This is a genomic window from Ancylobacter amanitiformis, assembly GCF_030814815.1.
Classification (GTDB): domain Bacteria; phylum Pseudomonadota; class Alphaproteobacteria; order Rhizobiales; family Xanthobacteraceae; genus Ancylobacter; species Ancylobacter amanitiformis.
In genome coordinates this window covers 114,043-227,756 of record NZ_JAUSVR010000003.1, presented here as the reverse complement: position 1 = coordinate 227,756, position 113,714 = coordinate 114,043, and the positions used below count along the sequence as shown (strand labels likewise).

Annotated in this window: 101 protein-coding genes (2 of these 101 only partly in view); 55 read left to right on the top strand and 46 right to left on the bottom strand. The window is 67.8% G+C overall.

The genetic code is table 11. The annotated features are described in order from the left end of the window. The 9 genes from QOZ99_RS06480 to QOZ99_RS06440 all read left to right on the top strand — a co-directional run. Positions 1–956, top strand: partial view of an ABC transporter substrate-binding protein gene (locus tag QOZ99_RS06480; RefSeq protein ID WP_306889162.1) — the 3' portion only. It extends 76 nt beyond the left edge of the window; only the last 956 of its 1,032 coding nucleotides appear in the window; its start codon lies off the left edge, out of view; it ends in the stop codon at positions 954–956. A 139-nt stretch (positions 957–1,095) separates the two neighbouring features. Further along, on the top strand, positions 1,096–1,923 hold the full coding sequence (locus tag QOZ99_RS06475; protein ID WP_306889161.1) for an ABC transporter ATP-binding protein: 828 nt from the start codon (positions 1,096–1,098) through the stop codon (positions 1,921–1,923). Between the two features lie 11 nt (positions 1,924–1,934). After that, positions 1,935–2,732 carry an ABC transporter permease gene (locus QOZ99_RS06470; RefSeq protein WP_370876804.1) on the top strand — a complete coding sequence of 266 codons (798 nt, stop codon included), beginning with the start codon at positions 1,935–1,937 and terminating at the stop codon, positions 2,730–2,732. Positions 2,733–2,737: 5 nt separating this feature from the next. Further along, the gene (locus QOZ99_RS06465) at positions 2,738–4,069 is read left to right on the top strand and encodes a cytosine deaminase (protein ID WP_306889160.1); all 1,332 of its coding nucleotides are present in this window, start codon (positions 2,738–2,740) and stop codon (positions 4,067–4,069) included. A gap of 26 nt (positions 4,070–4,095) precedes the next feature. Then, positions 4,096–5,502, top strand: coding sequence for an FAD-binding oxidoreductase (locus tag QOZ99_RS06460; RefSeq protein WP_306889159.1), 1,407 nt, complete (start codon positions 4,096–4,098; stop codon positions 5,500–5,502). Positions 5,503–5,526: 24 nt separating this feature from the next. Further along, positions 5,527–6,120: an NAD(P)H-dependent oxidoreductase gene (locus QOZ99_RS06455; RefSeq protein ID WP_306889158.1), complete on the top strand. Its 594-nt coding sequence runs from the start codon at positions 5,527–5,529 to the stop codon at positions 6,118–6,120. A 117-nt stretch (positions 6,121–6,237) separates the two neighbouring features. Further along, positions 6,238–6,735 carry a MarR family winged helix-turn-helix transcriptional regulator gene (locus QOZ99_RS06450; RefSeq protein ID WP_306889330.1) on the top strand — a complete coding sequence of 166 codons (498 nt, stop codon included), beginning with the start codon at positions 6,238–6,240 and terminating at the stop codon, positions 6,733–6,735. Positions 6,736–6,824: 89 nt separating this feature from the next. Continuing rightward, a complete protein-coding gene (locus QOZ99_RS06445) occupies positions 6,825–7,814 on the top strand; it encodes a 2-hydroxyacid dehydrogenase (RefSeq protein ID WP_306889157.1) in 990 nt (329 codons plus the stop codon). An 11-nt stretch (positions 7,815–7,825) separates the two neighbouring features. Beyond that, positions 7,826–8,635 carry a protease inhibitor Inh/omp19 family protein gene (locus QOZ99_RS06440; protein WP_306889156.1) on the top strand — a complete coding sequence of 270 codons (810 nt, stop codon included), beginning with the start codon at positions 7,826–7,828 and terminating at the stop codon, positions 8,633–8,635. 33 nt (positions 8,636–8,668) lie between these two features. Here the strand turns inward: QOZ99_RS06440 and QOZ99_RS06435 are convergent, their stop codons facing one another. The 4 genes from QOZ99_RS06435 to QOZ99_RS06420 form a co-directional block, all read right to left on the bottom strand. Then, complete coding sequence (locus tag QOZ99_RS06435) at positions 8,669–9,607, bottom strand: DMT family transporter (RefSeq protein WP_306889155.1); 939 nt, start codon at positions 9,605–9,607, stop codon at positions 8,669–8,671. 124 nt (positions 9,608–9,731) lie between these two features. Further along, positions 9,732–10,496, bottom strand: a complete 765-nt coding sequence (gene radC / locus QOZ99_RS06430; protein ID WP_306889154.1) for a RadC family protein — start codon at positions 10,494–10,496, stop codon at positions 9,732–9,734. Positions 10,497–10,512: 16 nt separating this feature from the next. Next, the gene (gene map, locus QOZ99_RS06425; protein WP_183190672.1) at positions 10,513–11,343 is read right to left on the bottom strand and encodes a type I methionyl aminopeptidase; all 831 of its coding nucleotides are present in this window, start codon (positions 11,341–11,343) and stop codon (positions 10,513–10,515) included. A 116-nt stretch (positions 11,344–11,459) separates the two neighbouring features. Beyond that, positions 11,460–12,632, bottom strand: a complete 1,173-nt coding sequence (locus QOZ99_RS06420) for a GNAT family N-acetyltransferase (protein WP_306889153.1) — start codon at positions 12,630–12,632, stop codon at positions 11,460–11,462. A gap of 135 nt (positions 12,633–12,767) precedes the next feature. On the opposite strand from QOZ99_RS06420, the gene QOZ99_RS06415 reads away from it, so the two are divergent. The 5 genes from QOZ99_RS06415 to QOZ99_RS06395 all read left to right on the top strand — a co-directional run bounded on the left by QOZ99_RS06415 (position 12,768) and on the right by QOZ99_RS06395 (position 17,748). Next, the gene (locus QOZ99_RS06415; protein WP_306889152.1) at positions 12,768–13,973 is read left to right on the top strand and encodes a pyridoxal phosphate-dependent aminotransferase; all 1,206 of its coding nucleotides are present in this window, start codon (positions 12,768–12,770) and stop codon (positions 13,971–13,973) included. A 12-nt stretch (positions 13,974–13,985) separates the two neighbouring features. After that, complete coding sequence (locus tag QOZ99_RS06410; protein WP_306889151.1) at positions 13,986–14,732, top strand: lysozyme inhibitor LprI family protein; 747 nt, start codon at positions 13,986–13,988, stop codon at positions 14,730–14,732. Positions 14,733–14,865: 133 nt separating this feature from the next. After that, complete coding sequence (locus tag QOZ99_RS06405; protein ID WP_306889150.1) at positions 14,866–15,627, top strand: SDR family NAD(P)-dependent oxidoreductase; 762 nt, start codon at positions 14,866–14,868, stop codon at positions 15,625–15,627. Positions 15,628–15,802: 175 nt separating this feature from the next. Further along, positions 15,803–16,711 carry a sugar kinase gene (locus QOZ99_RS06400; protein ID WP_306889149.1) on the top strand — a complete coding sequence of 303 codons (909 nt, stop codon included), beginning with the start codon at positions 15,803–15,805 and terminating at the stop codon, positions 16,709–16,711. Positions 16,712–16,860: 149 nt separating this feature from the next. Next, positions 16,861–17,748 carry a cation diffusion facilitator family transporter gene (locus QOZ99_RS06395; protein ID WP_306889148.1) on the top strand — a complete coding sequence of 296 codons (888 nt, stop codon included), beginning with the start codon at positions 16,861–16,863 and terminating at the stop codon, positions 17,746–17,748. 70 nt (positions 17,749–17,818) lie between these two features. Here QOZ99_RS06395 and QOZ99_RS06390 read toward each other — a convergent pair whose 3' ends face one another. Next, positions 17,819–19,051, bottom strand: a complete 1,233-nt coding sequence (locus QOZ99_RS06390; RefSeq protein ID WP_306889147.1) for a lytic murein transglycosylase — start codon at positions 19,049–19,051, stop codon at positions 17,819–17,821. A 119-nt stretch (positions 19,052–19,170) separates the two neighbouring features. Here QOZ99_RS06390 and QOZ99_RS06385 point away from each other — a divergent pair, with 119 nt between their 5' ends. Together QOZ99_RS06385 and QOZ99_RS06380 are read left to right on the top strand one after the other, a co-directional pair. Further along, positions 19,171–19,875 (top strand): DJ-1/PfpI family protein, encoded by a 705-nt coding sequence (locus tag QOZ99_RS06385; RefSeq protein WP_306889146.1) that lies wholly within the window; start codon positions 19,171–19,173, stop codon positions 19,873–19,875. Continuing rightward, positions 19,872–20,306 (top strand): NUDIX hydrolase, encoded by a 435-nt coding sequence (locus QOZ99_RS06380; RefSeq protein ID WP_306889145.1) that lies wholly within the window; start codon positions 19,872–19,874, stop codon positions 20,304–20,306. The genes QOZ99_RS06385 and QOZ99_RS06380 overlap by 4 nt, the downstream gene beginning before the upstream one ends. Before the next feature lie 90 nt (positions 20,307–20,396). Here the strand turns inward: QOZ99_RS06380 and oxlT (QOZ99_RS06375) are convergent, their stop codons facing one another. Together oxlT (QOZ99_RS06375) and oxlT (QOZ99_RS06370) are read right to left on the bottom strand one after the other, a co-directional pair. Next, on the bottom strand, positions 20,397–21,734 hold the full coding sequence (gene oxlT / locus QOZ99_RS06375) for an oxalate/formate MFS antiporter (RefSeq protein ID WP_503128548.1): 1,338 nt from the start codon (positions 21,732–21,734) through the stop codon (positions 20,397–20,399). A gap of 665 nt (positions 21,735–22,399) precedes the next feature. Beyond that, a complete protein-coding gene (gene oxlT, locus QOZ99_RS06370; RefSeq protein WP_306889144.1) occupies positions 22,400–23,701 on the bottom strand; it encodes an oxalate/formate MFS antiporter in 1,302 nt (433 codons plus the stop codon). Positions 23,702–24,238: 537 nt separating this feature from the next. On the opposite strand from oxlT (QOZ99_RS06370), the gene QOZ99_RS06365 reads away from it, so the two are divergent. The 6 genes from QOZ99_RS06365 (at position 24,239) to frc (QOZ99_RS06340) (ending at position 31,380) form a co-directional block, all read left to right on the top strand. Further along, the gene (locus QOZ99_RS06365; RefSeq protein ID WP_306889143.1) at positions 24,239–24,940 is read left to right on the top strand and encodes a GntR family transcriptional regulator; all 702 of its coding nucleotides are present in this window, start codon (positions 24,239–24,241) and stop codon (positions 24,938–24,940) included. A gap of 542 nt (positions 24,941–25,482) precedes the next feature. Further along, the gene (locus tag QOZ99_RS06360; RefSeq protein WP_183190495.1) at positions 25,483–26,208 is read left to right on the top strand and encodes a GntR family transcriptional regulator; all 726 of its coding nucleotides are present in this window, start codon (positions 25,483–25,485) and stop codon (positions 26,206–26,208) included. A gap of 43 nt (positions 26,209–26,251) precedes the next feature. Then, positions 26,252–27,991, top strand: coding sequence for an oxalyl-CoA decarboxylase (gene oxc, locus QOZ99_RS06355; protein ID WP_306889142.1), 1,740 nt, complete (start codon positions 26,252–26,254; stop codon positions 27,989–27,991). A gap of 102 nt (positions 27,992–28,093) precedes the next feature. After that, entirely contained in the window at positions 28,094–29,371 is a 1,278-nt protein-coding gene (frc, locus tag QOZ99_RS06350; RefSeq protein ID WP_306889141.1) for a formyl-CoA transferase, read from the top strand. A 137-nt stretch (positions 29,372–29,508) separates the two neighbouring features. Beyond that, positions 29,509–29,949 carry a PAS domain S-box protein gene (locus QOZ99_RS06345; protein WP_306889140.1) on the top strand — a complete coding sequence of 147 codons (441 nt, stop codon included), beginning with the start codon at positions 29,509–29,511 and terminating at the stop codon, positions 29,947–29,949. 180 nt (positions 29,950–30,129) lie between these two features. Next, the gene (gene frc / locus QOZ99_RS06340; protein ID WP_306889139.1) at positions 30,130–31,380 is read left to right on the top strand and encodes a formyl-CoA transferase; all 1,251 of its coding nucleotides are present in this window, start codon (positions 30,130–30,132) and stop codon (positions 31,378–31,380) included. A gap of 439 nt (positions 31,381–31,819) precedes the next feature. Here the strand turns inward: frc (QOZ99_RS06340) and QOZ99_RS06335 are convergent, their stop codons facing one another. Continuing rightward, positions 31,820–32,641 (bottom strand): IclR family transcriptional regulator, encoded by an 822-nt coding sequence (locus tag QOZ99_RS06335; RefSeq protein WP_306889138.1) that lies wholly within the window; start codon positions 32,639–32,641, stop codon positions 31,820–31,822. Between the two features lie 367 nt (positions 32,642–33,008). Between QOZ99_RS06335 and gcl the strand changes: the two genes are divergently transcribed. The 7 genes from gcl to sucD all read left to right on the top strand — a co-directional run bounded on the left by gcl (position 33,009) and on the right by sucD (position 41,030). Then, positions 33,009–34,775, top strand: coding sequence for a glyoxylate carboligase (gcl, locus tag QOZ99_RS06330; protein WP_306889137.1), 1,767 nt, complete (start codon positions 33,009–33,011; stop codon positions 34,773–34,775). A gap of 158 nt (positions 34,776–34,933) precedes the next feature. After that, on the top strand, positions 34,934–35,719 hold the full coding sequence (otnI, locus tag QOZ99_RS06325) for a 2-oxo-tetronate isomerase (RefSeq protein ID WP_306889136.1): 786 nt from the start codon (positions 34,934–34,936) through the stop codon (positions 35,717–35,719). A gap of 77 nt (positions 35,720–35,796) precedes the next feature. After that, positions 35,797–36,687 (top strand): 2-hydroxy-3-oxopropionate reductase, encoded by an 891-nt coding sequence (locus QOZ99_RS06320; protein WP_306889135.1) that lies wholly within the window; start codon positions 35,797–35,799, stop codon positions 36,685–36,687. Between the two features lie 370 nt (positions 36,688–37,057). Continuing rightward, on the top strand, positions 37,058–38,035 hold the full coding sequence (locus QOZ99_RS06315; RefSeq protein ID WP_306889134.1) for a 2-dehydropantoate 2-reductase: 978 nt from the start codon (positions 37,058–37,060) through the stop codon (positions 38,033–38,035). Positions 38,036–38,047: 12 nt separating this feature from the next. Further along, the gene (locus QOZ99_RS06310; RefSeq protein ID WP_306889133.1) at positions 38,048–38,821 is read left to right on the top strand and encodes a fumarylacetoacetate hydrolase family protein; all 774 of its coding nucleotides are present in this window, start codon (positions 38,048–38,050) and stop codon (positions 38,819–38,821) included. A gap of 113 nt (positions 38,822–38,934) precedes the next feature. Beyond that, positions 38,935–40,134 carry an ADP-forming succinate--CoA ligase subunit beta gene (sucC, locus tag QOZ99_RS06305; RefSeq protein ID WP_306889132.1) on the top strand — a complete coding sequence of 400 codons (1,200 nt, stop codon included), beginning with the start codon at positions 38,935–38,937 and terminating at the stop codon, positions 40,132–40,134. Then, complete coding sequence (sucD, locus tag QOZ99_RS06300; RefSeq protein ID WP_306889131.1) at positions 40,134–41,030, top strand: succinate--CoA ligase subunit alpha; 897 nt, start codon at positions 40,134–40,136, stop codon at positions 41,028–41,030. Before sucC ends, sucD begins: the two co-directional genes overlap by 1 nt. 221 nt (positions 41,031–41,251) lie before the next feature. Here the strand turns inward: sucD and QOZ99_RS06295 are convergent, their stop codons facing one another. From QOZ99_RS06295 to QOZ99_RS06285, 3 genes are all read right to left on the bottom strand, one after another. Beyond that, entirely contained in the window at positions 41,252–41,380 is a 129-nt protein-coding gene (locus QOZ99_RS06295; protein ID WP_281379637.1) for a hypothetical protein, read from the bottom strand. A gap of 337 nt (positions 41,381–41,717) precedes the next feature. Further along, positions 41,718–42,872 (bottom strand): hypothetical protein, encoded by a 1,155-nt coding sequence (locus QOZ99_RS06290; protein ID WP_306889130.1) that lies wholly within the window; start codon positions 42,870–42,872, stop codon positions 41,718–41,720. Positions 42,873–43,393: 521 nt separating this feature from the next. Continuing rightward, complete coding sequence (locus tag QOZ99_RS06285) at positions 43,394–44,689, bottom strand: adenylosuccinate synthase (protein WP_306889129.1); 1,296 nt, start codon at positions 44,687–44,689, stop codon at positions 43,394–43,396. A gap of 280 nt (positions 44,690–44,969) precedes the next feature. Here QOZ99_RS06285 and QOZ99_RS06280 point away from each other — a divergent pair, with 280 nt between their 5' ends. After that, entirely contained in the window at positions 44,970–45,884 is a 915-nt protein-coding gene (locus QOZ99_RS06280) for a VOC family protein (RefSeq protein WP_306889128.1), read from the top strand. A 148-nt stretch (positions 45,885–46,032) separates the two neighbouring features. Further along, positions 46,033–46,953, top strand: coding sequence for a DMT family transporter (locus QOZ99_RS06275; protein ID WP_306889127.1), 921 nt, complete (start codon positions 46,033–46,035; stop codon positions 46,951–46,953). On the opposite strand, the gene QOZ99_RS06270 is transcribed toward QOZ99_RS06275, so the two are convergent. Continuing rightward, positions 46,931–47,773 (bottom strand): GNAT family N-acetyltransferase, encoded by an 843-nt coding sequence (locus tag QOZ99_RS06270; RefSeq protein ID WP_306889126.1) that lies wholly within the window; start codon positions 47,771–47,773, stop codon positions 46,931–46,933. The genes QOZ99_RS06275 and QOZ99_RS06270 overlap by 23 nt on opposite strands. A 33-nt stretch (positions 47,774–47,806) precedes the next feature. On the opposite strand from QOZ99_RS06270, the gene QOZ99_RS06265 reads away from it, so the two are divergent. Next, complete coding sequence (locus QOZ99_RS06265) at positions 47,807–48,265, top strand: potassium channel family protein (RefSeq protein WP_306889125.1); 459 nt, start codon at positions 47,807–47,809, stop codon at positions 48,263–48,265. A gap of 33 nt (positions 48,266–48,298) precedes the next feature. Here the strand turns inward: QOZ99_RS06265 and QOZ99_RS06260 are convergent, their stop codons facing one another. Together QOZ99_RS06260 and puuE are read right to left on the bottom strand one after the other, a co-directional pair. Then, a complete protein-coding gene (locus QOZ99_RS06260; protein WP_306889124.1) occupies positions 48,299–48,742 on the bottom strand; it encodes an MliC family protein in 444 nt (147 codons plus the stop codon). A gap of 4 nt (positions 48,743–48,746) precedes the next feature. Then, a complete protein-coding gene (gene puuE, locus QOZ99_RS06255; RefSeq protein ID WP_306889123.1) occupies positions 48,747–49,664 on the bottom strand; it encodes an allantoinase PuuE in 918 nt (305 codons plus the stop codon). A 158-nt stretch (positions 49,665–49,822) separates the two neighbouring features. Between puuE and eda the strand changes: the two genes are divergently transcribed. Next, positions 49,823–50,470: a bifunctional 4-hydroxy-2-oxoglutarate aldolase/2-dehydro-3-deoxy-phosphogluconate aldolase gene (eda, locus tag QOZ99_RS06250; RefSeq protein ID WP_306889122.1), complete on the top strand. Its 648-nt coding sequence runs from the start codon at positions 49,823–49,825 to the stop codon at positions 50,468–50,470. 113 nt (positions 50,471–50,583) lie between these two features. On the opposite strand, the gene serA is transcribed toward eda, so the two are convergent. The 4 genes from serA to QOZ99_RS06230 form a co-directional block, all read right to left on the bottom strand. Then, positions 50,584–52,170, bottom strand: a complete 1,587-nt coding sequence (serA, locus tag QOZ99_RS06245; RefSeq protein WP_306889121.1) for a phosphoglycerate dehydrogenase — start codon at positions 52,168–52,170, stop codon at positions 50,584–50,586. Positions 52,171–52,392: 222 nt separating this feature from the next. Further along, entirely contained in the window at positions 52,393–53,568 is a 1,176-nt protein-coding gene (locus QOZ99_RS06240) for a phosphoserine transaminase (protein WP_306889120.1), read from the bottom strand. A 129-nt stretch (positions 53,569–53,697) separates the two neighbouring features. Then, positions 53,698–54,441, bottom strand: a complete 744-nt coding sequence (locus tag QOZ99_RS06235) for an outer membrane protein (protein WP_306889119.1) — start codon at positions 54,439–54,441, stop codon at positions 53,698–53,700. Between the two features lie 254 nt (positions 54,442–54,695). Continuing rightward, on the bottom strand, positions 54,696–55,556 hold the full coding sequence (locus QOZ99_RS06230) for a tellurite resistance TerB family protein (protein ID WP_306889118.1): 861 nt from the start codon (positions 55,554–55,556) through the stop codon (positions 54,696–54,698). 317 nt (positions 55,557–55,873) lie between these two features. Here QOZ99_RS06230 and QOZ99_RS06225 point away from each other — a divergent pair, with 317 nt between their 5' ends. The 6 genes from QOZ99_RS06225 to QOZ99_RS06200 all read left to right on the top strand — a co-directional run bounded on the left by QOZ99_RS06225 (position 55,874) and on the right by QOZ99_RS06200 (position 63,885). Next, entirely contained in the window at positions 55,874–57,124 is a 1,251-nt protein-coding gene (locus QOZ99_RS06225; RefSeq protein ID WP_306889117.1) for a sarcosine oxidase subunit beta family protein, read from the top strand. Positions 57,125–57,141: 17 nt separating this feature from the next. Further along, the gene (locus QOZ99_RS06220; RefSeq protein WP_306889116.1) at positions 57,142–57,432 is read left to right on the top strand and encodes a sarcosine oxidase subunit delta; all 291 of its coding nucleotides are present in this window, start codon (positions 57,142–57,144) and stop codon (positions 57,430–57,432) included. Between the two features lie 139 nt (positions 57,433–57,571). Further along, a complete protein-coding gene (locus QOZ99_RS06215; protein ID WP_306889115.1) occupies positions 57,572–60,634 on the top strand; it encodes a sarcosine oxidase subunit alpha family protein in 3,063 nt (1,020 codons plus the stop codon). A gap of 10 nt (positions 60,635–60,644) precedes the next feature. Beyond that, positions 60,645–61,226, top strand: a complete 582-nt coding sequence (locus QOZ99_RS06210; RefSeq protein WP_306889114.1) for a sarcosine oxidase subunit gamma — start codon at positions 60,645–60,647, stop codon at positions 61,224–61,226. 116 nt (positions 61,227–61,342) lie between these two features. Continuing rightward, entirely contained in the window at positions 61,343–62,707 is a 1,365-nt protein-coding gene (locus QOZ99_RS06205; protein ID WP_306889113.1) for an L-serine ammonia-lyase, read from the top strand. 98 nt (positions 62,708–62,805) lie between these two features. Continuing rightward, positions 62,806–63,885, top strand: coding sequence for a GlxA family transcriptional regulator (locus QOZ99_RS06200; RefSeq protein WP_306889112.1), 1,080 nt, complete (start codon positions 62,806–62,808; stop codon positions 63,883–63,885). 9 nt (positions 63,886–63,894) lie between these two features. Here the strand turns inward: QOZ99_RS06200 and QOZ99_RS06195 are convergent, their stop codons facing one another. Beyond that, the gene (locus QOZ99_RS06195; protein ID WP_306889111.1) at positions 63,895–64,590 is read right to left on the bottom strand and encodes a hypothetical protein; all 696 of its coding nucleotides are present in this window, start codon (positions 64,588–64,590) and stop codon (positions 63,895–63,897) included. Positions 64,591–64,780: 190 nt separating this feature from the next. On the opposite strand from QOZ99_RS06195, the gene QOZ99_RS06190 reads away from it, so the two are divergent. The 3 genes from QOZ99_RS06190 to QOZ99_RS06180 all read left to right on the top strand — a co-directional run bounded on the left by QOZ99_RS06190 (position 64,781) and on the right by QOZ99_RS06180 (position 68,897). Further along, positions 64,781–65,908: a helix-turn-helix domain-containing protein gene (locus QOZ99_RS06190; RefSeq protein ID WP_306889110.1), complete on the top strand. Its 1,128-nt coding sequence runs from the start codon at positions 64,781–64,783 to the stop codon at positions 65,906–65,908. Positions 65,909–66,269: 361 nt separating this feature from the next. After that, entirely contained in the window at positions 66,270–67,529 is a 1,260-nt protein-coding gene (locus tag QOZ99_RS06185; RefSeq protein WP_306889109.1) for an aromatic ring-hydroxylating oxygenase subunit alpha, read from the top strand. Positions 67,530–67,718: 189 nt separating this feature from the next. After that, the gene (locus tag QOZ99_RS06180; RefSeq protein ID WP_306889108.1) at positions 67,719–68,897 is read left to right on the top strand and encodes an FAD-binding oxidoreductase; all 1,179 of its coding nucleotides are present in this window, start codon (positions 67,719–67,721) and stop codon (positions 68,895–68,897) included. 23 nt (positions 68,898–68,920) lie between these two features. Here the strand turns inward: QOZ99_RS06180 and QOZ99_RS06175 are convergent, their stop codons facing one another. Further along, the gene (locus QOZ99_RS06175) at positions 68,921–69,658 is read right to left on the bottom strand and encodes a hypothetical protein (RefSeq protein ID WP_306889107.1); all 738 of its coding nucleotides are present in this window, start codon (positions 69,656–69,658) and stop codon (positions 68,921–68,923) included. 256 nt (positions 69,659–69,914) lie between these two features. On the opposite strand from QOZ99_RS06175, the gene QOZ99_RS06170 reads away from it, so the two are divergent. The 9 genes from QOZ99_RS06170 to QOZ99_RS06130 all read left to right on the top strand — a co-directional run bounded on the left by QOZ99_RS06170 (position 69,915) and on the right by QOZ99_RS06130 (position 81,440). Further along, positions 69,915–70,889, top strand: coding sequence for a GlxA family transcriptional regulator (locus QOZ99_RS06170; protein ID WP_306889106.1), 975 nt, complete (start codon positions 69,915–69,917; stop codon positions 70,887–70,889). A gap of 151 nt (positions 70,890–71,040) precedes the next feature. After that, positions 71,041–71,823 carry a YoaK family protein gene (locus QOZ99_RS06165; RefSeq protein WP_306889105.1) on the top strand — a complete coding sequence of 261 codons (783 nt, stop codon included), beginning with the start codon at positions 71,041–71,043 and terminating at the stop codon, positions 71,821–71,823. Positions 71,824–71,992: 169 nt separating this feature from the next. Beyond that, positions 71,993–74,032 carry an NADH:flavin oxidoreductase gene (locus tag QOZ99_RS06160; protein WP_306889104.1) on the top strand — a complete coding sequence of 680 codons (2,040 nt, stop codon included), beginning with the start codon at positions 71,993–71,995 and terminating at the stop codon, positions 74,030–74,032. A 26-nt stretch (positions 74,033–74,058) separates the two neighbouring features. Continuing rightward, positions 74,059–76,059, top strand: a complete 2,001-nt coding sequence (locus QOZ99_RS06155; RefSeq protein ID WP_370876811.1) for a DUF3483 domain-containing protein — start codon at positions 74,059–74,061, stop codon at positions 76,057–76,059. Beyond that, the gene (locus QOZ99_RS06150; protein WP_306889102.1) at positions 76,056–77,285 is read left to right on the top strand and encodes an electron transfer flavoprotein subunit alpha/FixB family protein; all 1,230 of its coding nucleotides are present in this window, start codon (positions 76,056–76,058) and stop codon (positions 77,283–77,285) included. The genes QOZ99_RS06155 and QOZ99_RS06150 overlap by 4 nt, the downstream gene beginning before the upstream one ends. Continuing rightward, the gene (locus tag QOZ99_RS06145; RefSeq protein ID WP_306889101.1) at positions 77,282–78,103 is read left to right on the top strand and encodes an electron transfer flavoprotein subunit beta; all 822 of its coding nucleotides are present in this window, start codon (positions 77,282–77,284) and stop codon (positions 78,101–78,103) included. The genes QOZ99_RS06150 and QOZ99_RS06145 overlap by 4 nt, the downstream gene beginning before the upstream one ends. Before the next feature lie 154 nt (positions 78,104–78,257). Continuing rightward, positions 78,258–80,033 (top strand): ArnT family glycosyltransferase, encoded by a 1,776-nt coding sequence (locus QOZ99_RS06140; protein WP_306889100.1) that lies wholly within the window; start codon positions 78,258–78,260, stop codon positions 80,031–80,033. Positions 80,034–80,050: 17 nt separating this feature from the next. Further along, positions 80,051–80,374, top strand: a complete 324-nt coding sequence (locus QOZ99_RS06135; RefSeq protein ID WP_306889328.1) for a lipid-A-disaccharide synthase N-terminal domain-containing protein — start codon at positions 80,051–80,053, stop codon at positions 80,372–80,374. A gap of 283 nt (positions 80,375–80,657) precedes the next feature. Beyond that, positions 80,658–81,440: a phosphatase PAP2 family protein gene (locus QOZ99_RS06130; protein WP_306889099.1), complete on the top strand. Its 783-nt coding sequence runs from the start codon at positions 80,658–80,660 to the stop codon at positions 81,438–81,440. Here QOZ99_RS06130 and QOZ99_RS06125 read toward each other — a convergent pair. The 3 genes from QOZ99_RS06125 to betB all read right to left on the bottom strand — a co-directional run bounded on the left by QOZ99_RS06125 (position 81,427) and on the right by betB (position 85,997). Then, the gene (locus tag QOZ99_RS06125; RefSeq protein WP_306889098.1) at positions 81,427–82,137 is read right to left on the bottom strand and encodes a glycosyltransferase family 2 protein; all 711 of its coding nucleotides are present in this window, start codon (positions 82,135–82,137) and stop codon (positions 81,427–81,429) included. The two genes, QOZ99_RS06130 and QOZ99_RS06125, sit on opposite strands and share 14 nt — an antisense overlap. A 105-nt stretch (positions 82,138–82,242) precedes the next feature. After that, positions 82,243–83,925: a choline dehydrogenase gene (gene betA / locus QOZ99_RS06120; protein WP_306889097.1), complete on the bottom strand. Its 1,683-nt coding sequence runs from the start codon at positions 83,923–83,925 to the stop codon at positions 82,243–82,245. Then, positions 83,925–85,997: a betaine-aldehyde dehydrogenase gene (gene betB, locus QOZ99_RS06115; protein ID WP_306889327.1), complete on the bottom strand. Its 2,073-nt coding sequence runs from the start codon at positions 85,995–85,997 to the stop codon at positions 83,925–83,927. The genes betA and betB overlap by 1 nt, the downstream gene beginning before the upstream one ends. Before the next feature lie 663 nt (positions 85,998–86,660). Between betB and QOZ99_RS06110 the strand changes: the two genes are divergently transcribed. From QOZ99_RS06110 to choV, 3 genes are all read left to right on the top strand, one after another. Further along, a complete protein-coding gene (locus tag QOZ99_RS06110; protein ID WP_306889096.1) occupies positions 86,661–87,620 on the top strand; it encodes a choline ABC transporter substrate-binding protein in 960 nt (319 codons plus the stop codon). Between the two features lie 308 nt (positions 87,621–87,928). After that, positions 87,929–88,780, top strand: coding sequence for a choline ABC transporter permease subunit (choW, locus tag QOZ99_RS06105; RefSeq protein WP_183190543.1), 852 nt, complete (start codon positions 87,929–87,931; stop codon positions 88,778–88,780). 8 nt (positions 88,781–88,788) lie between these two features. Beyond that, the gene (gene choV, locus QOZ99_RS06100; protein ID WP_306889095.1) at positions 88,789–89,982 is read left to right on the top strand and encodes a choline ABC transporter ATP-binding protein; all 1,194 of its coding nucleotides are present in this window, start codon (positions 88,789–88,791) and stop codon (positions 89,980–89,982) included. 167 nt (positions 89,983–90,149) lie between these two features. On the opposite strand, the gene glmM is transcribed toward choV, so the two are convergent. The 18 genes from glmM to QOZ99_RS06010 form a co-directional block, all read right to left on the bottom strand. Continuing rightward, positions 90,150–91,493 carry a phosphoglucosamine mutase gene (gene glmM / locus QOZ99_RS06095; RefSeq protein ID WP_306889094.1) on the bottom strand — a complete coding sequence of 448 codons (1,344 nt, stop codon included), beginning with the start codon at positions 91,491–91,493 and terminating at the stop codon, positions 90,150–90,152. 147 nt (positions 91,494–91,640) lie between these two features. After that, positions 91,641–93,038 carry a nucleobase:cation symporter-2 family protein gene (locus QOZ99_RS06090; protein WP_306889093.1) on the bottom strand — a complete coding sequence of 466 codons (1,398 nt, stop codon included), beginning with the start codon at positions 93,036–93,038 and terminating at the stop codon, positions 91,641–91,643. 296 nt (positions 93,039–93,334) lie between these two features. Continuing rightward, on the bottom strand, positions 93,335–95,254 hold the full coding sequence (gene ftsH, locus QOZ99_RS06085; RefSeq protein ID WP_306889092.1) for an ATP-dependent zinc metalloprotease FtsH: 1,920 nt from the start codon (positions 95,252–95,254) through the stop codon (positions 93,335–93,337). 160 nt (positions 95,255–95,414) lie between these two features. Next, positions 95,415–96,437: a tRNA lysidine(34) synthetase TilS gene (gene tilS, locus QOZ99_RS06080; RefSeq protein WP_306889091.1), complete on the bottom strand. Its 1,023-nt coding sequence runs from the start codon at positions 96,435–96,437 to the stop codon at positions 95,415–95,417. After that, positions 96,424–97,410 (bottom strand): tol-pal system protein YbgF, encoded by a 987-nt coding sequence (gene ybgF / locus QOZ99_RS06075; RefSeq protein WP_306889090.1) that lies wholly within the window; start codon positions 97,408–97,410, stop codon positions 96,424–96,426. The genes tilS and ybgF overlap by 14 nt, the downstream gene beginning before the upstream one ends. Before the next feature lie 210 nt (positions 97,411–97,620). Next, positions 97,621–98,106, bottom strand: coding sequence for a peptidoglycan-associated lipoprotein Pal (gene pal / locus QOZ99_RS06070; protein ID WP_370876810.1), 486 nt, complete (start codon positions 98,104–98,106; stop codon positions 97,621–97,623). 166 nt (positions 98,107–98,272) lie between these two features. Next, the gene (gene tolB, locus QOZ99_RS06065; protein WP_183190551.1) at positions 98,273–99,631 is read right to left on the bottom strand and encodes a Tol-Pal system beta propeller repeat protein TolB; all 1,359 of its coding nucleotides are present in this window, start codon (positions 99,629–99,631) and stop codon (positions 98,273–98,275) included. Between the two features lie 35 nt (positions 99,632–99,666). Next, positions 99,667–100,632 carry a cell envelope integrity protein TolA gene (gene tolA / locus QOZ99_RS06060; RefSeq protein WP_306889089.1) on the bottom strand — a complete coding sequence of 322 codons (966 nt, stop codon included), beginning with the start codon at positions 100,630–100,632 and terminating at the stop codon, positions 99,667–99,669. 5 nt (positions 100,633–100,637) lie between these two features. Next, positions 100,638–101,093: a protein TolR gene (gene tolR, locus QOZ99_RS06055; protein ID WP_306889088.1), complete on the bottom strand. Its 456-nt coding sequence runs from the start codon at positions 101,091–101,093 to the stop codon at positions 100,638–100,640. A gap of 6 nt (positions 101,094–101,099) precedes the next feature. After that, the gene (gene tolQ / locus QOZ99_RS06050) at positions 101,100–101,813 is read right to left on the bottom strand and encodes a protein TolQ (RefSeq protein ID WP_183190554.1); all 714 of its coding nucleotides are present in this window, start codon (positions 101,811–101,813) and stop codon (positions 101,100–101,102) included. A 285-nt stretch (positions 101,814–102,098) separates the two neighbouring features. Further along, positions 102,099–102,608, bottom strand: a complete 510-nt coding sequence (ybgC, locus tag QOZ99_RS06045; protein ID WP_306889087.1) for a tol-pal system-associated acyl-CoA thioesterase — start codon at positions 102,606–102,608, stop codon at positions 102,099–102,101. Positions 102,609–102,732: 124 nt separating this feature from the next. After that, on the bottom strand, positions 102,733–103,164 hold the full coding sequence (locus QOZ99_RS06040) for a DUF2852 domain-containing protein (RefSeq protein WP_306889086.1): 432 nt from the start codon (positions 103,162–103,164) through the stop codon (positions 102,733–102,735). Between the two features lie 166 nt (positions 103,165–103,330). After that, entirely contained in the window at positions 103,331–103,966 is a 636-nt protein-coding gene (locus QOZ99_RS06035; protein ID WP_306889085.1) for a TetR/AcrR family transcriptional regulator, read from the bottom strand. Positions 103,967–104,046: 80 nt separating this feature from the next. Next, entirely contained in the window at positions 104,047–105,087 is a 1,041-nt protein-coding gene (gene ruvB / locus QOZ99_RS06030) for a Holliday junction branch migration DNA helicase RuvB (protein ID WP_306889084.1), read from the bottom strand. Further along, complete coding sequence (locus QOZ99_RS06025; RefSeq protein ID WP_306889083.1) at positions 105,080–105,700, bottom strand: hypothetical protein; 621 nt, start codon at positions 105,698–105,700, stop codon at positions 105,080–105,082. Before QOZ99_RS06025 ends, ruvB begins: the two co-directional genes overlap by 8 nt. A 14-nt stretch (positions 105,701–105,714) precedes the next feature. Continuing rightward, a complete protein-coding gene (ruvA, locus tag QOZ99_RS06020) occupies positions 105,715–106,332 on the bottom strand; it encodes a Holliday junction branch migration protein RuvA (RefSeq protein ID WP_306889082.1) in 618 nt (205 codons plus the stop codon). Between the two features lie 13 nt (positions 106,333–106,345). Then, on the bottom strand, positions 106,346–106,861 hold the full coding sequence (gene ruvC / locus QOZ99_RS06015; RefSeq protein ID WP_306889081.1) for a crossover junction endodeoxyribonuclease RuvC: 516 nt from the start codon (positions 106,859–106,861) through the stop codon (positions 106,346–106,348). A 160-nt stretch (positions 106,862–107,021) separates the two neighbouring features. Further along, complete coding sequence (locus QOZ99_RS06010; protein ID WP_306889080.1) at positions 107,022–107,954, bottom strand: DMT family transporter; 933 nt, start codon at positions 107,952–107,954, stop codon at positions 107,022–107,024. A 214-nt stretch (positions 107,955–108,168) separates the two neighbouring features. On the opposite strand from QOZ99_RS06010, the gene QOZ99_RS06005 reads away from it, so the two are divergent. Continuing rightward, positions 108,169–108,915, top strand: coding sequence for a sulfite exporter TauE/SafE family protein (locus QOZ99_RS06005; RefSeq protein ID WP_306889079.1), 747 nt, complete (start codon positions 108,169–108,171; stop codon positions 108,913–108,915). Between the two features lie 8 nt (positions 108,916–108,923). On the opposite strand, the gene QOZ99_RS06000 is transcribed toward QOZ99_RS06005, so the two are convergent. From QOZ99_RS06000 to QOZ99_RS05980, 5 genes are all read right to left on the bottom strand, one after another. Next, the gene (locus QOZ99_RS06000) at positions 108,924–110,252 is read right to left on the bottom strand and encodes an LLM class flavin-dependent oxidoreductase (RefSeq protein WP_306889078.1); all 1,329 of its coding nucleotides are present in this window, start codon (positions 110,250–110,252) and stop codon (positions 108,924–108,926) included. Between the two features lie 327 nt (positions 110,253–110,579). Continuing rightward, complete coding sequence (locus QOZ99_RS05995; protein WP_306889077.1) at positions 110,580–111,326, bottom strand: YebC/PmpR family DNA-binding transcriptional regulator; 747 nt, start codon at positions 111,324–111,326, stop codon at positions 110,580–110,582. A gap of 157 nt (positions 111,327–111,483) precedes the next feature. Continuing rightward, a complete protein-coding gene (locus tag QOZ99_RS05990) occupies positions 111,484–112,494 on the bottom strand; it encodes an alpha/beta hydrolase family protein (protein ID WP_306889076.1) in 1,011 nt (336 codons plus the stop codon). Between the two features lie 89 nt (positions 112,495–112,583). After that, the gene (locus QOZ99_RS05985) at positions 112,584–113,399 is read right to left on the bottom strand and encodes a TIGR00282 family metallophosphoesterase (protein WP_306889075.1); all 816 of its coding nucleotides are present in this window, start codon (positions 113,397–113,399) and stop codon (positions 112,584–112,586) included. Between the two features lie 3 nt (positions 113,400–113,402). After that, positions 113,403–113,714, bottom strand: partial view of a 5-formyltetrahydrofolate cyclo-ligase gene (locus QOZ99_RS05980; RefSeq protein ID WP_306889074.1) — the 3' portion only. It continues 294 nt past the right edge of the window; only the last 312 of its 606 coding nucleotides appear in the window; the start codon falls outside the window, past its right edge — the gene reads right to left on this strand; it ends in the stop codon at positions 113,403–113,405.

Below are 113,714 nucleotides of genomic sequence, written 5' to 3'. Positions count from 1 at the left end.
CCGTCCTTGGTTTCGCGACGCACGCGAAGGCGGCGGACAAGGTCACGTTCGGCACCAACTGGGTCGCCCAGGCCGAGCATGGCGGCTTCTACCAGGCGGTGGTGGACGGCACCTACGCGAAATACGGGCTGGACGTGACCATCGTGCCCGGCGGCCCGCAGGCCAATAACCGCCTGCTCCTGCCCGTCGGCAAGATCGACTTCTACATGGGCGCCAACATGCTGCAGGCCTTCTCCTCCGTGGTGGAAGGCATTCCCACGATCATCGTCGCGGCAATGTTCCAGAAGGACCCGCAGGTGCTGATCGCCCACCCGGACGTGGCGACCTTCGAGGATCTGAAGACCCGCACCCTGTTCATCTCCAAGGAAGGTCTGGCGAGCTACTACCAGTGGCTGGTCGCCGATTTCGGCTTCAGCGAAAACCAGGTGAAGCCCTACACCTTCAACGCCGCTCCGTTCCTGGCGGACAAGAACAGCGCCATGCAGGGCTACATCACCTCCGAGCCCTATGCGGTGGAGAAGCAGGGCGGCTTCAAGCCCAAGCTCTTCCTGCTCGCCGATCAGGGCTTCGACACCTATTCCACCACGATCGAGACCCGCACCGAACTGGTGAAGCGCAATCCCGACCTCGTGCAGCGCTTCGTCGATGCCTCGATCATCGGCTGGTACAATTATCTCTACGGCGACAACACCAAGGCCAACGCGCTGATCAAGCGTGACAATCCGGAAATGACGGATGAGATGATCGCCTTCTCGATCGACAAGCTGAAGGAATATGGCATCGTCGATTCCGGCGAGGCCAAGACGCTCGGCATCGGCGCCATGACGGATGCCAAGATCAAGAGCTTCTTCGACAAGATGGCGCGCGCCAAGGTGGTGGACCCGACCATCGACTACGCCAAGTCCTATACGCTGCAATTCGTCGACAAGGGTGTCGGCAAGGAACTGGCGAAATAGCGGGCTGTGACGCCGGCGAAGCCGCAGACGGCGGCCTCGGCATGCCCATGTTGCGTTATCCCGGACGGCCGCACCGCCGATCCGGGTTGGCTCGCAGGTGGAGAGCGATCCGGGCTCTTCGGCCGGAATGACACGTAGAATGACACCGCCTGCCGACGAGATCCATTCCGCCACAGACGCCCCCCTGCTCGCGCTGAGCGGGGTGGGCAAGCGTTTCGCCAATGCCGTCACCGCGCTTGACGGGCTCGACATGCAGGTGCGGCAGGGCGAGTTTCTCTCGCTGCTGGGCCCCTCCGGCTGCGGCAAGTCGACCGCGCTGCGGCTCATTGCCGGCCTGTCCGAGCCCACCGCCGGGCGCATCGCGTGGAACGGCGCGGATGCCCCGCGCCGCGCGGGTGGCGCGGGCGTGAGCGGCGCGGGCGCCATCAGCTTCGTGTTCCAGGAACCGACGCTGATGCCCTGGGCGAACGTGTTCGCCAATGTCCATCTGCCGCTGCGCCTTTCCGGCGTCTCCCGCCGCGCGGCCGAGCCCGCCATCCTCGAGGCGCTGGAAATGGTCGGCCTGTCCGCCTTCCGCGAGGCTTATCCGCGCGAACTTTCCGGCGGCATGAAGATGCGCGTCTCCATCGCCCGCGCGCTCGTCACCAAACCGCGCCTGCTGCTGATGGACGAGCCCTTCGCCGCGCTCGACGAGATTACCCGCTTCAAGCTGAACAACGACCTGCTGCAGCTGTGGCGGCAACTGGGCTGCACCATCGTGTTCGTCACCCATTCGGTGTTCGAATCGGTGTTCCTGTCCTCGCGGATCCTCGTCTTCCGCGCCCGCCCCGGCCGGGTGTTCGCGGAAGTTTCGATCGACCCGGCGCAGCCGCGCGACGATGCCTTCCGCACCTCGCCGGAATATGCCGGCCTCTGCCGCCGGGCCTCCACCGCGCTCGCCAGCGCGATGGATGCGGGCGCGGGCTGAGGGAGATGGGCATGGGTATCGGCATGGGCATGGAACGCTCCCCCTTCCGCTGGCTGCTGCCCGCCGCCGTGCTGGCGCTCCTGGTGCTCGCCTGGGAACTGGTGGTGCGCCTCAACCAGCTGCCGCCCTATATCCTGCCGAGCCCGCTTCTGGTGGCGCAGACGCTGGTGAAGGACCGCGTCGTGCTGTTCCAGTCCATGCTGGTGACGCTGCACACCACGGTTCTGGCGCTGGCCTTCGCGGTGCTTGGCGGCGTCGGGCTGGCGCTGGTCTTCGCTTCCTCACGCATCGTCGAGTTCTCGCTGTTTCCCATCGCGGTGATCCTGCAGGTGACGCCGATCATCGCCATCGCGCCCTTGATGCTGATCTATCTCTCCACCGACACGGCGGTTCTGGTCTGCGCGTGGATCGTCGCCTTCTTCCCCGTGCTGGCCAACACCACGCTGGGGCTGAAATCGATCGATCCGAACCTGCGCGACCTGTTTCGCCTGTCCGGCGCCTCGGGCTGGCAGACGCTGGTGCAGCTGAAGCTGCCCACCGCCCTGCCCTATTTCCTCGGCGGCCTGCGCATTGCCGGCGGGCTGGCGCTGATCGGCGCCGTGGTCGGCGAGATTGCGGCGGGATCGGCCGGGCAAGGCTCGGGCCTCGCCTTCCGCATCGTCGAATCGGCCTACCGGCTCAATATTCCGCGGCTCTTCGCCAGCCTGCTGCTGATCTCCTTCGCCGGCATCCTGATCTATGGCGTATTGAGCCTCGTCTCCTGGCTGGCGCTGCGGCGCTGGCACGAGAGCGAGCTGGGCGCGGGATGAAACCCATGCCCCCTGCCCTCGATCCGTCGCCCGCCGCCCATCTGCCCGCCTCTTACGTGCTCGCCAATGCGCGCGTGCCCGCCTGCCTGCTGGCCGAAAGGTCGGGCCCGGCCGATGCGGAGGGCCTCGTCGCCCTCGACATCGCCATTACGGACGGCCGGATCGCCGCGCTCACGCCCCCCGGCGCGGGCGGGCAGGACCTGCCACGCCTGCCCCTCGCCGGGCGCCTCGCACTGCCGGGCCTCGTCGACATCCACACCCATCTCGACAAGGGCTTCATCTGGCCGCGCGCGCCCAATCCGGACGGCTCCTTCGAGGGCGCCGTCCGCGCCGTGCTGGCCGACCGGGTCAACTGGAGCGAGGAGGATATCGCCCGCCGCTTCGATTTCGCGCTGCGCTGCGCCTATGCGCACGGCACGGTGGCCATCCGCACCCATCTCGATTCCGATGGCGAGCCGGCGGAGGCGGCGTGGCGGGTGTTCGCGGATATGCGCGACCGATGGGCCGGGCGCATCGATCTCCAGGCGGTGGGGCTGATGCCGATCGAGCGCATGCTCGACGCGGCGGCCGTGGACCGGCTCATCGGGCTGGTGCGCGAACATGGCGGGCGGCTCGGCACCTACACCTATGTCACGCCCCATCTCGATGCCGGGCTGGAGCGCCTGTTCGACGCGGCCGAGCGCTTCGGCCTCGCGCTCGATCTGCATATTGACGAGCGCGACAGCGAGGCCCGCGCCCTGCACGACATCGCCGTGCTCACGCTGCGTCGCCGCTTCGAAGGCCCGATCCTCGCCGGCCATTGCTGCGCGCTGGCGCTGAAGGACGAGGCGGAAATCGACCGCACGCTGGACCTCGTGGCGCAGGCGGGCATCGCCGTCGTCGCGCTGCCGCTGTGCAATCTCTATCTGCAGGACCGCAGCGCCGCGCGCACCCCGCGCTGGCGCGGCATCACCCTGCTGCACGAAATGGCGGCGCGCGGCATCGAGGTGATGGTGGCGAGCGACAATACCCGCGATCCCTTCTATGCCTATGGCGACCTGGACCTTGTCGAGGTCTGGCGCGAGGCCAACCGCATCGCCCATCTCGACCACCCGTTCGGCGACTGGCCCGCGATCATCGCCCGCACGCCGGCGCGGCACATGGGCGTGGCGGCCGGCACGCTGGCCCCCGGCGCGCGGGCGGACCTTCTGGTGTTCACGGCGCGCAGCCTCAACGAGGTGCTCACCCGCCCGCAGGCCGACCGCATCGTGTTGCGCGCGGGCAAGGCGATCGACCGCGCGCTGCCCGATTATGGCGAACTCGACGACCGGATGGCGCCGAAAGACGCAAGAGGCTGAGGACGAGGCTGAGGACGAGGTTGTACATGGCTCACGACATCGCCGCTCTGAAGGCCCGGTTGGCGGGCATCGCGCTGGAGGACAACCCGGCGCTCGTGCGCCAGAAGAGCCGCGATTTCTTCTGGTATTCGCCAACGCTCAAGCGCCAGCTCGACACCGTGGCGGGCGAGATCATCGCCACGCCGTCGAGCGAGGGCGAGGTGCTGCGCATTCTTGAAGCCTGTTTCGCGCTCGGCATTCCGGTCACGCCGCGCGGCGCCGGCACGGGCAATTACGGGCAGGCCATGCCGCTGGCCGGCGGGCTGGTGCTGGATATGTCGGGCCTCGACAAGGTGCTGGAAGTGGCGCCCGGCCGCGTGCGGGCGCAGGCCGGCGCCATCATCGCCGATATCGATACGGCCTGCCGCTCCTCGGGCCAGGAAGTGCGTCTGCACCCTTCCACCTACCGCACCGCCTCGATCGGCGGCTTCATCGCCGGCGGCTCCGGCGGGGTCGGCTCCATCACCTGGGGCGGGCTGCGCGATCTCGGCAACATCATCCGCCTGCGCATCGCCACGCTGGAAGCCACTCCGCGGCTTCTGGAACTGTCCGGCGAGGAGGTGGAGAAGGTCGCCCACGCCTACGGCACCAACGGCATCATCCTGGAGGTCGAGATGCCGCTCGCCCCGGCCTATGACTGGATCGAGGCGATCATCGGCTTCGAGGACCTCAATCGTGCCGCCGCCTTCGCCAATGCGCTGGGCGAACAGGACGCCATCCTCAAGAAGCTCCTGTCGGTGATAGCAGCGCCGCTGCCGCAGGACTATTTCCTGCGCCACCGCAAGTATCTGCCGGCCGGTCAGCATGTGGTGCTGGCGATGATCGCGCCGATCGCCAGCGCCGCCTTCGACAGCTTCACCGCGCGCTGGGGCGGGAATGTGCTGTTCCACTCCGACCGCGCCGGCACCGAGGAGGCCCGCGGCCTGCCGCCGCTCTACGAACTCGCCTGGAACCACACGACGCTGCGCGCGCTGCGTGTCGACCCGGCCATCACCTATCTGCAGACGCTCTATCCGTTTCCCGACCAGCTCGCGCTTGTCGCCCGCATCCACGAGGAACTGGGCGACGAGGTGCCGGCTCATCTCGAATTCGTGCGGTTCGACGGCAAGATCACCTGTTTCGGCCTGCCGCTGGTGCGTTTCACGGACGAGGCACGGCTGGAGGCGATCATCGCGCGGCACGAGGCGCTGGGCATTCCCGTGTTCAACCCGCACCGCTACACGCTGGAGGAAGGCGGCATGAAGCAGACCGACGCCGTCCAGCTCGCCTTCAAGCGCGAGACGGACCCGGCCGGCCTGCTCAACCCCGGCAAGATGATCGCCTGGGAGAACCCGGACTTCGACTTCGCCACCGGGCGGACCTATCTCTTCCCCGGCCTGTCGGCGCAGGCGTGACGAGAAAGCCTGAGGAGACGGGCAATGCGCGTGCTTGTGGTCTACTGCCATCCGGTCGAGGAGAGCTTCACCGCCGCGGTGCGCGACGCGGCGATCCGCGGCCTCGCGCGGGCGGGCCACGAGGTGGACCTGATCGACCTCTACGCCTCCGGCTTCGAGGCGGTGATGAGCCGGCAGGAGCGGCTCGCCTATCACACGCCCGGCGAGAACACGCGCGCCATCGCCGACCATCTGGCGCGGGTGAAGGCGGCGGAAGCGCTGGTCTTCGTCGCGCCTACCTGGTGGTATGGGCCGCCGGCTATGCTGAAAGGCTGGCTCGACCGCGTTCTGGTGCCGTTCGAGACCTTCGGCATACCGCAGCCCTTTCGTCCGCTGGAGCGCCGGCTCACCAATATCCGCGTCCTCGCCGCCGTCTCCACGCTCGGCTCGCCCTGGTATTGGTGGCTCTGGGTCGGCCAGCCCGGGCGGCGCATCCTGCTGGAAGGGCTGGGCGGCATCATTCATCCGCGGGCGCGCAAGCTGTGGCTGGCCTTGCACAGCATGGATTCGGCCAGCGCGGCCCGGCGCGCCGGCTTCCTCGCCCGCGTGGAAGCGAAATTCGCCGCGCTGCGGCCCTAGAGGAAGCAATTTCCCAACACTTTGACGGCGAAGTGGATTACAGCCATGTTCCTGTCACGGCATCGCGCTTGAGTTGCAGCACCGAGTCGTCGTTGCGGCCACATGATGGGTACCCCCATGAAGGACGGCTACGAGAAGAGCATCGGCCATCGGCTTCACCATGCCGCTCGCCTGCAGCGCGCGCTGGCGGCGCGGCGGCTTCAGGAACTCGGGTTGTTTCCGGGCCAGGAGACCGCGCTGAAACTGCTCGCCGAATCGGACGGGCGGACCATGACCGAACTGGCCGCCGCGCTGCGCGTGCGCCCGCCCACCGCCTCCAAGACGGTGGGCCGCCTCTCGGCTCAGGGGCTGCTGGAGCGGCGTGCCTCGGATGGCGATGCCCGGCTGGTGCGCGTGCACCTCACCGACGAAGGCCGCACCCGCGCCGGCGCCATTGACGGCATCTGGGATTCGCTGGAGGACGTGACCGTCGCCGGGCTCGACGGCAAGGACCGCAAGCGCCTGCGCAAGCTGCTGCGCAAGATCGAGAAGAACCTGACGAGCCAGCTCGGCATCGCCCCCGAAGCCGAGACCGAGGCCGAGGATGAGCCCGAACCCGTCGACGAAACCGCCTGAGACGAAGGCGGGGGGCAGCGCTGCGGCGGGCTTGAAACCGCGCGCGCTTTGATGACGAATACGCTCCCTGCCGCCCAGGAGCATGTCCCATGGCCGATGCCGCCCGTCCCGAACTGCTGCAGACCGGCCCGATGATGCCGATGATCGAGGCGCAGCTGTCGCAGCATTTCATCGTCCACCGGCTCGATGCGCCGGACGCGGAGGCGCAGCTTGCCGAGGCCGGCGGGCGTATCCGCGCCGTCGCCACCGGCGTCGGCTCGACGGCCGGCGGCGCCCGAAGGGTGACGCAGGCTCTGCTCGCCCGGCTGCCCAGGGTAGAGATCGTCGCCAATTTCGGCGTGGGCTATGATTCGGTGGAAGTCGCCGCCGCCGCCGCCCGCGGCATCGTCGTCACCAACACGCCCGGTGTGCTCGATGACGAAGTGGCCGATCTCACCATCGGCCTGCTGCTGGCGACCGTGCGGCGGATTCCCCAGGCGGAACGCCATCTGCGCGCCGGGCTGTGGCCGAAGGGTGGGTTTCCGCTGAGCCCGACCCTGCGTGATCGTTCCATCGGCCTCATTGGCATGGGCCGCATCGGCCAGGCCATCGCCCGGCGGCTTGCCGGCTTCGGGCGCCCCATCGCCTATCATAGCCGGCGTCCGGTGGAGGATCTGCCCTATCCCCATTACCCTGATCTCGTCGCACTGGCGCGTGACGTCGACGTGCTCATCGCCATCCTTCCCGGCGGACCCGAGACCAACCACCTGATCAATGCCGAGGTGCTCTCGGCGCTGGGTCCCACCGGCATTCTCATCAATGTCGCGCGCGGCTCGGTGGTGGACGAGGAGGCGCTCATCCGCGCGCTGAAGGACGGCACCATCGCTGGCGCGGGGCTCGACGTGTTCGCCCATGAGCCCAACGTGCCGGCGGATCTGATCGCGCTGGACAATGCCGTGCTGCTGCCGCACATCGCCTCCGCCACCCATGTGACGCGCAACGCCATGGGCCAGCTGGTGGTCGACAATCTCCTCGCCTGGTTCGACGGGCGCGGCCCGCTGACGCCGGTGCCCGAAACACCGGTGCCGGGGCCCGGCTGAGGAGGCGCGCCATGCCACAGGCGCACGGCCCGCTCATCTCCTCCCGCCTGCTCGGGAAAATCGCCCCGGCGCTGTTCGCCGCCGCCCTGCTGGTCTCCACGCTCGGTTCCAGCGCGGGGGCGCAGGGCGCGGGAAGCGGCACGCCGGCGGAGGCTGCCGGGCAGCTGGCGGACGCCTATCGGCTGACCAATGCCGATGGTGACCGCGTCTGCCCGCTCACCCTGTCCGTCAAGCGGGCGAAGGAAGCGCCCAGGGGCGCGGCCGCGAGCGGGCCGGGCGCGGCCGCGCCCCTGGGCGCTTCCTTCGCCATCGATTTCGACCGGCCGGCCTGCGCCGCCGCGATCCTGTTCAGCGCCGACATTGCCAGCTGGGCACCCGGAGCCGGCAATTCCATCCATCTCCTCAATGGCGCCGGGCAGCTGGTGGCCGAGTTCACCGAGGGCGTCGGCGGCAATTGGGAAGCACTGCGCGAGGGAGACGGCGTCTATTTCCTGGTCAATCCGCGCCTTGCCGATTCCGCCACCACCCAGCCGGGCGATCTGGTCGGGTTGTGGGAACTGGCGGATGCCACCGGCACCCCGGCCTGCCGCGTGCGGCTGGCGGAGGAGACGTTGAAGCCCGGCGTGTACCGCCTCGCGCCGGATCCCGCCTGCGCGGCCCTGCTGGGGCGCACCCTCCCGGACCGCTGGCGGCTCGATGGCGGCGATCTCGTGCTGGAAACCGCCGGTGGCAACCGCGTGCGCTTCGCCTCCAGCGAGGATGGGGCCTGGGCCAAGGTGCCCGAGGATAGCCGCCCGCTCCTGCTCAGCCGCGCTCCCTGATCGGCCCGGAGAAACGCGCCTCTGGCGGGCTGTTCAGCGCCGTCGGCGCAGCACGATGGCGATGCTGGCGAGCACCACCGCCAGCCCCAGCAGCGAGACGGCCGAGAGTTCCTCACCGAGAATCATCCAGCCGAGCAGCACGCCGACGATCGGGTTCACATAGGCGAAGGTGGAGGCGACCACCGGGCTGAAACTGGTCAGCACCTTGAGGTAGGAACTGAGCCCGATCACCGAGGCAAACACGGTGAGAAAGCCGAAGGCCAGCCATTGCCGGGTGCTCGGGTCGACAGGCAGCGGCGCGCTTTCGTACAGCGCCAGCGAACTGAGCACGATGGCCGAGACGAACATCTGGAAGGATGCCGCCCAGTCCGGCCGGATCCGCCGCATCAGCGGGCGCTGGATGATGGTGCCGAGCGACCAGCTCAGACCCGCCGCGACCACGAGCAGGATGGTGAACCCGGTATAGCCCGGCTCGATAATGGCGCGGTGCGTCTCGAGCAGCGCCGGCGAAACGACCAGGAACAGGCCGGCAAGGCCGAGCAGGATGCCGAGCACCACCCGCAGCGAGGGAATCGTCCGCCCGATGATGAGATCGAGCAGGCAGGCCCAGAGCGGGATGGCCCCCATCATCATGACGATGAAGCTGGATGAGGCGTGGCGCGCGGCGAGCGTCGCCAGCCCGTTTCCGCCCATCCACATGAACAGGCCGCTCACCGCGCACAACGCGAGATCGCGTCGGTTGGGCAAAGGCGGCCAGCCATAGCGCGCCAGCGTGACCGCGCCGAGCAGAAGCGAGGCGCACCACAGGCGCGAGGATTGCAGCTGCAGCACGGTGATCGCCGCCGGCCCCGACAGGCTGACCTTCACCGCGAGATAGGAGCCGCCCCAGACCACATAGATGATGACGAGATGGATATAGGCGGAGAGCGGAATGGCCGGTGCGGGGCCGCGATCGGCCACGGAGGAAGTCATGAGGACGCGCTTACCTTCGGCGCACGGCAGCCCCGCGGCGCGGTCTCCGGCTGGCCCTGCCATCCCACACCGCGTGCGGCGAGGCAATGGGATCCTATCCGCGCCCCGCCCCCATCCATCGGTCTCAAATCAGCCGCAGCCCTTTCAGGCTGGCATGCCCGTCCTTGCCCACGATGATGTGATCATGCACCTCGATGCCGAGCGGCCTGGCCACGTCGATGATCGTCTTGGTCATCTGGATATCGGCATTGGAGGGGGTGGGATCACCGCTCGGGTGGTTGTGGACGAGAATGAGAGCGCTGGCGGCCACTTCCAGCGCCCGCTTCACCACCTCGCGCGGATAGACCGGGGTGTGGTCCACCGTGCCGCGCTGCTGAACCTCGTCGAGAATGAGCTGGTTGCGCTTGTCGAGGAACAGGATGCGGAACTGCTCCTGCTCGGCATAGGCCATCGAGGCCCGGCAATGGGCGATCACCGCGCTCCAGGAGGAGAGCACCGGGCGCGCCCGCAGCCGCTCCCGCGTCACCCGCTCCACCGCGGCGCCGATCACCTTGAACTCGGTGATGATCGCGTCGCCGACGCCCTTCACCTCGCGCAGCCGACCGGGCGAGGCGGTGATGACCTCGGCGAAGGAGCCGAAGCGGTCGACCAGCGCCTTGGCCAGCGGCTTCACATCCGCGCGCGGCACGGCGCGGAACAGCACCAGTTCCAGCAGTTCATAGTCGGGCATCGCATCCGCCCCGCCCAGCCGGAACCGGTCGCGCAGCCGTTCGCGGTGGCCGACAAAATGCGATGTCGTCTCGCTGAAGCCGGTCACGCCGGGAGGCGAATCGGATCGACAGCCCTCCGGATCCGCGCAGCCCTCGGGCGTTGCCTTTTTCCGCGCCATGCGGGCCCCAAACCGTTCAGTCGTGATGTCCGAAGATCGGCTTGTGGTAGCCCTTGGGCGAGAGCGTGAAGATCTCGCAACCCGTCTCCGTCACCCCCACCGCATGCTCGAACTGCGCCGAGAGCGACCGGTCGCGCGTGACCGCCGTCCAGCCGTCGGAGAGCACCTTCACATGCGGCCGGCCGAGATTGATCATCGGTTCGATGGTGAAGATCATGCCCGGCAGCAGTTCCGGGCCTTCGCCGCGCCGCCCGACATGGACGATGTTCGGCTCGTCGTGGAACAGTTGGCCCACGCCATGTCCGCAGAAATCGCGTACCACGCTCATGTGCAGCGGCTCGACGAATTCCTGGATCGCCGCGCCGATATCGCCGACATGATGACCCGGCTTCACCTCGGCAATGCCGCGCATCAGCGATTCGTAGGTCACGTCGAGCAGCCGCTCGGCGCGGCGGGGAATCTCGCCCACCGGGAACATGCGGCTCGAATCGCCGTACCAGCCATCGACGATCAGCGTCACGTCGACATTGACGACGTCGCCCTCACGCAGCGGCTTGTCGTTGGGGATGCCGTGGCAGACGACATGGTTGATCGAGGTGCAGGTGGACTTGCGGTAGCCGCGATACATCAGCGTCGCCGGCAGCGCGCCGTGATCCATGGCGAACTCGAACACGGCATTGTCGATCGCCTCGGTCGACAGGCCCGGCCGCACCATTTCGTGCACCAGGTCCAGCGCCTCGGCGGTCAACCGGCCCGCCTTGCGCATGCCGGCGAAGCCCTCGGGCCCGTGCAGCTTGATATGGCCCGTCTTGCGCAGCGGCGCGGTGGCCGCCTCCACATAATTCATCATCACACGTCCAGTCCGAGAGCTTACCGAGAATGTAAGCAATCTGCCGCCACACGCAAGAAACGCAGGATAGGCGCCCGTGATGGCGCGCCCGCCGCGCGTTCAATCCCGCTCCCTCAGTCCAGCGCCTTCGCCAGGTGCACCAGCCGGCGGTCGGGCAGTTGCTCCACCCGCTCGATCGAGTAGCCCTTGCGCCGGTACCAGTGGATGTTGGCCGAAAGCGGCTCGCCGGTATAGAGCCGCACCATGCGCCGGCCGAGCGCGCGGGCGCGCGCTTCCCCCGCCGCGAGCAGCAGGTTGCCGACGCCGCCGGCCTGCGCCTGCGGCGCCACGGCGAGGCTATCGGTCAAGAGGTCGTCCGCCCGGTTGTGCAGAATCAGCACCCCGTCGAGGCCGGATGCGCCGGAGGCACTTTCCAGCACCCACACCTCGCGCTCGCGGAAGACGCGGGCATAGTCCCACAGCAGCGGCACCGGCTCGACGCCCAGCAGCAGGCGGTTGCGCGCATAGGCCCCGTGCTGCACCGCTTCGACCGCGGCGCGGTCCGCGAGGCTGGCCCGCCGCAGCGTGCGCGTGCCCACTTCCAGCCGCTCGGCATTGAGAAGGCCCAGCGGCACGACCTGCCGCCCCTCGGCATCGAAATTCGTCGGCGCAAGCCAGCTTTCGAAGGCCCCCGCGATCTGCGGCCACTCCTCCTCCAGCATGGCGAACCACGCGGTATCGCGGTTGCGGCCCTTGACGATCATGTGGTGGCGGAAAAGGCCCTCGAAACGGAAGCCGTAGCGCAAGCCCGCCCGGCGCGAGGGGGCGTTGAGCGCGTTGCACTTCCACTCGTAGCGCCGGTAGCCGAGATCCTCGAAGACGTGGCGCGCCATCAGGTACATCGCCTCGGTGCCGCCCGGCGTGCGCATCAGCGCCGGAGTGTAGAGGATGTGCCCGACCTCGATCGTCCGGTTGGCCGGGTCGATCCGCAGATAGGTCGCGTGCCCCACCGCGACGCCGCTCGCCTTGTCGACAATCGCGAACATCAGCGGATCCTCGCGCAGCGCGGCCGCCTGATAATGGGCATCGAAGGCGGCGGGGTCCTCATAGGGACCGTTGGGCAGATAGGCCCAGATCGCCTCTTTCTGCGCCCCGTGCGCGGCCGCGTAGAGCGCGGGGCCGTGCGCGGTCGCGTCGAACGGGACGAGATCGACATGCGAGCCGGAGATCATCACGCGGGTGGGCCGCTGGGCCGGCGTCGTGTCGACCACGTCGCCGAGAGGATTTTGCGTGTCGACCGGCGGCATGGCTCTTCCCCTTTTTCGGCAGCACGAAACGGCCTCCGCGCGGCCCTTGAACACCCGCGCTGTCCGTGTGACAGCTTGGCTCAAACTACAAGCGATTTCTCGCTATCTGGCCGCAGAGCCAATCCGGAGGACCCGATGACGCCAGTTGCCCGCTTCCGGCCGCACCCGATACCCGCCTTCGACCGCATCGGCGAGGAAAACGCCTTCGCCGTGCTGGCGCGGGCCGCCGCGCTGGCGGCGCAGGGGCGCGACATCATCAATCTGGGCATCGGCCAGCCGGATTTCGCGACGCCGGAGCACATTGTCGAGGCCGCGATCCAGGCGCTGCGCGACGGCCATCACGGCTACACACCCTCGGTGGGCATCGAGCCGTTGCGGGTGGCGGTGGCGGCGGACGTCAACCGCCGCTTCGCGGTCGAGATCGACCCGGGCCGCGTGGTCATCGTGCCCGGCGGCAAGGTGACGATGTTCAGCGCCATCCTCATGCTGGGCGAGCCGGGGGCGGAAATCCTCTATCCCGACCCCGGCTTTCCCATCTACCGCTCGATGATCGAGTTCACCGGCGCCACCCCGGTGCCGGTGCCGATCCGCGAGGCGAACGGCTTCGCCTTCTCGGCGGAGGAGACGCTGTCCCTCATCACCCCGGCCACCCGCCTCCTCATCCTCAACTCGCCCGCCAACCCCACCGGCGGCGTCACGCCCAAGGCCGAGATCGACAAGCTGGTGGCGGGGCTGGCGGAGCACCCGCAGGTCGTCATCCTCTCCGACGAGATCTACGACCAGTTCCTGTTCGATGGCGAGGCGCACACCACGCTGCTGGCCTATCCCGAGATCCGCGACCGGCTGATCCTGCTCAACGGCTGGTCGAAGACCTACGCGATGACCGGCTGGCGGCTCGGCTGGTCGCTGTGGCCGGAAGGGCTTTACGATCCGATGCGCAAGCTGGCGGTCAATGCCTGGTCCTGCGTCAACGCGCCGGCCCAATTCGCCGCGCTCGCCGCGCTCACCGGCCCACAGGATTGCGTCGGCGCGATGCTGGCCGAGTTCGAGCGCCGGCGCGCGATCGTGGTCGAGGGGCTCAACGCGCTGCCCGGCCTATCCTGCGCCACGCCGCGCGGCGCGTTCTATGCCTTTCCCAACGTGGCGGGAACGGGTTGGAAATCGGCGAAGAAACTGGCCTCGGCCTTGCTCGACGAGACCGGCGTTGCTACCATCGGTGGTCCTGATTTCGGCGTGCACGGCGAAGGGTATATCCGCCTCTCCTACGCCAACTCGGCCGAGAATATTCTCCGCGCCCTCGAACGCATGGGTCGCTTCCTCAACGAGCGCCCTGCCGCCTGACGGAGTCGTGCCATGCACCGTGCCGCCAAGCGTCGTGTTCCCGGGCGTGTCCCTTCCGCACACCCGCTTTCCGGACATGTTCTTTCCGGGCGCCGGCTGTTCGAGCACGGCATCGCCGCGGCGACGCTGGCCCTGATGCTGGCGGTGTCCGGGCATTCCGCCATCGCCGCGCCCGAGGGCGAATGCGTGAAGGGCAAGGATGCGCGCAGCTATCTCGATTGCCTGAACCAGGTTCAGAAGGCAGGCGAGCAGCGTCTGGACCAGGCGGTGGCCGCCGCGTTGGCCGGGATTGAGGCACGGCAGGAATTGCAGGCGCCGCAGCGCAGGCGCTGGATCGCCCTGTTCAACGAATCGCAGAGCCGGTTCGTGAACTGGCGCAATTTCGAATGCCAGAGCATCGCCCCTTATGAGGGGGGCGCGGGTGAGAAGACGGTGGGCGGCCGGCTCGGCGGCGCCGCGGTGATTGAGCAGCGCATCACCTGCCTCACCAGCCTCAACGACGCGCGCGCCGCCGATATCGAGCGGCGCTACCAAATCCCCGCCCATCTGCCCCCGCCGGAGCCGCCGGCAAACAGCCCCACCGCCATAGCCGCTCCGCCCGCGTCCAATCCGCCCGCGCCCGCGCCGCCCACACCGGCGGCGGCGCGCGCCGCATCACCCGCTCCCCCCTCCGGCGGTGCGCTCCCCGTCACCGCGCCGGCCGAGGCGCCGCGGGCGAGCGACACGCCGCCCGGCTCGGTGCGCATCATCCTGCCCTGAGCGTCCGCTCGCGCGCGCAAACGCGCCGGCCGTGCCGGTTCCCTGCCGATAATCGCAACGGGCGACTTGCCGCGCCCGCTCGCTTGGGGGAATCATTCGCCAGCGAAATAGCCCCCATGAAGGAAGACGAGACATGGACCTCGGACTGAAAGGCCTGCGCGCCATCGTCACCGGCGGCACCAAGGGCATCGGCCTCGCCATCGCCGAGACGCTGGCAGCGGAAGGGGCCGATGTCGCCCTGTGCAGCCGCAATGCGGGCGAGGCGGAAGCCACCGCCGCCCGGCTCGCCGAAAAGGGCGTGAAAACCTTTGGAGCGGGCGTCGACGTCTCCGACGGCCCGGCGCTCGCTGCCTTTGTCGAGCAGGCCGCGGCGGCGTTCGGCGGGCTGGACATCGTGGTCGCCAATGTCAGCGCGCTGGCCATCGGCAATGACGAGGAAAGCTGGAACAAGGGTTTCCAGACCGACCTGATGGGCACGGTGCGGCTGGTGGACGCTGCCCTGCCCTATCTTGAGACCAGCGATGCGGCGGCCATCGTCACCATTTCCTCGGTCTCCGGCCGCGAGATCGACTTCGCCGCCGGCCCGTATGGCGTGTTCAAGGCAGCGCTGGTGCATTACACGCAGGGCCTCGCCTTCACCCTCGCGCCGAAGAAGATCCGCGCCAACACGGTCTCGCCCGGCAATACCTATTTCAAGGGCGGCGTGTGGGACCAGATCGAGCAGGGCAACCCCACGCTGTTTGCCGACGCGCTGGCGCTGAACCCCACCGGCCGCATGGCGACCCCGCAGGAAATCGCCAATGCGGCGGTGTTCCTGGCCAGCCCGGCGGCGAGCTTCGTCTATGGAACCAACCTCGTGGTGGACGGGGCGCTGACGCGCGGCGTCCAGCTCTGATCCGCGCATCCGCGCAAGATCGCCCCGCGCAAGGCCGCCTGCGCCCGGGGCAGTCTTGCGCGGGGCGGCGTGGCGAACGCGCCCCGCCCGCCACCTTCGCCACCCAAACTTGCCCTCGCGCGCAAATAGGGTGACCCTCCCGCCCGAATCGCAGCGCGAACGGAGGGCAGGCGGTATGGCAAAGGTCATCTCGATCGGCGAGGTCATGGCGGAATTCGCGCGTGGCGCCGATGGCCGCTACGGCGCGGCCTATGGTGGCGACACGTTCAATACCGCCGTCTATCTCGCCCGAGCCGGGGTCTCCGTCGGCTATGCCACCGCGCTCGGCGACGATACCTATTCCGAGGCGATCCGCGCCGCCGCGGAAGCCGAGGGCATCGACACGCGCACCATGGCACGCGTCGCCGGCCGCACCGTGGGCCTTTATGTCATCGATACCGATTCGCGTGGCGAGCGCAGCTTCACCTATTGGCGCGACACCTCGCCGGCCCGCGAACTGTTCGAACTGACGGGCTGGGAGACGATCGCCGAGCAGGTCATCGAGGCGAGCGTGGTCTATCTCTCCGGCATCACGCTGTCGCTCTATTCCAATATCGGCCTCGGCCGGCTGCTGGCGACGCTGGAATTCGCCCGCGAACGGGGCACCCGCATCGTGTTCGACGGCAATTTCCGTCCCCGCGGCTGGGGCGGCGATGTCGCCCGCGCCCGCACCGTCTACGCGCAGGCACTCAAGCGCTGCTCGATCGCCCTGCCCACCTTCGAGGACGAGGCGATGCTGTGGGGCGACGGCTCGCCCGCCGCCACCGCCGAGCGCCTCGCCACGTTCGGCGTGCCGGAAATCGTGGTGAAGAACGGCGCGGAAGGGGCGTTGGTCTTCACGGAAGGGTCCTCGCATCTGGTGCCCATCCCCGCGCCGGTGGAACCCGTCGATACCACGGCGGCCGGCGACAGCTTCAATGCCGCCTATCTCGCCGCCCGGCTGCAGGGCGCGGCCCCGGTGGAGGCGGCGCAGGCCGGCCATGCGCTGGCCGGGCTCGTCATCCGCCACCGCGGCGCCATCCTGCCCCGCACCGCCAATGCCTGACGCGAGCCCGCAGGGCGCCACCGCCGCGGGCATTTGCGAACGCTTCTGCGACTAACTTGCAAGTTATTGAGCTTACTTGATTTTCCTTTCCCGAGGCACTAGTGGTCCGCCGCAGGGCGCGCGGCGCCGGAAACAGCACGGCGGCGCGTATGGGACTGTCCTCACGGATCGCATTGATCAATGTCGGCGTCAGCATCGCGGTGCTGGGGCTGAAATATGTGGCCTATCTGCTCACCGGCAGCATCGCGCTCTATTCGGACGCGCTGGAAAGCATCGTCAATGTCGCGACCTCGGTCGCCGCCGTGCTGGCGCTGCGCGTCAGCGCCAAGCCCGCCGATGCGAACCATCCCTATGGCTATGCCAAGGCCGAGTATTTCTCGGCCGTCATCGTCGGCGTGCTCATCGTGGTCGCGGCAGTCTCGATCTTTCGCGAGGTCTATCTCAACTGGTTCGAGGCGCACAGCTTCGACGCCGCGCCGCAGGGGCTGATGATCAATGCGGGCGCCGGAATCATCAATGCGGTGTGGTGCGTCGTGCTGTTCCGCAGCGGCCGGCGCGCGCGCTCGCCCGCGCTGATCGCCGATGCCCAGCATCTGCTCACCGATGTGATCTCCTCCGCCGGCGTGCTGATCGGCGTCGCCCTCGCCATGGTCTCGGGATGGGAGAAGCTCGACCTCATCCTCGCCGGGCTGGTGGCGGTCAATATCCTGTGGTCGGGCTGGAAAGTGCTGAAGGAAAGCGTCGGCGGGCTGATGGACCAGGCCGTGCCGTCCGACACGCTGGGGCGCATCCGCACCGTCATCGCGGCAGAGGCGACCGGCGCCATCGAGGCGCATGACCTGCGCACCCGGCAGGCCGGGCGCATGATCTTCGTCGACTTCCATCTGGTCGTGCCGGGCGAGATGGCGGTGAGCGAGGCCCATGCGATCTGCGACCGGATCGAGGATGCGCTGGAAGCCGAAGTGGCCGACGTGCTCGTCAACATCCATGTCGAGCCCGAGGTGAAGGCCAAGCAGCTCGGCATTCCGGTTCTGTAGCCGCCTTGTCCCCCTGTCAGCCCTCCCGGCCGCCGTGAAGCCCGGGGGGAGCCGAGTTGGAGGTGCGCTCTCAGCGCCCCGCCTTCAGGGCAGCCAGAAGCTCCGGGCTGGGATAGGAATCGGCCGGCAGGCCGAGCCGCATCTGCTCGACCTTGATCGCCTGCCGGGTGGCGGCGCCGGCAATGCCGTCGACCCGGCCCACATGATGCCCGCGCGCATTGAGCAGCCGCTGCAGCTCGATCACCTGCGCCTGCGACAGTACCGGGATCGCCTTGCCCTGCCCGCGACTATAGGCCCCCGCCCCCGCCACGCGCGCGGCGAGATAGGCGGCCGAGGTCGCGTAGGTGAGCGAGTTGTTCCACTCGGTGAAGATGTTGAAATTGGGATAGACGAGGAAGGCGGGCCCGTTGCGCCCCATTGGCAGCAGCACCGAGCCGGTCAGGTTGTCGGCGGGAAGCGCCGACCCGTTGGCGCGCACCACGCCGAATCGCGCCCATTGCGCGCGCGGCAGCTTGATGGAGAGATCCGCCTGGTCCCAGGGCAGGTTCGCCGGCACGCGCACCTCTTCCAACCAGGGCTGCCCGCGCTGCCAGCCGAGCGCCTTGATATAGTTCGCGGCCGAGGCCAGCGCGTCCGGCGTGGAGCGCAGCAGGTCGACCCGGCCGTCGCCGTCGAAATCGACGCCATAGTTGAAATAATGGTCGGGCAGGAACTGGAACTGCCCGAGTTCGCCGGCCCACGGGCCGCGCATGGTGGCCGGCGTCAGGTCGCCGCGGTCGATGATCTTCAGCGCGGAGAGCAGCTGCGTGCGGAACACCTCCGCCCGCCGGCAGTCCCAGGCCAGCGAGGCCACCGAGCGCAGCGTGTTCTTGTCGCCCATGAAGGCGCCGAAATCCGTCTCCAGCCCCCAGAAGGCCACCAGCACCGCGCCGGGCACGCCGAATTGCTGCTCGATGCGGTCGAACAGCGCCTGATTCTTCTGGATCAGCGCCCGGCCCTGCTGGATGCGGTAATTAGCGACCATGCGGTCGGAAAACTCGAAGAAGCTCTGGCCGAACACCTTCTGGCCCCGATCGGTGCCGACCACGTTGGCGTCATAGGTGATGCCGTTCAGCGCCGTCGCCACGGTGCGCGCGGAAACGCCCTGCGCCACCGCCTGCCGCTTGAAGCCCTCCAGCCACTCGTTGAACCCGGCGCCCGAATTGCCGCAGGGCTGTGACTGGGCCAGCGCCGGGCCCGCCGCCACCGCCGTGCCGATGAGGAGGGCGATACCCGCCAGACCTGCCCTGCTGATCGTCGCCATGATGCTTCCTCGCCCTCGCTCCGGATTCGTTGGCACCACAATGGCGCCGAAACACCGCCTTCACCAGAGGCGACGACCGGTGCAGGATGCCCCTCGATCCTAGGGAGACCGGATACGCGATGAACATCGTCATGCTGCTCTATCCCGGGCTGACGCAGCTCGACCTGACCGGTCCGTTCGACGTCTTCGCCCGGTTTCCCGAGCTCCAGCGGCACCTTGCCTGGAAGACGCTCGATCCCGTCACCGACAGTGGCGGGCTCCGGCTGCTGCCGAGCGTCACGCTCGCGCAGTGTCCACCGGCCGACATTCTCTTCGTGCCGGGCGGACCCGGCCAGCTGGCATTGATGGAGGATGGCGAGGTGCTGGACTTCCTGCGCCGGCAGGCCGCCGGCGCGCGCTACGTCACCTCGGTCTGCACCGGCTCGCTGGTGCTGGCGGCGGCCGGCCTGCTCACGGGGCACCGGGCCACCTCGCACTGGCTGTCGCTGGAGCAGTTGCGCCTGTTCGGCGTCGAACCGGTCGATGAGCGCGTGGTTGTCGACGGTTCGGTCGTGACCGGCGCCGGCGTCACGTCAGGGATCGATTTCGCCCTCACCCTCGCGGCACTGCTATTCGGCGAGCCGCGGGCCCGGCATGCGCAGCTCTTCATGGAATATGACCCCGCCCCGCCCTTTGCCGGCGGCACACCGCGCACCAGCGAGCCCGCGCTTGCCGCGCTGATTCGCGCGGAGACGGCTCCCTTCCAGCAGAGGCGGCGGGAGGCGGCCCAGCGCGCGGCCGACGCGCTCGCGGCACATGCCGCCGGGGCGGTATCCCTCACATGAGCGGGGTGCGCGCCATTCCCGCCGTGCTCGCCCTGGTCGTGCGTGCGGATGCGGTGCTGCTGGTGCGGCGCGCCAATCCGCCGGATCAGGGCCTGTGGGGATTTCCCGGCGGGCGCATGGAGAGAGGCGAGAGCCATCTCGCGGCGGCGCTGCGCGAGCTCGACGAGGAAACCGGCATCGTGGCGGATGCGCCGCGGCTGATCACCGTACTCGACTTCATCGAGCATGACGGGGACGGCCGGCTCGCCCATCATTTCGCGATGATCGCCGTGCTGTGCCGCTGGCGGGCGGGCGAGGCGGTTGCCGCCGACGACGCGCTGGAGGCGCGCTGGTTCGACATGGCACAGGTCCTCTCGCTGGGGCGGAGCGCCAGCGCCAAGGTGGCCTATCTCGCCGACCTTGCCCTGACCAGCCCTGGACGCGCCGATTAGGTGCCGGACGCCCCTGCGGGGCCCGCCACAAACAGAAATGCGGGCTTCACAGGGAAGCCCGCATCCATGCTCGCCGGAGCGATGTCAGGTTCAGGCGTGGGCCTGGGCCGCACCCTTCGGGCCGAGCGGCGACGGCGGCGACGCCACGCCTCCGGACCGGGCGACATGAGCCTTGAACACACGCGGCAGCACCGCGATGGCCAGGAAGGCGGCGAACAGGTCCATGCCCGCGACCGTATAGAGCACGGTCGACCAGGTGCCGGTGGCCTCCATCAGCAGGTTGCCGACCGGCACGAACAGCGCGCCGATACCCTTGGCGGTGTACAGCACGCCGTAGATCTTGCCGATATGCTTGGTGCCGAAGGCGTCGCCGGCCAGCGCCGAGAACAGCGAGTAGACTTCGCCCCAGGCCAGGAACACGACGCCGGACAGGATCAGGAACGCCCACGGATTGTGGCCGAAGGCGCCGAGCGCGATGATGCCGAGGCCTTCGAGGGTGAAGGCGATAACCATGGTCTTCTCACGGCCGATATGGTCGGAGATCCAGCCGAACAGCGGACGCGAGATGCCGTTCATGACGCGGTCGAGCATCAGGGCGAGCGGCAGGGCGGCCATGACGAAGAAGTACAGGTCGACCTTGAACTCCTTCACGCCGAGATCCTGCGCGATGACGCCGAGCTGGGCGACAGCCATCATGCCGCCGGTGACGACGCAGATGAACATGAGGAACATCAGCCAGAACAGCTTGGTGTTCAGCGCTTCCTTCAGCGTGTAGTCGCGACGGCTCTGGTTGAGCTTGTCGGACGCCTTCACCTGGCCGGCCTTGGGCGAGCGCAGGAACCACGCCGCGACGAAGGCGAGACCGCCCTGCAGCAGGCCGAAGAAGAAGAAGGTTTCCTGGAAGCCCGACGATTCGATCATCGCCGCGATGGGCAGGATGGTGGCGGCGGAACCCGCGCCATAGCCGCCCGCGGTGAGGCCGACGGCGAGGCCGCGACGGTCCGGGAACCACTTCAGCGCGTTGTTGATGCAGGTCGCGTAGATCGAGCCGACGCCGATGCCGCCGATCGCCGCGCCGACATAGAAGCCGAACAGCGAGGTGGCCTGCGAGTTGATGACCCAGGCGGTGCCGATGAACAGCGCGCCGAACGCCACCATCAGGCGCGGGCCGAACTTGTCGATGAAGAAGCCCTCGATGGGCGCGAGCCAGGTCTGCACCAGCACGAAGATGGTGAAGGCGATCTGGATCGAGGCGCGTTCCCAGCCGAAGGTCTGCTGGATCTCGGGAACGAACAGGGTCCAGGCGTACTGGATGTTGGCGGTCGCCACCATGCAGACGACGCCGACGACCAGCTGCAGCCAGCGGCGGCTTTCGGAAAAGTCCTTGCCGGGCCCGAGGGCCGCCGGCGTGGGGGTATACGTGCTCAAGGGCGCTCTCCTAATCCCTAATCAATATTCGCCGCGGATCGGCTTGTTGTTGCGGTCGCTGCAGCCCTCGGGGGGCCGTGCGCCGGCTGTTCGTTGGCCAGGGGCGGAACCTTCCCTCCCCCAGCGGCCGCTCGGGCGGCGTGTCCGTTCCAAATAGGTTGTGCGGCTCCCTCGGCCCGCTCCGTCATCCCCCGCCAAAGGCAGCCTGGATTGACGCAGGGGCGTTGGACCCGACCCGCTTAATGCTGAAGCATAATCCACAATATTATGTATGCCAATCGCATTTGTGAAGGTTATACAGCAGCGTAAGGCAACGTATAAATATTCGATATTGCAGCGCACAACATCGTTATCGGAAATCTATGCACCACTATTCGGCGGCTTACGCTGCGCGCCATCTACGATTTCGACGAAAGTATGAAAGTTAACCCAAAGGAATAACCGAGCAAAAATCCCAACGCGCACTGTTTCACCACATCTCTCCATCTGCACCCTGATCACTGGAGGGCGCATGGATCGCATGAAATTTACGTTCACGTTTCTATGAACGGGTGCAAAACGGACCGCGCGGCGCCCTTCGGACGAGCCGATCCGCGTCCTCCGGACAAACAAAAAGGGCGCGCCTCGCGGCGCGCCCTTGAAGGCCGGGTGATGGATCGGGCGGCTTATTCGGCCGCGACCGGCTTCGTCGCCCCCTGCGCGCGGGCGCGCTTGCCGTGGGAGGATGCCAGCGGCTTGAGCACCGCGAGCGCCATGACGGCGGCAATGATGTTGAGCGCCGCCGCGATGATGAACACCGCGTGCCAGCTGCCCGTCATCGTGGTGATGATGCTGGTGAACGGCACGATCAGCGCCGCCGTGCCCTTGGCGGTATAGAGCAGGCCGGCATTGGTGGTGGCGAACTTCGAGCCGAAGGCGTCGCCGCACATGGCGGGGAACAGCGAGTAGATCTCGCCCCAGGCGAAGAACACGAGGCCGGTGAGGATGACGAACATCACCGGGTTTTGGCCGAGCACGCTGAGCGCGTAGATGCCGACGCCCTCGATGGCGAAGGCCACGAACATCGTGTTCTCGCGGCCGATCTGGTCCGACACCCAGCCGAAGAACGGGCGGGTGAGGCCGTTCAGCACGCGGTCGATCGCGGCGGCGAAGGTGAGCGCCGGCAGGGTGATGCCGATCAGGCTGACCGGGATGTCGGCGATGCCGAAATCCTTGGCGATCGGGCCGAGCTGGGCGGTCGCCATCAGGCCGCCGGCGGCCATCATGACGAACATCGCATACATGACCCAGAATAGCGGGGTGGTCAGCATTTCCTTGGGCGTGAACTCACGCACGGACTGCTTGACGCTGGCGGCGACCTTGGCCGCCACGGCCGCGATCTGCGCCTTCTTCGGCGCCATCAGGAACAGCGCCAGAACGGTTATCACGATGCCCTGGCCGAGGCCGAAATAGAAGAACGCCGCCTCGTAGCCCTGATTCTTGATCATGTTCTGGATCGGAATCACGGTCAGCGCCGAGCCCGCGCCGAAGCCGGCCGCGGTAATGCCGGCGGCAAGGCCGCGACGATCCGGGAACCACTTGAGCGAGTTGCCGACGCAGGTGCCGTAGACCGCGCCCGCGCCAATGCCGCCCAGCGCCGCCGCGATGTACAGCGTCGTCAGCGAGGTGGCGTAGGAATTCAGCACCCAGGCAAGGCCGCAGAACACGCCGCCGAACAGCACGACGATGCGCGGGCCGTATTTATCGACGAACCAACCCTCGACCGGCACCAGCCAGGTCTCGGTGACGATGAAGATCGAGAACGCGACCTGAATCGCGGCACGGTCCCAGCCGTGGCGTTCCTGCATCGGGTTCACGAAGAACGTCCAGCCATACTGCATGTTCGCGATCATGCACATGCAGATCACGCCGAATACCAGCTGGAGCCAACGGGTCCTATTCAAGGATGACGTTGCGTCAGATGTCATTTTTTCCTCGCGCGTTTCCATAGTAATGAATGTCAGTCTTATTGTTTTTCTTGACGAGCTCGCCCTCTGCGCGAACCCCACGCAAGGGCACCACCCCATGACTGCTGGGGAACATACTATGTTTTTCTGATTATGCAAAATTTTGCATACCAGCCATCCATAAATATGTGGACTGAATATTACGCAAGGTCATCTTCCCCAAGGGAATACTTGAATATTGCTTACCTATGGGAAGTCACGGAGACGCACCCGCGCCGACCGCGCGGCCGGCTGGAGACGGGCGGGGACGGGCACGGACGAGCCCGATGGTGTTCGGAGCGGGAAAAGAGCTGCGTGCGAGGCCCGAACGAGGGCCAGCGCGGCCGAAACGGCGGCGCGATGGACATCCAGTATATGTTATATAACGCTGCCGAGCCGAACCGGGTGACCTGAGAATCACGCGAGAACGGCCATGCATCGCTTCGACGGACAGCCAGACCCGCTTCCCGCCGTGAGGTGCGTCAACAACAAGAATGTACTGGACCGACGAGGAAGCCCGTGGAAAGCGCCGATCCCCATACCCGCCTGAACATCGCGCCGCTCGCCGCGAATACCAGCCTGCGGACCCTTGCCTATGACGCCATCAAGAAAGCCATCACCGAGATGGACATGTATGGCCAGGAGAGCGAGATCCGGCTGGACGAGCGCCAATTGTCGCAGGATCTCGGCGTCAGCCGCACGCCCATTCGCGAGGCGCTCACCGTGCTGGAGCAAGAAGGCTTCGTGCGCTCGGTACCGCGGCGCGGCATCTTCGTGGTGCGCAAATCCAAGCGCGAGATCATCGACATGATCATCGTCTGGGCCGCGCTGGAGAGCATGGCCGCCCGGCTGGCGGCCGCCCGCGCCACGGATCGCGATCTGGCCAGCCTGCGCGAGATGTTCCACGATTTCGAGCCGGGCGCCCCGGCCGAGCACATGAACGAATACTCGGACGCCAATATCCGCTTCCACCAGACCGTCATTCGCCTCTCCGGCTGCGCGATGATCGGCGAGATGACGGAGAACCTGTTCATCCATATTCGCGGCATCCGCGCGGTATCGGTGCGCCAGGAAAACCGCTCCGAGCGCTCGCTGCAGGAGCACCGGGCGATCATCGCCGCGCTGGTCGCGCGCGACGCGGACCTTGCCGAACGCCTCGTGCGCGAGCACACGCTCGGCCTCGCCGCCCATGTGGAGAAGCACGGCCGGTTCCCCTCCTGAGCACCCGTTCGCGGAACGCGGCAGAGGCAGGCATCCGTCGAAGCGACCGGCGCGCGGATGGCCGTCGATCGGCCGACGCTGCCGGGTGCGGCAGCTCGACGTGATGGAAGCGCGCGTCGGCCCTTATGGCGCCCTCGCCCGGACCCGATGGCACGCCACCCTCCCCGTCTGCCAGAATATGACGAAGAAGGCAGTCGCCCACCCGGCCTCCGTCCGGCGAGGGCGAGCGGCGGCCGGCACGATTCCACCCGTCGCCCGCCCCTCCCTCGTGCAACCGGGGCGCCCGACGCGAACTTTTGATCATGACGTGTCGCAAACTGTTCAGCTGGTCTCGCCAAGCCATGGCGCAGTGTGGTATATTGCATACGTAGGTTGGTGTACACGGTCGCAAAGCCTTCGCCAGTAAGGTGCGGCGCCAGTCTGGAGACGAGGGAGTGAGGAGCGCCGCGCCCCGACGACAGGGGCATCCGGATTGACATGTTGGTATTTGGTATGCCAAATTCCTCAGCATCCGCGGGCGGAGCTTCCGCAAAGGAGTGTCCGTGAGCAGCAAGGAAATTGTGAGCAAGCGCTGGCACGGTGGAGACCATGGTCTGACCATCGAACGCCTGCCAGCCAAGGAGAGCTTCAAGAGCAAGGCCTACGCCGCACTCAAGGAAGCCATCACCAACATGAATATTTACGGCTCGGATGAGCCGATGCTGCTTGATGAGCGGGATATTTCCGAGCGTCTGGGCGCAAGCCGGACGCCCGTCCGCGAGGCGGTCGCGATGCTTGAGCAGGAAGGCCTGCTCCGCGCGGTCCCGAGGCGGGGCATAATGGTGGTTCGCCGCTCGAAAGCCGAGATCATCGAGATGATCGAGGCCTGGGCGGCACTGGAAAGCATGGCGGCACGCCTCGCCACTCAGCGCGCGAGCGACGAGGCGATCGCCGAACTGAGGGCCTTGTTCAAGGAGTTCGACCTCTCGCGGATCGAGCGTGACCGGTGTGACGAATATTCGGGTGCGAATATCGCGTTTCACCAGGCGCTGATCCGGCTGAGCGGCTCCAGCCTGCTCGCGGCGATGACGGACAACCTGTTCTTTCATGTACGGGCCATCCGCCATCGAACGATCTTCGAGATGGACCGGGCGCAACGTTCGGCGGCCGACCATCGCGAGATCATCTCGGCACTCGAGGCGCGGGACGCGGACCGCGCCGAGCGTCTGGTGCGAGACCACACGCTCCGGCTCGCGCGGCATGTCGAGAGCCACGTACAGTTAGATTAGGGCGGCAAAACCCGCCGAAGGAATGTTTGGGAGGGAATACGGGATGTCCGCAGTCGCACAAGTGATCGACGTAAACGCAGCCGCCGAGACCGAGCAGGAGCTCACCGACGGCTTCCACCTCGTCATTGATGCACTTAAACTTAACGGTATCGAGACGATCTACGGCGTGCCCGGCATTCCGATCACGGATCTGGGACGCATGGCGCAGGCCGAGGGCATTCGCGTCATCTCGTTCCGCCACGAGCAGAACGCGGGCAACGCCGCCGCCATTGCCGGCTTTCTCACGAAGAAGCCCGGCATCTGCCTCACGGTATCGGCGCCCGGCTTCCTCAACGGCCTGACGGCGCTGGCCAACGCCACCACCAACTGCTTCCCGATGATCCTCATCTCCGGCTCGTCCGAGCGCGAGATCGTCGACCTGCAGCAGGGCGACTATGAGGAGATGGACCAGCTCGCCATCGCCAAGCCGCTGTGCAAGGCCGCCTTCCGCGTGCTGCACGCCGCCGATATCGGCATCGGCGTGGCTCGCGCCATCCGCGCGGCGGTGTCCGGCCGCCCCGGCGGCGTCTATCTCGACCTGCCGGCCAAGCTGTTCTCGCAGGTGATGGACGCCGATGCCGGCGCCAAGTCGCTCGTCAAGGTGATCGACGCCGCCCCGGAGCAGATCCCCTCCAAGGCCGCTCTCGATCGCGCGCTGGACGTGCTGAAGTCGGCCAAGAAGCCGCTCATCATCCTCGGCAAGGGCGCCGCCTACGCGCAGGCCGACGAGGAAATCCGCTCCTTCATCGAGACGACCGGCATTCCCTTCTTGCCGATGTCGATGGCCAAGGGCCTGCTGCCCGACACCCATCCCCAGTCGGCCGGCGCCGCGCGCTCGACCGTTCTGAAGGATTCGGACGTCGTGCTGCTGATCGGCGCGCGCCTCAACTGGCTGCTGTCGCACGGCAAGGGCAAGACCTGGGGCGACGCTCCGAAGAAGTTCATCCAGATCGACATCGAGCCGAAGGAAATGGATTCGAACGTCGAGATCGTGGCGCCGCTGGTCGGCGACATCGGCTCGGTGGTCGCCGCGCTCAATGCCGGCGTGTCCTCCGGCTGGCAGGCTCCCCCGGCCAGCTGGATCAACGAGATCAAGGCGCGCAAGGAAGTGAACATCGGCAAGATGTCGCAGCGCCTGCTCAAGAATTCCACCCCGATGGACTTCCACTCGGCGCTCGGCGCGCTGAAGCAGGTCATCAAGGAGCGCCCGGACGCGATCCTGGTCAACGAGGGCGCCAACACGCTCGACCTCGCCCGCGGCGTCATCGACATGTACGAGCCGCGCAAGCGCCTCGATGTCGGCACCTGGGGCGTGATGGGCATCGGCATGGGCTACGCCATCGGCGCGGCGGTCGAGACCGGCAAGCCGGTGCTGGCGGTCGAGGGTGATTCGGCCTTCGGCTTCTCCGGCATGGAAGTCGAGACCATCTGCCGCTACGAACTGCCCGTCACCATCGTCATCTTCAACAATAACGGCATCTATCGCGGCCTCGACACCGACCCGACCGGCCGCGACCCCGGCACGACCGTGTTCGTGAAGGACAGCCGCTACGACAAGATGATGGAAGCCTTCGGCGGCGCCGGCTACCACGTCACCACCCCCGACGAGCTGAAGAAGGCCGTCGACGAGGCGATGAACTCGGGCAAGCCCGCGCTCATCAACGCGGTGATCGACCCGGCCGCCGGCAGCGAGAGCGGCAATATCGGCAGCCTCAACCCGCAGAGCATCGTCAAGAAGAAGTAAGTCACGGGGACGGGCGGGAGGTCTCCCCGCCCCGCCCGTCCCATTACCGCAGCCAACAAAAAAGCGACGGAAAAACGTCGAATCACCTCGAGAGGAAATGCCATGGGAAAGGCTTTGGACGGAGTCCGCGTCCTCGATTTCACCCATGTTCAGTCGGGACCGACCTGCACGCAGCTGCTTGCATGGTTCGGAGCCGATGTGATCAAGGTTGAACGTCCGGGCGAAGGCGACGTTACGCGTGCGCAGCTTCGTGATGTCCCGAATGCGGACAGTCTTTATTTCACGATGCTCAACTCCAACAAGCGCTCCATCACGCTCGACACCAAGAATCCGGAGGGCAAGAAGGTCCTCGAGGATCTGGTGAAGATCTGCGACGTGATGGTCGAGAACTTCGCCCCCGGCGCGCTCGACCGCATGGGTTTCAGCTGGGAGCGCATCCAGGAGCTCAACCCGCGCATCATCCTCGCCTCGGTGAAGGGTTTTGGCCCCGGGCCGTTCGAAGACTGCAAGGTCTATGAGAACGTCGCCCAGTGCACCGGCGGCTCCGCCTCCACCACCGGCTTCCGCGATGGCCTGCCGCTCGTCACCGCCGCCCAGATCGGCGATTCGGGAACGGGGCTGCATCTCGCGCTCGGCATCGTCACCGCGCTCTACCAGCGCACGCTGACGGGCAAGGGCCAGAAGGTGCTCTGCGCCATGCAGGACGCCGTGCTGAACCTGTGCCGCGTGAAGATGCGCGACCAGCAGCGGCTCGATCGCGGTCCGCTGCGCGAATACAGCCAGTTCGGCGAGGGCATCCCCTTCGGCGACGCCGTGCCGCGCGCGGGCAATGATTCGGGCGGTGGCCAGCCGGGCCGCATCCTCAAGTGCAAGGGCTGGGAGACCGACCCCAACGCCTACATCTATTTCATCACCCAGGCCCCGGTCTGGGAGAAGATCTGCGATGTCATCCACGAGCCGGACTGGAAGACCAACCCGGCCTATGCCACGCCGGCCGCGCGCCTGCCCCATCTCAACGAGATCTTCACCCGCATCGAATCGTGGACCATGGCCCACACCAAGTTCGAGGCGATGGAGATCCTCAACAAGTACGACATTCCGTGCGGCCCGGTGCTCTCCATGAAGGAGATCGCCGAGGATCGCTCGCTCTACGCCACCGGCACGCTGGTCGAGATCGACCACCCCACCCGCGGCAAGTACCTGACGGTCGGCAACCCGATCAAGCTGTCGGACAATGATGTCGAGGTCGAGCGCTCGCCGCTTCTGGGCGAACACACCGACGAGATCCTCGCCAACGTGCTCGGCCTCAGCGGTGCGGAACTGGAGCGGGTCAAGGCATCCGGCGCCGTCGGCCAGCCGGTGCGCCTCGCGGCGGAATGAAATCGACCCGCCGGCGCGCAGCCGTGCCGGCGGGTCAATCCACATGCCTTTCCCGAGCCACCCGCCGCGCGCGGGCGGCCGAGTGAAGACGACCGAACGCAGACAGCCGAACGCAGACAGTCGAGAGAGTGAAGCCAATGCGGACCGAGGTCGACTGCGCCCAGCTCGTGGCGGCGATCGGCGATGCCGTCGTGGTGTCGGATGCCGAAGGCCGCATCACGCTGTGGAACGCGGCGGCGACGGCCATGTTCGGCTTCGGCGAGGACGAGGCGCTCGGCCAGTCGCTCGACCTGATCATCCCGGAGCGGCTGCGCAAGCGGCACTGGGATGGCTATGACGAGACGATGCGCTCGGGGGTGACGAAATACGGCACGCAGCTCCTGCGCGTGCCGGCGGTGCACAAGGATGGGCGGGCGCTGTCGATCGCGTTCACGGTCGCCCTCCTGACGGATGAAGCGAATGCCGCCCATGCGATCGTGGCCGTCATTCGCGACGAGACAGTCCGCTGGACGGAAGAGCGCGATCTGCGCCGGCGTCTGGCGGAGTGTGAGGCCAGGGTGAGCGAAACGAAGTCCTGACCATGTCGGGACTTCAAGACCAGAAGTTGATGCGCCACCTGGGAGTAGCCCCGTCCCTCCAGGGGATACGGAGCTTGGGGAGAGTTAAGGCTTTCCATCCAAGAGGGATGGAAATTCTCAATCCGGCGGCAGGGTGAGCCTGCATCCGGACTGTTAACGCTGAAAAGGAAGTCGACCGAGATGTCCAAGCCGCTCGAAGGTATTAAGATCATCGATTTCACGCATGTTCAGGCGGGTCCCGCCTGCACGCAGCTTCTCGCGTGGTTCGGCGCCGACGTGATCAAGGTTGAGCGCCCCGGCGCGGGCGACGTCACGCGCTCGCAGCTGCGCCACGTCAAGGACGCCGACGCGCTGTACTTCACCATGCTGAACTCCAACAAGCGTTCGCTCACCCTCGACACCAAGACAGCCCAGGGCAAGGAAGTCCTGACCAAGCTGATCAAGGAGTCGGACGTGATGGTCGAGAATTTCGGCCCCGGCGCGCTCGACCGCATGGGCTTCACCTGGGAGCACATCCAGGAGCTCAACCCGGGCATGATCCTCGCCTCGGTGAAGGGCTTCTCGGAAGGCCACGCCTATGAGGACCTGAAGGTCTACGAGAACGTCGCGCAGTGCGCCGGCGGCGCCGCCTCCACCACCGGCTTCTGGGATGGCCCGCCGACCGTGTCGGCCGCCGCGCTCGGCGACAGCAACACCGGCATGCACCTCGCCATCGGCATCCTCACCGCGCTTCACCAGAAGACGAAGAACGGCAAGGGCCAGAAGGTCGCCGTGTCGATGCAGGATTCGGTGCTGAACCTGTGCCGCGTGAAGCTGCGCGACCAGCAGCGCCTCGATGCGCTGGGCTACCTCGAAGAATACCCGCAGTACCCGCATGGCGAGTTCTCGGATGTCGTTCCGCGCGGCGGCAATGCCGGCGGCGGCGGCCAGCCGGGCTGGGTGCTGAAGTGCAAGGGCTGGGAGACCGACCCGAACGCCTATATCTACTTCACCATCCAGGGCCATGCCTGGGCGCCGATCTGCAAGGCGCTGGGTAAGCCGGAATGGATCGAGGACACGGCGTACAACACCGCCGAGGCTCGCCAGGACAAAATCTTCGATATCTTCGCCTTCATCGAGAGCTGGCTCGCCGACAAGACGAAGTTCGAGGCCATCGACATCCTGCGCAAGTTCGACATTCCCTGCGCGCCGGTGCTGTCGATGAAGGAAATCGCCAACGACCCGTCGCTGCGCAAGAGCGGCACCGTGGTCGAGGTCGATCACCCCAAGCTCGGCAAGTACCTGACCGTCGGCTCGCCGATCAAGTTCTCGGACGTCACCGTCGAGATCACGGCGTCGCCGCTGCTCGGCCAGCACACCAACGAAGTGCTCGCGGATCTCGGCTACACGCAGGAAGAAATCGTCGCCCTGCACGACGCCAAGGCCGTCTGATTTCGACGGTCTGATTTCGGCCGTCTGATTTCTTTCGGCTGATCTCGGCCCTTAGGGGCGGCACGCTTGGTGCGCCGCCCTCCCCCGCGGGGAAACCCGCGGCACGGATCGACCCTCGACCGTTCCCTCGCCCGGTAGTGCCGGCAGGGAGCGGGACGGGTCTTCGAGCCTCCCGGAGCGGAACGAAGGGTTTGCCCGACGTTCGGTTCCTCCTAGGCGACTGATGCCGACGGACCCGGAGAGCGGGCCGTCGGCATTTTTTTGACGGATGAAGGCCGCCGACACAGAGCGTGGAGCGCCCACGCATGGCGGCTACGTCCCGGCGACATCCGCGCGGGGCATCGGGATTTCACACACCGGCCGCCGCATCGCAAAGCATCAGCGATCCGCCATTCTCTTTCATGCTTGGCGGGGATGACGGCGCGGAGAGGCCGGAGCCTCAAAGCCCGGAATAGCGCATGGTGAGCCGGCGCGCGGCATCCTTCACCTTTGCGCCGAGATCCACGATGCGCTCGGGCGACATGCGCACGGTGGGCGCGGAGATCGAGATGGCGCCGACCGGCTCGCGCCACTCGTCCAGCACGGCGGCGGCGACGCAGCGCATGCCGGGCGTGTGCTCCTCGTCATCAATGGCGAAGCCGCGCGTCGCGATATCCGCGAGATCGGCCTGCAAGGCCCGCCGGCTGACATGGGTGTGCTCGGTATAGCGCGGCAGCTGGTCGCCCCCGAGCCAGGCGCGCCGCGCCTCCGGGTTCATCGCCGCGAGGATCGCCTTGCCGCCGCCCGAGGCATGGATCGGCAGATCCCCCCCGATGCGGAAGAAGGCGCGCACCGCCGCGTGGCTTTCCACCTGCGCCACGCAGATGAGATGCGGCCCGTCGATGAGCGAGAGATTCACGGTCTCGTCGACGCCATGCGAAAGTTCGCGCAGCAATACGCGGCCGATTTCCGGCAATTTGCGGATGCGCAGGTAAGCCGAGCCGACGCGGAACAGCCCGAGCCCAACCATCCATTGCCCGGTCGAGGCATCGTGCCCCACCAGGCCGCGACGCTCCAGCGTGGTGAGCAGGCGGTGCACGGTGGAGGTCGGCAGTTCCGCCGCGCGGGCCACCTCGCTCAGTGTCAGCCCATCGGACCGGGCGAGCACTTCGAGCAGCGCGATGGCACGATCGAGCGACTGCACCTCGCCGCCCGTCTCGGCTCCCCCGCCGGAGGGGCGGCCACGGCGGCGTGTCGTCGAGACGGCGTCGGTGGTCGGCATGTCTTCTCCCGCGTCTTCCATCCCACACCCTCCGTCCGTCCGCATGTTGCTTATGCCATCGGTCGTTCGGGAGGCCGCCTCAGCATAAAGGCGCATCTCCGATTTTTTCGCAAACCAGAAATATATCCCGTATTGCGGAAATGCGAGGAGCGTGGCATGTTTTCCGCGCTTTCGGAAATTCATCCCGCATTGCGGGAAGAACGATGCCGCTTTGCAGCATGCCGCGCGGGGAGCGTGCCTCCCCGCCCGCAGGCCGGCGGCGACCGAACCGGGGTTTGAAAGAGATTCGAAGGCCGGTGCCGGGCACCGCCAGCCCCTGAGCGGGGCGACTGCCCGCGCCGGCGCCAACGACGCAGGAGGAAGTGCCATGGCCAAGATGCGTGCCGTCGATGCCGCGATCCGCGTTCTCGAGAAGGAAGGCGTCACCGTCGCCTTCGGTGTCCCGGGTGCCGCGATCAATCCGTTCTATTCCGCCATGCGCGCCCACGGGAAAACCCGTCACATCCTCGCGCGTCATGTCGAGGCCGCCTCCCACATGGCCGAGGGTTACACCCGCGCCAAGCCGGGCAATATCGGCGTGTGCATCGGCACCTCCGGGCCGGCCGGCACCGACATGATCACCGGCCTCTATTCGGCTGCCGCCGATTCGATCCCGATCCTGTGCATTACCGGCCAGGCGCCGCGCGCGCGCCTCTACAAGGAAGACTTCCAGGCCGTCGACATCGAATCGATCGCCAAGCCGCTCGCCAAATGGGCCGTCATGGTCCGCGAGCCGGCCCTGGTGCCGATGGTGTTCCAGCAGGCCTTCCATGTCATGCGCTCCGGCCGTCCCGGCCCGGTGCTGATCGACCTGCCGATCGACGTCCAACTCGCCGAAATCGAGTTCGACGAGGACACCTACGAGCCGCTGGAAGTCTACAAGCCCAAGCTCACCCGCAAGCAGGCCGAAAAGGCCATTGCCATGCTGAACGAGGCGGAGCGTCCGCTCATCGTCTCGGGCGGCGGCATCATCAACGCGGACGCGTCCGACCTGCTGGTCGAGTTCGCCGAACTCACCGGCGTGCCGGTCATTCCGACCCTGATGGGCTGGGGCACCATCCCGGACGATCACGACCTGATGGCCGGCATGTGCGGCCTGCAGACATCGCACCGCTACGGCAACGCGACGATGCTGGCCTCGGACTTCGTGTTCGGCATCGGCAATCGCTGGGCGAACCGCCATACCGGCTCGGTCGACGTCTACACCAAGGGCCGCAAATTCATCCATGTCGACATCGAGCCGACCCAGATCGGCCGCGTGTTCGGCCCGGATCTCGGCATCGTGTCGGATGCCAAGGCGGCGCTGCAGCTCTTCATCGAGGTGGCCAAGGAATACAAGGCCGCCGGCACGCTGAAGGACCGCGCGGCCTGGGCCGGGGAATGCCTCGGCCGCAAGCAGACCATGCTGCGCAAGACGCATTACGACAACGTGCCGCTCAAGCCCCAGCGCGTCTATGAAGAGATGAACGAAGCCTTCGGCCGGGACACCCGCTACGTCTCGACCATCGGCCTCAGCCAGATCGCCGGCGCGCAGATGCTCCACGTCTACAAGCCGCGCAACTGGATCAATTGCGGCCAGGCCGGCCCGCTCGGCTGGACCCTGCCGGCGGCGCTCGGCGTGCGCGCCGCGGACCCGGATGCCGAGATCGTGGCGCTGTCGGGCGACTACGATTTCCAGTTCCTCATCGAGGAACTGGCGGTCGGCGCCCAGCACAAGCTGCCCTACATCCACGTGGTCGTGAACAACTCCTATCTCGGGCTGATCCGTCAGGCGCAGCGCGGCTTCAACATGGATTTCGAGGTTTCGCTCGCCTTCGACAACATCAACGCCGCCGAGAATGCCGGCTACGGCGTCGATCATGTCGCGGTGGCCGAGGGCCTCGGCTGCAAGGCGGTGCGCGTGTCCTCGCCCAACGAGTTCAAGGACGCCTTCACCCGCGCCAAGGCGCTGATGGCCGAGCATCAGGTGCCGGTGGTGATGGAGTTCATCCTCGAGCGCGTCACCAACATCGCCATGGGTGTGGAGATCGACGCCGTCAACGAGTTCGAGGACGTGCTCGACCTGCCGCTGCCCAGCGCCACCGAGCCGGCGTGAGCGGCGCCTTTCGAGACCGCGGCGCCCCCGGCGTCGCGGGAATCTCTGGCGCTTTCATGCCATCGTCAGGGTGAGTATGCCCCTATCGTCGCGAGGGCCTGCCGCACGCGGCGGGTTCCGCGTTCCATAAACAATCAAACTCAGCCCAGGAGCGGTCCATGCCCCGTTTCGCCGCCAATCTGACCATGCTGTTCAACGAGGTGCCCTTCCTCGACCGCTTCGAGAAGGCCGCCAGCGCCGGCTTCACCGGGGTCGAGTACCTCTTCCCCTATGACTTTCCGGTCGAGGAACTGGTCGCCAAGCTGAAGGACAACAACCTCGAGCAGGTGCTGCACAATCTGCCCGCCGGCAATTGGGGCGGCGGCGAGCGCGGCATCGCCATTCTGCCGGACCGCGTGGACGAGTTCCGCGCCGGGGTCGACAAGGCCATCACCTACGCCACCGCGCTGGGCTGCCCGCAGGTCAACATCCTCGCCGGCATCGCCCCCGTCGGCGTCGAGCGCGACGTGCTGCACAAGACCTTTGTCGAGAACCTGAAATACGCTGCTCCGCGCATCCAGGAAGCCGGCCTCAAGCTGCTGATCGAGCCGATCAACACGCGCGACATTCCCGGTTTCTTCCTGAATTATACGAAGCAGGCCAAGGCAATCATCGAGGAAGTCGGCTCGGACAACCTGTTCATCCAGTACGACATCTACCACATGCAGATCATGGAGGGCGATCTCGCCCGCACCATCGAGGCCAACCTGGCCGCCATCGCGCATATCCAGCTTGCCGACAATCCGGGCCGCAATGAGCCGGGCACCGGCGAGATCAACTACCCCTTCCTGTTCCGCCACCTCGACGCCATCGGCTATGCCGGCTGGGTCGGGTGCGAATACAAGCCCAAGGGCGAGACCGCGGCCGGCCTCGGCTGGCTGAAGAGCCTCACCGACGCGGCGTGAGGCTACGCCGGTCGAGGTCGCGCGGCCTCGACCGGCGCATTCCAAGAAACTCATTCTAGGAAAACGAGGAAAAGACGATGGCTAAAGTTGGATTTGTCGGTCTCGGCATCATGGGCACCCCCATGGCCGGCCACCTGATCGACGCGGGCCACACGCTCTATCTCTATGACATCAAGCCGATTCCCGCCGAGCTGACGGGCAAGGGCGGCGTCGCCTGCGCCACCGGCACCGAAGTCGCCAGCCATGCCGACATTATCATCACCATGGTGCCGGATACCCCGCATGTGGCCGCCGCGCTGTTCGGCGAGAACGGCATCGCGGCCGGCCTGACGGCGGGCAAGATCGTCGTCGACATGTCGTCGATCGCCCCGGTCGAGACCAAGGAATTCGCCGCGAAGATCAACGCGCTCGGCTGCGACTATCTCGATGCGCCGGTGTCGGGCGGCGAAGTCGGCGCCAAGGCCGCCTCGCTCACCATCATGGTCGGCGGCCCGGAAGCGGCTTTCGAGACAGTGAAGCCGCTTTTCGAGAAGATGGGCAAGAACATCACGCTCGTCGGCGGCAATGGCGATGGCCAGACCACCAAGGTGGCGAACCAGATCATCGTGGCGCTGAACATTCTCGCCGTCGGCGAGGCGCTGCTCTTCGCGTCCAAGGCGGGTGCCGATCCGGCCAAGGTTCGTCAGGCGCTGATGGGCGGCTTCGCCAATTCGCGCATCCTGGAAGTACATGGCGAGCGCATGGTGAACCGTACCTTCAATCCCGGCTTCCGTATCGAGCTGCACCAGAAGGACCTGAACCTCGCGCTCACCGGCGCGCGCCAGCTGCAGATGTCGCTGCCCTCCACCGCGCTGGCGCAGCAGTTGTTCTCCTCGGTCGCCGCCCATGGTGGCGCCGCGCTGGACCATTCCGCGCTGGTCAAGGCGCTGGAACTGCTGGCCAACCACACGGTAACGCCGGACGCCTGACCCGGCACCGCATTAGGCATTCTGATTGAGCTTCGGGGGCGCATTGCGCCCCCGATTCGTTTGGAAAGATAAGTAAGCCTTGCTGCCACGATAGTGGATTTTCGCTGCCTCGACAGTCTTTTGCGTAGTCCGAGAGACAATTGTTCTGCCCTATACACCGTGGACAAACGGTCATCTGACGACGTAACCTGTCAGACATGTCGCAAACACGCCCCGCCTAGCCCGCGATGCGGCCTCACATGCGCGACGTATTATCACGCCCACCGCATACGCTCTTGACTAGGGCCCTTTCATCCCTAATCATGGCATACAAAATACCAACAAGGTTCGCCCGACGCGGGAGTTGGCGCGAACATAAGGAGGGAGTCCCATGAAGGTCTGCATCTATGGTGCCGGCGCCATCGGCGGCTATGTCGGCGTTCAGTTGAAGCGCGCCGGCGTCGACGTCAGCCTGGTCGCCCGTGGCCCCCATCTCGAAGCGATGAAGCGCAACGGCCTCAAGCTGTTGATCGACGGCGAAGAGCGCGTCGAGCACATCCCCTGTTCCGACAATCCGGCCGATCTGGGCCCGCAGGATTATGTCATCGTCGCGCTGAAGGGCCATTCGGTGCCGGGCGTGGTCGATGCCATGCAGCCGCTGCTGGGCAACGACACGGCGGTCGTCACCGCCGTCAACGGCGTGCCCTACTGGTACTATTACAAGCACGGCGACCATCTCGAGGGCCGCACGCTGGAAAGCGTCGATCCCGGCGGCAAGCAGTGGAATGGCCTGCGTCCGGAGCGCGCCATCGGCTGCATCGTCTATCCCGCGACCGAAGTGGTCGAGCCGGGCGTCATCAAGCACGTCTATGGCGACAAGTTCCCGCTCGGCGAGCCCTCGGGCGAGATCACCGACCGCGTGACCAAGCTCTCGGACGCCTTCGCCGCCGGCGGTATGCGCGCGCCCGTGCTGCCCAACATCCGTGACGAATTGTGGCTGAAGCTGTGGGGCAACCTCTGCTTCAACCCGATCAGCGCGCTGACCCACGCCACGCTCGACACCATCGCCTCCGATCCCGGCACCCGCGCGGTGGCCAAGTCGATGATGCTGGAAGCGCAGGAAATCGCCATCCAGTCCGGCGTCAATTTCCGCGTCGGCGTCGAGCGCCGCATTGACGGCGCCGGCGCGGTGGGCGCGCACAAGACCTCCATGCTGCAGGACCTCGAGCGGTCGCGCGCCATGGAGATCGACCCGCTCGTCACCGTTGTGCAGGAAATGGGTCGCCTCGCCGGCATCCCGACCCCCACCATCGACATCGTGCTCGCCCTGGTCCGCCAGCGCGCGCAGATCGCCGGCTGCTATAACTAGAGTCGACTAACAATGGCGCATTGGGTTCGTTTCAGCCACGCGGGCGTGACCGGCTTCGGCACGCTCGACGGGGCATCCATCACCGTTCACACCGGTAACATGTTCAATGGCGCCCAGCCGACCGGAGAGCGCCTCGCGCTCTCCGAGGTCGCGCTGCTCGCCCCAACCGAGCCGACCAAGGTCATCGCGCTGTGGAACAATTTCCATGCGCTGGCCGCCAAGCTCAACTCGCCCGTGCCGGCCGACCCGCTCTATCTGCTCAAGGCCGGCTCCTCGCTCACCAGCCCCGGCGCGGTGGTGCGCCGTCCGGCCTCCTATGACGGCAAGGTGGTCTATGAGGGCGAGCTCGGCATCGTCATCGGCGCGCGCGCGAGCAGCGTCTCCGAGGAGGAAGCCGGCGCCTGCATCTTCGGCTATACCTGCGTGAACGACATCACCGCCGCCGATATCATCAACAAGGACGCCACCTTCGCCCAGTGGGTGCGGGCCAAGAGCTTCGACGGCTTCGGACCCTTCGGTCCGGTGGTCGCGACCGATATCGACCCGGCCAGCCTGGTGGTGCGCACGGTGCTCAACGGGCAGGAACGCCAGAACTACCCGATCAGCGACATGATCTTCTCCGCCCGCCAGTTGGTGAGCCGGATCTCGCATGACATGACGCTCAATCCCGGCGATGTCATCTGCTGCGGCACCTCGGTCGGTGTCGGCACCATGAAGGATCCCTCCAACACGGTGGAAATCGTGATCGAGGGGATCGGGACGCTCAGCAACACTTTCGTGCAGTAGCGTCCTGGCGCGCTTGCGCCTATAGGGAAATAGGATACGCCAATCGACGGGAGAGCCATGCCGCCTCGCGCCATGCGCCCTCTCGGCCATCCGGTTGTGGAGGAGCGGGATTAATGAATATCCATGAATATCAGGCAAAGGGAGTGCTCCGCGAATTCGGAGTCCCGGTGCCCAACGGCATTGCCATCCTGAATGCGGCCGAGGCCGATGACGCGGCGGCAAAGATTCCCGGCCCCGTGTGGGTGGTGAAGAGCCAGATCCATGCCGGCGGTCGCGGCAAGGGCAAGTTCACGGAGGCCGATGCCGGCGAGAAGGGCGGCGTGCGCGTCGTCAAGTCCGCGGCGGACGCCGCCGCCAATGCCAAGCAGATTCTCGGCAAGACGCTGGTAACGATCCAGACCGGCCCCGCCGGCAAGCAGGTCAACCGCGTCTATATCGAGGAAGGCTCCGACATCGACAAGGAGTTCTACCTCTCGGCGCTGGTCGACCGCGCCACCTCGCGCGTTGCCTTCGTGGTCTCCACGGAAGGCGGCATGGATATCGAGGAAGTCGCGCATTCGACGCCGGAGAAGATCCACACCTTTGCCGTCGACCCCGTCACTGGCGTGATGCCCCATCACGGCCGCACGGTGGCGCAGGCGCTCGGCCTCACCGGCGACCTCGCCAAGCAGGCCGGCGCGCTGGTCGACAAGCTTTACAAGGCCTTCGTCGCCAAGGACATGGCGATGCTGGAAATCAACCCGCTGGTCGTGACCAAGACCGGCGAGCTGAAGTGCCTCGACGCCAAGATCTCCTTCGATTCGAACTCGCTCTACCGTCATCCCGATATCGTCGCCCTGCGCGACGAGACCGAGGAAGACGCCAAGGAAATCGAGGCGTCCAAGTATGACCTCGCCTATATCGCGCTCGATGGCACGATCGGCTGCATGGTCAACGGCGCCGGCCTCGCCATGGCGACGCTGGACATCATCCAGCTCTACGGTGAATCGCCGGCCAACTTCCTGGATGTCGGCGGCGGCGCAACGGAAGAGAAAGTGACGGCGGCGTTCAAGATCATCACCTCCGATCCGCAGGTGAAGGGCATCCTCGTCAACATCTTCGGCGGCATCATGAAATGCGACGTCATCGCGCGCGGCGTCATCGCCGCGGTGAAGGCGGTCGGGCTCGAAGTTCCGCTGGTGGTGCGGCTTGAGGGAACAAATGTCGAGGAAGGCAAACAGATCATCCGCGACAGCGGCCTGAACGTCATCCCGGCGGACGACCTCGACGACGCCGCCCAGAAGATCGTCAAGGCCGTGAAGGGAGCCGCCTGATGTCCGTCCTGCTGACCAAAGACACCAAGATCATTACCCAGGGCTTCACCGGCAAGAACGGCACGTTCCATTCCGAGCAGGCCCTCGCCTACGGCTCCAAGATCGTCGGCGGCACCTCGCCCGGCAAGGGCGGCAGCACCCATCTCGGCCTGCCGGTGTTCGACACCGTCGCCGAGGCGCGCGACAGGACCGGGGCCGACGCCTCGGTCATCTATGTGCCCCCACCCGGCGCGGCCGACGCGATTCTCGAGGCGATCGCCGCCGAGATTCCGCTCATCGTGTGCATCACCGAGGGTATCCCGGTGCTCGACATGGTGAAGGTGCGCCGCGCGCTCGACGCCTCGAAGTCGCGCCTCATCGGGCCGAACTGCCCCGGCATCGTGACCGCCGGAGAATCGAAGATCGGCATTATGCCGGCTAATATCTTCAAGAAGGGCTCGGTCGGCGTCGTTTCGCGCTCGGGCACGCTGACCTATGAAGCGGTGTTCCAGACCAGCCAGGAAGGCCTCGGCCAGACCACGGCGGTCGGCATTGGCGGCGATCCGGTGAAGGGCACCGAGTTCATCGACGTGCTCGAACTGTTCCTTGCCGATGACGCCACCGAATCGATCGTGATGATCGGCGAGATCGGCGGCTCGGCCGAGGAAGATGCGGCGCAGTTCCTCAAGGACGAAGCCAAGCGCGGCCGCAAGAAGCCGATGGTCGGCTTCATCGCCGGTCGCACCGCCCCTCCCGGCCGTCGCATGGGTCATGCCGGCGCGATCATCTCCGGCGGCAAGGGCGGCGCGGAAGACAAGATCGCGGCGATGGAAGAGGCCGGCATCGTGGTCTCCCCCTCCCCCGCGCGCCTCGGCAAGACGCTGGTCGATGTGCTCAACAAGCGCGTCGCGGCCTGACGCTTCGCGCGCCTTGGCAATTGAGAACCCCGTGCCGGCCTTGGGCCGACGCGGGGTTTTTCTTTGCGCCGCCGCCAATCCATGATGGCGGCAAGTCGGGCTGATCCGAGGAACGAACCGGGCCGAGATCGTGCACCCCTGATCGGAAGGTGCGGGACAGCGCCCGTTCGCACGCCGTAACGCCACCGGCAACGCTCGGGGAATTCCCGGAAGCCGCGCCCTCAGACCGGGAAGCACTCGGGCGGCAGCACGGCCATCTCATCGCTCTCCAGAGTCTGCGCGAGAAGGATGGTCATCCATGCATGGCACACAATCAGCAGCGGCAGCACGGGGAAAACCGTTTCCAACATCTGCAGTCTCCAAGTCTCGATCCTGTTGCACTGTAACCTAATCGACCCCTGGAGTTTCTGGTATACCTAATGCCAAATACCAACCTTGCATTCGATGCATGGCTCCGCCGCGCATCGCCGTGCACCCGTGCGCATGCATCGCGGTGCACAGGCATTGCCGAATGTCCGGACATGCCGCGCCTACGCGTCCCGACAGGGAGGCGCTTCGCAGTCATGACGTGTTGAAAACGCGCGGAAACCGGGAATTCACGATGTCCGGCAGCGGAAAGTCGGTAACGCCCGGCAAAAACGTTCTCGCGGGCTCTCTACCATCTCACCGCCGCTCGCGGACGATGCTTCAGTTCTCGTTGGGAACCGGCAATCCCCACGCCATGAAGGCCTGACGGAAGGCAAGGTCGCCGGGAGGGCCCTTCTCCAGCACCATGATCGCCCGGCGCCCATTCTCGAACGCCACCGGCAGATCGAGGAAGTTGCGGGTGATCAGCAGGCCGAGATTGCGCTGCTTGTCCGCGTCGAGCGAGGACAGGCCGATCAGGAAGAAGCCCGGCGCCACGCGCACGGCGAGACCGGTGAGCGGCAGGCCCTGCGCGCCTTCCGATGCCTTGGCACGCATGCCCGGCACGCTGGTCGCGTTGCCGAGATCGAAATTCGGCGGCAGATCGAACTGCACCTCGACAATGTGCGAGGCCGGGATGCTGGGATCCTGATTGCGCCGGATGAGCAGCGTCACCTTGAAGTTGCGGTCGGGAATGGTCGCGACCGCGCGGATGCCGATGTCAGGCGCCTGACCGTCGCCGGGCTGGAAGGTTTCCGCGCTCCAGACGACGCTGCCGACATATTGCTGCAGACCCTGCTCGCCGCCGCCCGCGCTTTCCTCGAACATCACCGCGCGCTGCGGCGCATTGATGTTCACCGGATCGGTGCGTGCCGGCGTAGCGGCGGCGGCCGCCGGCGCGGATGGCGCAGGCTGGGCCGGCGATGCCGCGGGCGCGGAATCCGTGGCGGAAGAACCGCCCGGCGCCTGCGCGATCCGGTCGTTCGACTTTGCCGCCGCTTCCGGCTCGGGCTGCGCGGCCGGCGCCTGCGCCACCTGCCGAGTGGGTCCGGACAGGCTGCGCACCAGCGTGAGGATGGTGTCGCGCTGCAAGAAGCCAACCACGCCGCCACCAACCAGCAGCAGCAGGATGATCACGAAGGCAAGGATGCGGCCGTTGCCACGGCGGGGGGGAGACAGGCCTTCATCGGCAAATCCGACCGAATCCTCGCCCTCGCCAAGCGCCGTCGCGACATCGGCATCGGGATTTGGCCCGGCGGTGGGCGTGCCCTTGGCGGACCAGCCGCCCCCGTCACGGCGGGAAACGCTCAGCCGGCTGACATAATCATCATCGTCATCGCCCCCCGTGGGCGCGGCAGCGCCCGGCGGCCGGGCCGGGGGCGCGCGTTCCGGCGGCTCGCGCAGCGGCGGACGGCCGGGCGGAGGAACGGGAGCCACGGGTGCCGCGGGCGTGGGGGCGGAAGGCGCCGCATTCGCGGAAGGATCGCTCCCCCCTTGCGAAACCGGCCGGCCCATATCCCGCCCGAGCGGCGCGGCGGGGCGCGCGGGAGGCGGCGCGACGGGGCGTGAACCGCCCGTCGGAGCGCCAGGCGATGCAGGCGGAGATACGCCGCGCCCGGCAGAGGGCGGCGGCGGGTTGGCAGGTGCAGACGGCGCGCCCGGCGCGGGCTTGTCGCTCATCGCATTTGCCAGATTGGCACCGAGATTGCGGAACGCGTCCGGCGTCCGGGCAAAATCCCGTTCAAGCCGGGCGATCGCCGCGTCGAGCGCTTGCTGCTCGCGCGCGACATCTCCTTCCCGCAGAGTCGGTTCGGCGGCGCGCAACTGGTTCAGCAGCGCTCGCCGCGCACGATCGTACACGACTTTGCGGCCGGCCTCCGACTTGTCGGGGAGGCCTTCAATGGCACGCGCGAGAAGCGGATAGTAATCGGCCATGCGCTAGAGGTTCACTTCACCGTTCAGGATTCGAAGGGATTCTGTACGAGAATGGTATCATCCCGCTCCGGGCTGGTGGAAAGCAGGGCCACGGGGCAACCGATCAGTTCTTCGATGCGACGCACATATTTCACGGCCTCGGCCGGCAGGTCGGCCCAGGAACGGGCTCCGGCGGTGGACTGGCTCCAGCCCGCGATGGTCTCATAGATCGGCTCCACCGAGGCCTGCGCGTCCTGGCCGGCGGGAAGATAGTCGATCTCCTTGTCGCCGAGCCGGTAGCGCGTGCACACTTTCAGTTCATCGAAGCCGTCGAGCACATCGAGCTTGGTGAGCGCGATGCCGTTAATGCCGGAGGTACGCACGGTCTGGCGCACGATCGTGGCATCGAACCAGCCGCAGCGCCGCGGCCGGCCGGTGACGGTGCCGAACTCGCGCCCACGCTCGCCGATCTTGCGGCCGATCTCGTCATGCAGCTCGCTCGGGAACGGGCCCTCGCCGACGCGGGTGGTGTAAGCCTTGGTGATGCCGAGCACATAGCCGATGGCGCCCGGGCCGAGGCCGGAGCCCGTCGCCGCCTGCGCCGCCACCGTGTTGGAAGAGGTGACGAAGGGATAAGTACCGTGGTCGACATCGAGCAGCGCGCCCTGCGCGCCCTCGAACAGGATCTTGGAGCCGTGCCGGCGCTCGTCGTCGAGCAGCGACCATACGCGGTCCATATAGGGCAGCACCCTGGGCGCCACCTCGAGCAGTTCGGCGCGCAGCCGGGCGGCGTCGACTTCCTCGATGCCGAGGCCCCGCCGCAACGGGTTGTGATGGGCGAGCAGCCGCTCGATCTTGGCATCGAGCGTCGCGGGATAGGCAAGGTCCATCAGCCGCACCGAACGGCGACCGACCTTGTCCTCATAGGCGGGGCCGATGCCGCGCTTGGTGGTGCCGATCTTGGTGCCCGAGGCGGCGGCATTCTCGCGAATGGCGTCGAGTTCGCGATGCAGCGGCAGAATCAGCGCGACATTCTCGGCGATGCGCAGCCGCTCGGGTGTGACCGCGATGCCCTGCGCGCTGATGCGGCCGATTTCGTCGACCAGCGCCCACGGGTCCAGCACCACGCCGTTGCCGATCACCGAAAGGCGCGCGCCGCGCACGAGGCCGGACGGCAGCAGCGACAGCTTGTAGGTCGTGTTGCCGACCACCAGCGTATGGCCGGCATTGTGACCGCCCTGGAAGCGAACGACGACATCCGCCTGCTCGCTGAGCCAGTCGACGATCTTGCCCTTACCCTCGTCGCCCCATTGAGAACCGACGACGACTACATTCGCCACGAGCCAAGCTCCTGATTGCGAGGTGCGGACGGACGAGAAGGCCACGCACACACAGACAAAACCCCGGCGAAGCTGTCCGACCGGGGCTGAAACGTCTTAAGGGATCGCTCGGGGCGAGGCAAGGAATTGTCCGCCGCCAGCGTACGCCGCCACCCGGCTTTCGCGTGGCGACGCGTGGGCACGGGCGGATACCGCGTAGTTGCAACATGCCTCCCCTTGCCTTTGTGCCCAGGCTGCAAGACCTATATGTGGCGGCGGGTTGCCACCGTGGAGAGCGCTCATGACCGTTGCCCCGCCAACCGATTCGACCCCGCCAACCGATTCGGCCCCGGCCTCCCTCGCCTCCGGCCTGCCGGCCGGGCTCGCCATGGGCGCGGTGCGCCTGCGCGTGCGTGACGCAGCCCGCGCGAGCACCTTCTACACCGGCACGCTCGGCCTGACCGCCATGGCAGGGGATTCGGACGGCATCGTGCGGCTGGGGGCGGGCGGACGGGTGCTGATCGAGCTGGAAGAGCGGCGCGACGCGCGCCCGCGTCCGCCCGGCACCACCGGCCTGTTCCATGTCGCCATCCTGGTGCCGGACCGGGCCGCGCTCGCCGTGGCGCTGCGTCGCCTGGTCGCCCGGCGCATCGCCATCGGCGCGTCCGACCACATCGTCAGCGAGGCGCTCTATCTCGACGACCCGGACGGCAACGGCATCGAGATCTACCGCGATCGCCCCGCCGGCGACTGGCGCTGGGAGAACGGCACGGTGGCGATGGCGACCGATCATCTCGACGGGCGCGGGCTGCTGAATGAGGCGCCGGCGGCGATCCCGCTCGACGCGAAGCTGCCGGCCGGCACGCGGATTGGCCATGTGCATCTGCAGGTCGGCGACCTCGCCAGGGCGCGGCGTTTCTATGTCGAACATGTCGGGTTTGAGGTGACGACGGACCGCTATCCCGGCGCGCTGTTCGTCAGCGCCGGGGGCTATCATCATCACCTCGGCCTCAACATCTGGCAGAGCCGTGGCGGCGGACCGGCCCCGCAGGACAGCGTCGGCCTCGTCCATTATGCGGTCGAACTGCCGGATGCGGCGGCGGTCGAGGCGCTGCGCGTGCGCCTCGAGGCGGCGGGGGAGAGCACCGCGCCGATCCCCGGCGGCTTTTCCGCCGCGGACCCGTGGGGAACGCGCGTGTGGGTGACGGCCGGCTGAAGCAGAAGCCGGCGGCGGCCAAGCATTAACGGCCGGCGGGCGACCATCAGATTATTTCATCCTCGGCACGGCTTCGCGGCGGCCGAAAATGCTCTAGAGCAGGTGCCAGCCAAGGCTCCGCCTGAAGGGCCGCTCCCGGGAAGACGCCATGTTCCGCCGCCTGCTCGACGCCCCCTATCTGCTGCTGACCCTGGTGCCGCTGTTCTGGTCCGGCAATATCGTGCTCGGCCGGCATGTGGCCGGGCAGGTGCCGCCGGTGGCGCTGGCCTGGGTGCGCTGGGTGCTCGCCTTCCTCATCCTGCTGCCCTTCACCTGGCGCTATCTGCGCGCGGACTGGCCGGTCATCCGCGCCAATATGGGCGTGCTGACCCTGCTCTCGCTCTCCGGCATCACGCTCTACAACACCCTCTATTACTGGGCGCTGCAGTACAGCCCGGCGCTGAACGGGCTGCTGATGACCTCGACCGGCCCGCTGCTGATCGCCGGCTGGGCCTTCGTGCTGCTCGGCGAGCGGCTGTCGCTCGGCCAGGCGATCGGCATCGGGCTGTCGCTCGTGGGTGTTCTGGTCATCCTGTGCCGGGGCGATCTCGGCGTGCTGACCGCGATCGACTTCAACATCGGCGATGTGCTGTTCCTGACGGCGATGGTGCTCTACGCCTTCTATTCGGCGTTGCTGGTCAAGCGACCGGCGATGAGCCGCTACGGGTTCCTCGCCTTCTCGCTGGGCTGGGGCGCGGCGATGCTGACGCCGGCCTTCATCTGGGAGCGCATCAGCGGCCCGCCGCTGCATTTCGACCTGCTGACGCTCGCCTCCTTCGCCTATGTCGCGGTGTTCGCCTCGGTGCTGGCCTATCTGTTCTTCAACCGTGGCGTCGAACTCGTCGGGCCCAACCGGGCCGCGCCGTTCTTCCACCTCATGCCGGTGTTCGGCTCGGCGCTGGCGATCCTGTTCCTCGGCGAGACGCCGCATCTCTACCACGCGGCCGGCTATGCGCTGGTTTTGTGCGGCGTCGTCACCGCCACGCTGTTCGGCCGCCGCGCCGCGCTCAGCCGAGCTCGAAGCTCGTGACGCCATAGAGCCGGCCGAGGGCTAAGGGGCGGATCGGCCCGCTATACATGCGCGCGGTCTCGAATACGGGCGCCAGCCCATGCCGGCGGGCCAGCGCCAGCGCTGCCGCATTGGGCTCGGGCACATCGAGAATGATCTCGTCCGCGCCGATCTCCGCCAGCAGCGCCGCGAACACCGCCTCCGCCGCCGCCTCATCCTCCGCCACCAGCGGGGCGATCTTCCAGCCCTGCCGGGCCGGGCGGGCGACGCCCCAGCCCGCCAGCCGGCCCGCGCGCAGCACCGCGCGGCCGACATGGCCTGGAGCGGTGAGCCATGCCGTGAGGAAAGCGGCGCGCGGGGCGGGAAACACCTGCGCATCGCTCGCCTCCACCTGCGCGAACGGCACACGGGCAAGATCCACCGCGTCCCCGCCCCCGCGCCTAGCCGCTACCCGGCCGGCGAAGCGGATGTTGCGATAGGCGAGGCCGAAGCCCTGGGACGCATAGTTCGCCTGCTGGGCGGGCACGCCGTCGAGCCCGATCGTGCGCGCGCCGGCATGCGCGATCCCCGCCTGCCACAGCTTCCAGCCAATGCCGCGCCCGCGCAGGCCGGGACGGACGATGTAGAAGCCCAGAAAGGCGAAATGCGCGTCGTAATTCACCACCGACAGCGTCGCCGCCGGCTCCCCGCCCACCTCGGCGACGAGAAAGCCCGTGGGGTCGACGCTGGCGAAGGCGCCGGCATCCGCAAGGCCCGGATTCCAGCCCTCCGCGGCGGCCCAGTCGACCGCCAGCTGGATTTCCACCCGATCGAGCGGGCGTATATGCACGGGGTCGCTCATGGCTCGACCTGCTGATTCGAAGACCTGAGGGGCATGATGCTCGAAGAGCTGATCGTCGGCATAGTGATGAACATCCTGGCGATGCTCGTGCACCTGGGCGCGAGCTTCGCGCTGGTCGCGCTGGTCATGCCCTTCCAGAAATGGCTGTGGAACCAGCCGCATCTGCGGCTGATGCTGGCGCTGCTCACCGCCAACACCATCCTGCTCTCCGCCCATCTCATCGAAGTGGGCCTGTGGTCGCTCGTCTATGCCTATCGCGAACTCGTCGAATTCCCGGCCGATGCCTATTACTCGGCCTTCGTGAACTACACGACGCTCGGCTATGGCGACACACTGCAGAACACCCGCACGCGGCTGCTTGGCCCCCTCACCGCCGCCAGCGGCATCCTGATGTTCGGCTGGTCGACCGCTCTGCTGATCTATGTGCTGCAAAGCCACCTGCCGCACCTCGTCGTCCATCGATCCGCCCGAAAGGCGCCGCCGGAACATTAGCCCTTCCGACCGGCGGCAGCGGGTGGAACGGCCTCAGTCCTGCGTGCAGGTGGCGACGGGCGGAGCGTTCTCGCCCTTGGTGAGGTCGTAGAGGCTGGCGCTGTTGCCCTTGGTCCACCAGATAAAGCGGTCACCGGCATATTTGGCGCCGGAGCCGGCCAGCACATTGGCCATGACGACGAATTCGTCGTCGAAGGCGATGGTCGCCAGCGCGGTCGGCGGGGCGTTGATATAGGTCGCGGCGACGTTCTTCACCTTGTCGCAGGTGTAGCCGACCTTGGTGGTGATGACGGAGGAGCCCTTTGGCAGGGGAATGACAATGTGATCCGCCGCCCGCGCTCCCCCCGACGCGGCGAGCAGCGCGACGAGGACGGGCACGGCGAGCCGTGCCACCGCGCGGGCGGGAAGGTGAAGAGCGGAAAGATCGACACAGGCCGCCGCGCGCGCGGTGGTGCCGGAATCGGCGAAGGCGGGCATCGGTTCACTCCGGCTTGTGATGTTCGTGCCAGTGCCGGGCGATATCGATGCGGCGCGTCACCCACACCCGGTCGTGCCGGGCGATATGGTCGAGGAAACGCTCCAGCCCGACAATGCGGCCCGGCCGGCCCACGAGCCGGCAATGCAGCCCGATGTTGAGCATCTTGGGCGCTTCCGCACCCTCTGCATAGAGCGCATCGAAACTGTCGCGCAGATAGGCGAAGAACGGCTCGCCATTGCTGAAACCGGCGGGAATCGCAAAGCGCATGTCGTTGGTGTCGAGCGTGTAGGGAATGGACAGATGCGGCCCGCGCGGCCCCTCCACCCAGAACGGCAGGTCGTCGGAATAGATGTCGGAATCATAGAGGAAGCCCCCCTCCTCCATCACGATGGGGCGCGAGTTCACCGAGGTGCGCCCGGTGTACCAGCCCAGCGGCCGCTCGCCGACGATCCTCGTATGCAGCGCCAGCGCCGCCTCGAAATCCGCCTTCTCCGCTTCATAGGAGTGATCGCGATAGTCGATCCACTTGAGGCCGTGGCTGGCGATTTCCCAGTCCGCCTCCCGCATCGCCGCCACCGCTTCCGGGTTGCGCGCCAGCGCGGTGGCGACGCCATAGACCGTGACGGGCAGGTTGCGGCGGGTGAACAGACGCCAGAGCCGCCAGAATCCGGCGCGCGAACCATATTCGTAGATCGATTCCATGTTCATGTGCCGCTGCCCCGGCCAGGGCTGGGCGCCGACGATCTCGGACAGGAAGGCCTCGGACGCCTTGTCGCCGTGCAGGATCGAATTCTCCCCGCCCTCCTCGTAATTGATCACGAACTGCACCGCGATGCGCGCGCCGCCCGGCCATTTCGGGTCCGGCGGATTGCGGCCATAGCCGACGAGATCGCGGGGATAGGCGGAATCCAGCTTGAACATGTGATCTACTCGGCAGGCGCGAAATTGATTGTCCCAAGCTAATGCGTGATGGCGCGCTGCGGAACATTATCTCGCGACCGCCGCATAATTCTCCCCCTGCCCCCTCGACAAGCCCGGGCGGGCCGGTCTTGATGTCGCAAACAGCCCGAAGGTGTCCGATGTCGCTTCCCGATCCCAGCTTCCTCCTCGCCCGTGCCCCGGTTGTGCCCGTCGTCACCGTGCCGAGCGTGAGCGCCGGCGTGAAGCTCGCTCGCGCGCTGGTGGAAGGCGGCCTGCCGCTGATCGAGGTCACGCTGCGCACGCCCGCCGCGCTCGAAGCCATCGCCGCCATCGCCGCCGAAGTGCCGGATGCCATTGTCGGCGCCGGCACGGTGACGCGGCCGGACCTCATCCAGAAGTCGATCGACGCGGGCGCGCGCTTCCTGGTCAGCCCCGGCTGCCCGGCCGCGCTGGCCGAGGCGCTGGCGGAAGCGCCGGTGCCCGTCATGCCCGGTTGCGCCACCGCCACCGAGGCGATGACGCTGGCCGCGCTCGGCTTTCCCGTGCTGAAGCTGTTCCCGGCCGAATCGGTGGGCGGCGCCAATCTCATCAAGTCGCTGGCCGGCCCGCTGCCGGACCTGCGCTTCTGCCCGACCGGGGGCATCGGCCCCGACAATGTCGGCAAATATCTCTCCCAGCCCAACATCCTGGCGGTCGGCGGCTCCTGGGTCTGCCCCAATGAGGCCATCGCGCTCGGCGACTGGGAGCAGATCGTCGCGCTCTCCAAGGCCGCCGCGAAGCTGCACCGCGCGGCCTTTCCGGGCTGAACGCTGAAGCGCGCACCCGCACACGCATGTCTCCTGAATGAGAAAACCCGGCCACGCCTGCGCGTGGCCGGGTTTTCTCAATTATTCGCGCCCGGATTTGAGGGGAAGGAGCCTCAGAACACCAGCGGCTTGGCCTGCTTCACCGAGGGAATGGCCTGTACCTTGGCCAACAGGTCGGCCGGCACCACGCCATCCACCTCGACCAGCGCGATCGCATCGCCGCCCTGGCGGTCACGGCCGAGCGCGAAGGTGGCGATGTTGATTCCGGCATCGCCCAGCAGGCTGGCGAAGCGGCCGACGAAGCCGGGCCGGTCCTCATTGGTGACATAGAGCATGGAGGCGGCGAATTCGGCATCGACCTTGATGCCCTTGATGTCGACGATGCGCGGGCGCCCATCGGCGAACACCGTGCCGGAGATGGAGCGCTCCAGCCGGTCGGAGACCACGGTGAGCGTCACCAGGCTCTCATAATCGCCGGCCACTTCTCGCGTCGTCTCCTCGACCACGATGCCGCGCTCCTTGGCCACGCTCGGCGCCGAGACGACATTCACATCCGCCAGTGCCGGGCGCAGCAGGCCGGCCACCGCCGCCGAGGTGAGCGCCTTGATCTTCAGCTCCGCCACCGCGCCCTGATAGGTGATGCGCACGGTCTTGATGTCGCTATCGGTCAGCTGGCCGGCAAACGAGCCGAGTTTCTCGGCCAGTTCGATGAACGGCTTCAGCCGGGGCGCTTCCTCGGCGGTGATGGAGGGGAAGTTCACCGCGTTGGAGATGGCGCCGCGCAGCAGATAGTCGCTCATCTGCTCGGCCACCTGCAGCGCCACGTTTTCCTGCGCCTCGGTGGTGGAGGCGCCCAGATGCGGGGTGCAGATCACGTTGGGATGGCCGAAAAGCGGGTTCTCCGTCGCCGGTTCGGTGGAGAACACGTCGAAGGCGGCGCCCGCGACCTGTCCGGAATCGAGCGCCGCGGCCAGAGCCGCCTCGTCGACAAGGCCACCGCGCGCGCAATTGATGATGCGCACGCCCTTCTTCGTCCGGGCGAGCGCCTCGGCGGAAAGCACGTTGCGGGTCTTGTCGGTCAGCGGCGTGTGCAGGGTGATGATGTCGGCACGCGCCAGAAGATCGTCGAGGTCCACCTTCTCCACGCCGATGTCGCGCGCGCGCTCGATGCTGAGGAAGGGGTCGAAGGCGATGACCTTCATCTTCAGGCCGATGGCGCGGTCGGCGACGATGGAGCCGATATTGCCGCAGCCGATGATGCCCAGCGTCTTCGCGGTGAGTTCCACCCCCATGAAGCGGTTCTTCTCCCACTTGCCGGCCTGGGTGGAGGCATCGGCGGCGGGGATTTCGCGGGCCAGCGCGAACATCATGGCGATGGCGTGCTCGGCGGTGGTGATGGAATTGCCGAACGGCGTGTTCATCACGATCACGCCCTTGGCGGTGGCGGCCGGGATGTCGACATTGTCGACACCGATGCCGGCGCGGCCGACGACCTTGAGACGCTTGGCGTTCTCAAGGATCTTCGGCGTCACCTTGGTCGCCGAGCGGATGGCGAGACCGTCATAATTGCCGATGATCTCGGCCAGCTTGTCCTTGTCCTTGCCGAGGGCCGGCTGGAAATCGACCTCGATGCCGCGATCTCGAAAGATCTGCACGGCGGCGGGGGAAAGGGCGTCGGAAATCAGAACGCGGGGAGCCATCGGCTTCATCCTGTTCAAGAATAGGGAAAATCGACCCGTAAGGAGCGGGAGCCGCCGCCCGCCGCTGGCGGGAGAGGACGACGAAGCGTTCGTCGGGCAGAGGCCCTGAAGGCGCGACGGCGAGACGCGGCCGGGAGAGAAAAGCCAATTCGCCGTCGACGCGGAGCCTCACGCCCCTTCGCCGTCCCCTCGCGTCAGCGGCGGGGCACGTGCGGGGCGCGGTCAGGCGGCCTTGCGCAGGGCCGCCTTGGCATCCGCGAAGGCCCAGTCGAGCCAGGGCAGCAGCGCCTCGATATCGGCCGTCTCGACCGTGGCGCCCGCCCAGATGCGCAAGCCCGCCGGTGCGTCGCGATAGGCGCCGATATCATACGCGACCTTGGCCTTTTCCAGCGCGCCGGCGATCGCCTTGGCAAAGGCGGCCTGCGCGTCGGGGGCCAGCGCCTTCACCTCGGGATCGCTCACGATGAGGCAGACCGAAGTGTTGGAGCGCGTCGCCGGATCGGTCGCGAGGAAGTCGATCCACGGCGTGCGGGCGACATAATCGGCCAGCGCCTTGAAATTGGCATCCGAGCGCGCACGCAGCCCGGCACCGCCGCCGATCGCCTTCGCCCAGTTCAGCGCGTCGACATAGTCCTCCACGCAGAGCATGGACGGGGTGTTGATCGTCTCGCCCTCGAACAGGCCCTCGACCAGCTTGCCGCCCTTGGTCATGCGGAAGATCTTCGGCAGCGGCCAGGCCGGCACGTAGCTTTCCAGCCGCTCCACCGCGCGCGGCGAGAGGATGAGCATGCCGTGGCCGCCCTCGCCGCCCAGTACCTTCTGCCAGGAGAAGGTGACGACGTCGAGCTTGCCCCAGTCCATGTCCTGCGCGAAGGCGGCGGAGGTGGCGTCGCAGAGGGTGAGACCCGTGCGATCCACGGGAATCCAGTCCGCGTTCGGCACGCGCACGCCGGATGTGGTGCCGTTCCAGGTGAAGACCACGTCATGGTCGAAATTCACCTGGGCGAGGTCGGGCAGTTCGCCATAGCCCGCCTTGAGGACGCGGGCGTCCTTGAGCTTGAGCTGCTTGACGACATCCGTCACCCAGCCCTCGCCGAAGCTCTCCCACGCCAGCAGGTCGACCGGGCGGGCGCCGAGCAGCGACCACAACGCCATCTCCACCGCCCCGGTATCGGAGGCGGGGACGATGCCGATGCGATAATCGGCGGGAATGTCGAGAATCTCGCGGGTGAGATCGATGGCCAGCTTCAGCTTGGCCTTGCCCACCTTGGCGCGGTGCGAGCGGCCGAGCGGTGCGTCGCTCAGGCCTTCCAGCGTCCAACCGGGACGCTTGGCGCAGGGGCCGGACGAGAAATTGGGATTCGCCGGCTTCGTCGCCGGCAGAGCGCTGTTCGTCATGGATGACCATCCTTCCAGATGGGTGCCCCTCGGTGGGGAGGGGTGGCCCGATCCGGGATGTACTCCCGCCCGGCGGGCGGCGCAAGGGGCCCGGCAGCCGAGCGCCGCCCCGCGCCAAAAGGTCGCCGCTCAGTCGAACAGGAAGCGCAGGCCGAGCCGGAATTCGTGCGCGTTCTGGTTGAGCGAGTTCCAGCCGCCGCCAATATCGGCGCTGTCGATGGCGATGTAGCGGTAGCCCGCATCCACCACCCATGTCGGCGTGAGTTCCACCGACACGCCGGCCATCAGCGCCCAGGCAAGACCCCAGCCGTCACGCCCCTTGAGCGCGCCGGCGGGAAAGCTGATGTCGGAAACCGAGAGATAGCCGGCGCCGACGCCCGCTCCGACATAGGGGGTCAGCCCGTGCCAGCTGCCAAGATCGACATAGGTGTTGGCGAGGGTGGTGAAGGCGCTGAGGTCTCCCGCCCCGCCGGCGGCGCGCAGATCCGCCTGCGTGCGGTAATCCGCCGTCACGTCGACCCGCAACCAGTCGTTTAGCCGCACGCCGATGCCGACGCCCAGCATCCAGGCGTCGCCGATATCGGCAGCCGCCGGAAAGAACCCGAACCGCAGCCCGTCCGGGGTCTCGTTGACGACATAGCCGAGATCACCGCGCAGGTACCAGCCGGCCCCCTCCTCGATCTGCGGCGCGTTCGCCAGCAGGTCGTTCGCCAGCAGGTCGTGAGCGAACACGTCGTCCGCCGATTCGCTCGCCACCTCATCGGCATGGGCCGGCGTGGCGATGACGGCATTCATCGCGAGGCCCGCCGCCACGAGGCCGGCGGAGAGGGCGATGACGCCCCTCAACCGCGAGATGATGGCCGGCCCACGCATATGCGACACCCCCGATGCGCCGGCACCTGCCGACGGCTTTCGATGGAGGCAATGTCGCGGGGATTGTTTAAGGAGCGATTAACCCTAACGATTAACCACGTTGCCGTGGGGAGCGTGCACCTGCGGCTGACGCCGTCCCGCGTGCGGCACCCGGCGGGAGGGCCGTTCGCGGGGAGCGCGGCGGGAGCGTCAACCCCGCGCCGGCCGCGCCCGCGCCCGCCTCACATCCTGAGCGCGCCGTTACAGCCGCATTCTCACGGCTGCCGGGCCGCGCGCGCCGCCGCGTCCAGATGCGGCACCAGCTGCGCGTCCAACCGCAGCGCGCTGGCCAGGCGCGCGAGGAAGGCGCGCTCGGAAATGGTGTCGGCGTCGATGGTGAGCAGGGCCGCGATATAGACCTCCGCCGCCTGTTCCGGCGTCGCGGCCTCGCGCGCCAGTTCCTCGACACTCGCCGGATTGGCCAGTTCCGCGGTGAGGAAGCGCTCGGCCTCGTCGAGCGCGGCGCCCTCGTCGTTCAGCTTGGCGCCGATGGCGAGGCGCTCCCGGTCGTCGACATGCCCATCCGCCAGCGCGGCGGCGATCATCGCGCGCAGCAGCAGCACCGGCAGACCATTCGTGCCGGCCTGCGCGGGATGAAACGGCGACTGCGCCGGCGGCAGGGCGGGATCGGGCGGCAGCGGTGTCGCCGCCTGCTGCGGTTGCTGGCCCTGCTGGTAATTCTGGTAGGCCTTGTAGGCCAGCGTGCCCACGAGCGCGAGACCGCCGAGCGCGACGGCGTTCTTCGCCACCTTGCGCCCGCCCTTGGAGCCGAGCACCAGCGAGACCAGCCCGCCCGCCGCCGCGCCGGTGGCGAGCGACCCGGCATTGCCCGAGAGATAGTCCTTGGCCCGGCCGAACAGGTCGCCGCCGGCGCCCGGAGCGGATTGCCCGCCGCCCTGCACGCCGCCTTGCGCCCCCGTCAGCCCTCCGGTGAGCCCGCCGATCAGGTCACCCAGCGGGGAGCCCCCGGTCGCGCCGCCCTCCTGCCGCGCGGGGACACCGCCCTGCGTGCCCGTCTGGGCTCCGAGGAACTGGTCGAGGAGCCGCTTGGCATCGAAATTACCGTTATTGAACATGTCTCGTCCCGATCTGTTGGCCATTCCGAGGTAAGTACGGATCATGACTTCCGTAAGGAGAGGCGGGTGCGGTCGATCAGCTTTCAGTGATAGTCCGCCGGCGCCGACGGTCGCATGACGCACCGCGCGCCGGGCGCCGCGACGTCAGCGGCGGCTTTCGCCCGCCACACGTCGCCGAATGACAAGGCATGTCGCATTCATTCAACGCCCGCGCCGAAACGATGCTCGCTCTCTCGCCCGGTCCGCGCGAGCATGTCCCATCATGGTCCTGCGGGATGTCAGCCCGCAGACGACGACGTCACCGTCGGAGGCTCAACATGCAGAAATTCTCCGGCTTCGAGCTGTTCCGCCGCGCGCTTGGCGGCCACAAGAGCTGGCAGCCGCAATGGCGCAATCCCGAACCCAAGGCCGAATATGACGTGATCATCGTCGGCGCGGGCGGGCATGGGCTGGCGGCCGCCTATTATCTCGCCAAGGAACATGGCATCACCCGCGTCGCGGTCATCGAGCGCGGCTGGCTGGGTGGCGGCAATACCGGGCGCAACACCACCATCGTGCGCTCCAACTACCTGTTCGACGAGAGCGCCGCGCTCTACGAGCACGCGGTGAAGCTGTGGGAGGGCCTCTCAACGGACCTCAACTACAATGTGATGTATTCGGCGCGCGGCGTGCTCATGCTGGCGCACAATCATCACGACGAGATCAGCTTCAAGCGCCATGTCCACGCCAACCGCCTCAACGGCGTGGACAATGAGTGGCTGAGCGCCGAGCAGGTCAAGGAATTCTGCCCGCCGCTCAACATCCGCTCGATGCGCTATCCCATCATCGGCGGCGCGCTGCAGCGGCGCGGCGGCACCGCGCGCCATGACGCGGTGGCGTGGGGCTTTGCGCGGGCGGCGGATTCGCGCGGCGTCGACATCATCCAGAACTGCGAAGTCACCGGCATCCGCCGCGGGCCGGGCGGCGCGGTCGAGGGCGTGGAGACATCGAAAGGCTTCATCCGGGCGAAGAAGGTGGGCGTTTCCGCCGCCGGCCATACCAGCGTGGTGATGGCGATGGCCGGGGTCCGCATGCCGCTGGAGAGCTATCCGCTGCAGGCGCTGGTATCGGAGCCGGTGAAGCCGGCCTTTCCGACCGTCGTCATGTCCAACACCATCCACGCCTATATCTCGCAATCCGACAAGGGCGAGATGGTGATCGGCGCCGGCACCGACGCCTATACCAGCTACTCCCAGCGCGGCGCGCTGCACGTCACCACCCACACGCTGGACGCCATCTGCGAACTGGTGCCGCAGTTCCGGCGCCTGCGCATGCTGCGCAACTGGGGCGGCATCGTCGACGTGACGCCGGATCGCTCGCCCATCATCGCCAAGACGCCGGTGCCGGGCCTCTATGTGAATTGCGGCTGGGGCACCGGCGGCTTCAAGGCGACGCCGGGCTCGGGCAACGTGTTCGCCCACACCATCGCCCGGGACGAGCCGCACAAGATCAACGCGCCCTTCACGCTGGAGCGCTTCCGCGACGGATTCCTGATCGACGAGGCGGCTGCCGCCGCCGTCGCGCACTGAGGGGCGGAGACACCGACATGCTGATCATCGACTGCCCCTGGTGCGGCGCGCGGCCGGAAATCGAGTTCCGCTATGGCGGCGAGGCGCATATCGCCCGCCCCGCCGATCCCGCCGCCATGTCCGACCAGGAATGGGCCGATTTCCTCTATAACCGCACCAACCCGAAGGGGCTGCACGCCGAGCGCTGGCGGCACATCCATGGCTGCGGGCGCTATTTCAACGCCGTACGCGACACGGTGAGCGACTTCTTCGTCACCACCTACAAGGCCGGCGAGCCGCGTCCGGATATCGGGGAGAGCGGGAAGTGAGCCACGTGCAACGCGCTCCCTCTCCCCGTGGGGGAGAGGGTTGGGGTGAGGGGTATATTCACCCGACCGACCTCCCCTCTCACCCGGCCCTGCGGGCCGACCTCTCCCCGGCGGGGAGAGGTGAGGAAGGAACTGTCCAATGACCAACCGCTTCCGCACCCATTCGGGCGGCCGCATCGATCGCGGGGCGCCGGTCTCGTTCCGTTTCGACGGCAAGACCTATTCCGGCTTCAAGGGCGACACGCTCGCCTCGGCGCTGATCGCCAACGGCGTGCATCTGGTCGGCCGCTCGTTCAAGTATCACCGCCCGCGCGGCTTCATCTCCGCCGGTTCGGACGAGCCGAACGCACTGGTCAATGTCGCCCGCGACGCCGCCCGCATGAGCCCGAACCTGCGCGCCACGCAGGTGGAACTCTATGAGGGGCTGAAGGCTTCGAGCCAGAACCGCTGGCCCTCGCTCGGCTTCGATGCCGGCGCGGCCAATGACTTCGTCTCGCCCTTCCTGCCGGCCGGCTTCTACTACAAGACCTTCATGTGGCCGGCGGGGGCGTGGAAGCGCTTCTACGAGCCGAAGATCCGCGCCATGGCGGGCCTCGGTGTCGCCCCCACCCTGCCCGACCCCGACCGCTACACCCAGAACTACGCCTATTGCGACGTGCTGGTGGTCGGCGCCGGCCCCGCCGGCCTTGCCGCCGCACTGGCGGCCGCGGCAGGCGGCGCCAAGGTGTGGCTGGTCGACGAGCAGGCGGAGCTTGGCGGCTCGCTGCTGGCGGAACGCACCGCCACCATCGAGGGAAAGCCGGCTCAGCAATGGCTGGCGGATACGCTCGCCACGCTGGCGGCCATGGACAACGTCACGCTGCTGCCGCGCACCACGGCCTTCGCCTATTTCCCGCACAACATGATCGCGCTGGCCGAGCGCGTGACCGAACACCTCGCCGCGCCGGGCGCGGACCTGCCGCGCGAGCGGCTGTGGCAGCTGCGCGCCCGCGAGGTGGTGCTGGCCACCGGCGCGCTCGAGCGTCCGCTGGTATTCCCGGACAATGACCGGCCCGGTGTTCTGCTGGCCGATTCCGCGCGCACCTATCTCAACCGCTATGGCGCGAAGCCCGGCGATCGCGCGGTCATCTTCACCGCCTGCGATGCCGGCTACCGGACCGCGCTCGACCTCGCGGCCGGCGGCGTCGCCGTCGTCGCCGTGGCCGATCTACGGCGCGAAGTGCATGGCGAACTGCCCGCCCGCGCGCTGGCGGCCGGCATCGACGTGCGCCCCGCCACCGTCGTGACGGGCACGACGGGGCGCCTGCGCGTCTCCGGCGCCCGGCTCGCCAAGATCAAGGGCGGGCCGAGCGTCGACCCGGTCGGCGCCTCCGAGACCATCGCCTGCGACACGGTGCTGATGTCGGGCGGCTTCACGCCGAGCGTGCACCTGTTCTCGCAGTCGCGCGGCAAACTGGCGTGGGACGCGGCGAGCGGCGCCTATCTTCCCGGCACCTCGGTCGAGCGCGAGCGTTCCGCAGGCGCCTGCCGCGGGATTACCGGCCTCCAGCGCGTGCTGGAAGACGGCTATGGCCAGGGCGAAGCGGCGGCGAAGGCCTCCCGCGACGCGGCCTCCCCCGCGCGCGGCGCCACGCCGCCGCCCGGTCCGTCCGCGAAAACCTTTCCGGCCCAGGCGGACGATCTCGGCACGGATGGCTTCATCGGCGCCACCCCGCACGCGCGCAACCCGGCCTTCACCAAGGCCTTCGTCGACTGGCAGAACGACGTCACCGCCAAGGACATCACGCTCGCCACCCGCGAGGGCTTCCGCTCCATCGAGCATGTGAAGCGCTACACCACCACGGGCATGGCGACCGACCAGGGCAAGACCTCGAACATGAACACGCTCGGCATCGTCGCCGAGGCGCTCGGCGAGAGCGTGCCGAAGATCGGCCTCACCACGTTCCGCCCGCCCTTCACGCCCACCACCTTCGGCCTGTTCGCCGGGGCGGCGCGCGGCGATCAGTTCGATCCCGTCCGCAAGACCGCGATCCACGACTGGGCCGCCGAGCATGGCGCCGCCTTCGAGGACGTGTCCCTGTGGAAGCGCGCCTGGTATTTCCCCAAGGCGCTGCCGGACGGACGCCGCGAGGACCTGCACGCGGCGGTCGGCCGCGAGTGCAAGGCGGTGCGGTCCAGCGTCGGCATGTTCGACGCCTCCACCCTCGGCAAGATCGAGGTGGTGGGGCCGGACGCGGCCGAGTTCATGAACCGCATGTACACCAACGCGTGGGCCAAGCTGGAGCCCGGCCGGCTGCGCTACGGCGTGATGCTGCGCGAGGACGGCTTCGTCATGGATGACGGCGTGGTCGGCCGCATGGCGCCCGACCGCTTCCATGTGACGACCACCACCGGCGGCGCGCCGCGTGTGCTCGCCCATATGGAGGACTACCTGCAGACCGAGTGGCCCGACCTCGACGTGTGGCTGACCTCGACCACCGAGCAATGGGCCGTTATCGCGGTGCAGGGCCCCAAGGCCCGCGAGGTGCTCGCCCCGCTCATCGAGGGCATCGACCTCGCCAAGGAGGCCTTCCCGCACATGAGCGTGCGCGAGGGCACCATCCTCGGCGTGCCGACCCGGCTGTTCAGCGTGTCCTTCACCGGCGAACTCGGCTTCGAGGTCAATGTCCCCGCGCAGTATGGCCGCGCGGTGTGGGAGGCGATCTTCGCCGCGGGCGAGCGCTTCGGCATCACGCCCTACGGCACCGAGACGATGCACGTGCTGCGCGCCGAGAAGGGCTACATCATCGTCGGCCAGGAAACCGACGGCACCCAGGTGCCGGACGACGTGAATCTCGGCTGGGCGGTGGGCAAGGCCAAGAAGGACTTCGTCGGCAAGCGCTCGCTCGCCCGCGCCGCCATGAGCGCGCCGGACCGCAAGCAGCTGGTGGGTCTGCGCACCACCGACCCGAAACTGGTGCTGGAGGAAGGCGCGCAGATCGTCGCCGATCCGAAGGCACCGGTGCCGGTGCCGATGCTCGGCTTCGTCACCTCGTCCTATTACAGCGCCGTGCTCGGCCATTCGATCGCGCTGGCCGTCGTCAAGGGCGGCCGGGCGCGGATCGGCACAAGACTGTCCGTCCCCATGCCCGACCGCGTCATCGAGGTCGAAATCGTGGAGCCGGTCTTCTACGATCCCAAGGGAGACCGCCTCAATGGCTGAGACCGCCTCAATGGCTGAGACCGCCGCAATCGGCGCCCCCCGCGCCGCCTATCCGCTCGATGCGCTGGCCCTCGGCGCGCGCTCCATCGAGGCCGCCCGGCTCACCGCGCTGGGCCCGGCCGCCCGGCTGGCCTTCCGCGGCCGTGAAGCCGCCATTCAGGCGGCCGGGGAGGCGTTCGGCGTTGCGCTGCCGCGCGAGGCCAACCGCCGCCACACGGCGGACGGGCGTCACGCCCTGTGGCTCGGGCCGGACGAATGGATGCTGCTCGCCCCCGGCGCGGACCCCGCCCCGCTCTTCGCCGCCATCGAGGCGGCGACCGCCGGCCTGCCGCATGCGCTGGTCGACGTGTCGGCCCGCAGCGTCACCATCGAGGTAGCAGGGCCGAAGGCCGCCTACGTGCTCAACCAGGGCAACCCGCTCGATCTGTCGATCGAGGCCTTTCCGGTCGGCAGCGCGACCCGCACCCTGTTCCACAAGGCCGAAATCGTGCTCTCGCGCATCGCCCCGGACATTTTCCATGTCGACGTGTGGCGCTCCTTCGCGCCCTATGTCTGGCAGATGCTGGAGGACGGCCGGCGCGAACTGGCCTAGTTTCAGACGTCGTCCCGGACGGCCGCAGGCCGATCCGGGATCGCGTGCAGGAGGGAGAGCGATCCCGGCTCTCCGCTTCGCTCCGGCCGGGATGACGAAAGCTGGAGTTGCAACCCATGATCAGCGCCTTCGAGCTCTTCAAGATCGGCATCGGCCCCTCCTCCTCGCATACGGTGGGGCCCATGGTGGCGGCGGCGAGCTTCATTGACCGCCTCGACGGGGCCGGCATGCTCGCCCGTGCGGCGCGCGTGGAGACCACGCTGTTCGGTTCGCTGGCCTGGACCGGCCGCGGCCACGGCACGGACAAGGCGGTGATCCTCGGTCTCGCCGGCGAACGCCCGCGCACGGTGGATCCCGACCGCGCCGACGCGCTGGCGGCGGATGTCGCCTCGCAGCGGCGGCTGGCGCTGGCGGGCCGCCACATGGTGCGGTTCGAGAGCGAGCGCGACATGCTGTTCGACGGCGTGTCGGCGACGCCCCGGCACCCCAACACGCTCGCCTTCCGCGCGCTCGATGCGAGCGGCAACGTGCTGGCGGAGGAGCGCTGGTGCTCCATCGGCGGCGGCTTCGTGGTGCCGGAGGACGAGGTCGGGCGCCCGCCCGGCGCCGACGAGGTCGCCCTGCCGCATCCCTTCCGCAATGCCCGCGACCTGCTGGTCGTGGCGAACAAGGCCGGCCTCACCATTGCCGAACTGGTCTTCGCCAACGAGGTCGCCCGCCGCCCGAGCGACGAGGTGATGGGCCATCTCGACGGCATCGTCGATGCGATGATGGCCTGCGTCGATCGCGGCATCGCCACGTCGGGCGAACTGCCCGGCGGGCTGAAAGTGCGCCGGCGCGCCAAGGCGATCCACGACACGCTGATCTCGCGCAACGCCCGCACCCCGCACGAGGTGATGGACTGGGTGAGCCTCTACGCCATCGCGGTGAACGAGGAGAATGCCGCCGGCGGGCGGGTCGTCACCGCGCCCACCAATGGTGCGGCCGGCGTGGTGCCGGCCACGCTGCGCTACTATCTCGATCATTGCTCGACCGCCTCGCGGGCGGGCATGCATGCCTTCCTGCTCACCGCCACCGCCATCGGCGCGCTGTTCAAGATGAACGCGTCGATCTCCGGCGCCGAGGTCGGCTGCCAGGGGGAAGTGGGCGTCGCCTGCTCCATGGCGGCGGCGGGCCTCGCGGCCGCGCTGGGCGGCAGCAACGAGCAGATCGAGAATGCCGCCGAAATCGGCATGGAGCATCACCTCGGCATGACCTGCGACCCGATCGGCGGGCTGGTGCAGGTGCCGTGCATCGAGCGCAACGCCTTCGGCGCCATCAGCGCGGTCAATGCCGCCTCGCTGGCGCTGCACGGCGACGGCACGCACATCGTCTCGCTCGACAAGGTCATCGCCACCATGCGCGAGACCGGACGCGACATGGCGTCGAAATACAAGGAAACCTCGCTGGGCGGGCTTGCCGTGAACCTGCCCGAATGCTGAAACGTGAACGCGATCGCGTCGGAACGGCACCGACCTTGCTTCGGCATGCCTTGCGACGGCAGGCAGCAAATTTGCTATGCTGTGAGCCGGAGCAGGCAATGAGCACCCAGCGCCCCACATCGACCGGTCCTTCTGCCGCCAGTCATTCGACCGGCGGCCCCTCGTCCGCTGCCCTCGCGCCCGCGCTGAATGTCGGCTTCCTGCTGACCGACAATTTCACCCTGTCGGCCTTCTCGCTGATGGTGGACCAGTTCCGCCTCGCCGCCGACGATGGCGACCGCTCGCGGCCCATCCGCGCGCGCTGGCAGGTCATGTCCTCGAAGGCCGATGCGATCCGCGCCAGCTGCGGCATCACCGTCTCGCCCTCCGGCCCGCTCGGCGACCCCGCGGCGTTCGACTACATCATCGTGGTCGGCGGCCTGCTGCATGGCGGGCAGCAGGTGGACGAGGAGACGGTCGCCTTCCTCAAGCGCGCGGCCCGCGCCGGCGTCTCGCTGGTGGGCGTGTGCACCGGCTCCTTCGTGCTCGCCCGCGCCGGGCTGATGACCGGGCGGCGCTGCTGCGTGTCGTGGTATCACTACCAGGACTTTCTCGAAGAATTCCCCCACCACACGCCGGTGGCCGACCGGCTCTACGTCATCGATGGCGACCGCATCACCTGCGCGGGCGGCGGCGGGGCGGCGGACCTCGCCACGGCGCTGGTGGAGAAGTCGATGGGCCGCTCCGTGGCGCAGAAGGGCCGCCACATCCTGCAGCTCGATCGCCAGCGGCCGGGCTCGGAATCCCAGCCCCACCCGCCGATCGCCGATCTGGTGGCCGACGACCGGGTGCGCCGGGCGCTGCTGCTGATGGAACAGCACCTCGCCGACCCGCTGCCCATCGCCGACATCGCCCGCCGGCTGCAATTGTCCACCCGCCAGCTGGAACGGCTTTTCCAGACCGTGATGGGCCAGCGTCCGGCGGAGTTCTACCGGCGGCTGCGCTTGCGCTATGCGCGCTTCCTGCTCGACACGACGGGACGTTCGGTGACGGATATCGCGCTGGAGGCCGGCTTTTCCGACTGCGCGCATTTCTCCCGCCAGTTCAAGGCCCAGCACGGCTTCACCCCCTCCGATGCGCGGGCCCAGTCGCCCGGGCCGATGGCGCGCAACCTCGCGGCGCAGCGCCTGTTCGACTGAGCGGCGGTTTCAGCGGATCGACAGGCGGAGAAAATCCGCGCTGACCCGGATCTGCGTCGCGCCGTCGCTGTCATTGGCGCGCACGGTATCGACCAGCGCCGCCTTGGCGTCGACCCGCCAGCCCACGCTCGCCTGCATCGGCAGGGTGATCTGTGCATCGAGCGAGCCGACCGCGAGATGGACCGCGCGCGGCGGCGCCTCGCTGAAATCGAGCCGCGCCCTGAGCGCGGTTCCGCGCAGATCGACGCGGTCCACCGCGCCGGCAAGGACGAGATCGCCGGCCCGCGTCTGCGTGTCGAGCGCGGCAAAGCGGCCGTCGAGTTGCGCCTCCACGGCGGCGAGATCGATGCGCACCGAGACGTCGGGGGGCAGATTCGCCGTGAGTTCCACCACGCAGTCCGAGGATTCCAGCAGGGACGGCGTGCGCGCCTCGACGCGCAGCACCACGCCCTCCACCCACATGCGGCTCGACGTGCGGCAATCATTGTAGAACCAGCTCGAGTACCAGCGGGAGAACCAGCCGGTGCGGCGCTCGGCAAGGTGCGCCTGTGGCGTGCCCCCCGGCCGCGCGGTCAGCTTCACCGTGGCGGCATCGCCGATGATTTCCACTCGCTCGACACCGGCGAGATCGAGCCGCCTATCATCGGCGCGGGCGAGGGACACGCCGACCAGCAGCGCGGCGAGGACGAGAACAAGCATCTTCATGGCGGGCATCCGTTTGAACAGCGATGCCCCATCCGTGGCCGCGCGCCGCCTTGCCGGCGACCTCGATCGTGTTTCAGGTCGACCTGATGCGCGATCCGGGCCAGAAACGCGGGTCGTCCTCGCCGCACCCGTCCTCGCCGCTCCCGTCCTCGCCGCTCCCGTCCTCTCCGCTCCCGTCCTCGCCGCACCCATGATCTTCGTTCCGCTGCCCTTCGTCGTCGCCCTCATTCTGGCGCTGCTCGCCATCCGGCTGCTGCGCTCGGAGGAGAGCGGACGCCATCACGCCCTGTTCCTCGCGCTCATCGCCGCCTATGCGCTGCAGTCCGTGCTGGTCGGGCTGCGCTGGGGCTATGATCTGCGCGCCGTGCAGCCCTTCCAGGCCGCGCTGGCCAGCCTCATCGCGCCGCTGGCCTATGTCGCGTTCCGCAGCCTCACCGAGGACGCCGGCGAGGGAACCCGGCCCGCATGGCTCTGGCCGCATCTGGTCCTGCCGCCGCTGCTCGTGGGGCTGTTCTTCGCGTGGCAACCGGCGCCGATCGGGCCCTGGGTGGTGACGCTGTTCCTCGGCTATGGCGGCGCGCTGCTCTGGCTCGCCCGCCGGGGACCGGACGGGCTGGTCGGCTCGCGGCTCGACGGCACCCTGCGCTCCTATCGCGCGCTGCTGCTCACCGCGAGCGCGCTCATCGGTTCGGCGGTGACGGACATGCTGATCTCCGTCGACCTCGACTGGACGGGCGGCCGCAACACCCCGGCGATGATCGCCTCCTTCAACGTCGTCGCGCTGCTCGTGCTCGGCGCCGCCGCCGCCGCCGCCGATTCCGCCGCGCCGGGGACGGAGGCCGCGCGCGCGCCCTCGCGCGGGGCGGAGGGTTCGACGCGGGACGATGCCCCTCGCGATGCCCCGCCCGAGGACGAACCCGACGAGGATGAACCCGACCACGACGACCGGCCCGGCTCCGGCTCGCCCGACGAGGCCGCGCAGGATGCCGCCGTCATCGCCGCGCTGGAGGCGCTGATGACCGAGCGCCGGCTCTTCACCGATGTCGACCTGGATCTCGGCCGCCTCGCCCGCCGCCTCGCCCTGCCCGCGCGGCGGCTGTCGCAGGCGATCAACCGCACCCACGGGGTCAGCGTCTCGCATTACGTCAACGGCCTGCGTGTCAATGAGGCGCAGCGCCTGCTCGCCGGCACCGACCTGCCGGTGACGCGGGTGATGCTGGATGCCGGCTTCCTCACCAAGTCCAATTTCAACCGCGAATTCCGCCGCGTCGCCGGCACCAGCCCTTCCGCCTGGCGGCGGGAGCGGGCCGGCCCGTAAGCGCCGGGGCCAGTGAACGCGGGGCTGCGAGCGCCGGAGCGCGTGACCGCTTGAACGCAGGGGCGCACAGGGTCTTGGGGTCTTGGGGTCTTGGGGTCTTGGGGTCTTGGGGTCTTGGGGTCTTGGGGTCTTGGGGTCTTGGGGTCTTGGGGTCTTGGGGTCTTGCGAGCCGAGCGACCGCCAGATCCCGCGAGGAAACCGCGCCGCGCCGCCCTCCGCCTCCGGTCTCCTCGCCTCGTGACCGGCAAATGTCGGCTTCGATAAATCCATTGTCGGATTTATGAAAGTCACCGGCCCGCTTTAGTCGAACAATTCCATTCCAGACGACAAGCGGGCCGGGACCCGCGAGGGAGAACTGTCGATGCTGGATTCCACGCAAACGCCGCTCAAGGCGCTGCTGCGCCGCCGCCAGCCGGGCTACAGCCTTGAAGCACCGTTCTACACCAGCCCCGAGATCTTCGAGGCGGACATGAACGTCATCTTCGGTCGCCACTGGATCTTCGTCGGCGTCGATCCCGACATTCCCGAGCCGGGCGACGCGATGAGCCTCAACATCGGCAGCTACGCCATCTTCCTCGTGCGCGACGACGACATGAATGTCCGCGCCTTCCACAATGTCTGCCGCCACCGCGGCGCGCCGATCGTGCACGATTACAAGAGCACGGTGGGCAACCTGGTCTGCCGCTACCATAGCTGGACCTACGGCCTCGACGGCAAGCTGCTCTTCGCCGAGCATATGGGGGCTGATTTCGATCCCGGCTGCCACGGCCTCAAGCCCGTGCATGTGCGCTCGCTGGAAGGTCTCATCTTCGTATGCCTCAGCGACGACCCACCGGCCGATTTCGACGTCATGGCGGCAAAGATGGCGCCCTATCTCGCGCCGCACGATCTGAAGAACGCCAAGGTCGCCTTCGAGAAGGACATTATCGAGCCGGGCAACTGGAAGCTCACCATGGAGAATAACCGCGAGTGCTATCACTGCGCGGGCAACCACCCCGAGCTCACCGTGCCGCTCTTCGCCTATGGTTTCGGCTTCGCGCCGGAGGAACTCGACGAGCACGGCCGCAAGGAGGCCGAGGAATATGCCAAGCTCGTCACCGACTCGCATCGCGAGTGGGAAAGCTGCGGCTTCCCCTCGGAAATGATCGAGCATCTCGACGACATGGTGACGGGCTATCGCACCGAGCGCCTGCCGCTGGCCGGCGACGGCGAGAGCCACACCAACGACACCAGGGCCGCCTGCAAGAAGCTCCTGGGCACGATCAACGATCCCCGCCACGGCGCGCTGCATTTCTGGACCCAGCCCAATAGCTGGCACCACTTCATGTCCGACCACGCGGTGGTGTTCTCGGTGCTGCCGCTCGACGCCGAACGCTCGCTGCTGCGCACCAAGTGGCTGGTGCACAAGGATGCGGTCGAGGGCGTCGACTATGATCTCGAAAACCTCGTCGGCGTGTGGGATGCCACCAACGACCAGGATTCGACGCTGGTCGGCTATTGCCAGGAAGGCGCGCGCTCACCGGCCTATGAGCCCGGCCCCTACTCGCCGCACACCGAGATGCTCGTGGACAAGTTCTGCAACTGGTATATCGGCCGCATGGCCGAGCATACCGGGCGCTGAGCGGTCGATATTACCGCCCCTCTCACGTCCCTCTCCCCGTTGGGGAGAGGTGGCCCGCGCAGCGGGTCGGTGAGGGGTTCCAGCGATTGCGGAGCGTTTAAGACCCCTCACTCCAACCCTCTCCCCGACGGGGAGAGGGGGCAGGACCGGCTCCGCGGAGCGGCCGCACATAATCGGAACCGGAACACCATGGACGCTGCCACTCCCAACGTCTCGCCCGATCCCGCGGCCCTGCGTCTCGCCGGCACCCTGCCGCTCTGGAACCCAGAGGTGGACGATGCGCTGATCGTGCGCGAGATCCGCAACGAGACGGCCGACGTGAAGACCTTCGTGCTCGCGCCGAAGGACCCGTGCCTGTTCCGCTACGCGCCGGGCCAGTTCCTCACCCTCGACCTCGAGATCGGCGGCGAGAGCGTCAACCGCTGCTACACCATCGCCTCCGCGCCCACGCGCCCGCACACGCTCGCCATCACCGTGAAGCGCGTGCCGAACGGGCCGGTGTCGAATTTCCTGCATGACACGATAAAGGTCGGCTCGGCGCTGCGGGCGGTCGGGCCGATGGGCGATTTCTCCTGCCTCATGCAGGGCACCGCCTCGCAGACGCCCGATCACGCGCCGAAATATCTGTTCCTCTCGGGCGGCAGCGGCATCACCCCGCTGATGTCGATGGCGCGCACCTTTCACGACCTGGGCGAGGCGCGCGACATCGTCTTCGTGCACGCCGCGCGCTCGCCGGTCGACATCATCTTCCGCACGGAGCTGGAGTTGATGGCGCGCAACCAGAAAAGCTTCCGCTTCGCCCCGGTCTGCGAGGCGGACAGCGCGTTCGAACCGTGGCACGGCCTGCGCGGCCGGCTGAATCTCGGCCTTCTCCATCACGTTGCGCCGGATTATGCGCAGCGCGAGATCTTCGTCTGCGGCCCCTCGCCCTTCATGGCGGCGGTGCGCGAGATGCTGAAGGGCGCGGGCTTCGACATGGCCCGGCATCACGAGGAGAGCTTCGACTTCGCCGAACTCGCCAAGGCCGAGCCCGACGTGGCGGCCGAGGTGATCAGCGCCGAAGGGCTGGAGGCCGTGGAGCGCGCCCTGGAGGCGCCGGCCGTGACCACCTACACGGTCGAGTTCGCCAGGCAGAAGCGCACCATCGAGTGCCGGTCCGACATGTTCGTGCTCGACGCCGCCCGCCGCGCCGGCGTCCGGCTGCCCTCTTCCTGCTCGAAGGGCCTGTGCGGCACCTGCAAGTCGAAGCTGCTCGATGGCACGGTGGACATGAAGCACGGCGGCGGTATCCGCCAGCGCGAGATCGATGCCGGAATGGCGCTGCTGTGCTGCTCGAAGCCGACCAGCAATCTCGTGGTGGACCGCTGAGCCGCCGGCCGCGGCGCGCCGCCTCAGCGCATGAACGAAAAGGCGCCGCTGACCGCGCCGCGCACGCTGTCCACCGCCGCGGCCGCGCCGTTCTTCACCGCGCCATAGGCGGAAGCCGTGCCCTCGACCGTGCGGTCGACAATGGCGCCGGCGCTGGGCAGGCCGAAGAAGCCGCCCGTTTCAGCCTCGGCCACAGGTGCGGCAGGAGCGGGCGTGAAAGGAGTGGGTGGCGCCGCCAACATCGCGTGCGCACCGGTCGGAGCCGCCACGGAATCGGCAGCCGCGGAGGTCAGGCCGATGTGATAGGAGGCGCTTATGATCATGGGATCGCGCGTGTCGCATGCGCCCTCGCAGCGATCGAACCGTTCAACGCCGGCCGGCATCACGGCCGCGACATGCGGCGCCGCATGCTTCGGCGCGGAAACGGCGGCCGGCGCCGCCACCGCGACGCTCGACGCGGGCTCGGCCGCGCCACGATAGAGCGCGGTGGGATCGATTGCCCGCAGCAGGCCGGGAATGCCCTGCCGGTCGCTCTTGGCCGCCGCCTCCGCCTCGTTCAGCAGCGCCTCGCTCGGCTCTTCGGCGATCAGGCGGGCCTCGTTCTTCTGCGGCACCTGCTCGGCGAGCGCACGCCGATAGCCATGGTCATCGGCAAAGGCGTAGATTCCCACCAGCACGGCGGCCCCGAAACCCAGCGGAAGCAGGATCCGGCCGGGCAGCCAGCCATGAAAGGAGGCGTATGAAGTTCCTGCGAAACGCATGTCGCGACTCCCGCGTTGCCATGTCCCTATTTCCAGTGAACGCGGCGTCATTTTTGCGGCGGCTTTCTTGCTTGCCCATGACGATGCCCGGGTATTTCTAAGCGATTTATTGCATGATGTCGCCCGATGGAAACATTGCGAAACCAATCAATACGCTCAGCAAGCTGGATCGCCCCTTTCAGGACGCGACGAAACGCAAGAACCGGCTCTCTTGATTGATTCAAGACTGATTGCGACCGAAATCGGACAGCATCCCGTGCTCAGCCTCGCCACGCTTTCGCATATCGGCTTCCTTACCCTGCCGAACCATTCGATGATCGCCTGCGCCAACGCGCTGGAGGCGCTGCGCATGGCGAATTACGTCGCCGAGGCCGCGCTTTATTCCTGGCGCGTCGTGACGCTCGACGGCACGCCGGCGCCGGCCAGCAACGGGCTGACGCTCTCCCCGACCGTCGCCCTCGCGGAGGCCGGCCCGCTCGACCTCATCATCGTGTGCGGCGGCACCGACATTCGCCACGCCGCGACCCCGGCCATTGCCGATGCGCTGCGCCGACTGGGCCGGCGCGGCACGGCGCTGGGCGCGCTGTGCACCGGCAGCTTCGTGCTGGCCGAAGCGGGGCTGCTGGATTTCCACCGCTGCGCCGTGCATTGGGAGAATCTCTCGGCCATTCGCGAGGAGTTTCCCGAGATCGACTTCGTCGAGGAAGCCTTCGTGATCGATCGCGACCGGCTCACCTGCACCGGCGGCGTGGCCCCGCTCGCCATGATGCTGGCGCTGATCGAGGCCAAGGCCGGCCGCGCGCTGGCCGATAAAGTGTCCGAACAGTTCATCGTCGATCCGGCGGGGCGGCGCTCCGGCGAGCGGATCGCGGCGCGCCCCCGCCCGGCCCTGCCCGACCCCACGCTCGCCCGCGCGGTGCGGCTGATGGAAAGGGCGATCGAACGCCCCCCCGGCATCGCCGCCATCGCCCGCCGGCTCGACGTCTCGCCGCGCCATCTGGAACGGCTGTTCCGGCGGCACCTCGGCGTCACCCCCGCCGCCTATCATCTGGGCCTGCGGCTGGAGCGGGCGCGCGAATTGCTGCGCCTGTCGCCCCTGCCCGTCACCGATGTCGGGCTCGCCTGCGGCTTCCAGTCGGCGGCGCATTTCTCCACCGCCTATGCCCGCCGCTTCGGCCGCCCGCCCAGCGCCGAGCGCCGGCCCCGGGCGGCGCCCGTCCCGTCCATCTGACCCACGCGCAAACGAACGGCCCTACCGCACCGCAATGTGAGCGTTGTTTACTCTGGCGCAGGGCGGTGCATGCTATTAGTGACTCAGCGATCTTCCGATCTGGTCGATCTCACCCCGGCCGATGAGCGCGGATATCCGCCGCGCAACCGATATGAACGCGCCCCTGAAGCCGACCGGCTACCGCCAGTTGGCCGCCCGCTACACCACGCTGACCGCCGACATGCTGGCGCCGCAACGCACGCCGCTGGCCGATGCGTGGCTTGGCCTGCCCATGACCTTCGTCGCCGGCGCCACCAATGCCGGCGGGCTGCTGGCGGTGGGTCAGTACACCTCGCACATGTCCGGCATCATCTCCTCCGCGGCCGACCATGCCGTGGTCGGCGCGCTGGACCTTGTCGTGTCGGGCGTGGGCGCACTGATCGCCTTCCTGCTCGGCGCGGCCACCTCCGCCGTGCTGGTGAACTGGGGCCGGCTGCACCATGCCGGCCGCGAATACTCGCTGCCCCTCGCGCTGGAAGCGTGCCTGCTGCTCGCCTTCGGCCTGCTGGGCGCCTATACGCGCTCGTCCAGCGTCGTACTCGGCATGGAAGTGGCGGTCCTGTGCTTCATCATGGGGCTGCAGAACGCCACCGTCACCAAGATGTCGGGCGCCAAGATCCGCACCACCCACATGACCGGCATCGTCACCGATATCGGCATCGAGCTGGGCAAGCTGTTCTATTCCAACCGCCGCCGCCGCGGCACAAGCGCCCCGCTGGTGATGGCCGACCGCGAGAAGCTGAAACTGCTGTGCTATTTCCTCGGCTGCTTCTTCTTCGGGGGGATCACCGGCGCGCTCGGCTTCAGCTATGTCGGTTTCGTCTTCTCGGTTCCGCTGGCGCTGATCGTGTTCGCGCTGGCCGGTCCGTCCTTCCTGCGCATCCTGTTCCGCTGACGCATCCTGTTCCGCTGACGCATCCTGTTCCGCTGAAAGGGGTCGCAGTCCTACCGGGACGATGGCGCAAACCTTCTGTTCGCCATGGGCAGAAGCGACCTATCGTGGGAACCTCGCAGATGGCCCCGCATCGGGTGCCGGATCGCGGTCGAAGGAGCGCGCGACCATCATGATCGCCAATGCCGAGGCCTTGCTGAAACCCTTGACCATCAAGGGTCTCACCATCCGCAACCGGGTGATGTCGACATCGCACGCGCCCGGCTACGGCAAGGATGGCAAGCCGCAGGAGCGCTACCAGCTCTACCACATGGAAAAGGCCAAGGGCGGCATCGGCCTGACCATGTTCGGCGGCTCCTCCTCGGTCGCCATCGACAGCCCCGCCGCGCCCTGGAACCAGATCTCGGTCGCCGACGACAGCGTCATTCCCTATTTCCAGCAGTTTTCCGAACGCGTGCACGCCCACGGCGCCAAGCTGATGATCCAGCTCACCCATATGGGCCGGCGCACCAAATGGGACACCGAGAACTGGTTTCCCACGCTCGCCCCCTCGGTGCGGCGCGAGCCGGCCTCGCGCACCATTCCGCGCGCCATGGACCGGCACGACATCCGCCGCGTGGTGAAGGCCTTTGCCGACGCCGTGCGCCGCTGCAAGGAAGGCGAGCTCGACGGCTGCGAGATTTCCGGCGCGCATGGCCACCTCATCGACCAGTTCTGGTCGCCCAGCGTGAACCAGCGCAGCGACGAATATGGCGGCAGCCTGGAAAACCGCATGCGTTTCGGCATCGAGATTCTGGAGGCGATGCGCGAGGCGGTCGGGCCGGACTATGTCATCGGCATGCGCATGTCCGGCGACGAGATGATCGCCGACGGCCTGAGCCACGAGGACTGCGTCGCCATCGCCGCCGAATATGCCGGACGCGGCCTGGTCGACTTCCTCAACATTCTCGGCGGGCAGGCGCGGGACGAGATGAGCCACGCCGTCTCGCTGCCCAACATGTCCTTCCCCGTCGCGCCCTTCCTGTTCCTGCCCAGCGCCATCAAGCGCGAAGTGGATGTGCCGATCTTCCACGCCCAGCGCGTGACCGACCTTGCCACCGGCGCCCGCGCCGTCGCCGAGGGCCATGTCGACATGATCGCCATGACGCGCGCCCACATCGCCGACCCGCATCTGGTCAAGAAGCTGATGGAAGGGCGCGACGACGACATCCGCCAATGCGTCGGCGCCGGCTACTGCATCGACCGCATCTATGTCGGCGGCGACGCGCTGTGTCTGCAGAACGCGGCCACGGGCCGCGAGGCCACCATGCCGCATGTCATCCCCAAGGCGGATGTGGCGCGAACGGTCGTGGTTGTCGGCGCCGGCCCGGGCGGGCTGGAAGCGGCGCGCGTTTGCGCCGAGCGCGGCCACAAGGTGGTGCTGTTCGAGAAGGAAAATATCGCCGGCGGGCAGGTCAACATCGCGGCCAAGGCCACCTGGCGCGAGGCGCTGTCGGGCATCCCGCGCTGGCTTTTCGCGCAGGTCGCCAAGAAGGGCGTCGATATCCGCCTCGGCCGCGAGGCGACCCCGGCGGATGTGCTGGCCGAAAACCCGGATGTCGTCATCATGGCGACCGGCGGCCGGCCCAATCCCGGTCCTGTGAAGGGCCATGAGCACGCCGTCTCCACCTGGGACGTGCTCGCCGGCAAAGTGGAACCGACCGGCTCGGTGCTGGTCTATGACGAGATCGGCGGCCACAACGCGGCCTCCACCGCCGAGGTGCTGGCCAAGCGCGGCTGCCTCGTGGAACTGGCGACGCACGATCTGCAGATCGCCCAGGAGGTCGGCACCACCAACAAGCCGGTGCACCTGCGCGAACTCTACAAGCTCGGCACCGTGCTCACGCCCAACATGGAGCTGATCGAGATCTACCCGGAGGGCAACCGGCTGGTGGCGGCGCTGCGCAACACCATGACCGAGGCCGAGGAAGAGCGCGTGATCGACCGCGTGGTGGTCGATCACGGCACGCTGCCGGTGGACGGCCTGTTCGAGGCGCTGCGCGGCCAGTCCGTCAATGACGGCGAGACCGATCTCGACGCCATGGTGGATGGCCGTCCGCAGCGCTGGACCGGGCAGCCGGGCTTCGCGCTCTATCGCGTCGGCGATGCGTGGACCGGGCGCAACATTCACGCCGCGCTCTACGATGCGCTGCGCCTCTGCAAGGACCTGTGAGGGGGAGGAGCGCCATGACCCCCATCATGAACCCCGCCACACCCGCCGCGTTCTGCCTGTCGCTGGTCATCCTCTCGCTCGCCGGCCTCGCGCTGGCGCTCATGGCGCGGCGCGCGCGGCTGTGGTGCGCCGGCCGCCCCGTGCCGGTGGAGTGGGCGCGCGGGCTGCGCGCGCTGCCCAAGCGCTATCTCGTCGACGTGCACCATGTCGTCGGGCGCGACCCCTATGCCGCGCGCATGCATGCGCTCGCCGCCGGCGGCCTGCTCGGCGGCTCGGGTCTGGCGCTGCTGGCGCTCATTCCCGCGCTGGGCGGCGCGCGGCTTTACTGGGCGCTCATCGCCCTCGCCTTCGCGGGCGCCCTCGCCGGCGGGGTGATGGTGGGGCGCCGGCGTTATCCCGCGAGGCCCGCGCGGCTGTCCGGCGGGCGCTTCCAGATCCTGCCCTTGCTGCTCACCTTCTATGCCGCCGGCGGATTTCTGGTGGCGTTCGATGCCGCGCTGGGCGGCGCCCTGCCGGCGCTGGCCTGGCCGGCCCTCGCTCTCGCGATTGCCGGCGGGCTCGGCCTCGTGCTGCAGATCGACCGCGGGCCGATGCGCCATGCCTTTGCCGGGGCGGCCCATCTCGTCGTCCATCCGCGTCCCGGCCGCTTTGAGGGTGAGCGGGCCACGGCTCTCGCCCCCCTTGATCTCGACGCTCCACGCCTCGGCGTCGCGACACCGGCCGACTTCGCCTTCAACCGGCTGGTGGGGTTCGATGCCTGCATCCAGTGCGGGCGCTGCGAGACCGCCTGCCCCGCCTTCGCTGCCGGCCAGCCGCTGAACCCCAAGCGGCTGATCCAGGACCTCGCCGCCGCTCTCCAGCCAAACGCCACGAACGCGACCTACAAAGGCAGCCCCTATCCGAACGCCCGCGCGGTGGCCGGCATTGGCGGGCCCGACCTGCCGCTCGTCGGCGCGGGGGCGATGATCCATCCGGACACGTTGTGGTCCTGCACCACCTGCCGCGCCTGCGTCGAGGAATGCCCGATGATGATCGAGCATGTCGACGCCATCATCGACCTGCGCCGCCATCAGACGCTGGAACTCGGCGCCCTGCCCGCCAAGGCCTCGCCGCCGCTGATGGAACTGCGCTATGCCGACGAGCCGGGCGGACGGGCGCTGGCCGCCCGCACCGATTTCGCCGCCGGCCTGACGCTGCCCCTGATCTTGGCGACCGGCCGGGCCGATGTGCTGCTCTGGCTCGGCGAGGGCGCCTATGAGTTGCGCTACGGCCGCACGCTGCGCGCGCTCGTCACGCTGCTGCAGATGGCGGGCGTGGACTTCGCGGTGCTGGGCCCCGAGGAGCGCGATTGCGGCGACCTCGCCCGCCGGCTGGGCGACGAGGCGACCTTCCAGCGCCTCGCAGCCGAGAACATCGCGACGCTGGCGCGCTATTCCTTCTCGCGCATCCTCACGGCCGATCCGCACGCCCTGCACGCGCTGCGCAACGAATACCGGGCGTTCGGCGGCGCCTATGAGGTGATCCACCACACCGCCTTTCTCGACGGCCTGCTGGCGGGCGGGCGGCTCACCGTGGGGGCGCTCCATGAGGCCCGCGTGACCTATCACGATCCCTGCTATCTCGGCCGCTACAATGGCGAAATCGACGCCCCCCGCCGCCTGCTCGACCGGCTCGGGCTCGCCCGGCTGGAGATGGAGCGCGCCGGCAAACGTTCCATGTGCTGCGGTGGCGGCGGCGGCGCGCCGGTGAGCGACATCGAGGGCGAGCGCCGCATCCCCGACATCCGCATGGCGCAGGCCGCCGCGACCGGCGCGGGCATCGTCGCCGTGGCCTGCCCGCAATGCTCCGCCATGCTGGACGGCGTCACCGGCGAGCGCCCTGAGGTGCACGACATCGCCGAATTGGTGCTGATGGCGGTGGAGGCGGGCAGCGCCAAGGCCGCGCGCAAGGATGCCGCCGGCAAGGATGTCGCCGGCAAGGATGCCGCGCGCAAGGATGCCGCCCGCCCGCCGGAGCCGGTCGCATGAGCCGCCTTCGCCGCGACCCGCGCATGGAGCGCGCCGCCCACCGCATCGCAGGCACCCCCCGGCCGCGCTTCGATCTGGCCGCCGCATCGGCCGCCACGTCAGCCGCCACGTCAGCCGCTCCCGGGCGCCTGCGCCGGGACCCACGCGGCGAGGAACGGCTCGCCCTCGTTCCCGGCACGCCGCGCCGCCGGCTCGACCGCACCCAGCGCGTCGCCCTCGCCCCGGCCGGCGCCGTGCCTGCGGCCGCCATGGCGGAGACGGCGCCACGGCTCGTCGTCATCGCCGAGCCCGCCTATCTCGTCGCCGTGGTGCCGGATGCGCCGGGCGGGCGCCTCACCCCGCATGACCGGCAGGTCATTGGCGCCGCGCGCCTCCTGGCGGATGCCGGCGGTGGCGCGGTGCTCGCGCTGGTCGAGATGCCGGGCGAGGACCTCGCCGCCGCCGGTGTCGATCGCGTGCTCGGCCTGCCGGTCGCCGGCTACGACCCGGAAGCCAAGGCCGCGCTCCTGCATGCCGTGCTGGATGGGCTGGACATTCGCCACGCGCTGTTGCCGGAGAGCGCGGACGGGGCGGACCTCGCCCGCCGCCTCGCCGCGCTCACCGGCGAGGCGCTGTTCGCGGGCGCCGAGAGCCTGACCGCGAAGGCGATCACGCGCGCGGCGCAGGGCCGGCGCATCGAGCAGCGCCGCGCGCCGCCGCGCCTCATCACTCTGGCGGCCGATGCCAGCGCCCCCCATGGCGGCGCGCCGCACGAGGCGATCCCGGTCGTCTTCGCGCTGCCGACGCTGGCGCCGGGAGCCATTCTCTCCGCCGAATTCGTGCCGGCCGATCCGGCCAGTGTCGGGCTGGACGAAGCGGATTTCGTCGTTTCGGCCGGCAATGGCGTTCATGATTTCACGGCGTTCCGCGCCTTGGTCGCGGCGCTCAACGCGACGCCGGGGGCGAGCCGCATGGTGTGCGACGCCGGCCTCATGCCGCGGGCGGCGCAGGTCGGCGCCTCCGGCACGGTGCTCGACGCACGCTGCTATTTCGCCCTCGGCATAGCCGGCGCGCCGCAGCATTTGCAGGGCGTGGCGCGCTGCGAGCATGTCGTGGCGGTCAATACCGACCTGCATGCCGCCATGATCGAGCGCGCCGGCCTCGCCATCGTCGCCGACGCGCAGAAGGTGATGCCCGCGCTCATCGACGCCCTCACGGGCGCGGGCGCGGCGGAGGCGCAGCCATGAAGATCGCCATCCTGTTCTCGGCCGGGCGGCACGCGGCTTCCGGTCGCCCCGCGCCCGTGCCGGTGGAGTTGCAGGCCATCCGCCTCGCGCGCGAGCTGATCGGCCAGGCGGCCGGGGACGCGGCAGGCGACGCAGCCGGCGACCTGTCTGGCGACGCGCCCGGCGTCATCACCGGCTTCCATGCCGGCCCGGATGCCGGCCCGCTCAAGGACGCGCTCGGTCATGGCCTGTCGCGCCTCGTCCAGCTTTCCATCGGCGCGCAGGACGACCCGCTGCCCAGCCTTGCCGCCGCGCTCGGCGCGGAGCGCTTCGACCTCGTGCTCGCGGGGCGGAGCGGACAGGGCGGCGAGGATGCCGGCCTGCTGCCCTATGCGCTGGCCCGCGCGCTGGGCCTGCCGATCGTGGCCGATGCCTGTGCGCTGGCGGCCGGTCCGCAGCCCGGCACCTTGAGCCTTGAGCAGGCCCTACCGCGCGGCGCCCGGCGGCGGCTCATCCTGCGGCTGCCGGCGCTGATCACCGTGCACCCCGCCGCGCCGGCGCCGCTGCCCTTCGCCTTCGCCGCCATGCGTCGCGGCATGCTGGAGACGCGCGAGGGCGTGCCCGCGCCGCGCGCGGCGGGCGAAGTGGAGGAGCGGGCCTATCGGGCCCGGCCGAAACTCATCGCGAAGAGCGCCGCCGGCGCCTCGGCCACGGAACGGCTGAAGGCCGCGACGGAGGCCGCCAGCAGCGGCGGGCGCCTCCTCGTCGACCCCTCGCCCGAGGACGCGGCACGCGAGATTCTCGCTCATCTTCGGCAGATCGGCGTGCTGCGTCACTGACCCTACGGAAGGCTCGCGAGCCTGATGGCGCAACGCGTTGCGGAGGCTCCCCCGTCACGCAAACGACATCATTGGTCACGCAAAAGACGCTGCGCGACTCCATCCAGTTCGCTCACCAGAATGCAGCGCGCGCAAGCCGACGGGAGACGTGGCGATGGACGAGACGATGGGCGCTACAAGGAGCGCGGCTGCGACCCTTCCCCCGCCCGCCCGCCTTGTGCCCCTTGCCGAACCCTGGCGGGGGCTCGCTCTCATCCTTCTGGTGCTCGTCTGCCTGCTGCCCGGCTTTTTCAGCCTCCCCGTTGTCGACCGTGACGAAGGCCGCTTCGCGCAGGCCTCGCGGCAGATGCTGGAAAGCGGCGACTATGTCGTGCCGCGTCTGGGCGAAGAGACCCGCTTCAAGAAGCCGATCGGCATCTACTGGCTGCAGGCCGCGGCGGTGAAGGCCACCGGCCTCGGTGCCGAGGCGCCGATCTGGGCGTTCCGCCTGCCCTCGCTCATCGGCGCGCTGATCGCGGTGCTCATCACCTATGCCGTCGGCCGGCGGCTGTTCGACGAGGATACCGGCTTCATCGCCGCCGCCCTGCTGGGTGCCTCGCTGATGCTGAGCGTCGAAGCCCGCCTTGCCAAGACCGACGCCGCCCAGCTCGCCGCCGCGCTGGCGGCGCAATGGGTGCTGGCGCAGGCCTATCTCGCGGGGTTTTCACCGGAGACGGCGCGCAAGCGCCTGCCGACCGGCGCGGTGCTGCTGTTCTGGGGCGCGCTCGCCGTCGGCATCCTGATCAAGGGGCCCATCGTCCCGCTGCTGGTCGGGCTCACCATTGCCGCGCTGCTGGTGTGGGATCGCAAGGCCGCCTGGCTGAAGCAGTTGCGCCCCGCCATCGGCGTACCGTTCATGCTGCTGATCGTGCTGCCCTGGATCGTCGCCATCGCGGTGCAGGCGGGTGCCGGCTTCTTCCACGAATCGGTCGGGGTGGATCTGCTGGGCAAGGTCGCCACCGGGCAGGAATCGCACGGGGCCCCGCCCGGTGCGCATCTCATCGCCTTCTCCATGGCCTTCTGGCCCGGCGCGGCGCTGGCGGTGGCGGCGGCGCCATGGGTGTGGCGCAACCGCGCCGTACCGGCTGTGCGGTTCTGCCTGTGCTGGCTGGTGCCTTTCTGGCTGGTCTTCGAGTTCATCGCCACCAAGCTGCCGCACTATACGCTGCCGGCCTACCCCGCCATCGCGCTGCTCGCGGCGGCGGCCCTGACGGCGCGCGGCACGGCGCGCGAGCCGCTCTGGATGCGCATCCTCGTCGCCATGGCGGCGGCGGGCGGCGCGATCAGCGCGCTGGCCGGACCGATCGGCCTGCACGTGCTGGAGCATCGGCTGTCGCTGACGGCATGGGCGCTGGCCGGCCTCGTGATTCTGCTCGGCGCCTATGCGCTGCGTCAGGCGCTGGTCGCCGGCACGCGCGCCGCGCTGCTGCCGCTGCTGGCCGAGGCCGCCATGCTTTACGCGCTGCTGTTCGGCCTCGTCGCGCCGCAGATCAACAGCCTGTGGATCGCCCCGCGACTTGAAGCGGCGATTCACCGCGTCGCCTGCCCGAACCCGCATATCCTGGTCGCCGGCTATGGCGAACCGAGCGTGCTGTTCACCCTCGGCGCGCGGACACGGTTCGGCAATGGCCTGGACGCCGCCAACCTCATCGCCACGGGAGCCGACTGCCGGGTCGCCGTCGTCGCGGAGCCGCATATGGCGCTGTTCGAGGCGCGCCGCGCCGAGCTCGGCCTCAGTGCCACGCCGGTCGATGTCGTCACCGGCATCAATAGCGGCAACCTGAAGCCGATGCGGCTGAACCTGTTCGTCGCCCCGGCGGCGGGCCCGGCCGCCGCGGCGCCCATCCAGCCCCCATCCGCGCCGGCCTCTGCGCAAGGAGCACAGCCGTGACCCTCGTCCAATCCGCCATGGGCGGCCTCGCCCTGCTCAATCCCTGGGTTGTCATCGGCTTTCTCGGCCAGGGCCTGTTCACCGCGCGCTTCCTGACGCAATGGATCGCCAGCGAGCGGGCGGGGCGCAGCGTCGTTCCGACCGTGTTCTGGACCTTCTCGATCTGTGGCGGCGTCACGCTGCTTGCCTATGCGCTCTACCGCGAGGACCCGGTCTTCATCGTCGGCCAAGCCGCCGGACTGCTGATCTACGCGCGCAACATCTATTTCATCCTGCGCGAACGTGCCGCCGCCAGCGGCGCCGCCGTGTCGGCCACCGAAGCCACCGACAACGCGCTCTGAAACGGCCGATTGCGCGCCATTCTGTCACGCCGCGGCAGTTTCTTGCCTGCGGAACATTTCATGACGGCTTCATATTCATCTGATTTAGTTCTTAAGAACATGCCAGCTTGCTACGGATAAATTTCTTTATCGCAGGATACGGATGTTTAATTTGCGCGCATATGAGCAATTCAAGAACTATCCGATTGCAACAACATGCCTTTTTACTGTTGCCATATCTCTATTGTTCTATGCCATTCCGGAAATTGACAAGTCATTCACTCACCTTTTCTATGAACCCGGCATGGGGTTTCCCGCCGCGAAGAAAAATGCGTTGATCGATTTCCGCAATCTCGCGTCGAATCTGTCCATCGCGCTTCCTGTCACTCTCGCTCTCGCGCTCGGGCTGAAGCTGATCTACCCGTCAAAGCCCTGCCTGTGCTCGCCGCGCATGTCGCTCTATTTCATCAGCCTGTTCCTCATCGGCCCCACGCTGATCGTGAACGGCGTGCTGAAGAGCTTCTGGGGCCGGCCCCGTCCGGTCAGCGTCATCGATTTCGGCGGTATGTGGCCTTTTCACGAAGCATGGGTCATCGCCGATCACGGCTGGCTCAACCGTTCCTTCAGTTCAGGCGAGGCCGCCACGGTCGCCTGCCTGCTGCCGCTGACGCTGTTCGTGCCACGCCCGTGGCGCGTGCAGGTTGTCACGCTGGTCGGCGTGCTGGTGGCGGCGACCTCGCTCAACCGCATCGCCTTCGGCGCGCATTTCCTGTCGGACGTGACGATCTCGATCTGCCTCATGCTGGTGATATCAGTGGTGCTGCACCGGGTCTTCTTCGTCACCCATGCGGCCGCCCTGTCCGATGAGGTTCTGGAGCAGCGGCTCACCGTGATCGGCCTGGACTGGGCGGGCCGGCGCGCCGCGCTGCGTGCGCGCACCGGCCGGATGGTGGCTGATGGCGTGAATGCCCTCGCCCGCGTCGGCCACGCTCAGCTGCGCAGCGCCCGCGCGGTGGCCGCCACGGCCGCCAGTTTCATCGCCACCCGCCGCGACGTTGGACGGCGCATGCCGCTCACCCCTCGGTAACGGGTGGCAGAACGGTGCGCCGCCGCAGCCAGGCGACCCCGAACAGGTCATAGACCCCCACCAGCGCTCGCCCGAAATTGGTGTATTTCGACTGGCCGGCGAGGCGCGGGCGGTCGTTCACCGGCAGATATGCCACCTCGTGGCCATAGGTGAGGAACAGCGCCGGCAAGTAGCGATGCATGGTCGCGAAATAGGGCAGGGTCAGGAAGGCGGCACGGTGAAACGCCTTGATGCCGCAGCCGGTATCGGGGCATTCGTCGGCCAGAAGATAGGCCCGCAGCCGATTGGCGAACAGCGAGGCCCAGCGGCGCGAACCCGTGGCCCGCCGGTTGGTGCGCACGCCGCCGACCAGCGCCGGCTCGCCGCACTCGGCCTCGCCAAGCCGCCCGACCAGCGCTGTAATATCCCGGGGGTCGTTCTGTCCGTCGCCATCCATGGTGACGATGACCGGGAAGCGCGCGGCCCGCACCCCGGAACGCAGCGCCGCGCTCTGCCCGGCGCGACGGCCATGGCGCAGGCAGCGCAGCTTGGCGAGGCCCAGCGCGCGCAATTCCGCCGCCGTCCCGTCGTCGCTGCAATCGTCCACCACGATGATCTCGCCGAGCAGCGCCTCGGGGACCGAACTCACCGTCTCGGTGACAAGACGCGCAATGTTCCCGGCTTCGTTATGGGCCGGGAGGACGACTGAAATAGGCATGGGCTCACCTGCACAAAGGGAGCGCATCTGGCCCACCCGCCGTGACATTTGTGTGAAGTCCCAGCACGCCGGCCTGTCCTCCGGCCGGCGCCTCCCCCACCGCGCTCAGCGCTGCGCGGTGCGCCAGTCGGGCGCCACGTGATAGGGCGCGGTGGAGGGCGCCAGAAGCGGCTTGCCGAGGATATGATCCGCCGCCTTCTCGGCCAGCATGATGGTCGGCGCGTTGAGATTGGCATTGGTGATGGACGGCATGGTGGAGGAATCCACCACCCGCAGCCCCTCGACGCCGATCACCCGCATCTGCGGGTCCACCACCGCCAGCGGGTCGCTTGCCGCGCCCATCTTGCACGAGCACGAGGGATGATACGCGCTCTCGACATGCGCCCGCACGAAGTCGTCGATCGCCGCGTCGCTGGTCACGCCCGCGCCGGGCTGGATCTCCCGGCCGCGATAGGGGGCGAGCGCGGGTTGCGCGAAGATCTCGCGGGTGAGGCGCACGGTCGCGCGGAACTCCACGAGATCGTCGGGATGGGTGAGATAGTTGAACTGGATGCGCGGCTTGTCGAACGGATCGGCGGAGTTGAGCCGCACCCAGCCACGGCTCTTGGAGCGCATCGGCCCGACATGGGCCTGGAAACCGTGCTCGCTTGCCATGCCCTGCCCGTCATAGGTCACGGCCAGGGGCAGGAAATGATACTGGATGTCCGGCGAGGCGACACCCGCGCGCGAGCGGATGAAGCCGCAGGTCTCGAAATGGTTGGTCGCGCCAAGCCCGTCCCGGGTCAGCAGCCAGCGAGCGCCGATCATGCCGCGCGCAAGAAGGCCCATCTGCGAATAGAGCGTGATCGGCTGGGTGCAGGCCTGCTGGAAATAGATCTCCAGGTGATCCTGCAGGTTCTCGCCGACGCCGCGCCGATGCGCGATCACCTCGATGCCGTGCGATTTCAGCTCGTCCGCATCGCCGATGCCGGACAGTTTCAGCATTTGCGGCGAGGCGATCGAGCCCCCCGAAAGGATCACTTCGCGGCCGGCACGCGCATGGTGCTTCTCGCCGCCGCGCGACCAGGCGACCCCAACCGCCCGGCGCCCCTCGAACAGGATGCGCTCGACACGGGCATGGGTCTCCACCCGAAGGTTGGCCCGCTTCATCGCCGGCTTGAGATAGGCATTGGCCGCCGACCAGCGCACGCCGTCCTTGACGGTCATGTCCATGCGGCCGAAGCCTTCCTGGTTGAAGCCGTTGACATCGTCGCTGGCGGCATACCCAGCCTGCACCGCCGCCTCGACAAAGGCATTGTAGAGCGGGTTCTTCAACGGGCCGTAGCGGTTGGCCAATGGCCCCTCTGCCCCGCGATATTCATCGCCCCCCGAGTCGCGGCTTTCTTGCCGGCTCTCGGCCTTGCGGAAATAGGGCAGCACGTCGGCATAGGACCAGCCCTGCGCGCCCTCCTCCTGCCAGCGGTCGAAATCGGCCGGGCTACCGCGCATGTAGACCATGCCGTTGATCGAGGACGAGCCGCCCAGCACCTTGCCGCGCGGGCAGTGCATCCGCCGGCCGCCGAGCCCGGGCTCCGGCTCGCTCTCGTACATCCAGTTGTATTTCTTCATGTTCATCGGGATGGAGAGCGCGCTCGGCATCTGGATGAACATGGAGCGGTCCGACCCGCCATATTCGAGCACCAGTACCCGATTGGTACCATCCGCGCTCAGCCGGTCGGCCAGGACACAGCCGGCCGAGCCGGCGCCGATGATGACATAGTCGAAGATGTCGGGCGAGGTGCTGGCCATCAGTAGGGTGCCTCGACATGGCCGAGATTGACATAGACGCTTTTCAGCTGGGTGTAGTGCTCGATCGCCGCCTTGCCGTTCTCCCGGCCGAGGCCCGATTGCTTGACCCCGCCAAAGGGCAGCTCGATCGGCGTGATGTTGTAATGGTTGATCCAGCAGGTGCCGGCGTGGAGCTGGGCGATCACCCGGTGGCCGCGCGCCAGATCGCGGGTGAACACGCCCGCGGCGAGGCCGAATTCGGTATCGTTGGCCCGGGCGATCACCTCGTCCTCATCCGTGAAGGAGAGCACCGCCATGACCGGGCCGAAAATCTCCTCGCGCACGATGCTCATGCCGTCCGTGCAACCATCGAAAACGGTGGGCGCGATGAAGGCGCCCATGCTCAGGCCATTGGCGGTGACACGCGCTCCGCCGGCCAGCAGCTTCGCGCCCTCCGCCCTGCCCTTCGCGATATAGCCGAGCACCTTCTCCATGTGGTCGGGCGAGATCAGCGCGCCGACCTGCGTTGCCGGATCCAGCGGATCGCCCACCACCATTTTCTCGACACGGGCGACCAGCTTCTCGATGAAGGCCGGGCGCACGCTCTCATGCACGAAGACGCGTGTCCCGTTGGAGCATACTTCGCCGGCTGAATAGAAATTCGCCAGCAGCGCGCCGGACACCGCGTCATCGATATCGGCATCGTCGAACACGATGAGCGGCGATTTTCCGCCCAGTTCCAGCGTCACATATTTCAGCGCGCCGGCCGCGTCCGCCATCACCTTCCGGCCGGTGCCGACCTCGCCGGTGAGCGAGACCTTGGCGATGGCGGGATGGCGGGTGAGCAGGCGGCCGGTCTCGGCAAAACCCTGCACCACGTTGAACACGCCCTCCAGCACGCCGGCTTCCGCATAGATTTCCGCGAGCTTGAGCGCGGTGAGCGGGGTGAGTTCCGCCGGCTTGAACAGCATGGCATTGCCGCAGGCGAGCGCGGGAGCGGATTTCCAGCAGGCGATCTGCAGGGGATAGTTCCACGCGCCGATGCCGGCGACGATGCCGAGCGGCTCGCGGCGGGTATAGCCGAAGGCCGAGGGGCCGAGATCGACATGCTCGCCCGACAGTCCGGCCGCGAGGCCGGCGTAATACTCGATGCAGTCGGCGCCCGAGGCGACATCGACCACGAGCGTTTCCTGAATCGGCTTGCCGGTATCCAGCGTTTCCAGCCGCGCCAACTCGTCATTGCGCGCCCGCAGCAGATCCGCGGCGCGCTTGAGGATGCGCCCGCGCTCGGCCCCGGTCATCGCGGCCCACCGCTTCTGGCCCGTGCGGGCGGCGGCGATGGCGGCTTCGACCTCGGCCTCGCCGGCGATCTCGATTTCCGCCAGCACGTCGCCGGTGGCGGGATTGCGGGTCTCGAAGGTGGCGCCGCCGGTGGCGTGGTAGCGGCCGCCAATGTGATTGGCGAGAAGCGGGGGACGAGGTGTCATGACGAGGTGTCCGTTCAGGGAAGCGGCCGGGCGTTCACCGCCACTCCAGGCGGCGGCGATCTGGGCATCGACGAAGAGGGCGGCGATCTGCCGGGCGCTGACCGAATCGGTCTCCCCGGCCGCCGAGAGAGAGGAGCGCAGCCACAGGCCATCGATGACGGCGGCGATGGTGATGGCGAGGCGCGCCACCTCGCCTGGCGCGACGATGCCGCGCAGGTCGTGGCGGAGATTGGCCAGCATGCGCGCCTGATAGACGCGCTGCACCCGCCGCAATCGCTCGGAATGCAGCACCTGCCCCCAGAAGGCGAGCCAGACGCTGGAGGTGCGCTGGTCGAATTCCTCGGGGGCGAGATTGGCATCGATCAGCGCCTGCACGCGCGCGCGCGGCCCCCTCGCCTCGCGCAGCCGCAGCGCCGTGGCACGATAGAGCCGCAGCGAGAGGAAACGCAGCGTCGCCTCCAGCAGCCCATCCTTATCGCCGAAATAATGCGCCACCAACCCGGGCGAGACACCGGCGCGGCGGGCGATCTGGGCGAGTGTCGAGGCGTTGAAGCCGATTTCGGCCAGCGATTCGATGGTGGCGTCGATCAATTGCCGGCGGCGCACATCCTCCGGCGCGCGGCGGCGGTCGGGTGCGGCGTCGGCCCCCTCGGGCGGCGGGCCGGCAATCGACGTGGCATTCTGGGCGGAATTCTGGGCGGAATTCTGGGGAGGAACACGGGCATGCGCGTCGGATCCGGCCACCACCACCTCCTCCTGATCGGCCACGCTCCGTCTCTGGAACGGGCGATGACGGCCCGCGCGACGGGACATGCGCTCGGAACATTCGTTATTGAATGATCATACAATACACAGTTCGCCATCGTGCGGAAGACCCTGCCCGGCGGGCGGACACGCGAGCGGTATGGCACGTCGCGTGGATACTGCCGGCGTGGCGGATATCGTCAAACTGCCCGCAAATGGCCCGAAAAATAAGAATTCCTGGGCAAAAATTACGCGTGACAAAGGGCCCATTCGCGTTTTGAATGACTGTTCAAAAGAAGCCTCCAGAGGCCGCATCTCAAGGTCGCCGGCATGAGCGACGCGATGCGGAGAGGGTCGATCGCACGCCTGCCGAACCGCCGCCGCGGCGACGACCCGGCATGACGACGCCGCGCCCGCGCGGTGGATCGAAGCGACCCCGACTTGTCGAAACCGGTCGTGCCGGGGCTTGGCGTGTCGCCGGCCCGGTTCCATGATCCAGGCAGGATGCAACGGGAACAGCCATCTATGCGCACGTTCAACACTCTGGCCGCGGCCGCCCTCGGGCTGGTGCTCGGTTTCACCCCCGCCCTGCGCGACGCGGCGCAGGCCGCCGAGCCCGCTATCTGCAAGACGGTACGCTTCGCCGATGTCGGCTGGACCGACATCACCGCCACCACCGCGGTCGCGTCCACCATCCTGGAGGCGCTGGGCTACACGACCAAGACGCAGGTGCTCGCGGTACCCGTGACCTACAAGTCGATGCAGACCAAGGACATCGACGTCTTCCTCGGCAACTGGATGCCGACCATGGAAGCCGACCTGAAGCCTTATCGCGACGACAAGAGCGTCGAAGTGATCGGTGTGAACCTCGAAGGCGCCAAGTACACGCTCGCGGTGCCGACCTATCTCTATGACGAGGGCCTCAAGTCCTTCGCCGACATCGCCAAGTTCAAGGACAAGCTCGGCGGCAAGATCTACGGTATCGAACCGGGAAATGACGGCAACCGGCTGATCCTCGACATGATAAAGGACGACAAGTTCGGCCTGAAGGGCTTCGATCTCGTCGAATCCTCCGAACAGGGCATGCTGGCGCAGGTGGAACGCGCCTCCAAGCGCAAGGAAGCCATCGTCTTCCTCGGCTGGGAGCCCCACCCGATGAATTCCAAGTTCAAGATGAGCTACCTGACGGGCGGCGACGACGTGTTCGGCCCGAACTATGGCGGCGCCACCATCTACACCAACGCTCGCGCCGGCTATGTCGCCGAGTGCCCCAATGTCGGTACCTTCCTCAAGAACCTGAAATTCTCGCTCGATGCCGAGAACGTGGTGATGGGCTACATCCTGCTCGACGCGATGGACGGCCCGAAGGCGGCGACCACGTGGCTGAAGGCCAATCCCTCGGTGTGGGAACCCTGGCTCGCCGGCGTGACCACGATCGACGGCAAGCCGGCCGTGCCGGCGGTCAAGGCCGCGCTCAAGATCTGAGCACCGCCCCTCCGGCTCCCCCCCGCAAGGTGGGCGGAGCCGGCCGAGGCGCCCGTGCGAGCACCGCCGCGCCGGGCGGGGAATCGATGCCCCCGCGCCCGAGCATGGGCTGCGCTGCGATCGGCGGACAGGCCCGCACCCGGCATCGGTGACGCGCGCCATCGCGTCGTCTGGCGGCGCCGCCACCGGTGCCGCCCGCACCCGATCTTCGACGCCCGCCATGGCGGAAATGTTCAAGCGACCCTGACCTCGGGCGTGAACAATCGCCCCACCCGCCCTCACACCCCTCCGCCCGCCGGGAGCGCGCCATGTATGATTGGCTGACCGAGCACAAGATCCCACTCGGCATCTGGCTGAGGGATTTCGTCGACCTGTTGACCACGCACGGGCAGAGCGTGTTCGACTTCATCTCGCTGGTTCTCGGCGGGTTGATCGGCGGCTTCACCGCCGCGCTGCTCTGGGTGCCGCCGCTGCTGCTCATCGCGATTTTCGCGCTGGTCGCCTGGCTGGTGCACCGCTCGGTCGGGCTGGTGGTGTTCATCCTCGGCGCGCTGCTGCTGGTCACCAATCTTGGCTACTGGCAGGCGACGATGGAAACGCTCTCCCTCGTCTTCTGCGCCACCTTCGTCTGCGTCGTGGTGGGCGTGCCGATCGGCATCGCCGCCGCGCACCGGCCCTGGCTCTATACCGGCATCCGGCCCATCCTCGACCTGATGCAGACCATTCCCACCTTCGTCTATCTCATCCCGACACTGGTGCTGTTCGGGCTCGGCGCCGTGCCGGGGCTGATCTCCACGGTGATCTTTTCCATTCCCGCGCCGATCCGCCTCACGCATCTGGGCATCTCCTCGGTGCCGCCCGCGCTCTATGAGGCGGGCAAGGCGTTCGGCGCGACGAAGACGCAGCTGCTGTTCAAGGTGGAACTGCCGCATGCGCTGCCGACCATCATGGCCGGCATCACCCAGTGCATCATGCTCAGCCTGTCCATGGTGGTCATCGCCGCGCTCGTGGGGGCGGACGGGCTCGGCAAGCCGGTGGTGCGCGCGCTGAACTCGGTGAACATCGCCATGGGCTTCGAGGCGGGCCTCGCCATCGTGGTGCTCGCCATCGTGCTCGACCGCGTCTGCAAGCGGCCCGAGCGCCGCTCGCGCAAGGGGTGAGGTGCATCATGTCCGCCGTCGAATTCCGCAACATCGACATCGTCTTCGGCGCCGACCAGAAGGGCGCGCTAAAACTGATCGACGAAGGCCGCACGCGCGATGAAATCCTCACGGCCACGGGCGCCGTGCTGGGCGCCGCCGGGGTGAGCCTTGCAATCGAGCGCGGCGAGATCTGCGTGCTGATGGGCCTGTCGGGCTCGGGCAAGTCGACCATCCTGCGCGCCATCAACCGGCTGAACGAGGTGGCGCGCGGCGCGGTGATGGTCGAGCACAAGGGGGCGATGATCGATGTCGCCCGCTGCGACGAGGCCACGCTGCGCGACATCCGCATGAACACCGTCTCCATGGTGTTCCAGCAATTCGGCCTGCTGCCCTGGCGCACGGTGCGCGACAATGTCGGCTTCGGGCTGGAGCTGCGCGGCACGCCCGCCACCGAGCGCCGCCGCATCGTCGACGAGAAGCTCGCCATGGTCGGGCTCACCAACTGGGCGGAGAAATACACCAACGAGCTTTCCGGCGGCATGCAGCAGCGCGTGGGCCTCGCCCGCGCCTTCGCCACCGATGCCGACATCCTCCTCATGGACGAGCCCTTCTCCGCGCTCGACCCGCTGATCCGCGACAAGCTGCAGGACGAGTTGCTCGACCTGCAGCGCCGCATCCACAAGACCATCGTCTTCGTCAGCCACGACCTCGACGAGGCGCTCAAGCTCGGCAACAAGATCGCCATCATGGAAGGCGGGCGCATCGTGCAGGCCGGCACGGCGGAGGATATCCTGCTGCGCCCGGCCAACGCCTATGTCGCCGAGTTCGTGAAGCACATGAACCCGCTCAACGTGCTGCGCGGCACGGCGGTGATGCGCCCGGCTGCCAGCCTGCCGCGCGAGGGCGACCAGGTCGTTCTCGACAAGAGCGGGCATGTGCGGCTGAAGGTGGATGGCGAGGGCCGCCCGCTCTCGCTCGATGTCGACGGCCGCGCCGGTCTGCTCGCCACGGCGGACGGCGAGGCCGGGGTGATCGACGACAAGCTGGCCCATGAGGCCGACTGCATCGTCGCGCCGGTCGATCTCAAGCTGAAGGCGGCGATCGAGCTGAAGCGGCACACCGACCTGCCGATCCTGCTGGTCGACAATCTCGGCCGCCTCGCCGGCCTGTGCGACGACGACGAAATCTATCGCGGCCTGCTGCGCCGGCTGGACGGGTGAATGTCGGCGACCTTCGCCGCTGACGGGACTCATGCCGCCGCTGACGGGATTCATGCGAGCACCTCACCTCTCCCCAATGGGGAGAGGCCGGCGCACAGCGCCGGGTGAGGGGCTGCTGAGGGCGGGCCCCTCACCCCGTCCCTCTCCCCCCGGGGAGAGGGAGACAATCACGCCGCGGCCTTGCCCACCGCATCGACGATATCGTTCACCACGGATTCGACCAGGTCGCGGTCGTCGCCCTCGCCCATCACGCGGATCACCGGCTCGGTGCCCGAGGGGCGGATGAGCAGCCGGCCATGGCTGTTGATGCGCAGCTCGGCCGCGGCGATGGCCTTGATCACCCCGTCATTTTCCAGCGGGCGCCCGTTCTTGTAGCGCACATTCTTGAGGATCTGCGGCAGCGGATCGAAGCGGTGGCACACCTCGGACACCGGGCGCTGGCGCCGCTGCACCATGGCGAGAACCTGCAGCGCCGCGACCAGCCCGTCCCCGGTCGTCGAATAATCCGACAGGATGATGTGGCCCGACTGTTCGCCGCCCACATTGAAGCCGTTGGCGCGCATGTGCTCCAGCACGTAGCGGTCGCCCACCGGGGTGCGCTCCAGCGTGAGCCCGAGCCCGTTGAGGTGCCGCTCCAGCCCGAGATTGGACATGACGGTGGCGACGATGCCGTCGCGCGTGAGCCGCCCGTCCTCCTTGAAGCTCTCGGCCACCACGGCCATGAGCTGGTCGCCATCCACCAGATGGCCCTTCTCGTCGACGATCAGCACGCGGTCGGCATCGCCATCGAGCGCGATGCCGAGATCGGCGCGGACTTCGCGCACCTTGGCCGCCAGCGCCTCGGGCGCGGTGGAGCCGACCTCGCGGTTGATGTTGAAGCCGTCCGGCTTGTCGCCGATGGAAATCACCTCGCAGCCGAGTTCCCACAGCGCTTCCGGCGCCACGCGATAGGCCGCGCCATTGGCACTGTCCACCACCACCCGGATCCCTTCGAAGGACTGGTTGCGCGGCAGCGTGCGCTTGGCGAACTCGATATAGCGCGCGTGCACGCTTTCCAGCCGCTTGGCCCGGCCCATCTGCGCGGGCGGCGCGAGGCGGGCCGACATGTCGCCGGTGAGCAGGTCCTCGATCTGGCCCTCGATGGCGTCGGACAGCTTGTAGCCGTCCGGCCCGAACAGCTTGATGCCGTTATCGTCGAACGGATTGTGCGAGGCGGAGATCATCACCCCGACATCGGCGCGCATGGAATGGGTGAGCATGGCCACTGCCGGGGTCGGCATCGGGCCGAGCAGCAGCACATCCATTCCCACCGAGGTGAAGCCGGCCACCAGCGCGTTCTCGATCATGTAGCCGGACAGCCGCGTATCCTTGCCGATCACCACGCGATGGCGGTGTTCGCCGCGATGGAACACCAGGCCTGTGGCCATGCCGACATGCAGCGCCAGTTCGGGGGTGATGATGCCGTTGGCACGGCCGCGAATGCCGTCCGTGCCGAAGAACCTGCGCGCCATTCTGTGCCTCAATGCTCCGGCGGACGTGTCTGCCGCCGGCACGTATTTCGGGCGAGGCCGAACATTCAACCTCTTTGTGTTGAATTCCTTAGCATTGAGGCTATTGCGGGACGCTTCACAAAGTGTAAGCGCACCTTACGGCCGGACTCAGCCATGCTCCACGGCCGCTGCCGCGCTCGCCGCCGCACGCTCCACTTCCGCGCCGCTGCGCAAACCGTTGAAGAAAGCATTGAGCCCCACCGCCACCAGCGCGGCGAGCAGGATGCCGGATTCCAGCAGAGGCTGCAGGGCATGCGGCAGGTTCTTGAAGAAATGCGGCGACACCAGCGGGATCATGCCGAAGCCGACCGACACCGCCACGACATAGAGATTGAACCGGTTGGTGCGGAAGTCGACATTGGTGAGAATGCGCGCACCCGTGGCCGCGACCATGCCGAACATGACCAGCCCCGCCCCGCCGAGCACGACCTGCGGCACGGCCTCGACGATGGCGGCCATTTTCGGCAGCAGCCCCAGCGCCAGCATGATGACGCCGCCCGCCGCCGTCACGAAGCGCGAGCGCACCCCGGTGACGCCGACCAGCCCGACATTCTGCGAGAAGGACGTGTAGGGAAAGGTGTTGAAGATGCCGCCGATCAGCGTCCCGACACCGTCCGCCCGCAGCCCCGCCGTCAACGCCGCGCGGTCGAGCTTGCGGCCGGTCATGTCGGCGAGCGCGAGGAACATGCCGAGCGATTCGATCATCACCACCACCATGACGAGGCACATGGTGAGGATCGGCACGAGGTGGAAACTCGGCACGCCGAAATGGAAGGGCAGCACCGGGGCGAACCATGCCGCCGCCGCCACATTCTCGAAATGCATGATGCCCAGCACGCTCGCCAGCGCACAGCCCGCGACAATGCCGAGCAGCACCGCGACATTGGCGAGGAAACCCTCCCCCCATTTTGTGAGCGCGAGGATGACGAGCAGCACGAACAGCGCGATGCCGAGCCCTTGCAACTGCCCATAGCCGGGATTGGGGAAGGAACCCGGCACGCCATCCACCACGCGGGTCAGCATCGGCAACCCGCCGCCGGCCCAGTTGATGCCGACCCGCATCAGCGAGATGCCGATCACCAGAATGATCGTGCCGGTCACGACCGGCGGGAACAGCGGCAGCAGCCGCGACACGAAGGGCGCGATGAGGATGCCGAACACGCCGGCCGCGATCACCGAGCCGTAGATGCCGAGCAGGCCGATCGAGGGATCGCCCGCCATGGCCAGCATCGGGCCGACCGAGGCGAAGGTCACGCCCATCATGACCGGCAGGCGGATGCCCATTCCGGGAAAGCCGAGGCTCTGGATCAGCGTGGCGATGCCGCAGGCGAACAGGTCGGCGCTGATGAGAAAGGCGACATCCTCCGGCGGCAGCTTCAGCGCGCGCCCGATGATGAGCGGCACCGCGACCGCGCCGGCATACATGACCAGCACATGCTGCAGCCCCAGCGTGGCCAGCCGCGGCCACGGCAGCACTGCGTCGACCGGATGTACCTTGCCTGCCATGCTCGATCCCCTTCCGCTTCCAGCCCGGCGATTGCGCGCTATTCACGCAGAGGAAAGGATACAATGATCGTGCCATGCGGGCGCACCCCGCTACCCGCTATCGGTATCGCAGGGAAGGCGCCATCATCGCGCCGACATCGCCGGGCGCCACGCGCCCTGGAGGCGGGGCCGCCCGTGGCGGGCTCGGCGGAGGCGACGGCATGCTGGCTCCCGGCCCGCGCCCCGCCCCATGAAAAAAGCCCCGGCGCGAGGCCGGGGCTTTGATTTTGATGTCGTGTCGTGAACCCGCGTCCGCATCAGGCCTGCGGCTGCGGCTCCATGCCGGCATCGGGGCGCGGCGGGCGGTTCTTGCCCGCGCTGGGCACCACCGAGCCGCGCGTATGGGCGGGCTCGATCGTGGTGTCGCGCACCGGGGCGTTGCCATCGAGAAGACCGATGATCTCGTCGCCGGACAGGGTCTCGTATTCCAGCAGGCCGCGCGCGAGCGCCTCGAGCTGGTCCTTGTTCTCGGTCAGAATGCGCTTGGCTTCCGCATAGCCCTCGTCCACCAGACGGCGCACTTCACTGTCGATGGTCTGCGCCGTCGCCTCGGAAACATTCTGCTGGCGCTGCATCGACATGCCGAGGAACACCTCGTCATTGTTCTCGCCATAGGCGACATTGCCGAGCTTGTCCGAGAAGCCCCAGCGCGTGACCATCATGCGGGCCAGGCGGGTGGCCTGCTCGATGTCGGAAGCGGCGCCGGATGTCACCTTTACCGCCCCGAAGATCAGCTCTTCCGCCACGCGCCCGCCCATCATGATGGCAAGGCGCGAGGTCATCTGCTCGTAGGACATGCTCAGCTTGTCCCGCTCGGGCAGTTGCATCACCATGCCGAGCGCACGGCCGCGCGGAATGATGGTGGCCTTGTGCACCGGGTCGGTCGCCGGAACCTTGAGCGCGACGATGGCATGGCCGCCTTCGTGATAGGCGGTCAGCGCCTTCTCGTCCTCGGTCATGACGAGCGAGCGGCGTTCCGCACCCATCATCACCTTGTCCTTGGCGTCCTCGAAATCGCTCATCGTCACCATGCGCTTGTTGCGCCGGGCGGCCATGAGGGCGGCCTCGTTGCAGAGATTGGCGAGGTCCGCGCCGGAGAAGCCGGGCGTGCCGCGGGCGATGACCTTGAGGTTGACGTCCGGCGCGACCGGGATCTTGCGGGCGTGCACCTTCAGGATCTGCTCGCGGCCGACCACGTCCGGATTCGGCACGATGACCTGGCGGTCGAAGCGGCCGGGACGCAGCAGCGCGGGGTCGAGCACGTCCGGACGGTTGGTCGCGGCGATGAGGATGATGCCCTCATTGGCCTCGAAGCCATCCATCTCCACCAGCAACTGGTTCAGGGTCTGCTCGCGCTCGTCATTGCCACCGCCGAGACCGGCGCCGCGATGACGGCCGACCGCGTCGATTTCGTCGATGAAGATGATGCAGGGCGCGTTCTTCTTGGCCTGCTCGAACATGTCGCGCACGCGGCTGGCGCCGACGCCGACGAACATCTCGACGAAGTCCGAACCCGAAATGGTGAAGAACGGCACATTCGCCTCACCCGCGATGGCGCGGGCCAGCAGCGTCTTGCCGGTGCCGGGCGGGCCGACCAGCAGCACGCCGCGCGGAATGCGGCCGCCGAGGCGCTGGAACTTCTGCGGATCGCGCAGGAATTCCACGATCTCGGTAAGGTCGCTCTTGGCCTCGTCGATGCCGGCGACATCCTCGAAGGTCACGCGCCCATGCGCCTCGGTGAGCAGCTTGGCGCGGCTCTTGCCGAAGCCCATGGCCTTGCCGCCGGCGCCCTGCATCTGGCGCGACAGGAAGATCCACACGCCGATCAGCGCGATGAAGGGCAGCCACGAGATGAGCAGGCTGACGAACCACGGCACGTTGTCGGTCAGCGGCTTGGCCGTGATCGCGACGCCCTTGCCATAGAGGCGCTGCACCAGCGAGGGATCGTTGGGCGAATAGGTCTGGAACGAGCGCCCGTCGGTGAAGGTGCCGCTGATTTCCGGCCCCTGGATCACCACGTCGCGCACGCGACCCTGATCGACCTCGTTGAGCAGCTGCGAGAAGCTGATGTCGTTCGCCGCCTGGCGCTGGGCCGGGTTCTGGAACAGCGAAAAAAGCGCCAGAAGCAGGAGAACGATGATCACCCAAAGGGCGAAGTTGCGAATATTGGCGTTCATCACGTTCCTTTCGGCGCCGGCCGATCGCCGACGCGCGGGCTCCGCCGTCGCCGGCGGTCCTCCCTTGTCGCAGAGTAATTTAGGTGTCGCATTGAGGCTTGCCAAGATGGCGGGCGCAAGGCGCAGGCTCCGAACAGGCGATTACGCCATAAAACGTGCGTCAGCCCGTGCGCCGCGCCGGCGCTTGCCCTACCTGGATACTCCGCAGCGACACTCGCACCAGCGCACCGGCCAGCGTGCGCGCCCCTCGCGGCGCCGAACCAAGCGCCTTCAGCCAAAGATGCAGCGCCTCCAGCTTGGCAAGTTCGACCTTCCCCTGCCCGGCCCGCTCGATCATCCACCCCAGCAGGCGCAGGCCGATCTCGTCCGGCAGATCGTGAAAGCCGGCGCGCGCCATCTCCAGCGGATCGCCTTCACGCACCAGCCGGGCCGCGGCCTCCCCGGTCGCCGCCTCCAGCGCCGCCTCGGCCCGCGCCATGCGGCCGGCAAGCCGTGCGAATCGCTCGGCATTCAGCCCCTCCCGAGCCAGCAGGGGCAGCAGGGCGCGCAGCCGCGCGCGGGCGAAGCGGGCATCCTGGTTCGAGGGATCGTCGGCAAAGGCCACGCCGGCCTGCCGGCACAGCGCCACCAGATCGGCCTTGTCGATCCCGAGCAGCGGACGAATCAGCCGGACCCCGCCCATCGCCCGTTCCGTGGGAATGCCGCCGAGCCCACTGAGCCCCGAGCCGCGCATGAGCCGGAACAGCACGGTCTCGGCCTGGTCGTCGCGGGTATGGGCGGTGGCGATGGCGCTGGCGCCGATCGCACGGGCATGGTCGAGCAGAAGGTCGTAGCGGGCATGGCGCGCCGCCTCCTGCAGGCGGGTCGCCGGCAGCGGCGCGGGAAGCTCCAGCACGGCATGATCCAGCCCAAGCGCGCGCGCGAGCCTCCCGACCGCCCGCGCCTCGGCCCGCGCCTGCGGCCGCAGGCCATGGTCGACCGTGGCGACGAACAGATCCGCCGGGGTGTCGCGAAGACGACGCCAGCGCGCCGCCAGCAGCAGCAGCGCGGTGGAATCCGGCCCGCCGGAAACCGCCAGCAGCAGCCGTTCATGCGGGGCGAAGGGCGAGAACAGAAGGGTCAGCGCGGCGGGCGAAATCCCGCCGAGGTCAGCTTGCGCGAGATCGGCCTCAACAGCCGACACGCTTCTGCTCCCGCTCCACCCCCTGCTTGATGGTGGCGGACGCGCGCGGATATTTGTTGCCGACCGCGTTGAGCGTGGCGCAGGCGGCATCCTTCTCGCCGATGGCGGCCAGCGACTGGCCGAGCCGCAGCAGCGCGTCCGGCGCCTTCACCGCGTTGGGATAGTCGGTCGAGACCTTGAGGAAGCTCTGCGCTGCCTCCTTGTAGATTTTCCGCTGGAACTGCGTTTCGCCCAGCCAGTAATAGGCATCGGGGGCGGCGCGGTCATTGGGGTAGAGCTTGAGGAACTGGTCGAAGCCCTGGCCGGCCTGCACGTAATCCTGCCGGAGCACGGAATTATAGGCGACGTCGAACACATCCTTCGGGCTGTTGGACGGCGCCGCCACGGGCGCTCCGCCCGCCGCCACCGCCCCCGAGAGCTGGCCGAGATCCATCGGCGCGCCCGGCTGCCCGGCAACCGGTGCCGAGGGCGTGGTGGTGCCAAGCGGGCGCGGAACGCCCGGCGCGGCCGCCTGCGCGTTGGGATCGAACGCATCCGAGCGTCGCGCGGGCGCCGGATCGAGGATCGGCGCGACGCCGCCGGGGGCTCCCGCGACCGGCGGATTGGCACGGGGCGCCGCACCGCCCGCAGCCGCAGCACCACCCGTGCCGCCGAGGCGGAAGTCGATCTCGCCCTGAAGCGAGCGCACCTGCTGCTCGAGTTGCTGGTTACGATATTGCAGCTGCTCGATCTGGCCGGTCAGCAGCCGAAACTGGTTCTCCAGCCGGTCGATCCGCGTGGTGGCAGATCCGCCCTCATCGGCATCCGGCGGCGGGGCGGTATTGCCCGAGCGCACCTGACCGGGTGGCTTGAACAGGTTGCCGAAGAAATCGTTATTGGCCTGCGCATGGGCGCTTTCCAGCGGCGCCAGCGTCAAGGCCAGGGCACCAGCGAGCACGAGCGAGGCGGAAAAGCGCGAGAGACGGACCATCATCACTGAACAACGAAGGGAATGGGGACGGGCGAGGCAACGCACCGGAACGGGCGGTGCAGTATAGTCGAACATACGAGGCCGATCGCGTCCAAAGTTTGACCCCGGCCGCCACGCATCGCGGCCCGGGCCGCCAAAACGACAAGGCCCGGTCCGCGCGGGCGGTCCGGGCCTTGATATCGCGAGGCGCGCCGCCCGGCGCCGACGACCCCGTCAGGAGCCGGTGGAGTTCAGCACCGTGACCGCGCGCCGGTTCTGCGACCAGCAGGAAATATCGTTACAGACCGCCACCGGGCGCTCCTTGCCGTAGGAGATGGTGCGCATGCGGTTGGCATCCACCCCGCGCCCGACCAGATAGTCGCGCACGCTCTGGGCCCGCCGGGCGCCGAGAGCGATGTTGTATTCGCGGGTGCCGCGCTCGTCGGCATGGCCTTCGATGGTGAAGGTGTACTTGGCATAGTGGTTGAGCCACTGCGCCTGCTTGTCGAGCGTGGCCTGGGCCTGCGAGCTCAGGTCGCTCTGGTCGCTTTCGAAGAACACGCGATCGCCGACCGAGACGATGAATTCCTGCGGGCTGCCGGGAGGGGCAGAACCGAGCGCCTGCCCGGCGCCATCCATCGGATTCTTGGCGCAGGCGGCCGCGAGCATAGCGAGGCCGACGATGAAGGCGACGCGCGCTCCGCCCAGCTGGCGCAACATACGGATCATAACCGCTGACTCCCAAAATTCCCTGATCGGGCCGCCCCGACCTAGCGTGCTTCACGTTAATGAATGTTCCGTCTTGCTTTACGGAACCTTGACCAAATGCGTCGATTTCGCGGCCGACACATCAACTGTTTCTTATGGTTAACGGTTCCCTACCGCGTCACGAACGCAGCGGCGACCAGGCGGGGTCGGAGGCATAGCTCGGTGTCGGCACGCGCTGCTCGTTATAGCCCGTGACGTCCACCGTATAGAGTTGCGGCCCCGCCGCCCCGCCGGGGTCGCGGAAGAACATGATCACGCGGCCGTTCGGCGCGAAGGTCGGGCCTTCATTGTGGTAGCCCTCGGTGAGGATGCGCTCGCCCTGCCCGTCCGGACGCATGATGCCGATGGCGAAGCCGCTGCCGGTCTGCTTGGTGAAGGCGATGACGTCGCCGCGCGGCGACCAGACCGGGGTCGAATAGCGCCCCTGGCCGAAGGAAATGCGGTGCTGGTTCGAGCCGTCGGGGTTCATCACGTAGATCTGCTGGGTGCCGCCGCGGTCGCTCTCGAAGCAGATCTGCGTGCCGTCCGGCGAGTAGCAGGGGGCGGTGTCGATGGCCGGCGTATCGGTGAGGCGCGTCGTCGCCTTCGAGCGCAGGTCCATCACGAAGATGTTGGCATTCGAGCCCTGCTGCAGGCTCAGGATCACCCGCTGCCCGTCCGGCGCGAAGCGCGGCGAGAAGCTCATGTTCGGGAAATTGCCGACCACCTCGCGCTGGCCGTTCTCGATGTTGAGCAGATAGACGCGCGGCTCACCCTTGCCGTAGCTCATATAGGTGATTTCCTGGCTGGTCGGCGAGAAGCGCGGCGTCAGCACGAGGTCGTCGCCGCGCGTGAGATAGGTCACGTTGGCGCCGTCCTGGTCCATGATGGCGAGCCGCTTGATGCGCTTCTCCTTCGGCCCGGACTCATCCACGAAGACGATGCGGGTGTCGAAATAGCCCTTCTCGCCGGTGAGGCGCTCATAGATCGCGTCGGCGATGATATGGGCGACCCGGCGCCAGTTCTCCGGCTGGGTGAAATATTGCTGGCCGATGAGTTGCTGGCCGGCGAACACGTCCCACAGGCGGAACTCGGCCTTCACGCGGCCATCGCCCTGGCGGGTCACGCGGCCCGTCACCAGCGCCTGCGCGTTGATCACGCGCCAGTCCTGGAAGCGCGGCGAGGCGTCCGGGTTGGTGATCTTCTCCACGAAGGCCGCCGGGTCGATCGGGGCGAACAGGCCCGAACGGCGCAGGTCCGCGGAAATGATCTGCGAGACGCCCTTGCCCGCCTCGATATCCTGCGGGCTGCCGCCACCGACGAATTCGGAAATGGCGATGGGCAGCGGCTGGACGGTGCCCTGCGTCACGTCGAGCTTCAGCACGGCCGCGGCCGGCCGCGTGAGCAGCCCGACGCCGGCAAGCGCGCCGGCTCCGGTGATGAGACCGCGACGGCCGATGGGAAGACCCCCGAAACCGGGGCGGATAAGCTCTGTCATGATGAATGTCTCAAAAGCAAATGCCGGGCCCCGGATCAACCCCGTACCATTTCGCGGGGATCGAAAGTGACCTCGATGTCCTTCCACGAGTCGTATTTCGCGGGGGACAGCATGTTGAAGGGCTGACCGCGGAAAATGGCACGCATCGCGCTCTCGCGCGCCGCCATGAAGAACTGGCTCGTGCCCGACGTCACCACCATCGGCGGACCCGAGAGCGTGCCGTCCGGATTGAGCCGCAGGCGCACCGTGACGACCAGTTCCTCGGGGTTCGAGGCACCGGCCGGCGGGTTCCACAGCTGCATCAGCCGGGCGCGCAAGGCATCGATTTCGGTCTGCGAGAGTGTCGAGGCCGTGCCGACCCGCGCGCCGAGAGCGGCGGTCGAGTTGATGGTGTCGCCCACCGCCGACTGGCGCGTCGCCGTCCGCTTGTCGAGCAGCGCCGCGATCTCGTTCGGCTTGAACTCGCGCTGCTGGTCCTGCGGCGGCGTCTGCACCACCTTCGGGGGAATGTCCTTCGGCTTCTTCGGCGGTGCCGGGGCGGGCTTGGCCTGCGCCTGCTGCTCGGGCTTGGGCTCGTCCTTCTTGGGCTCGGGCGGCTTGGACGCGAGCGATTCGGCGGCCGATGGCGGCGTCGGCTCGGGCTTGGCCTGCGCCTGGGCCGCCGGCGGCTTGGGCTCGGGCTTGGCTTCCGCCGGAGGTGGCGGCGGAGGCGGAGCCGGCTCGTTGGCGGCCTTCACTTCCGGCTTGGCGTCGTCAACCTTGGCGTCGAGCTGCTCGGTGGGCTTGGGCGCCTCGACCTTCTCGACCACGGGCTTCGGCGCCTCGGCCTTCGGCGCGTCCTTCTTGCCCGCCATCATCTGGCTCATCTCCGCATCGGAGATGATGTCGACCGGCGTGGATTCCTGCATCGGCTCGAACGGGCGCGCCGAGGAGAAGGACACCAGCATGAAGCCGATGATTCCAGCGTGGAGGACGGCCGAAGAGACGAGACCCGCGCGCATGACGCTCAGTTCCCCTGTTCGACTTCGGAAACGAGGGCCACGCGCTTGAATCCGGCACCCGACAGACGGCCCATCACCTTCATGACGGTACCATAGTCCACCGTCTTGTCGCCGCGCACGAAAATGCGCTCGTCATAGCCGGCCTTGGCGATAGCCTGCAGCTTGGGCACGAGTTCGTCGAACTGGATTTCGGTGTCCTGAATGAAGACCTGGCCCTGATTGTTGATGGAGATCACCAGCGGCTGGTGATCCTGCGACACGGCCTGCGCCTGCGTCTGCGGCAGGTCGAGCGGCACGCCGACGGTGAGCATGGGCGCCGCGACCATGAAGATGATCAGCAGCACCAGCATCACGTCGACCATCGGCGTGACGTTGATTTCCGCCATGACGGCGGCGCCGCCGCGACGACGCGAGCGCCGCGACTGCCGGCCGCCTCCACCGCCTCCCGAGGACATCCCCATCGCGCGTCAGCCCCGCTCGTCGATCTGCCGCGACAGGATGGCCGAGAACTCGTCCGCGAAGCCTTCCAGCCTCAATGCCTGCCTGTTCACCTGGGAAATGAACTTGTTATAGAAAATCGTCGCGGGGATGGCCGCGAAGAGGCCGATTGCTGTCGCGAAAAGGGCTTCGGCGATGCCGGGCGCCACAACCGCGAGGCTGGTGTTCTTGGACGCCGCGATCGACTGGAAGGAGGTCATGATGCCGATGACCGTGCCCAGCAGGCCGATGAACGGCCCGGCCGAGCCGACCGTCGCCAGCACCAGCAGCCGGTTTTCCAGGCGCTCCACCTCGCGGGCGATGGTCACGTCCATCACCTTGTCGAGACGCTGGGTCAGGCCGGCGAAGGAGCGGGCGCCGCCCTCATAGGACCGCTTCCACTCGCGCATCGCCGCGACGAAGATGGCCGCCATCGCATGGTTGGGCCGGGAAGACAGCGAGCGATAGAGTTCCTCGAGGCTTTGCCCCGACCAGAAGGTCGCCTCGAAGCGATCCATCTGGCGCTTCATGCGCTGGAACAGGATCGTCTTGTCGATGATGATCGCCCACACCCAGACCGAGGCCAGGATGAGCCCGACCATGATGATCTTCACGAAGATGCTGGCCTGGAGGAACAGCCCGATCAGCGAAAGGTCGCCGGCGGGGGCTGCCATGGCCGTTTGCGCCACATCGGCAGGATTCATGTGATCTCTTTAACCTCAGAACAAGGACCGGCCACCGTCCGGACGGTCGGCCGGAACGCACGATGCGCAACGCCCTTCGACTGAACCGCCCCTTCGGCGGAACGAACCGGCAAGATGCCGATTCCATCCGCTGAATCCTTAGCCCGTGTTCGACGGCGAATCCGCCGAAACTAGGGCGCACAAGGGCTTGCGCCAGCCAGATTAAGCGGCCGATAGGGTTAATGCCGGGTTAGCGTTGCCGCAACGCAACAGCGATAGGGCGCTCCTGCGACAGGCGTGAGAAGCTCACGGCTTTCCCGGATGATCCAGCGCGGCCTTCATCGCCGTTCGCAGCGCATCGGGAATGCGACGCGCCCGTCCCTGCGAGACGAAGGCAACCTTGACCTGCCCCACCACCATGAGTTCGTCGCGGCGCATCACCTTCTGGGTCAGCGTGATCGAGGCGCCCGCCACCTCGCTGGGGCTGGTGTGAACTTCCAGCACATCGTCGATGCGGGCGGGGCGCAGGAATTGCAGCTCCATCGAGCGCACCACGAAGGCAAAGCCGGGAGCCTCGGCCAGCGCTTCGCCGAACAGGTCGCCCTGCACCACGCCGATGAGGCGCAGGTTGTCCGAGCGCGCCCGTTCCATGAACTTGAGGTAATTGGCGTGGTAGACGATGCCGGAGAAGTCGGTGTCCTCGTAATAGACCCGCACGGGCAGCACATGCCCGCCCGGCACCAGCCGGCCGGCGAGGTGCAGATAGGGATCCGACTTCAGGGCTTCGGGGGTAAAGGGATCGGGGCGCTCGTTCATCCGGCCCTCATAAACGAGACCGCGCCCTTTGTGAACAAAGGACGCGGCCCGGTCGACCATCGGAGGGAGACTGGATCAAGGGACGGATCGGGCCCCCTCACGGGTCAAGGCGTTCGGCTGCCGGTCAGTTCTGCTCCCAGTCCTGCGGCTGCTCGGGAGCGGGCGCCGGCGAGGGCGCGGGGCGGTTGCGGCGATCGGCCATGAACTGGTCGAACTCAGCCTTGTCCTTGGCCTGGCGCAGACGATCCAGGAAGCCCTTGAACTCCTGCTGCTCGTCTTCGAGACGGCGCAGCGTCTCCTCGCGATACTCATCGAAAGCGCGGTTGCCGCTGGAAGGGAACCCGCGGAATCGACCGCCAAAGGCGTTGCGAACCGCTTCCGCGCCGTCTTCCTGCCAGCGGCCGAGGCCGCGACGCTTGCCACAAAACATTCGTCCACTCCCTATCGAGAAAGCCAGGATCGCCAGTCCCAGGGGCCACCAGGCCATGAAGCCGAGGACCGTGAGCGCGATCCAGGCGGGCTTGCCGTAACTATCGAGCTTTTGAGCGAGCTCCATGGCATCCGTTCCTGGGTTAATGTTAATCACATTCACATAGGTAGGCACGCTGCGGCAGCTTGTCAAGGATCGTTACATTGAAATCCTTTTGTGGCGGATCCGGGCGGCTTTGCCGCGCGCCGAGACGGCAAAACAGGACGAAGCGCCCTTGCCGGGCCGCTCCCGGTCAGTTGCCGGGCGCGCCGAGCCCCCGGAGATAGACCAGGAATGCGGCTTCAAGCAGGTCTTCCGGTGGCATGGGCAATTTGCGGCGGGAACCGTCGGAGCGGCCGAACAGCGAAGCGACGCCATGCGCCAGCGCCCAGGTGTGCAGCGCCACCATCAGCGCGGGCGGACGTCCCGGCGCGGGCATGGACGCGACCACGACCTCCGCCGCCTCGCGCAGCACGCCAAGAGCCCGCTGGCCCGCCTGGTCGAGCGCGGGATGCGCCTCGCTCGACAGGCCGGTCTCGAACATCGCGACATATTCCGCCGGGTTGCGGCGCGCGAAGTCGAGATAGGCCCGCCCCATGCGCTCATAAGCTTCCACCGGAGTCGGCCGGCCCTCGTTCCAGCCCGCCTGCAGCGCCTTGGTGAAGCGCTCGAAGCCCTCCGCCGCCACGGCGGCGATCAGTTCGTCGCGGTCGCGGAAATGGCGATAGGGCGCGGCCGGGCTCACCCCGGCCCGGCGCGCCGCCTCGGCGAAGGTGGCGCCGGCGGTGCCCTTCTCCGCGATCAGTTCGAGCGCGGCCTTCATCAGTGCTTCCCGAAGGTTGCCGTGATGATAGCCGCGGGATTCGCCGCCGTTCTTGGTCCAGCTCATGTGAAAGGGGCTTACATCACGGAGGGTGGCACGTCGAGCGATGTCGCGAGACCTCTCCCCGCCGGGGAGAGCGGGCGGCGCTACTCGCCGTCGTCGAACAGCGGCATCGGGCTGGTGCTCGGCGGGGCGGCGAGGCCGAGATGCTTGAAGGCGTGCGCGGTGAGCATGCGCCCGCGCGGGGTGCGCTGGATGAAGCCCTGCTGCACGAGATAGGGCTCGATGATCTCCTCGATCGCGTCGCGCGGCTCGGAGAGCGCGGCGGCGATGGTCTCCACGCCCACCGGCCCGCCGCCATAATTCATGGCGATCACCGTGAGGTAGCGCCGGTCCATCTGGTCGAGGCCGGAACTGTCGACCTCCAGATGCGACAGCGCGTGATCCGCCGCCGCGCGGTCGATGATGTCCTTGCCGGCCACGAGGGCGAAGTCGCGCACCCGGCGCAGCAGCCGGCCGGCAATGCGCGGCGTGCCGCGCGCGCGCCGCGCGATCTCGCGCGCGCCGTCCTTGGAGATGGGAATGCCCAGCACCCGGGCGCCGCGCGTCACCACCAGCTCCAGCTCGTCGATCGTGTAGAAATTCAGCCGGATCGGGATGCCGAAACGGTCGCGCAGCGGCGTGGTCAGCAAGCCCGAGCGCGTCGTCGCGCCGACCAGCGTGAATTTGGACAGCTGGATCTTCACCGAGCGCGCCGCCGGCCCCTCGCCGATGATGAGGTCCAGCTCGTAATCCTCCATCGCGGGATAGAGGATCTCCTCCACCGCCGGGTTGAGGCGGTGAATCTCGTCGATGAACAGCACGTCGCGCTCTTCGAGATTGGTCAGCAGCGCCGCCAGATCCCCCGCCTTGGCGATGACCGGGCCGGAGGTCGAGCGGAAGCCGACCCCCAGCTCGCGCGCCACGATCTGCGCCAGCGTGGTCTTGCCCAGCCCCGGCGGACCGACGAACAGCACATGGTCCAGCGCCTCGCCCCGCGCCTTCGCGGCCTGGATGAACACCCGCAGATTGGCGCGTGCCTGCTCCTGCCCGACGAATTCGACCAGATTCTGCGGCCGCAGCGACGCTTCCGTGGGATCATCCACGCGCTTGTCCGGAGTGACGAGACGGCGGGGGGGGTTAGTCATCGGCTCCCGTCCGCCGCGCCTTGAAATAATTTGAACCGAGTCGCCACAATTCTTTCAAATCGACACCAACTCCATATAGTGACGGCCGGAGAACAAATGCCTCAGAGAGACCACGCTCAGGATGATTTAAAATATTCTGCAATTCAAAATTGCATATCTCTCTCTTATGTCGAATGTCATTCATCAATTTACCGAGAACATCCACGACATCAGTTTGTGTCTTACATACTTCTCGCAGAGGAATTAAAATAAATCTTGCTGGAATCGGATTCCGGGTAGATCTATTTAAATAGGATTTCTCAGACGAGAAAGATTCATTCGAACCTGCTAAAGCTCTGGGGTCACAATCTGAAACCATCACCGCAGGAAGAAACTTTTCGGCATTCTCACCATTTATGTGATGCCAACTTAAGATTTCATTTGCAAATTCCCTTCGGTAAAGACCGGATATTAGCAAAGACTTGTTTTCAGCTGCAAAAGAAGCGACTATATCAAAATTATTATATAGAGCTTGGCTAAGAGGCTCTTCCCAACCATAATCTAGAAAATAGATGTAATAATCCCGATCAGTTGCAATCGGAAGCCGCTCGATTGTCGTGATCTTCAGGCCCATAGGTCTCGCCTCCCTTATTTCGCCAGCTCCCGCAAGCCGAGACGGATCAGCCGGGCAGCGTCCGCCCCGTCCCCCGCCTCGCGCAGCGCGGCCGCCACGGCGACACTGGCCTGCAGCTGCGCATAGCCGAGATTGACCAGCGCCGAGACCGCATCGGCCACCGGCGCGGGCGCGCTGCGATCCTCGATCGAGCCGGCGAGCCCGGCGACGACGGGATCGATGCTGGCGAAGCCCGGCGCCTTGTCCTTCAGCTCGATGACGATGCGGGCGGCGACCTTCGGCCCCACCCCGTTCGCCCGCGCCACCATCGCCTTGTCGCCCACCGCCACCGCATTGGCGAGTTCGCCCGGCGAGAGGATGGACAGCACGTTGAGCGCGACCTTGGTGCCGACGCCCTGCACGTTCAGAAGCAGCATGAACCAGCTCTTCTCGGCCTGCGAGACGAAGCCGTAGAGGCGGATCATGTCCTCGCGCACGAAGGTTTCGATGAACAGCGTCGCCGCCTCGCCAATGCCCGGCAGCGCCTGCAGCGTGCGGCCCGAGCAGTGCACGAGATAGCCCACGCCCTGCACGTCGAGGATGATGTGATCCTCGCCGTAGCTGTCCACCACGCCCCTGAGTTTTCCGATCATGTCCCGCTGCCGATCACCGCGCGGCCACCCGTGCCTTGAGCGCCGCCATGCCGCGATGCTGCGCGTGGGTGACGGCCACCGCAAGGGCGTCCGCCGCGTCGTCCGTCTCGAAATCGGCCTGCGGCAGCAGAACCTTCATCATCAGGCGGATCTGCCCCTTCTCCGCCCGCCCGGCACCGACCACGGTCTTCTTCACCAGCAGCGCAGCATATTCGGAGACCGGCACCCCGACCATGGCGGGGGTGAGCATCACCACCCCGCGCGCCTGGCCGAGCTTCAGCGTCGAGGCGGGGTTCATGTTGACGAAGGTTTCCTCCACCGCCGCCTCGTCCGGCGCGTGGGCGCGCAGCACCTTGGCGAGTTCCGCATGCAGGAAGGCCAGCCGCACCGCCAGCGCCGCGTCCTCCGGCGGCATCACCGTGCCGCAGGCGACGAAGGTGAGCCGCGTGCCGAGGGTGTCGATCACCCCCCAGCCGGTGCGGCGGAGGCCGGGATCGAGCCCGAGAATGCGAATCGCGGATGCAGCCATGGCCTAGGGCGTACCCGAACAAAGGACGAACGTGAAGGCCGCGCGCCGGCATTGGCGTTCCACCCCGCCCACAGGGTTAACGATCGGTAAAGGCGGGGGTCCCTTCCCGTCGCGATACGGTCGGCCATGCGCGGAGAGGTTGACGCTGGCGCCGTGGCGGCTATCGCCCTCGCCCGCTGAACGCCCCGCTCGCCAGAGCGACGCCGAAGCCGGTCGCCACCACGCCGGCAATCGCGGCGGCATCGGGATGCTCGCCGAGCACGGGCACCGCGATCAGCGCCGCCAGCGCCGGCACCAGCCCGGTAAAGGCCGCCGCGCGCGAGGAGCCCAGCCGCTGGATGGCGATTCCGAACGCCACCAGCGCGACCACGCCCGACAGCACGCCCTGCACCACGAGTTGCACCAGCACCTCGCGTCCATAGCCATCGGACACCGCCTGCACCACGCCCGGCAGCCCGAACGGAGTGAGGATGATCACCGACCACAGGCCGATAAGGCCGACGATTTCGGTCGCCTTCATGCCGGTGCGGCGAAAAGCGAGCGTGTAGCCGGCCCACATCGTCGCCCCGCACAGCAGCAGAAGATGGCCGCGCCACGCCCCGTCCTGCGGAAACATCACGCCCCGCCCGCCCAGCGCGAGAACCCCGAGCGCGATGCAGGCGAAGCCGAGAGCCCGTGCGAGGCCGAGCCGCTCGCGCAGCGCGACGACCGAGATCACCGCCACCACCAGCGGCATGGTGCCGGGCAGCAGCGGCCCGACATCGGCCGCCGGCACGAAGCGCATCGCATTGCCGACGACGAGGAAGAAAAGCACGCCGGAACCGAAGAAGCAGAACAGGAACGGCACCAGACCCTTGCGCGGCCACAGGCCGATCCGCAGCCAGGCCGGTGCCAGCATCGCGGCCGGCACGATGAAGCGCAGCCAGCCAACCGTGACCGGCGGCAGATGGCCATGCACGGCATGGCGCGTGGAAACGATCCAGCCGCCCCAGATGGCGACGGCGAGCAGCGCCGCGCCGATGCCGACCAGCCGGTCGGTGAGGGATGGATCGACCACGGCTCCCGCCACGGTCACGGTCGATGATTTCTGCATGGGGATCTGCCGGCCGCCACGGCGGCCTTCCAATCGCGTTATGCCGCCGCGCGGCGGAGTTGCCGGAATGTGGCGCGCGCGATGCATCATGGCAAATGAGTTTTGCCGATCCGCATGGTCACGAAAGCTGATGGACAGGCGCGTTGACGCGCGTGTGGCTGGGGTCTAGCTCCACATCCAGCTCAACGCGCACATTCCCGCCCCCGGACATCCCATGCCGTTCGATATGGCCCTCGTCTCGGCCGCCCTGGTCGCCCTCATTGCCGGGGCGACGCGCGGTTTTTCCGGCTTCGGCGGCGCGCTGATCTTCGTGCCGCTCGTCAGCGCGGCATTCGGGCCCAAGGTGGCGGCGCCGACGCTTCTGGTCATCGACACCGCCCTGACCCTGCCCTTCGTCGCCTCCGCGCTGCGCGCCTGCATCTGGCGGCAGGTGGCGCCGCTCGCCGTCGGCGCGGTGGTGGCGGTGCCGTTCGGGGTCCTAGTGCTGCGCCATGTCGATGCGCTCACGCTGCGCTGGGCGCTGGCGGGGCTCAGCATCGTGCTGCTCGGCATTCTCGTCTCCGGCTGGCGCCATTCCGGCCGGCACGGGCTGCCCACCACGCTGGCGATCGGCGCGCTCGCCGGCACGCTGGGCGGCGCGGCGCAGATGTCCGGTCCGCCGGTCGTGGCCTACTGGCTGGGCAGCGGCCAGCCGTCGGCTTTGGTGCGCGCCAACCTGTTCGGCTTCTTCGCGCTGGTGACGCTGGCGAGCGGCACCGCCTACGTCGCCAACGGCCTGATGACGCTGGAGGTCGGCCGGCTGTCGCTGGTGCTCGGCCCGGCCTATGCCGCCGGTCTCTTCGCGGGCTCCCGCGCCTTTCGCGGCGCCAGCGACCGCCATTTCCGCCTCGCCGCCTATTGGATCATCGCCTGCGCGGCTTTCCTCAGCCTGCCGCTATTCGACGGCCTGTTCGGCCGCTGACGTCGGGTTCACGCGGGAAAGAACCGGTTGGCCGGGCGCGGCAGGCCCAGATGCTCGCGCAGCGTGGTGCCCTCATATTCCGTGCGGAACAGGCCGCGCCGCTGCAGTTCCGGCACCACCTTGGCGCAGAAATCCTCCAGCCCACCCGGCAGATACGGAAACATGACGTTGAATCCGTCGCTCGCCTCGGTCAGCAACCATTCCTCCATGGCATCGGCGATGGTTGCCGCCGTGCCGACAAGGGACAGCCCGCCATAACCGCCGAGCCGCTGGGCGAGCTGGCGCACGGTGAGATTCTCCCGCCGCGCCAGCGCGATCGCCCGCTCACGCCCGCTCTGGCTGGCATTGGTCTCGGGGATGTCCGGCAGCGGGCCGTCCGGATCGAAGCCGGAGGCATCGTGGCCAAGCATGATGGAGAGCGAGGCTATCGCGCTCTCATAATGGACCAGGCTGTCGAGCCGGGCACGGATGGCGCGCGCCTCCTCCACCGTATCGCCGACCACCACGAAGGCGCCCGGCAGGATCTTGAGATGATCGCGCGCGCGGCCGAGCGCTGCCATCCGGCCCTTCACATCGGCATAGAAGGCGCGGGCATCCTCGATCCGACCCGGCGCGGAGAACACCATTTCCGCCGTCTCGGCCGCGAGCTGGCGGCCGGCCTCCGAGGCGCCCGCCTGCACGATCACCGGCCAGCCCTGCACCGGGCGCGCAATATTGAGCGGACCGCGCACCGCGAAATGCGGGCCCTTGTGGTCCAGCACATGCATGCGCGCGGGATCGAAGAAGATGCCGCTCTCCACGTCGCGCACGAAGGCGTCATCGGCGAAACTGTCCCATAATCCCGTTACCACGTCGTGGAATTCGCGGGCCCGGACATAGCGCGCATCGTGCTCGACTTGCTCCTCCAACCCGAAATTCAGCGCCGCGTCGGGATTGGAAGTGGTGACGATGTTCCACCCCGCCCGCCCGCCGCTGATGTGATCGAGCGAGGCGAAGCGCCGGGCGAGGTTGAACGGCGCCTCGAACGTGGTGGAACAGGTGGCGATCAGCCCGATCCGCTCCGTCGCCCCGGCCAGTGCCGAGAGCAGAGTGAAGGGCTCGAAGGACGTGACCGTGTGGCTGCGCTTGAGCGCCTCGACCGGCATGTTGAGCACGGCCAGGTGGTCGGCCATGAAGAAGGCGTCGAACTTCGCCGCTTCCAGCGTCCGGGCGAAGTGCCTGACATGGGCGAGGTTGAAATTGGCGTCGGGATAAGCGCCGGGATAGCGCCACGCGCCGGTATGGATGCTGACCGGGCGCATGAACGCGCCGAGATGGAGCTGTCGCGACTGGGCCATGTTCCCTCCGAGCGTGCCCGCCGGTGTGGAGCCGGCCCGCCGAGAGAGCTATGTGCTGCCGCCGCGCGGCGCCAGACCCGCGCAGCGCCATTTCATACCGATTTTATAGAGTGACGCAGGGGCAGTTGGCTTGTCTGCGCAGGGGCGACCTCCGTGCCCCGCCACCCTTTCGCTCCCTCTCCCCTGGGGGAGAGGGTTGGGGTGAGGGGTCTTCTTCGCGCCGCAAGCGCGTCTCCCCTCACCGACCCGCGGAGACTGTCCTCGGTCTTGCCAAAGGCAGGCCCCGTCGGCGAGCCATCTCTCCCCGACGGGGAGAGGAACTGCCCCTCAGTCGCTCATCTTGGCGATGAAGGCGTCGGACAGTTCGAAATTGGCATAGACGTTCTGCACGTCGTCATTGTCGTTCAGCGTGTCGATGAGGCGGACCAGCTTCTCCGCCACCTCGTCATCGACCGCGATCGTGTTCTGCGGGCGCCACGCCAGGCCGGACTTGCGCGGCTCGCCGAAGCGGGATTCCAGCGCACGGGCAACCTCGTGCAGGTTCTCGATCGAGCAGACCACCTCGTGGCCGTTCTCGTCGGAGGTCACGTCATCCGCGCCGGCCTCGATGGCGGCTTCCAGCATGTCGTCGGCGGACGCGCGGGAGGCATCGAACTCGACCGTGCCGATGCGGTCGAACATGAACGAGACCGCCCCGGTTTCCGCCAGCGCGCCGCCCGACTTGGTGAAGTAGGATCGCACTTCCGAGGCGGTGCGGTTGCGGTTGTCGGTCAGCGCCTCGACGATGACGGCGACGCCGCCGGGGCCGTAGCCCTCGTAGCGGATCTCGTCATAGTTCTCGGCATCGCCGCCCAGCGCCTTCTTGATGGCGCGGTCGATATTGTCCTTGGGCATGTTCTCGGCGCGGGCCGCGAGGATGGCGGCACGCAGGCGCGGGTTCATGTTGGGATCGGGCATGCCGAGCTTGGCGGCCACGGTGATTTCGCGCGCCAGCTTGGAGAACAGCTTGGAGCGCACCGCGTCCTGCTTGCCCTTGCGGTGCATGATGTTCTTGAATTGCGAATGACCGGCCATGACCGCCTCTCCACGTCTGGCGGCCGGGGCCCTTGACGGTCCTTCGCCGCGCTTGTCGCCTGTACGAAATGTCGCGTGGCTTATAGGCGCAAGGGTGCGGGCACGTAAAGCTGGCTATGCGCGCGTCACGCCCGGCCCGCCGTGCGACGGCGCGGGCTCAGCGCGCCAGCGCCGCCGCGATCAGCCGCGCCATCTCCTCGTGCAGGACGAGCCGGGAGCGACCCGGCCTTTCGCGGCACAGGGCATCGTCCTCGCCCTCCTCCGCCAGCAGGACCGCCGCGCGCGGCGTGCAACGGCTGAACGCGGCAAACGGCGTGGGGTCCGGCAGTGTCTCGACGCGCAGGCCGGGAATGAGCGCGGCGGCCGCGCGCGCCGGACTATCGGCCGGGCCGAGATCAATGAGTGTGACCGGGAGATCGATGCCGCGCAGGCTGTCCGGCTGGACGCGGTCGAGAAATTCCGGAGCGACGGCCACGACCAGGCCGATGCGCGTGTCACGATGCGAGGCCGCGAAACGCTCGTCGACGACCGCGTGCAGGTCGACGCCGCTCTTCGCGAACCAGCGACAATCGGGCCCCTCGGCCGGTGCGTCACACGCGGCGCGCAGGCGCGCGGTATCGAGCCGCGCTCCCGCCAGCGCCAGCACCGAACTGCCGCCGAGGAAGAAGCCGACCGCGCCGACCTTGCCCGCCGCCCGATGGGCGCGCACGGCCGGATCGGCCTCCACGGCGGAAAGCGTCGCCTCCAGGTCGCCGGGGCGCAGGCGGATTTCCTCCACCGCCGCGCGCGCCGCGCCGGCCCCCAGCACGGGCGGGTGCGCCACGGCCACGAGACGGCCCTGCGCCGCGAGACGCCCGGCAATCCAGCCCGCCATCTGCGGATTGGACCGCAGCCCGCCATGGGCGAGCAGGACCAGCGGAAACCGGCCCTCCGCCACGGGCGCGTCCTTCTGCGCGGGAACACCGACGAAGAGCGGCGAGGCTCCATAACTCTCGGCCACGCCGCCGGCGGCGGCGGGATACCACAGGTCGACCTCGATAGGGACGCCGCGCTCCGGCGCCGTCACCGACAGGATGCGGTGACCGACCGCGGGATCGGCGGCCTGCGCCGCGAGCGGGCCGACCACCAGCAGCATGGCGCCAAGGGCCATCCGGCGAAGAAGGTTCATGATCATCGCGCTCCGTTGGCGGGTCTTTGCAAGGCACGTCGCCGGTCGGGAATATCGCGCGGGCAAAGACCGGGCGCGACGGGGCACCCCTACCAGAAGGCGGGCACGGCCTCGTCCAGCGCGCCGCCGATGCGCACCGGCGCCACCCTCACCGCGCGTCCGGCGCCATTTGTCTCCACCGCGAGGCCCGAGAGCGTGCCGGGCCCCGATGCCGGTTCGAAGCGGGAGGAGCCGATCTTGCGGGTAAAGCGGCGGAGAGGCTCTTCCTTGTCCATGCCGATCACCCCGTCATAGGCGCCGCACATGCCGACATCGGTCATGTAGGCGGTGCCGCCGGCGAGAATGCGGTGATCGGCGGTCGGCACATGGGTGTGGGTGCCGACCACGAGGCTGGCGCGCCCGTCGCACCAATGGCCGAAGGCCTGCTTCTCGCTGGTGGTCTCGGCGTGAAAATCGATGATCACCGCGTCCGAGACCAGCCCGAGCGGGCCGGCATCAAGCTCGCGGTCGATCGCCGCGAAGGGGTCGTCCATCGGATCCATGAAGGCACGGCCCATCATGTTGACGACCAGCACCCGCGCGCCATTCTGCGCCTCCACCAGCGCCGCGCCGCGTCCCGGCGTGCCCGGCGGATAATTGGCCGGGCGCACGAGGCGCGGGGCGCGCTCGATGAAAACCAGCGCCTCGCGCTGGTCGAACGCATGGTTGCCGAGCGTCACCGCGTCGGCGCCGGCCTCGAGGAACTCGTCATAGATCGCTTCGGTAATGCCGAAGCCGCCGGCGGCGTTCTCCCCGTTCACGACAACGAAATCGAGCGCCCATTCCCGACGCAGACGGGGAAGATGCTGCAGCACGACCTGACGCCCCGGCCGGCCGACCACGTCACCAAGAAACAGGATGCGCATGCTTCATTCCCCGGCCGGCAGAACGATGCCGGCATCGGTGGCGATGGCATCGAGCCGCTCGTCATGAGCTTCGACGGGAACGGTGGGAAGCTGCTGCACCGCGAAGGCATAGCCCACGGCCTCGACCCGCTTGGCCCGGCGCAGCAGCGCCAGCGTGCGGTCATAGAAGCCCCCGCCATAGCCGAGCCGGTTGCCCAGCGCGTCGAACGCCGCCAGCGGCACGACCAGCACATCCGGCGAGACGGCCGGCGCGGTTTCGGGCGGCACGGGGATCTGCAGGCGGCCGGGGCCGGAGGAGAGCACCAGTTCCTCGCC

Excerpts from the sequence above, each read along its gene's own strand:
- QOZ99_RS06475 (WP_306889161.1), top strand. The coding sequence starts at position 1,096 with ATGACACCGCCTGCCGACGAGATCCATTCCGCCACAGACGCCCCCCTG.
- QOZ99_RS06470 (WP_370876804.1), top strand. The coding sequence starts at position 1,935 with ATGGGTATCGGCATGGGCATGGAACGCTCCCCCTTCCGCTGGCTGCTG.
- QOZ99_RS06465 (WP_306889160.1), top strand. The coding sequence starts at position 2,738 with ATGCCCCCTGCCCTCGATCCGTCGCCCGCCGCCCATCTGCCCGCCTCT.
- QOZ99_RS06460 (WP_306889159.1), top strand. The coding sequence starts at position 4,096 with ATGGCTCACGACATCGCCGCTCTGAAGGCCCGGTTGGCGGGCATCGCG.
- QOZ99_RS06455 (WP_306889158.1), top strand. The coding sequence starts at position 5,527 with ATGCGCGTGCTTGTGGTCTACTGCCATCCGGTCGAGGAGAGCTTCACC.
- QOZ99_RS06450 (WP_306889330.1), top strand. The coding sequence starts at position 6,238 with ATGAAGGACGGCTACGAGAAGAGCATCGGCCATCGGCTTCACCATGCC.
- QOZ99_RS06445 (WP_306889157.1), top strand. The coding sequence starts at position 6,825 with ATGGCCGATGCCGCCCGTCCCGAACTGCTGCAGACCGGCCCGATGATG.
- QOZ99_RS06440 (WP_306889156.1), top strand. The coding sequence starts at position 7,826 with ATGCCACAGGCGCACGGCCCGCTCATCTCCTCCCGCCTGCTCGGGAAA.
- QOZ99_RS06435 (WP_306889155.1), bottom strand. The coding sequence starts at position 9,607 with ATGACTTCCTCCGTGGCCGATCGCGGCCCCGCACCGGCCATTCCGCTC.
- radC (WP_306889154.1), bottom strand. The coding sequence starts at position 10,496 with ATGGCGCGGAAAAAGGCAACGCCCGAGGGCTGCGCGGATCCGGAGGGC.
- map (WP_183190672.1), bottom strand. The coding sequence starts at position 11,343 with ATGAATTATGTGGAGGCGGCCACCGCGCCGCTGCGCAAGACGGGCCAT.
- QOZ99_RS06420 (WP_306889153.1), bottom strand. The coding sequence starts at position 12,632 with ATGCCGCCGGTCGACACGCAAAATCCTCTCGGCGACGTGGTCGACACG.
- QOZ99_RS06415 (WP_306889152.1), top strand. The coding sequence starts at position 12,768 with ATGACGCCAGTTGCCCGCTTCCGGCCGCACCCGATACCCGCCTTCGAC.
- QOZ99_RS06410 (WP_306889151.1), top strand. The coding sequence starts at position 13,986 with ATGCACCGTGCCGCCAAGCGTCGTGTTCCCGGGCGTGTCCCTTCCGCA.
- QOZ99_RS06405 (WP_306889150.1), top strand. The coding sequence starts at position 14,866 with ATGGACCTCGGACTGAAAGGCCTGCGCGCCATCGTCACCGGCGGCACC.
- QOZ99_RS06400 (WP_306889149.1), top strand. The coding sequence starts at position 15,803 with ATGGCAAAGGTCATCTCGATCGGCGAGGTCATGGCGGAATTCGCGCGT.
- QOZ99_RS06395 (WP_306889148.1), top strand. The coding sequence starts at position 16,861 with ATGGGACTGTCCTCACGGATCGCATTGATCAATGTCGGCGTCAGCATC.
- QOZ99_RS06390 (WP_306889147.1), bottom strand. The coding sequence starts at position 19,051 with ATGGCGACGATCAGCAGGGCAGGTCTGGCGGGTATCGCCCTCCTCATC.
- QOZ99_RS06385 (WP_306889146.1), top strand. The coding sequence starts at position 19,171 with ATGAACATCGTCATGCTGCTCTATCCCGGGCTGACGCAGCTCGACCTG.
- QOZ99_RS06380 (WP_306889145.1), top strand. The coding sequence starts at position 19,872 with ATGAGCGGGGTGCGCGCCATTCCCGCCGTGCTCGCCCTGGTCGTGCGT.
- oxlT (WP_306889144.1), bottom strand. The coding sequence starts at position 23,701 with ATGACATCTGACGCAACGTCATCCTTGAATAGGACCCGTTGGCTCCAG.
- oxc (WP_306889142.1), top strand. The coding sequence starts at position 26,252 with ATGTCCGCAGTCGCACAAGTGATCGACGTAAACGCAGCCGCCGAGACC.
- frc (WP_306889141.1), top strand. The coding sequence starts at position 28,094 with ATGGGAAAGGCTTTGGACGGAGTCCGCGTCCTCGATTTCACCCATGTT.
- QOZ99_RS06345 (WP_306889140.1), top strand. The coding sequence starts at position 29,509 with ATGCGGACCGAGGTCGACTGCGCCCAGCTCGTGGCGGCGATCGGCGAT.
- frc (WP_306889139.1), top strand. The coding sequence starts at position 30,130 with ATGTCCAAGCCGCTCGAAGGTATTAAGATCATCGATTTCACGCATGTT.
- QOZ99_RS06335 (WP_306889138.1), bottom strand. The coding sequence starts at position 32,641 with ATGCCGACCACCGACGCCGTCTCGACGACACGCCGCCGTGGCCGCCCC.
- gcl (WP_306889137.1), top strand. The coding sequence starts at position 33,009 with ATGGCCAAGATGCGTGCCGTCGATGCCGCGATCCGCGTTCTCGAGAAG.
- otnI (WP_306889136.1), top strand. The coding sequence starts at position 34,934 with ATGCCCCGTTTCGCCGCCAATCTGACCATGCTGTTCAACGAGGTGCCC.
- QOZ99_RS06320 (WP_306889135.1), top strand. The coding sequence starts at position 35,797 with ATGGCTAAAGTTGGATTTGTCGGTCTCGGCATCATGGGCACCCCCATG.
- QOZ99_RS06315 (WP_306889134.1), top strand. The coding sequence starts at position 37,058 with ATGAAGGTCTGCATCTATGGTGCCGGCGCCATCGGCGGCTATGTCGGC.
- QOZ99_RS06310 (WP_306889133.1), top strand. The coding sequence starts at position 38,048 with ATGGCGCATTGGGTTCGTTTCAGCCACGCGGGCGTGACCGGCTTCGGC.
- sucC (WP_306889132.1), top strand. The coding sequence starts at position 38,935 with ATGAATATCCATGAATATCAGGCAAAGGGAGTGCTCCGCGAATTCGGA.
- sucD (WP_306889131.1), top strand. The coding sequence starts at position 40,134 with ATGTCCGTCCTGCTGACCAAAGACACCAAGATCATTACCCAGGGCTTC.
- QOZ99_RS06295 (WP_281379637.1), bottom strand. The coding sequence starts at position 41,380 with ATGTTGGAAACGGTTTTCCCCGTGCTGCCGCTGCTGATTGTGTGCCAT.
- QOZ99_RS06280 (WP_306889128.1), top strand. The coding sequence starts at position 44,970 with ATGACCGTTGCCCCGCCAACCGATTCGACCCCGCCAACCGATTCGGCC.
- QOZ99_RS06275 (WP_306889127.1), top strand. The coding sequence starts at position 46,033 with ATGTTCCGCCGCCTGCTCGACGCCCCCTATCTGCTGCTGACCCTGGTG.
- QOZ99_RS06270 (WP_306889126.1), bottom strand. The coding sequence starts at position 47,773 with ATGAGCGACCCCGTGCATATACGCCCGCTCGATCGGGTGGAAATCCAG.
- QOZ99_RS06265 (WP_306889125.1), top strand. The coding sequence starts at position 47,807 with ATGATGCTCGAAGAGCTGATCGTCGGCATAGTGATGAACATCCTGGCG.
- QOZ99_RS06260 (WP_306889124.1), bottom strand. The coding sequence starts at position 48,742 with ATGCCCGCCTTCGCCGATTCCGGCACCACCGCGCGCGCGGCGGCCTGT.
- puuE (WP_306889123.1), bottom strand. The coding sequence starts at position 49,664 with ATGTTCAAGCTGGATTCCGCCTATCCCCGCGATCTCGTCGGCTATGGC.
- eda (WP_306889122.1), top strand. The coding sequence starts at position 49,823 with ATGTCGCTTCCCGATCCCAGCTTCCTCCTCGCCCGTGCCCCGGTTGTG.
- serA (WP_306889121.1), bottom strand. The coding sequence starts at position 52,170 with ATGGCTCCCCGCGTTCTGATTTCCGACGCCCTTTCCCCCGCCGCCGTG.
- QOZ99_RS06240 (WP_306889120.1), bottom strand. The coding sequence starts at position 53,568 with ATGACGAACAGCGCTCTGCCGGCGACGAAGCCGGCGAATCCCAATTTC.
- QOZ99_RS06235 (WP_306889119.1), bottom strand. The coding sequence starts at position 54,441 with ATGCGTGGGCCGGCCATCATCTCGCGGTTGAGGGGCGTCATCGCCCTC.
- QOZ99_RS06230 (WP_306889118.1), bottom strand. The coding sequence starts at position 55,556 with ATGTTCAATAACGGTAATTTCGATGCCAAGCGGCTCCTCGACCAGTTC.
- QOZ99_RS06225 (WP_306889117.1), top strand. The coding sequence starts at position 55,874 with ATGCAGAAATTCTCCGGCTTCGAGCTGTTCCGCCGCGCGCTTGGCGGC.
- QOZ99_RS06220 (WP_306889116.1), top strand. The coding sequence starts at position 57,142 with ATGCTGATCATCGACTGCCCCTGGTGCGGCGCGCGGCCGGAAATCGAG.
- QOZ99_RS06215 (WP_306889115.1), top strand. The coding sequence starts at position 57,572 with ATGACCAACCGCTTCCGCACCCATTCGGGCGGCCGCATCGATCGCGGG.
- QOZ99_RS06210 (WP_306889114.1), top strand. The coding sequence starts at position 60,645 with ATGGCTGAGACCGCCGCAATCGGCGCCCCCCGCGCCGCCTATCCGCTC.
- QOZ99_RS06205 (WP_306889113.1), top strand. The coding sequence starts at position 61,343 with ATGATCAGCGCCTTCGAGCTCTTCAAGATCGGCATCGGCCCCTCCTCC.
- QOZ99_RS06200 (WP_306889112.1), top strand. The coding sequence starts at position 62,806 with ATGAGCACCCAGCGCCCCACATCGACCGGTCCTTCTGCCGCCAGTCAT.
- QOZ99_RS06195 (WP_306889111.1), bottom strand. The coding sequence starts at position 64,590 with ATGAAGATGCTTGTTCTCGTCCTCGCCGCGCTGCTGGTCGGCGTGTCC.
- QOZ99_RS06190 (WP_306889110.1), top strand. The coding sequence starts at position 64,781 with ATGATCTTCGTTCCGCTGCCCTTCGTCGTCGCCCTCATTCTGGCGCTG.
- QOZ99_RS06185 (WP_306889109.1), top strand. The coding sequence starts at position 66,270 with ATGCTGGATTCCACGCAAACGCCGCTCAAGGCGCTGCTGCGCCGCCGC.
- QOZ99_RS06180 (WP_306889108.1), top strand. The coding sequence starts at position 67,719 with ATGGACGCTGCCACTCCCAACGTCTCGCCCGATCCCGCGGCCCTGCGT.
- QOZ99_RS06175 (WP_306889107.1), bottom strand. The coding sequence starts at position 69,658 with ATGCGTTTCGCAGGAACTTCATACGCCTCCTTTCATGGCTGGCTGCCC.
- QOZ99_RS06165 (WP_306889105.1), top strand. The coding sequence starts at position 71,041 with ATGAACGCGCCCCTGAAGCCGACCGGCTACCGCCAGTTGGCCGCCCGC.
- QOZ99_RS06160 (WP_306889104.1), top strand. The coding sequence starts at position 71,993 with ATGATCGCCAATGCCGAGGCCTTGCTGAAACCCTTGACCATCAAGGGT.
- QOZ99_RS06155 (WP_370876811.1), top strand. The coding sequence starts at position 74,059 with ATGAACCCCGCCACACCCGCCGCGTTCTGCCTGTCGCTGGTCATCCTC.
- QOZ99_RS06150 (WP_306889102.1), top strand. The coding sequence starts at position 76,056 with ATGAGCCGCCTTCGCCGCGACCCGCGCATGGAGCGCGCCGCCCACCGC.
- QOZ99_RS06145 (WP_306889101.1), top strand. The coding sequence starts at position 77,282 with ATGAAGATCGCCATCCTGTTCTCGGCCGGGCGGCACGCGGCTTCCGGT.
- QOZ99_RS06140 (WP_306889100.1), top strand. The coding sequence starts at position 78,258 with ATGGACGAGACGATGGGCGCTACAAGGAGCGCGGCTGCGACCCTTCCC.
- QOZ99_RS06135 (WP_306889328.1), top strand. The coding sequence starts at position 80,051 with ATGGGCGGCCTCGCCCTGCTCAATCCCTGGGTTGTCATCGGCTTTCTC.
- QOZ99_RS06130 (WP_306889099.1), top strand. The coding sequence starts at position 80,658 with ATGGGGTTTCCCGCCGCGAAGAAAAATGCGTTGATCGATTTCCGCAAT.
- QOZ99_RS06125 (WP_306889098.1), bottom strand. The coding sequence starts at position 82,137 with ATGCCTATTTCAGTCGTCCTCCCGGCCCATAACGAAGCCGGGAACATT.
- betA (WP_306889097.1), bottom strand. The coding sequence starts at position 83,925 with ATGGCCAGCACCTCGCCCGACATCTTCGACTATGTCATCATCGGCGCC.
- QOZ99_RS06110 (WP_306889096.1), top strand. The coding sequence starts at position 86,661 with ATGCGCACGTTCAACACTCTGGCCGCGGCCGCCCTCGGGCTGGTGCTC.
- choW (WP_183190543.1), top strand. The coding sequence starts at position 87,929 with ATGTATGATTGGCTGACCGAGCACAAGATCCCACTCGGCATCTGGCTG.
- choV (WP_306889095.1), top strand. The coding sequence starts at position 88,789 with ATGTCCGCCGTCGAATTCCGCAACATCGACATCGTCTTCGGCGCCGAC.
- glmM (WP_306889094.1), bottom strand. The coding sequence starts at position 91,493 with ATGGCGCGCAGGTTCTTCGGCACGGACGGCATTCGCGGCCGTGCCAAC.
- QOZ99_RS06090 (WP_306889093.1), bottom strand. The coding sequence starts at position 93,038 with ATGGCAGGCAAGGTACATCCGGTCGACGCAGTGCTGCCGTGGCCGCGG.
- ftsH (WP_306889092.1), bottom strand. The coding sequence starts at position 95,254 with ATGAACGCCAATATTCGCAACTTCGCCCTTTGGGTGATCATCGTTCTC.
- ybgF (WP_306889090.1), bottom strand. The coding sequence starts at position 97,410 with ATGATGGTCCGTCTCTCGCGCTTTTCCGCCTCGCTCGTGCTCGCTGGT.
- pal (WP_370876810.1), bottom strand. The coding sequence starts at position 98,106 with ATGTTGCGCCAGCTGGGCGGAGCGCGCGTCGCCTTCATCGTCGGCCTC.
- tolB (WP_183190551.1), bottom strand. The coding sequence starts at position 99,631 with ATGACAGAGCTTATCCGCCCCGGTTTCGGGGGTCTTCCCATCGGCCGT.
- tolA (WP_306889089.1), bottom strand. The coding sequence starts at position 100,632 with ATGCGCGCGGGTCTCGTCTCTTCGGCCGTCCTCCACGCTGGAATCATC.
- tolR (WP_306889088.1), bottom strand. The coding sequence starts at position 101,093 with ATGGGGATGTCCTCGGGAGGCGGTGGAGGCGGCCGGCAGTCGCGGCGC.
- tolQ (WP_183190554.1), bottom strand. The coding sequence starts at position 101,813 with ATGAATCCTGCCGATGTGGCGCAAACGGCCATGGCAGCCCCCGCCGGC.
- ybgC (WP_306889087.1), bottom strand. The coding sequence starts at position 102,608 with ATGAACGAGCGCCCCGATCCCTTTACCCCCGAAGCCCTGAAGTCGGAT.
- QOZ99_RS06040 (WP_306889086.1), bottom strand. The coding sequence starts at position 103,164 with ATGGAGCTCGCTCAAAAGCTCGATAGTTACGGCAAGCCCGCCTGGATC.
- QOZ99_RS06035 (WP_306889085.1), bottom strand. The coding sequence starts at position 103,966 with ATGAGCTGGACCAAGAACGGCGGCGAATCCCGCGGCTATCATCACGGC.
- ruvB (WP_306889084.1), bottom strand. The coding sequence starts at position 105,087 with ATGACTAACCCCCCCCGCCGTCTCGTCACTCCGGACAAGCGCGTGGAT.
- QOZ99_RS06025 (WP_306889083.1), bottom strand. The coding sequence starts at position 105,700 with ATGGGCCTGAAGATCACGACAATCGAGCGGCTTCCGATTGCAACTGAT.
- ruvA (WP_306889082.1), bottom strand. The coding sequence starts at position 106,332 with ATGATCGGAAAACTCAGGGGCGTGGTGGACAGCTACGGCGAGGATCAC.
- ruvC (WP_306889081.1), bottom strand. The coding sequence starts at position 106,861 with ATGGCTGCATCCGCGATTCGCATTCTCGGGCTCGATCCCGGCCTCCGC.
- QOZ99_RS06010 (WP_306889080.1), bottom strand. The coding sequence starts at position 107,954 with ATGCAGAAATCATCGACCGTGACCGTGGCGGGAGCCGTGGTCGATCCA.
- QOZ99_RS06005 (WP_306889079.1), top strand. The coding sequence starts at position 108,169 with ATGCCGTTCGATATGGCCCTCGTCTCGGCCGCCCTGGTCGCCCTCATT.
- QOZ99_RS06000 (WP_306889078.1), bottom strand. The coding sequence starts at position 110,252 with ATGGCCCAGTCGCGACAGCTCCATCTCGGCGCGTTCATGCGCCCGGTC.
- QOZ99_RS05995 (WP_306889077.1), bottom strand. The coding sequence starts at position 111,326 with ATGGCCGGTCATTCGCAATTCAAGAACATCATGCACCGCAAGGGCAAG.
- QOZ99_RS05990 (WP_306889076.1), bottom strand. The coding sequence starts at position 112,494 with ATGAACCTTCTTCGCCGGATGGCCCTTGGCGCCATGCTGCTGGTGGTC.
- QOZ99_RS05985 (WP_306889075.1), bottom strand. The coding sequence starts at position 113,399 with ATGCGCATCCTGTTTCTTGGTGACGTGGTCGGCCGGCCGGGGCGTCAG.